Annotated in this window: 107 protein-coding genes (2 of these 107 cut by a window edge); 52 read left to right on the top strand and 55 right to left on the bottom strand. The window is 61.7% G+C overall.

From position 1 onward, the window contains the following. The 3 genes from ACJO2E_RS16290 to ACJO2E_RS16280 all read left to right on the top strand — a co-directional run. Positions 1-170, top strand: partial view of an MBL fold metallo-hydrolase gene (locus ACJO2E_RS16290; RefSeq protein WP_406965224.1) — the final stretch only. Its footprint begins 1,477 nt before the window's first position; 170 of the gene's 1,647 nt are visible here — the last part of the coding sequence; the start codon falls outside the window, past its left edge; the stop codon is at positions 168-170. A gap of 142 nt (positions 171-312) precedes the next feature. Further along, the gene (locus tag ACJO2E_RS16285; RefSeq protein WP_406965223.1) at positions 313-1,830 is read left to right on the top strand and encodes a succinylglutamate desuccinylase/aspartoacylase family protein; all 1,518 of its coding nucleotides are present in this window, start codon (positions 313-315) and stop codon (positions 1,828-1,830) included. A 92-nt stretch (positions 1,831-1,922) separates the two neighbouring features. Next, the gene (locus ACJO2E_RS16280; protein WP_406965222.1) at positions 1,923-2,864 is read left to right on the top strand and encodes a DMT family transporter; all 942 of its coding nucleotides are present in this window, start codon (positions 1,923-1,925) and stop codon (positions 2,862-2,864) included. A gap of 27 nt (positions 2,865-2,891) precedes the next feature. Here ACJO2E_RS16280 and ACJO2E_RS16275 read toward each other — a convergent pair whose 3' ends face one another. The 3 genes from ACJO2E_RS16275 to ACJO2E_RS16265 form a co-directional block, all read right to left on the bottom strand. Beyond that, on the bottom strand, positions 2,892-3,986 hold the full coding sequence (locus tag ACJO2E_RS16275; RefSeq protein WP_406965220.1) for a malate dehydrogenase: 1,095 nt from the start codon (positions 3,984-3,986) through the stop codon (positions 2,892-2,894). Positions 3,987-4,115: 129 nt separating this feature from the next. After that, positions 4,116-4,667 (bottom strand): macro domain-containing protein, encoded by a 552-nt coding sequence (locus ACJO2E_RS16270; protein ID WP_406965219.1) that lies wholly within the window; start codon positions 4,665-4,667, stop codon positions 4,116-4,118. 167 nt (positions 4,668-4,834) lie between these two features. Next, positions 4,835-6,013 carry a MalY/PatB family protein gene (locus ACJO2E_RS16265; protein ID WP_406965218.1) on the bottom strand — a complete coding sequence of 393 codons (1,179 nt, stop codon included), beginning with the start codon at positions 6,011-6,013 and terminating at the stop codon, positions 4,835-4,837. Between the two features lie 157 nt (positions 6,014-6,170). Between ACJO2E_RS16265 and ACJO2E_RS16260 the strand changes: the two genes are divergently transcribed. Together ACJO2E_RS16260 and ACJO2E_RS16255 are read left to right on the top strand one after the other, a co-directional pair. Beyond that, positions 6,171-7,058: an AEC family transporter gene (locus ACJO2E_RS16260; protein ID WP_406965216.1), complete on the top strand. Its 888-nt coding sequence runs from the start codon at positions 6,171-6,173 to the stop codon at positions 7,056-7,058. A 209-nt stretch (positions 7,059-7,267) separates the two neighbouring features. Further along, a complete protein-coding gene (locus ACJO2E_RS16255) occupies positions 7,268-9,790 on the top strand; it encodes an acyl-CoA dehydrogenase (RefSeq protein WP_406965215.1) in 2,523 nt (840 codons plus the stop codon). Positions 9,791-9,849: 59 nt separating this feature from the next. Here ACJO2E_RS16255 and ACJO2E_RS16250 read toward each other — a convergent pair whose 3' ends face one another. From ACJO2E_RS16250 to ACJO2E_RS16240, 3 genes are all read right to left on the bottom strand, one after another. Continuing rightward, on the bottom strand, positions 9,850-10,524 hold the full coding sequence (locus tag ACJO2E_RS16250; protein WP_406965214.1) for a histidine phosphatase family protein: 675 nt from the start codon (positions 10,522-10,524) through the stop codon (positions 9,850-9,852). Positions 10,525-10,603: 79 nt separating this feature from the next. Next, a complete protein-coding gene (locus tag ACJO2E_RS16245) occupies positions 10,604-11,215 on the bottom strand; it encodes an exopolysaccharide biosynthesis protein (protein WP_406965212.1) in 612 nt (203 codons plus the stop codon). Then, the gene (locus ACJO2E_RS16240) at positions 11,212-12,138 is read right to left on the bottom strand and encodes a LysR substrate-binding domain-containing protein (RefSeq protein ID WP_406965211.1); all 927 of its coding nucleotides are present in this window, start codon (positions 12,136-12,138) and stop codon (positions 11,212-11,214) included. Before ACJO2E_RS16240 ends, ACJO2E_RS16245 begins: the two co-directional genes overlap by 4 nt. Before the next feature lie 103 nt (positions 12,139-12,241). Here ACJO2E_RS16240 and ACJO2E_RS16235 point away from each other — a divergent pair, with 103 nt between their 5' ends. The 4 genes from ACJO2E_RS16235 to ACJO2E_RS16220 all read left to right on the top strand — a co-directional run bounded on the left by ACJO2E_RS16235 (position 12,242) and on the right by ACJO2E_RS16220 (position 17,292). Next, positions 12,242-13,183 carry a DMT family transporter gene (locus tag ACJO2E_RS16235; protein ID WP_406965209.1) on the top strand — a complete coding sequence of 314 codons (942 nt, stop codon included), beginning with the start codon at positions 12,242-12,244 and terminating at the stop codon, positions 13,181-13,183. 254 nt (positions 13,184-13,437) lie between these two features. Continuing rightward, the gene (bamI, locus tag ACJO2E_RS16230; RefSeq protein WP_406965207.1) at positions 13,438-14,166 is read left to right on the top strand and encodes a biofilm-associated metzincin protease inhibitor BamI; all 729 of its coding nucleotides are present in this window, start codon (positions 13,438-13,440) and stop codon (positions 14,164-14,166) included. Between the two features lie 185 nt (positions 14,167-14,351). Continuing rightward, the gene (gene mep72, locus ACJO2E_RS16225; RefSeq protein WP_406965206.1) at positions 14,352-16,247 is read left to right on the top strand and encodes a biofilm-associated metzincin protease Mep72; all 1,896 of its coding nucleotides are present in this window, start codon (positions 14,352-14,354) and stop codon (positions 16,245-16,247) included. A gap of 178 nt (positions 16,248-16,425) precedes the next feature. Next, positions 16,426-17,292 carry an alpha/beta fold hydrolase gene (locus ACJO2E_RS16220; protein WP_406965205.1) on the top strand — a complete coding sequence of 289 codons (867 nt, stop codon included), beginning with the start codon at positions 16,426-16,428 and terminating at the stop codon, positions 17,290-17,292. A 35-nt stretch (positions 17,293-17,327) separates the two neighbouring features. Here ACJO2E_RS16220 and ACJO2E_RS16215 read toward each other — a convergent pair whose 3' ends face one another. Next, positions 17,328-17,948, bottom strand: a complete 621-nt coding sequence (locus tag ACJO2E_RS16215) for a TetR/AcrR family transcriptional regulator (RefSeq protein WP_406965204.1) — start codon at positions 17,946-17,948, stop codon at positions 17,328-17,330. Between the two features lie 240 nt (positions 17,949-18,188). Between ACJO2E_RS16215 and ACJO2E_RS16210 the strand changes: the two genes are divergently transcribed. The 7 genes from ACJO2E_RS16210 (at position 18,189) to ACJO2E_RS16180 (ending at position 26,051) form a co-directional block, all read left to right on the top strand. After that, positions 18,189-20,282, top strand: coding sequence for a 3-hydroxyacyl-CoA dehydrogenase NAD-binding domain-containing protein (locus ACJO2E_RS16210; RefSeq protein ID WP_406965203.1), 2,094 nt, complete (start codon positions 18,189-18,191; stop codon positions 20,280-20,282). A 71-nt stretch (positions 20,283-20,353) separates the two neighbouring features. Continuing rightward, the gene (locus ACJO2E_RS16205; RefSeq protein WP_406965201.1) at positions 20,354-21,535 is read left to right on the top strand and encodes an acetyl-CoA C-acyltransferase; all 1,182 of its coding nucleotides are present in this window, start codon (positions 20,354-20,356) and stop codon (positions 21,533-21,535) included. A 106-nt stretch (positions 21,536-21,641) separates the two neighbouring features. Next, a complete protein-coding gene (locus tag ACJO2E_RS16200) occupies positions 21,642-22,829 on the top strand; it encodes an acyl-CoA dehydrogenase family protein (RefSeq protein ID WP_406965199.1) in 1,188 nt (395 codons plus the stop codon). 10 nt (positions 22,830-22,839) lie between these two features. Continuing rightward, a complete protein-coding gene (locus ACJO2E_RS16195) occupies positions 22,840-23,988 on the top strand; it encodes an acyl-CoA dehydrogenase family protein (RefSeq protein WP_406965198.1) in 1,149 nt (382 codons plus the stop codon). Positions 23,989-24,046: 58 nt separating this feature from the next. Beyond that, positions 24,047-24,820, top strand: coding sequence for an SDR family oxidoreductase (locus ACJO2E_RS16190; protein WP_406965196.1), 774 nt, complete (start codon positions 24,047-24,049; stop codon positions 24,818-24,820). Between the two features lie 320 nt (positions 24,821-25,140). Then, complete coding sequence (locus ACJO2E_RS16185) at positions 25,141-25,554, top strand: GNAT family N-acetyltransferase (protein WP_406965195.1); 414 nt, start codon at positions 25,141-25,143, stop codon at positions 25,552-25,554. A 26-nt stretch (positions 25,555-25,580) separates the two neighbouring features. After that, positions 25,581-26,051: a GNAT family N-acetyltransferase gene (locus ACJO2E_RS16180; RefSeq protein ID WP_406965194.1), complete on the top strand. Its 471-nt coding sequence runs from the start codon at positions 25,581-25,583 to the stop codon at positions 26,049-26,051. Between the two features lie 868 nt (positions 26,052-26,919). Here ACJO2E_RS16180 and ACJO2E_RS16175 read toward each other — a convergent pair. Next, the gene (locus tag ACJO2E_RS16175) at positions 26,920-27,096 is read right to left on the bottom strand and encodes a hypothetical protein (RefSeq protein ID WP_406965193.1); all 177 of its coding nucleotides are present in this window, start codon (positions 27,094-27,096) and stop codon (positions 26,920-26,922) included. A gap of 311 nt (positions 27,097-27,407) precedes the next feature. Here ACJO2E_RS16175 and ACJO2E_RS16170 point away from each other — a divergent pair, with 311 nt between their 5' ends. Then, a complete protein-coding gene (locus tag ACJO2E_RS16170) occupies positions 27,408-27,956 on the top strand; it encodes a hypothetical protein (RefSeq protein ID WP_406965192.1) in 549 nt (182 codons plus the stop codon). 6 nt (positions 27,957-27,962) lie between these two features. Here ACJO2E_RS16170 and ACJO2E_RS16165 read toward each other — a convergent pair whose 3' ends face one another. Both ACJO2E_RS16165 and ACJO2E_RS16160 read right to left on the bottom strand, forming a co-directional pair. Further along, a complete protein-coding gene (locus ACJO2E_RS16165) occupies positions 27,963-28,673 on the bottom strand; it encodes a matrixin family metalloprotease (RefSeq protein WP_406965191.1) in 711 nt (236 codons plus the stop codon). 263 nt (positions 28,674-28,936) lie between these two features. Continuing rightward, positions 28,937-30,157 carry an NAD(P)/FAD-dependent oxidoreductase gene (locus tag ACJO2E_RS16160; protein WP_406965189.1) on the bottom strand — a complete coding sequence of 407 codons (1,221 nt, stop codon included), beginning with the start codon at positions 30,155-30,157 and terminating at the stop codon, positions 28,937-28,939. Between the two features lie 561 nt (positions 30,158-30,718). On the opposite strand from ACJO2E_RS16160, the gene ACJO2E_RS16155 reads away from it, so the two are divergent. Then, positions 30,719-31,993, top strand: a complete 1,275-nt coding sequence (locus tag ACJO2E_RS16155; protein WP_406965187.1) for a DUF2254 domain-containing protein — start codon at positions 30,719-30,721, stop codon at positions 31,991-31,993. A 173-nt stretch (positions 31,994-32,166) separates the two neighbouring features. Here the strand turns inward: ACJO2E_RS16155 and ACJO2E_RS16150 are convergent, their stop codons facing one another. Further along, the gene (locus tag ACJO2E_RS16150; protein ID WP_406965186.1) at positions 32,167-32,673 is read right to left on the bottom strand and encodes a PRC-barrel domain-containing protein; all 507 of its coding nucleotides are present in this window, start codon (positions 32,671-32,673) and stop codon (positions 32,167-32,169) included. A gap of 443 nt (positions 32,674-33,116) precedes the next feature. Here ACJO2E_RS16150 and ACJO2E_RS16145 point away from each other — a divergent pair, with 443 nt between their 5' ends. Further along, positions 33,117-33,518, top strand: coding sequence for a VOC family protein (locus ACJO2E_RS16145; protein WP_406965184.1), 402 nt, complete (start codon positions 33,117-33,119; stop codon positions 33,516-33,518). A gap of 42 nt (positions 33,519-33,560) precedes the next feature. On the opposite strand, the gene ACJO2E_RS16140 is transcribed toward ACJO2E_RS16145, so the two are convergent. Next, entirely contained in the window at positions 33,561-33,764 is a 204-nt protein-coding gene (locus ACJO2E_RS16140; protein ID WP_406965183.1) for a type 2 periplasmic-binding domain-containing protein, read from the bottom strand. 101 nt (positions 33,765-33,865) lie between these two features. Between ACJO2E_RS16140 and ACJO2E_RS16135 the strand changes: the two genes are divergently transcribed. Continuing rightward, positions 33,866-34,093, top strand: coding sequence for an EamA family transporter (locus ACJO2E_RS16135; RefSeq protein ID WP_406965182.1), 228 nt, complete (start codon positions 33,866-33,868; stop codon positions 34,091-34,093). Positions 34,094-34,165: 72 nt separating this feature from the next. Here the strand turns inward: ACJO2E_RS16135 and ACJO2E_RS16130 are convergent, their stop codons facing one another. The 3 genes from ACJO2E_RS16130 to ACJO2E_RS16120 all read right to left on the bottom strand — a co-directional run bounded on the left by ACJO2E_RS16130 (position 34,166) and on the right by ACJO2E_RS16120 (position 36,338). After that, on the bottom strand, positions 34,166-34,447 hold the full coding sequence (locus tag ACJO2E_RS16130) for a helix-turn-helix domain-containing protein (RefSeq protein WP_406965181.1): 282 nt from the start codon (positions 34,445-34,447) through the stop codon (positions 34,166-34,168). 5 nt (positions 34,448-34,452) lie between these two features. Continuing rightward, on the bottom strand, positions 34,453-35,622 hold the full coding sequence (locus tag ACJO2E_RS16125; protein WP_406965179.1) for a HipA domain-containing protein: 1,170 nt from the start codon (positions 35,620-35,622) through the stop codon (positions 34,453-34,455). Positions 35,623-35,894: 272 nt separating this feature from the next. After that, positions 35,895-36,338, bottom strand: coding sequence for a DUF4124 domain-containing protein (locus tag ACJO2E_RS16120; RefSeq protein WP_406965177.1), 444 nt, complete (start codon positions 36,336-36,338; stop codon positions 35,895-35,897). Between the two features lie 98 nt (positions 36,339-36,436). Here ACJO2E_RS16120 and ACJO2E_RS16115 point away from each other — a divergent pair, with 98 nt between their 5' ends. The 3 genes from ACJO2E_RS16115 (at position 36,437) to ACJO2E_RS16105 (ending at position 38,513) form a co-directional block, all read left to right on the top strand. Beyond that, positions 36,437-36,802 carry an MmcQ/YjbR family DNA-binding protein gene (locus ACJO2E_RS16115; RefSeq protein ID WP_406965175.1) on the top strand — a complete coding sequence of 122 codons (366 nt, stop codon included), beginning with the start codon at positions 36,437-36,439 and terminating at the stop codon, positions 36,800-36,802. 16 nt (positions 36,803-36,818) lie between these two features. Next, positions 36,819-37,151, top strand: a complete 333-nt coding sequence (locus tag ACJO2E_RS16110) for an SMR family transporter (RefSeq protein WP_406965174.1) — start codon at positions 36,819-36,821, stop codon at positions 37,149-37,151. A 138-nt stretch (positions 37,152-37,289) separates the two neighbouring features. Next, positions 37,290-38,513, top strand: a complete 1,224-nt coding sequence (locus ACJO2E_RS16105; protein WP_406965172.1) for an esterase/lipase family protein — start codon at positions 37,290-37,292, stop codon at positions 38,511-38,513. 7 nt (positions 38,514-38,520) lie between these two features. Here ACJO2E_RS16105 and ACJO2E_RS16100 read toward each other — a convergent pair whose 3' ends face one another. The 4 genes from ACJO2E_RS16100 to ACJO2E_RS16085 form a co-directional block, all read right to left on the bottom strand. Beyond that, positions 38,521-39,108, bottom strand: coding sequence for a sigma-70 family RNA polymerase sigma factor (locus ACJO2E_RS16100; protein WP_406965170.1), 588 nt, complete (start codon positions 39,106-39,108; stop codon positions 38,521-38,523). Beyond that, positions 39,101-39,568: an ArsI/CadI family heavy metal resistance metalloenzyme gene (locus ACJO2E_RS16095; RefSeq protein WP_406965168.1), complete on the bottom strand. Its 468-nt coding sequence runs from the start codon at positions 39,566-39,568 to the stop codon at positions 39,101-39,103. The genes ACJO2E_RS16100 and ACJO2E_RS16095 overlap by 8 nt, the downstream gene beginning before the upstream one ends. A 97-nt stretch (positions 39,569-39,665) precedes the next feature. After that, positions 39,666-40,103, bottom strand: coding sequence for a nucleoside deaminase (locus ACJO2E_RS16090; protein ID WP_406965166.1), 438 nt, complete (start codon positions 40,101-40,103; stop codon positions 39,666-39,668). Positions 40,104-40,236: 133 nt separating this feature from the next. Next, positions 40,237-40,566: a hypothetical protein gene (locus ACJO2E_RS16085; protein ID WP_406965163.1), complete on the bottom strand. Its 330-nt coding sequence runs from the start codon at positions 40,564-40,566 to the stop codon at positions 40,237-40,239. 233 nt (positions 40,567-40,799) lie between these two features. Between ACJO2E_RS16085 and ACJO2E_RS16080 the strand changes: the two genes are divergently transcribed. Further along, positions 40,800-41,441, top strand: a complete 642-nt coding sequence (locus ACJO2E_RS16080) for an HD domain-containing protein (protein WP_406965161.1) — start codon at positions 40,800-40,802, stop codon at positions 41,439-41,441. An 18-nt stretch (positions 41,442-41,459) separates the two neighbouring features. Here the strand turns inward: ACJO2E_RS16080 and ACJO2E_RS16075 are convergent, their stop codons facing one another. Further along, on the bottom strand, positions 41,460-42,221 hold the full coding sequence (locus ACJO2E_RS16075; RefSeq protein ID WP_406965159.1) for a helix-turn-helix domain-containing protein: 762 nt from the start codon (positions 42,219-42,221) through the stop codon (positions 41,460-41,462). 234 nt (positions 42,222-42,455) lie between these two features. Here ACJO2E_RS16075 and ACJO2E_RS16070 point away from each other — a divergent pair, with 234 nt between their 5' ends. Further along, positions 42,456-43,160: a PspA/IM30 family protein gene (locus tag ACJO2E_RS16070; RefSeq protein ID WP_406965157.1), complete on the top strand. Its 705-nt coding sequence runs from the start codon at positions 42,456-42,458 to the stop codon at positions 43,158-43,160. A gap of 43 nt (positions 43,161-43,203) precedes the next feature. Here the strand turns inward: ACJO2E_RS16070 and ACJO2E_RS16065 are convergent, their stop codons facing one another. After that, on the bottom strand, positions 43,204-43,485 hold the full coding sequence (locus ACJO2E_RS16065) for a YebG family protein (RefSeq protein ID WP_406965155.1): 282 nt from the start codon (positions 43,483-43,485) through the stop codon (positions 43,204-43,206). A gap of 229 nt (positions 43,486-43,714) precedes the next feature. Here ACJO2E_RS16065 and ACJO2E_RS16060 point away from each other — a divergent pair, with 229 nt between their 5' ends. The 4 genes from ACJO2E_RS16060 (at position 43,715) to ACJO2E_RS16045 (ending at position 47,746) form a co-directional block, all read left to right on the top strand. Further along, complete coding sequence (locus ACJO2E_RS16060) at positions 43,715-44,734, top strand: AraC family transcriptional regulator (RefSeq protein ID WP_406965152.1); 1,020 nt, start codon at positions 43,715-43,717, stop codon at positions 44,732-44,734. Positions 44,735-44,766: 32 nt separating this feature from the next. Beyond that, positions 44,767-46,080 (top strand): amidohydrolase, encoded by a 1,314-nt coding sequence (locus ACJO2E_RS16055; protein WP_406965150.1) that lies wholly within the window; start codon positions 44,767-44,769, stop codon positions 46,078-46,080. A gap of 296 nt (positions 46,081-46,376) precedes the next feature. Beyond that, positions 46,377-47,078 carry a hypothetical protein gene (locus ACJO2E_RS16050; RefSeq protein WP_406965148.1) on the top strand — a complete coding sequence of 234 codons (702 nt, stop codon included), beginning with the start codon at positions 46,377-46,379 and terminating at the stop codon, positions 47,076-47,078. 59 nt (positions 47,079-47,137) lie between these two features. Then, the gene (locus tag ACJO2E_RS16045) at positions 47,138-47,746 is read left to right on the top strand and encodes an MSMEG_1061 family FMN-dependent PPOX-type flavoprotein (protein WP_406965146.1); all 609 of its coding nucleotides are present in this window, start codon (positions 47,138-47,140) and stop codon (positions 47,744-47,746) included. Positions 47,747-47,785: 39 nt separating this feature from the next. Here the strand turns inward: ACJO2E_RS16045 and ACJO2E_RS16040 are convergent, their stop codons facing one another. Next, positions 47,786-48,199 (bottom strand): GFA family protein, encoded by a 414-nt coding sequence (locus ACJO2E_RS16040; protein WP_406965144.1) that lies wholly within the window; start codon positions 48,197-48,199, stop codon positions 47,786-47,788. Positions 48,200-48,390: 191 nt separating this feature from the next. Here ACJO2E_RS16040 and ACJO2E_RS16035 point away from each other — a divergent pair, with 191 nt between their 5' ends. Then, positions 48,391-50,100 carry a methyl-accepting chemotaxis protein gene (locus ACJO2E_RS16035; RefSeq protein WP_406965142.1) on the top strand — a complete coding sequence of 570 codons (1,710 nt, stop codon included), beginning with the start codon at positions 48,391-48,393 and terminating at the stop codon, positions 50,098-50,100. A gap of 33 nt (positions 50,101-50,133) precedes the next feature. Here the strand turns inward: ACJO2E_RS16035 and ACJO2E_RS16030 are convergent, their stop codons facing one another. From ACJO2E_RS16030 to ACJO2E_RS16005, 6 genes are all read right to left on the bottom strand, one after another. Then, positions 50,134-51,723, bottom strand: coding sequence for a hypothetical protein (locus tag ACJO2E_RS16030; RefSeq protein ID WP_406965141.1), 1,590 nt, complete (start codon positions 51,721-51,723; stop codon positions 50,134-50,136). 175 nt (positions 51,724-51,898) lie between these two features. After that, positions 51,899-53,023 (bottom strand): hypothetical protein, encoded by a 1,125-nt coding sequence (locus ACJO2E_RS16025; RefSeq protein WP_406965140.1) that lies wholly within the window; start codon positions 53,021-53,023, stop codon positions 51,899-51,901. Between the two features lie 45 nt (positions 53,024-53,068). Next, positions 53,069-53,992 (bottom strand): hypothetical protein, encoded by a 924-nt coding sequence (locus ACJO2E_RS16020; RefSeq protein ID WP_406965138.1) that lies wholly within the window; start codon positions 53,990-53,992, stop codon positions 53,069-53,071. Positions 53,993-54,070: 78 nt separating this feature from the next. Continuing rightward, positions 54,071-55,054 (bottom strand): hypothetical protein, encoded by a 984-nt coding sequence (locus tag ACJO2E_RS16015; RefSeq protein WP_406965137.1) that lies wholly within the window; start codon positions 55,052-55,054, stop codon positions 54,071-54,073. 8 nt (positions 55,055-55,062) lie between these two features. Then, positions 55,063-59,697: a PAAR domain-containing protein gene (locus ACJO2E_RS16010; protein ID WP_406965135.1), complete on the bottom strand. Its 4,635-nt coding sequence runs from the start codon at positions 59,695-59,697 to the stop codon at positions 55,063-55,065. A gap of 292 nt (positions 59,698-59,989) precedes the next feature. Further along, entirely contained in the window at positions 59,990-60,565 is a 576-nt protein-coding gene (locus tag ACJO2E_RS16005; RefSeq protein ID WP_406965133.1) for a gamma-glutamylcyclotransferase, read from the bottom strand. A gap of 158 nt (positions 60,566-60,723) precedes the next feature. Between ACJO2E_RS16005 and ACJO2E_RS16000 the strand changes: the two genes are divergently transcribed. Both ACJO2E_RS16000 and ACJO2E_RS15995 read left to right on the top strand, forming a co-directional pair. After that, the gene (locus ACJO2E_RS16000) at positions 60,724-61,653 is read left to right on the top strand and encodes a DNA-3-methyladenine glycosylase family protein (RefSeq protein WP_406965132.1); all 930 of its coding nucleotides are present in this window, start codon (positions 60,724-60,726) and stop codon (positions 61,651-61,653) included. Positions 61,654-61,679: 26 nt separating this feature from the next. Continuing rightward, positions 61,680-62,180, top strand: a complete 501-nt coding sequence (locus tag ACJO2E_RS15995; RefSeq protein ID WP_406965130.1) for a methylated-DNA--[protein]-cysteine S-methyltransferase — start codon at positions 61,680-61,682, stop codon at positions 62,178-62,180. A gap of 11 nt (positions 62,181-62,191) precedes the next feature. On the opposite strand, the gene dkgB is transcribed toward ACJO2E_RS15995, so the two are convergent. Then, positions 62,192-63,001, bottom strand: a complete 810-nt coding sequence (gene dkgB / locus ACJO2E_RS15990) for a 2,5-didehydrogluconate reductase DkgB (protein WP_406965128.1) — start codon at positions 62,999-63,001, stop codon at positions 62,192-62,194. A 310-nt stretch (positions 63,002-63,311) separates the two neighbouring features. Here dkgB and ACJO2E_RS15985 point away from each other — a divergent pair, with 310 nt between their 5' ends. Then, positions 63,312-63,830, top strand: a complete 519-nt coding sequence (locus ACJO2E_RS15985) for a hypothetical protein (RefSeq protein ID WP_406965126.1) — start codon at positions 63,312-63,314, stop codon at positions 63,828-63,830. Positions 63,831-63,855: 25 nt separating this feature from the next. Here ACJO2E_RS15985 and ACJO2E_RS15980 read toward each other — a convergent pair whose 3' ends face one another. The 3 genes from ACJO2E_RS15980 to ACJO2E_RS15970 form a co-directional block, all read right to left on the bottom strand. Next, positions 63,856-65,250, bottom strand: a complete 1,395-nt coding sequence (locus ACJO2E_RS15980) for a glycoside hydrolase family 43 protein (RefSeq protein ID WP_406965125.1) — start codon at positions 65,248-65,250, stop codon at positions 63,856-63,858. A 153-nt stretch (positions 65,251-65,403) separates the two neighbouring features. Continuing rightward, positions 65,404-66,624: a multidrug effflux MFS transporter gene (locus ACJO2E_RS15975; protein WP_406965124.1), complete on the bottom strand. Its 1,221-nt coding sequence runs from the start codon at positions 66,622-66,624 to the stop codon at positions 65,404-65,406. Between the two features lie 65 nt (positions 66,625-66,689). Then, entirely contained in the window at positions 66,690-67,718 is a 1,029-nt protein-coding gene (locus ACJO2E_RS15970; RefSeq protein WP_406965122.1) for a sodium:calcium antiporter, read from the bottom strand. Between the two features lie 221 nt (positions 67,719-67,939). On the opposite strand from ACJO2E_RS15970, the gene ACJO2E_RS15965 reads away from it, so the two are divergent. Further along, entirely contained in the window at positions 67,940-68,947 is a 1,008-nt protein-coding gene (locus ACJO2E_RS15965) for an alpha/beta fold hydrolase (RefSeq protein WP_406965121.1), read from the top strand. On the opposite strand, the gene ACJO2E_RS15960 is transcribed toward ACJO2E_RS15965, so the two are convergent. The 4 genes from ACJO2E_RS15960 to ACJO2E_RS15945 form a co-directional block, all read right to left on the bottom strand. Continuing rightward, the gene (locus tag ACJO2E_RS15960) at positions 68,948-69,529 is read right to left on the bottom strand and encodes an exopolysaccharide biosynthesis protein (RefSeq protein ID WP_406965120.1); all 582 of its coding nucleotides are present in this window, start codon (positions 69,527-69,529) and stop codon (positions 68,948-68,950) included. It lies immediately after the preceding gene. Positions 69,530-69,627: 98 nt separating this feature from the next. Beyond that, positions 69,628-71,064, bottom strand: a complete 1,437-nt coding sequence (locus ACJO2E_RS15955; RefSeq protein WP_406965119.1) for an efflux transporter outer membrane subunit — start codon at positions 71,062-71,064, stop codon at positions 69,628-69,630. 8 nt (positions 71,065-71,072) lie between these two features. Continuing rightward, on the bottom strand, positions 71,073-73,007 hold the full coding sequence (locus ACJO2E_RS15950; RefSeq protein WP_406965117.1) for a MacB family efflux pump subunit: 1,935 nt from the start codon (positions 73,005-73,007) through the stop codon (positions 71,073-71,075). Between the two features lie 2 nt (positions 73,008-73,009). Beyond that, positions 73,010-74,176, bottom strand: coding sequence for an efflux RND transporter periplasmic adaptor subunit (locus tag ACJO2E_RS15945; RefSeq protein ID WP_406965290.1), 1,167 nt, complete (start codon positions 74,174-74,176; stop codon positions 73,010-73,012). A 370-nt stretch (positions 74,177-74,546) separates the two neighbouring features. On the opposite strand from ACJO2E_RS15945, the gene ACJO2E_RS15940 reads away from it, so the two are divergent. Further along, positions 74,547-75,995 (top strand): catalase, encoded by a 1,449-nt coding sequence (locus ACJO2E_RS15940; RefSeq protein ID WP_406965116.1) that lies wholly within the window; start codon positions 74,547-74,549, stop codon positions 75,993-75,995. A 67-nt stretch (positions 75,996-76,062) separates the two neighbouring features. On the opposite strand, the gene ACJO2E_RS15935 is transcribed toward ACJO2E_RS15940, so the two are convergent. After that, a complete protein-coding gene (locus tag ACJO2E_RS15935; RefSeq protein ID WP_406965115.1) occupies positions 76,063-77,175 on the bottom strand; it encodes an NADH:flavin oxidoreductase in 1,113 nt (370 codons plus the stop codon). Between the two features lie 257 nt (positions 77,176-77,432). Here ACJO2E_RS15935 and ACJO2E_RS15930 point away from each other — a divergent pair, with 257 nt between their 5' ends. Together ACJO2E_RS15930 and ACJO2E_RS15925 are read left to right on the top strand one after the other, a co-directional pair. Then, on the top strand, positions 77,433-77,909 hold the full coding sequence (locus tag ACJO2E_RS15930) for a winged helix-turn-helix transcriptional regulator (protein ID WP_406965114.1): 477 nt from the start codon (positions 77,433-77,435) through the stop codon (positions 77,907-77,909). Between the two features lie 165 nt (positions 77,910-78,074). Continuing rightward, the gene (locus tag ACJO2E_RS15925) at positions 78,075-78,797 is read left to right on the top strand and encodes an OmpW/AlkL family protein (protein ID WP_406965112.1); all 723 of its coding nucleotides are present in this window, start codon (positions 78,075-78,077) and stop codon (positions 78,795-78,797) included. 158 nt (positions 78,798-78,955) lie between these two features. On the opposite strand, the gene ACJO2E_RS15920 is transcribed toward ACJO2E_RS15925, so the two are convergent. Further along, positions 78,956-80,275, bottom strand: a complete 1,320-nt coding sequence (locus ACJO2E_RS15920) for a DEAD/DEAH box helicase (protein WP_406965111.1) — start codon at positions 80,273-80,275, stop codon at positions 78,956-78,958. Between the two features lie 331 nt (positions 80,276-80,606). Here ACJO2E_RS15920 and proV point away from each other — a divergent pair, with 331 nt between their 5' ends. From proV to proX, 3 genes are read left to right on the top strand one after another with little or no spacing between them, the layout of a single operon-like run. Further along, positions 80,607-81,800 (top strand): glycine betaine/L-proline ABC transporter ATP-binding protein ProV, encoded by a 1,194-nt coding sequence (proV, locus tag ACJO2E_RS15915; RefSeq protein WP_406965110.1) that lies wholly within the window; start codon positions 80,607-80,609, stop codon positions 81,798-81,800. Further along, positions 81,797-82,951 (top strand): glycine betaine/L-proline ABC transporter permease ProW, encoded by a 1,155-nt coding sequence (proW, locus tag ACJO2E_RS15910; RefSeq protein WP_406965108.1) that lies wholly within the window; start codon positions 81,797-81,799, stop codon positions 82,949-82,951. The genes proV and proW overlap by 4 nt, the downstream gene beginning before the upstream one ends. Next, positions 82,948-83,958 (top strand): glycine betaine/L-proline ABC transporter substrate-binding protein ProX, encoded by a 1,011-nt coding sequence (gene proX / locus ACJO2E_RS15905; protein ID WP_406965107.1) that lies wholly within the window; start codon positions 82,948-82,950, stop codon positions 83,956-83,958. The genes proW and proX overlap by 4 nt, the downstream gene beginning before the upstream one ends. An 89-nt stretch (positions 83,959-84,047) precedes the next feature. On the opposite strand, the gene ACJO2E_RS15900 is transcribed toward proX, so the two are convergent. The 6 genes from ACJO2E_RS15900 to ACJO2E_RS15875 form a co-directional block, all read right to left on the bottom strand. Next, entirely contained in the window at positions 84,048-85,400 is a 1,353-nt protein-coding gene (locus ACJO2E_RS15900; protein WP_406965106.1) for a hypothetical protein, read from the bottom strand. 72 nt (positions 85,401-85,472) lie between these two features. Further along, positions 85,473-86,117 carry a 3-oxoacid CoA-transferase subunit B gene (locus ACJO2E_RS15895; RefSeq protein ID WP_406965105.1) on the bottom strand — a complete coding sequence of 215 codons (645 nt, stop codon included), beginning with the start codon at positions 86,115-86,117 and terminating at the stop codon, positions 85,473-85,475. After that, entirely contained in the window at positions 86,104-86,787 is a 684-nt protein-coding gene (locus ACJO2E_RS15890) for a 3-oxoacid CoA-transferase subunit A (protein ID WP_406965104.1), read from the bottom strand. The genes ACJO2E_RS15895 and ACJO2E_RS15890 overlap by 14 nt, the downstream gene beginning before the upstream one ends. A 30-nt stretch (positions 86,788-86,817) precedes the next feature. Further along, positions 86,818-88,764, bottom strand: a complete 1,947-nt coding sequence (locus tag ACJO2E_RS15885; RefSeq protein WP_406965103.1) for a TRAP transporter permease — start codon at positions 88,762-88,764, stop codon at positions 86,818-86,820. Positions 88,765-88,832: 68 nt separating this feature from the next. Continuing rightward, on the bottom strand, positions 88,833-89,975 hold the full coding sequence (locus ACJO2E_RS15880) for a TAXI family TRAP transporter solute-binding subunit (RefSeq protein WP_406965102.1): 1,143 nt from the start codon (positions 89,973-89,975) through the stop codon (positions 88,833-88,835). 151 nt (positions 89,976-90,126) lie between these two features. Continuing rightward, the gene (locus tag ACJO2E_RS15875; protein WP_406965101.1) at positions 90,127-90,930 is read right to left on the bottom strand and encodes an IclR family transcriptional regulator; all 804 of its coding nucleotides are present in this window, start codon (positions 90,928-90,930) and stop codon (positions 90,127-90,129) included. Between the two features lie 75 nt (positions 90,931-91,005). On the opposite strand from ACJO2E_RS15875, the gene ACJO2E_RS15870 reads away from it, so the two are divergent. From ACJO2E_RS15870 to ACJO2E_RS15825, 10 genes are all read left to right on the top strand, one after another. After that, positions 91,006-92,769 carry a sensor histidine kinase gene (locus ACJO2E_RS15870; protein WP_406965100.1) on the top strand — a complete coding sequence of 588 codons (1,764 nt, stop codon included), beginning with the start codon at positions 91,006-91,008 and terminating at the stop codon, positions 92,767-92,769. Continuing rightward, positions 92,744-94,090: a sigma-54-dependent transcriptional regulator gene (locus ACJO2E_RS15865; protein ID WP_406965098.1), complete on the top strand. Its 1,347-nt coding sequence runs from the start codon at positions 92,744-92,746 to the stop codon at positions 94,088-94,090. Before ACJO2E_RS15870 ends, ACJO2E_RS15865 begins: the two co-directional genes overlap by 26 nt. 203 nt (positions 94,091-94,293) lie before the next feature. Then, entirely contained in the window at positions 94,294-95,652 is a 1,359-nt protein-coding gene (locus ACJO2E_RS15860) for an ABC transporter substrate-binding protein (RefSeq protein WP_406965097.1), read from the top strand. A 62-nt stretch (positions 95,653-95,714) separates the two neighbouring features. Continuing rightward, positions 95,715-97,022, top strand: coding sequence for an ABC transporter substrate-binding protein (locus ACJO2E_RS15855; protein ID WP_406965096.1), 1,308 nt, complete (start codon positions 95,715-95,717; stop codon positions 97,020-97,022). A gap of 68 nt (positions 97,023-97,090) precedes the next feature. After that, the gene (locus tag ACJO2E_RS15850) at positions 97,091-97,990 is read left to right on the top strand and encodes a branched-chain amino acid ABC transporter permease (protein ID WP_406965095.1); all 900 of its coding nucleotides are present in this window, start codon (positions 97,091-97,093) and stop codon (positions 97,988-97,990) included. Then, positions 97,990-98,931: a branched-chain amino acid ABC transporter permease gene (locus ACJO2E_RS15845; protein ID WP_406965094.1), complete on the top strand. Its 942-nt coding sequence runs from the start codon at positions 97,990-97,992 to the stop codon at positions 98,929-98,931. The genes ACJO2E_RS15850 and ACJO2E_RS15845 overlap by 1 nt, the downstream gene beginning before the upstream one ends. Then, positions 98,928-99,704, top strand: a complete 777-nt coding sequence (locus ACJO2E_RS15840) for an ABC transporter ATP-binding protein (RefSeq protein ID WP_406965093.1) — start codon at positions 98,928-98,930, stop codon at positions 99,702-99,704. The genes ACJO2E_RS15845 and ACJO2E_RS15840 overlap by 4 nt, the downstream gene beginning before the upstream one ends. A 1-nt stretch (position 99,705) precedes the next feature. Next, entirely contained in the window at positions 99,706-100,383 is a 678-nt protein-coding gene (locus ACJO2E_RS15835; RefSeq protein ID WP_406965092.1) for an ATP-binding cassette domain-containing protein, read from the top strand. Between the two features lie 25 nt (positions 100,384-100,408). Then, a complete protein-coding gene (locus ACJO2E_RS15830) occupies positions 100,409-101,539 on the top strand; it encodes a zinc-dependent alcohol dehydrogenase family protein (protein ID WP_406965091.1) in 1,131 nt (376 codons plus the stop codon). A 125-nt stretch (positions 101,540-101,664) separates the two neighbouring features. Continuing rightward, a complete protein-coding gene (locus tag ACJO2E_RS15825; protein ID WP_406965090.1) occupies positions 101,665-102,702 on the top strand; it encodes a cyclase family protein in 1,038 nt (345 codons plus the stop codon). Positions 102,703-102,739: 37 nt separating this feature from the next. Here the strand turns inward: ACJO2E_RS15825 and ACJO2E_RS15820 are convergent, their stop codons facing one another. From ACJO2E_RS15820 to ACJO2E_RS15800, 5 genes are all read right to left on the bottom strand, one after another. After that, a complete protein-coding gene (locus ACJO2E_RS15820) occupies positions 102,740-103,081 on the bottom strand; it encodes a hypothetical protein (protein ID WP_406965089.1) in 342 nt (113 codons plus the stop codon). A 152-nt stretch (positions 103,082-103,233) separates the two neighbouring features. Next, positions 103,234-103,587, bottom strand: a complete 354-nt coding sequence (locus tag ACJO2E_RS15815) for a DUF1428 domain-containing protein (RefSeq protein WP_406965088.1) — start codon at positions 103,585-103,587, stop codon at positions 103,234-103,236. 23 nt (positions 103,588-103,610) lie between these two features. Next, positions 103,611-103,973, bottom strand: a complete 363-nt coding sequence (locus ACJO2E_RS15810; protein WP_406965087.1) for a YciI family protein — start codon at positions 103,971-103,973, stop codon at positions 103,611-103,613. Further along, entirely contained in the window at positions 103,970-104,812 is an 843-nt protein-coding gene (locus ACJO2E_RS15805; RefSeq protein ID WP_406965086.1) for a YciI family protein, read from the bottom strand. The genes ACJO2E_RS15810 and ACJO2E_RS15805 overlap by 4 nt, the downstream gene beginning before the upstream one ends. A 92-nt stretch (positions 104,813-104,904) precedes the next feature. Further along, positions 104,905-106,119, bottom strand: coding sequence for an RNA polymerase sigma factor (locus tag ACJO2E_RS15800; protein ID WP_406965085.1), 1,215 nt, complete (start codon positions 106,117-106,119; stop codon positions 104,905-104,907). Positions 106,120-106,331: 212 nt separating this feature from the next. Here ACJO2E_RS15800 and ACJO2E_RS15795 point away from each other — a divergent pair, with 212 nt between their 5' ends. Beyond that, complete coding sequence (locus ACJO2E_RS15795; RefSeq protein WP_406965084.1) at positions 106,332-107,420, top strand: sensor domain-containing diguanylate cyclase; 1,089 nt, start codon at positions 106,332-106,334, stop codon at positions 107,418-107,420. Between the two features lie 16 nt (positions 107,421-107,436). On the opposite strand, the gene ACJO2E_RS15790 is transcribed toward ACJO2E_RS15795, so the two are convergent. From ACJO2E_RS15790 to ACJO2E_RS15770, 5 genes are all read right to left on the bottom strand, one after another. After that, complete coding sequence (locus ACJO2E_RS15790; protein ID WP_406965083.1) at positions 107,437-108,657, bottom strand: MFS transporter; 1,221 nt, start codon at positions 108,655-108,657, stop codon at positions 107,437-107,439. Positions 108,658-108,743: 86 nt separating this feature from the next. Beyond that, a complete protein-coding gene (locus tag ACJO2E_RS15785) occupies positions 108,744-109,274 on the bottom strand; it encodes an Mpo1 family 2-hydroxy fatty acid dioxygenase (RefSeq protein WP_406965082.1) in 531 nt (176 codons plus the stop codon). A 104-nt stretch (positions 109,275-109,378) separates the two neighbouring features. After that, positions 109,379-109,726 (bottom strand): YdbL family probable chaperone protein, encoded by a 348-nt coding sequence (locus ACJO2E_RS15780; RefSeq protein ID WP_406965081.1) that lies wholly within the window; start codon positions 109,724-109,726, stop codon positions 109,379-109,381. Positions 109,727-109,755: 29 nt separating this feature from the next. Continuing rightward, positions 109,756-109,953, bottom strand: a complete 198-nt coding sequence (locus tag ACJO2E_RS15775; protein WP_406965080.1) for a YnbE family lipoprotein — start codon at positions 109,951-109,953, stop codon at positions 109,756-109,758. 63 nt (positions 109,954-110,016) lie between these two features. Next, the gene (locus tag ACJO2E_RS15770; protein ID WP_406965079.1) at positions 110,017-112,242 is read right to left on the bottom strand and encodes an intermembrane phospholipid transport YdbH family protein; all 2,226 of its coding nucleotides are present in this window, start codon (positions 112,240-112,242) and stop codon (positions 110,017-110,019) included. 109 nt (positions 112,243-112,351) lie between these two features. On the opposite strand from ACJO2E_RS15770, the gene ACJO2E_RS15765 reads away from it, so the two are divergent. After that, positions 112,352-112,759, top strand: a complete 408-nt coding sequence (locus tag ACJO2E_RS15765) for an NINE protein (RefSeq protein ID WP_406965078.1) — start codon at positions 112,352-112,354, stop codon at positions 112,757-112,759. Positions 112,760-112,784: 25 nt separating this feature from the next. On the opposite strand, the gene ACJO2E_RS15760 is transcribed toward ACJO2E_RS15765, so the two are convergent. Beyond that, positions 112,785-114,327, bottom strand: partial view of a DUF3857 domain-containing protein gene (locus ACJO2E_RS15760; RefSeq protein WP_406965076.1) — the 3' portion only. 344 nt of this gene lie beyond the right edge of the window; only the last 1,543 of its 1,887 coding nucleotides appear in the window; its start codon lies beyond the right edge, outside the window; the stop codon is at positions 112,785-112,787.

Raw genomic sequence — 114,327 nt, 5'->3', positions numbered from 1 at the left:
ACCATGGCCCCGGCAACCTGAAGGATCTGGTGAAACACGCCTACGACGACGTGCCACCAGCCATCCATGGTCTGGCCACCCGTTCGCTACTGGCCCACCTGATCAAGCTTGAAAAGGACCAGCGCGCGGTACGGGACGGTGAGGCATGGGCATCCACGGAGGCTGGATGACAGCCCGGTTAAACCTTTGTCAGGCCTCTATACCGGTGTTTGCGCTTTCGGGTAGCCTTGTGCCCTGACTCAGGAAGCCGGGATCTGGACTATGCTTTGCCCGGGGATAACGATGTACCAGTAGCTGTCCAAGGGAGACGCGATGCGCCATAGCCTGTTGTTGCCGGCACTGCTGGCTGTTGCGGTTTCTGCCGGTAAGACCTGGGCTGAGGATACCACCCCCGCCCGCACCGAATCCCCGGCTCGTTCCGAGACGACCGACATTCCACCGGACCCCGTCGTGGCGGAAGGGGCCGCCACTCGCATGGCGGATGACGGACCGCAGGTGATTGCCGACTCCCCGGCCGGGCCCGCCGGCAATCCGCCGGAGAAAACGCAGGAAGAGACATCCGGAACCCCCGACACCTCGTCCGAGACTGAAACCGCGCAGGCCGGGGAGGACAACCCGTCCATCACCCCCGACGAGCCGCCCACGGTAACGGAAGCCCCCGCGGTGATCGAGCTGCCGGAGGACGAATCCGTGGAGGACATCACCGCCTCGGACACGGATCTCCAGCGAAACGAACCCGACAACGAAGAGGCCAACAGCCCATCCGCGACGGACGATTCTCCGGACATCGCTGCGGAGGAAGCACCGGTCAACGACAGCGGGACAGCGTCCATTGAGGTTATCCCCGAGACCCAGCCCGCCCAGGCCCAACCGTTCCGGCTACTGAGCGGCGAGGTGCTCCCCGGCACCACGGCGCGACTGGGCTGGTCGCCGGGCATCCAGATCGCCGGCCTCTCCAAGCCCACCCCGGTGCTGGTGGTCAACGGCAACAAGCCCGGCCCGGCCCTGTGCATGACCGGGGCCGTCCACGGTGACGAGCTCAACGGCATCGAGATCATCCGGCGGGTGATCTACGACCTGGACCCGGCGGAGCTATCCGGTACTGTGGTGGGCATTCCAATCGTTAATCTGCAGGGCTTCCAGCAGGGCAGCCGCTACCTGGCAGACCGCCGCGACCTGAACCGTTATTTCCCCGGCAGCGAGGATGGCAGCCTGGCCCACCGCATCGCCCACTCCCTGTTCGAGCAGGTGATCCTCAACTGCGACATGCTGGTGGATATCCATACCGGCTCCCTCAAGCGCACCAACCTGCCGCAACTGCGGGCCGACATGGACAACCCCAAAGTCGCCGAACTCACCAAGGGGTTCGATGCCATGGTGGTGGTCCACAGCAGTGGCGGTGCCGGCATGCTCAGGACCGCCGCCACCGAGGCGGGCGTTCCCACCGTGACCATGGAGGTGGGAGAATCCATGCGCATCCAGGAAGACCATATCAGCGCCGGCGTCAACAGCCTGGTCAGCCTGATGGAGAAACAGGGCATGACCGCCCGCCTGTTCCAGTGGGGTGACCCGGAGCCGGTGTACTACCAGTCCCACTGGATCCGCGCCAACCAGGGCGGCATCCTGTTCAGTGATGTGGAACTGGGGGCCTATGTCACCGAGGGCACCATCCTGGGCACGGTATCCGACCCCATCACCAACGAGCAGTCCCATATCCGCGCCGACGCCGACGGCCGGGTGATCGGCATGGCTGTGGACCAGGTGGTGATGGCCGGGTTTGCCGCCTACCACCTCGGCTCGAGGGCAGACACCGAAGAGTCCGCAGAGTAACAGGCCTACAGACGGGTGCTCAGTCGGGACAATTCATAGTAGACTAATGAATTGCCCCGTTGGGCACCGATCACCCTGTCTGGAGCCGCACCGTGGCACGATACGCTGACCGATCCCTGGCGCTGGCCTACATCGGGCTGGTGCTGACACCGCTTTTCTGGGCCGGCAACGCCGTGGTGGCCCGGGGCGTGGTGGACGCCATCCCCCCGGTGTCCCTGGCGTTCTGGCGCTGGGTGATTGCCCTGGCAATCCTGCTTCCTGTTGGCCTGGCCGGAATCCGCCGGGAATGGCCGGTCATCCGGGACCACTGGCCCCGCATCCTGGTACTGGCCCTGTTCAGCGTCGCCTCGTTCAATACCCTGCTGTACGTGGCCGCCACCACCACAACGGCGATCAATATTGCACTGATCAACTCCACCATCCCGATCATGGTGGCCCTGCTGGCGTTCCTGCTCCTGGGCGAACGTACGCGACCGGCACAGGGCGTCGGCATTGCCGTGGCATTGACTGGTGTGCTGATGGTGATCGGTCAGGGCACGCTGGGCCGTCTGATCAGCCTGTCCTTCTCACCGGGAGATCTGGTCATGGTGGCCGCCGTCGCCAGCTGGGGGATCTTCTCCGTGCTGCTGCGGCGCCTGTCGATCCCGTTGTCCAGCCTCACCTTCCTGAGCATCCAGATTGCCCTGGGCACAGTCCTGCTGACACCCGTCTACCTGATTGACCTGTTGCTGGTATCCGGCGGCTTTACCCTGTCAGCCTCGACCATTCCGCCACTGCTCTACGTGGCCATCTTCCCCGGCATCCTCGCCTACGCCTTCTGGAACCACGGCGTCTGGGCCGTGGGGCCGGCCAAGGCCGCCATCTTCATGTACCTGGTGCCGGTGTTCGCGTCGGTGCTAGCCTGGCTGTTCCTGGATGAACGCCTGGGCTGGTACCACCTGGCGGGGGGCGCACTGATACTGGCGGGACTGTTCCTGACCACCCGCAACCCACAGGCACCCGCAAAGGCATCGGCGGCTGACCCTGGGCAGTAACCAGCGGTTACCACCCAGCCTGACCGGCTAACGCACCCGGTCGGTCTGCAGGTACTGCTCCGGCAGGGAGATGCCATCGTCATACAGGGTAATGCCCGAGCGCAGACACACCGACAGGTTCTTGTGGGAGGCCTCTGTCTCCGGTGGCAACAGTTTCGCCACCGTCTGCATTTCCTCCAGCAGTTCCCGCTCGGTTTCCTGCATCCGGCCGCGGGCGAAGTCACTGATCTCCAACCCCTGCACAATCTGGTAACGACCATAGTCACAGCGCACCGGGAAGGAGTAAAAAATCCCCTTCTCGATACCGTAACTGCCGTCGCTGACGATACCCATACTCACCCAGTCATTCTCCGGCGTGCCGTTGATCCAGTCATGCATGTGGTTGAGGATCGCCTGGGCCGCCGAGGCCGCACTGGAATGCCCCCGGGCCTCGATAATCGCCGCGCCCCGCTTCTGGATCTTGCCGATGAACTGCTGCTGGTACCAGTCCTCGTCCACCTGGGGCAGGGCCGGCTCGCCATAGATAGTGGCATGGTTCAGATCCGGGAACTGGGTGGAGGAATGGTTACCCCACACGGTAATGCGCCGGATACCCCGGGGATTGGCCCCGGTATGGTTGGCCAGGATGCCCCGGGTCCGGTTGTGGTCCAGCCGCGTCAGGGCCGTGAACTGGGCCGGGCTCAGGTCCGGCGCATTGCGGCTGGCGATCAGGGCGTTGGTATTGGCGGGGTTGCCCACCACCAGCACCTTCACGTCCCGGTTGGCGTACTCATTGATGGCCCGCCCCTGGCTGGCAAAGACCGGCGCATTGGCGGCAATCAACTCACTGCGTTCCATGCCCGGCCCCCGGGGTTTGGCCCCGATCAGCAGCACATAGTGGGCACCCACCACGCCGTCCTCGACGGAGTCATGCATGCTGATGCTATGGAGTAGCGGAAAGGCACAGTCCTCCAGCTCCATGGCAATACCCCGCAGGGGCTCCATGGCCTGGGGCATCTCGATAAGCTGAAGGATCACCGGCTGGTCACGGCCAACCATCTCACCGGCGGCAATCCGGAACAACAGGGAATGGCTGATACTGCCGGCCGCGCCGGTCACTGCGATACGCACGGGACGCTTCATTCGCATGGCTCCTGTTCAGGGTGGAACCGGCAACCCTATCAGGTTACGAACGGAATATTGAGCCGAAAACGAAGAACGTCCCGTCTTTGTGAACCGAATCCTCCGCCAAGGCGCCCAGCCAACCACCGGTCAGGTGTCCTGCCCCATCACCTCGGAAAGCACCTGCCGATGCAGCTCGGCATCCTCCCCGCTGAACAGCACAAACCGGATCCGCCGAACCGACGACAACTGATCCGCTACCGACACCAGGGTCGAGAACGCCACCCTCGCGGCGGGCTCCATGGGGTAACCGAATGCCCCGGTGGACAGGGCCGGAAACCCGATGGACGACAGCCCATGCTTATCCGCCAGCAGCACCCCGTTGCGATAACAGTTGGCCAACAGAGTGTCCGAAGGCTCATCCACCCCGTACACCGGCCCCAGGCAATGGATAACATGGGCATTGGGCAACCCGAACCCCTCGGTAATCACCGCCTCCCCGGGCCGGATGGGCGCCAGAGGCTCACAGGCCCGGGCCAGCTCCGGCCCCGCCGCCCGATGGATCGCCCCGGCCACACCACCGCCGGTCATCAGTTGCGCATTGGCCGCATTCACCACTGCATCCAGATCCGGCTGTTTGGTGATATCGCCCTGGATACACTCGATCTGGATACCGTTCTTCGTCTTAAATTGGTCAGACATTGCTAGCCCCCTGTTCTAGAGGAATTTGCACCGGAGTCTGGGGCGGGGTGTGCCGGGTATTTTTGGAGCAGCGCCATGGATGGCGCGGTCCAAGGTCGGTCCATGGACGGACCGTGAATTGGAGCGGAAAAAATACCCGGCATGCCCCGCCTGGCACGGGTCTAAAATCACCTGGAACGTAGACCAGCCACCGCCACCTCAATCTGCTCCATCGCCTGCCGAATCACCCCCAAAGGCGACCCCAGATTCAACCGCATAAACCCGCTACCCTGCTCACCAAACGTCATCCCGGGATTCATCCCCACCCCGGCCTGCTCCACCATGAACCGCTTCAGCCCGCCGTCATCCAGCCCCAGGGCCCGGCAATCCAGCCACAACAGATAGGTCCCCTCCGGATCGGTCACACCAATCTCCGGCAACCGCTCCTTTGCAAAGCCAAGCACAAAATCCCGATTGCCGCGAACATAGTCCATCATCGCCGCCAGCCACTCCGCCCCATGGCGGTAGCCGGCCTCAAAAGCCGCGATACTGAACGGATTGCACTGCACCATATGCAGCGAATCAAACACATCATTGAGCTGACCCAGCAGATCCTGCCGCTCCGACACCACCGCCGACAGCCCCATGCCGGGAATATTGAACGTCTTGCTCGGTGCCACCGTGGTCAGCAACGGATCATCCGGCTCCGCCAGCCGCGCCAGCATGTGATGACCCGGTCGGTCGGCATAGACCAGGTCGGCATGAATCTCATCGGAAATCACTACCACCCCATGGGCCCGGGCAATCTCCAGCACCGCCTCCAGCTCCGCCTTCGACCACACCCGACCCACCGGATTGTGGGGCGAGCACAGGAACAGCACCTTCACCGACGGGTCCGCTGCACAGACCGCCAGGTGCTCCAGATCCATCTCATAACGGCCATCGCGAACCACCAGCGGATTCTCCACCACACAACGGCCCGCCTTGCGGACACTGCTGAAGAAAGGCGGGTACACCGGCGGCTGGATAATCACCCCCTCGCCCTCACCGGCAAACGCCATGGCCGCCGCATGGAGGGTCGGCACCACCCCCGGTGCCATACGGATCCAGTCCCGCTGGATGGTCCACTGGTGATGCTCCCGGAACCAGTCAATCATCGACTGGTAGAGGCTGTCCGGGAACAGCGTGTAACCATAGGCCGGATGCCGGGCCCGCTTCACCAGGGCCTCGGTCACCGGCTCCGGGGCAGCAAAGTCTGTGTCTGCCACCCAGAGGGGAATCACGTCTTCCCGGCCAAACACCGCCTTGCGGGCATCGAACTTCACCGAACAGGTCTGTTCCCGGGAAAACGACTGGTCGAAATTCATGGGCGAGGGTGTCTCCTGACAGGTGACTGGATGATGTTTGAGTCCGAGCTTAACACGGTGTCCGGGCTACCGATGAAAGTCCAAGTGACGAGGATTGGCGGAATCCACTACACTTGCGGACCTACCTTTTATCCCGTTGACCCGTTCCGGAGCTCGCATGCTGGGCCAGATCCTCTCCACCCTGTTGCCGGTCTTCCTGATCGCCGGTTGTGGCGCCCTCTACGGTCGCTACCGCTCCACCGACATCCAGAGCATGAATACCGTGAACATGGAGCTGTTCGTGCCCATGCTGGTGTTCGCAGTACTGGCGGATCAGCAGGCGCCCCTGGGGGACTACGCCTGGCTGGCAACCGCGGCGGTGGTCATCGTGCTCGGCTCCGGCCTGATACTGTGGCCGGTGGCAAAGGCCCTCCATCTCAACCTGAAGACCTTCCTGCCGCCCATGATGTTCAACAACTCCGGCAACATGGGCATCCCGCTGATCGTACTGGCCTTCGGCGACGCCGCGCTGCCCGCCGCCGTAGTACTGTTCATCGTGGAAATGCTGCTGCACTTCTCCGTGGGCCTCTACATGCTCGACCCGCACACCTCACTGCTGAAACGCCTGCGGGTGCCGGTGGTGCTGGCCACCATTGCCGGCCTGGCGGTGAACATCGGCGGTGTGGCGCTGCCGGGCTGGCTGATGGAAGCGCTGGACATGCTTGGCGGCATCTGTATTCCGCTGATGCTGTTTACCCTGGGCATCCGCATGCTCGATGTGGACTTCAGCGACTGGCGGCTGGGCCTGATCGGCGCCATCGCCTGCCCCGCCAGCGGCCTGATACTGGCCTGGCCGATGATTGTCCTGCTGGACCTTCCCGGCTTGCAGGCCGCCAGCCTGTGGGTGTTCGCCGCTCTGCCACCGGCCGTCCTCAACTATATGGTGGCTGAACAGTACCGGCAGGAACCCCACAAAGTGGCCTCACTGGTGCTGATCAGCAACCTGGGCAGCCTGGTGGTGATGCCGGTGGTCCTGGGCCTGGTGTTCAGCGCCGGCTACCTGTAACCGGACCGACGGGGCATACCGGTCGGCCAATGCCCCGCCACAACCACCCAACCCGCTTGCAACCTGCCGGTGTATGTCCGATGGTAAAGGTAGTTTCCCGTTCACAGGGACCCCGGACGGACCCGGACTGCACTTCACCGGGTCTGGCGCCGTACACACGTGGGCCCTGACATTTCCTGATCCAAGTTGCCTGATACGGAGGTCTGTCCATGAGTGTTCTGTTGCTGATCATCAGTGCCCTGGTGCTGATCTATCTGGGCCTGGGTGGCACGGTTGCCACCGTGGTACTGGTTGCCGCCACCCTGGCCGGCATGTCCCAGGACCACTGGCATATCCTCAGCATCCTGTTCGGGGGCGGGCTACTGGCCCTTGCCCTGGTGATTCTCCATGCCCGGGACCTGCGCCGGGACAAGCTGAGCAAACCGCTGCTGGGCTGGGTACGGGGCCAGTTGCCCACGCTGTCCGACACCGAGCAGGAAGCCCTCAAGTCCGGCTCGGTGGACTGGGACGGCGAACTCTTCTCCGGCCAGCCGCAATGGTCGAAACTGCTGGATGCCCGCCCCGCCCACCTGTCCAGCGAGGAACAGGCGTTCCTGGATGGCCCGGTGGAAAAACTCTGCGCCATGCTCGACGACTGGAAGATCACCCACGAGGACTACGACCTGCCCAACAAGGTGTGGAAGTTCATCCGCGAGAACGGGTTCTTCGGCCTGATGATCCCGAAGGAGCAAGGCGGCAAGGGCTTTTCCCACACGGCCCACTCCGAGATCGTGATGAAGATCTCCACCCGCAGTGTGTCTGCCGCCGTGACCGTCATGGTGCCCAACTCCCTGGGCCCGGGCGAGCTGCTGATGGAATACGGCACCGACGAGCAAAAGCAGTACTATCTGCCACGGCTCGCCGGTGGTGAGGAAATCCCCTGCTTTGCCCTGACCTCTCCGGTGGCCGGGTCCGATGCCGGCGCCATCCCGGACAAGGGCATCGTCTGCAAGGGCCAGTGGAACGGCAAGGAAGTGCTGGGCCTCAAAGTCACCTGGAACAAGCGCTACATCACCCTGGCGCCGGTGGCCACCCTGATCGGCCTGGCCATCAAGGTCTATGATCCGGACAAACTGCTCGGTGACGGTGACAATGAGGGCGTCACCTGTGTGATGGTGCCCCGGGAAACGGAGGGCGTCCACGCCGGCGCCCGCCACCTGCCCATGAACACCGTGTTCATGAACGGCCCCACCTGGGGCAACGATGTCTTCATCCCCATGGAACAGGTGATCGGCGGTCAGGAAATGCTGGGCAAGGGTTGGACCATGCTGCTGGAATGCCTGTCCATCGGCCGCTCCATCTCCCTGCCGGCCCTGGGCACCGGCGCCGGCAAGCTGGCCGCCCTCGCCACCGGCTCCTACTCCCTGGTACGGGAGCAGTTCGGTCGCTCCATCAGCCAGTTCGAGGGGGTCCAGGAAGCCCTGGAACCCATCGCCGGCTACACCTACATGATGGATGCCTCCCGCCTGCTGACAGCCGGCATGCTGGACCGTGGCGTAAGACCTGCTGTGCCGTCCGCCGTGCTCAAGTACCGCAATACCGACCTGATGCGGGAAGTGATCAACCACGCCATGGATGTGGTCGCCGGTCGCGGTGTCATCACCGGCCCCCGAAACTTCCTGGCCCGGGCCTACCAGGCGGTGCCCATCGGCATCACGGTGGAAGGGGCCAATATCCTCACCCGCAGCCTGATGGTGTTCGGCCAGGGCGCCATCCGCTGCCATCCATTCATCGTGGACGAGATCGAGGCCGCGGGCATTGAGGACGAGCGCCAGGCGGTGCGGAAGTTCGACGATATCTTCTACCGTCATATTGCCCATACCACCCGCAATGCCCTGCGGGCGCTGGTGCTGGGACTGACCTGGGGCCTGGCGGAACCGGTGCCACGGGAAGGGAATATCGGCAAGTACTACCGCCAGCTCGCCCGTTTCTCATCGGCCTTCGCGCTGATGACCGATGTCACCCTGCTGACCATCGGCGGTGGCCTCAAGGCCCGCCAGCGCCTGTCCGGTCGAATGGCGGACTGCCTGGTGCACCTGTACTACGCCAGCGCGGTGATCAAGCAATGGCACGAGGAAGGCTACCCGGATGACCAGCGTCCCCTGGTGGAATGGGCCCTGCAGACCTCCCTGCGGGACCTGCAGTCCTCCATGCGCGAAGCGGTGATCAAATTCCCGGTGCCGGCCCTGCGCTGGCCCCTGCGCCTGCTGATCTTCCCGCTGGGGGCCACTGGCCTCAACGGACCGGATGACCGCCTGGGCGCGGAAGTCGCCGCCACCATCGTCAAGGACACCCCGGTACGCCAGCGCATCAGCCGTGGCTGCTATGTGAACGACAAGCCGGACGATCCCCTGGGGCGGGTCATCAACGCCTACCGGCTGGCCAACGAGACCCGGGAGCTACGCGCCCGCCTACACGAGGCCCTGCACAACCGGGATCCGGACGAACTGGGCGGTATCGACATGCTGCTGGGACACCAGCGCAAGGAACTGGTGGACTGGGCCCTGGAACAGGGCGTTATCCAGGAAGAGGAGTCCGACAAACTGCTGGAGGCACTGACTGCCCAGTACGATGTTATCCGGGTGGACGCTTTTGACCCCGAAGGGCTGAAGGCGCTGTCCCGCTGCGCCAAGGGCAAGCGCAAGGTGGTGGAGCGCCCGCCCCGGGATGAGCAGCCGGACGATCAGGCGTAGCAGAATGGGGAGAGGGGCAAAAGCCGGGCAGAATTGTTCCGCCCCTCTCGCCTGCGCCTCTACACGTGCGTCAGCGCATGCCGGCGCCCCGGCCGATCAAGGTGCGGGGCATTATTGAAATTGAGCACCCGGCGGGCACTGCGCCCCACGATGACCTCGCAGAACGCGGTATTGCGGAACTGGAAGTTGAAGTGGATGGCACCCCGCTGCGGGCCCTCGATCAGTTTGGTGAGGGCGCTGCCGATGACACCTCCTGAGGTCACCACCAGCACCGCGTCATCACGCCCCGCGCCGTCACAGGCGTGGTCGATGGCCTCATCGATGCGGTTGCCGAAGTCACCCCAGGTTTCCGTGACATCGGTCAGACGGTCGTCAATCCAGGCTTCATAGGCAGCGCGGAAGGTGCGCCAGTAATCCTTGAAATCCCTCTTCTGGTGCAGGTGCTGGTCGCCGTGGCCGGTGAAGGCCCGGTACATCATCTCGCCGTCGTACTCGTTCAGGCCGGGGTGGGTGGACACCTCCGCACCCGCCCGGGCCATGCCCTCAAGCACGCCCTTGGCAGTGTCCTGCTGACGTTGCAGGTTGCCGGCCACCACCCGGTGGAAATCCAGCTCCCGCTCGGCGAAATACTCGCCCAGCCAGCGGGCCTGCTGCCAGCCCAGTTCGGAAAGTTGGTCGTAGTTGGCCTGGCCAAAAGACGCCTGGCCATGTCGGACAATAAACAGTTTTGCCATGGGGGATCCTGTTACTTGTTATCAACTGCAAAGCGCACATCCTGCCCCAGCGGCGACGGATTGACCAGCCCTGAGCAACCTACAGTAATTGTGAGGCAATAAATGCGAAGGTGCCGCCGGTCAGCAACAGGGCCAGGATGGCCACCACGCCATCCCGGGCGATCATCGCCAGACCGAACGTCGTCAGTGCCAGCCCACCGCCATTGGCGCTGAAGGGCACGAACTCCATCAACGGCAACGCCAGGGCCACCAGCAGGCAACTGATGGCCAGCAACAGGTCACCGCCGCCATCCATCAGCATGGTCAGGCGGGGGCCGGTGAAGCGGTCCAGGAACCGGGCCGGCCTGTGCATCCAGCACAGTCCGGTACGCAGTTTCTCCCGGGGCACCTTACGGTCGCCCAGCCACCGGGGCAGCCACAGCTGGCGCTGGTGGAACAGCCGCTGCCCCACGGTCAGCAGCACCAGCAGGCCCATCAGGGTGGGCACCCCCGGGATATCACCAATCAGCGGCGCCAGTACCACCAGGCCGGCCACCACAACTACCGGGCCAAAGGTACGCGTACCGGCGGCAGCCAGGATCTCATCGACGGAGACATCCTGGCCGTCACCGTTCGCCGCCCGAATCCGTGCCAGGAGGGCCACCAGGTCATCGTTCTTCCCTGGTTCGTCAGAGTCCGGATGATCGTTCATGGGGTCTCCCCGCTGTTGGCCGACAGCAATCCGCTGTCCTCCGCCCGGGCCAGCAACCACCGCCTCAGGGCGCGCAGGCCGGGTTCATGACGTCGGCTGACCTTGCTGGCGAAGTAGAAGTTATCGCCGGTGACCACACTGTGCAGGGGCAGTCTCACGAAGTCCCCGGCGTCGTCACGGTTGCTGAGCATGTAGTCATTCGTCAGGGCAATGCCCTGATGATAGCGGGCCGCCTCCAGGGCCAGCAGCATATGGCTGAAATGTTGCACCTGTGTTGAGGGCGGCACCACGCTGTCCACCTCGGCGAACCAGGCTTCCCAGTCGCCACAGGTGCGGTTGTAGATGCTGAAGGTGGACAGCAGGGGATGACCGGCCAGTGTCTCCGGCGTCAACTGGTCCGTGCCCATGTCCTGCCAGTACTGGCGACTGCAGACCGGGAACAGTCGCTCCCGGTAAAGCAGGTCGTAGCTGAACGCCGGGGAATCCGTGTTGATGGTGATGAAACTGTCCGCCACCCGCCCCGACAGCACCGGGTGCTCGCCGGTCATTTCCAGCACCAGTTGGACCTCCGGGTGTTGCCGGTGCAGGTCCGGCAGGCGAGGCACCAGCCAGCGCACCGCGAAGGAACTGAACACCGCCAGCCGCAGGCTGCTGTCCTGCCGGCCCAGCAACTGCCCGGTGGCCTTGTCGATCTGGAACAGGGCGGACGATATGCCCTCCAGGTAGTCCTGCCCTTCCCGGGTGAGGGCCAGGCTGCGCCCCTGTCTCTGGAACAGGGGTTCTCCCAGGAAGGTCTCCAACTGCTTGATCTGGTGGCTGACGGCACTCTGGCTGACATTCAGTTCGTCCGCCGCCCGGGAGAAGCTGTTGAGGCGAGCCACCGCTTCGAAGACCGGCAAGGATTTCAGGGGAGGCAGCTTCATTATCGAAATATCTCATGTTGCGCCAATAAATATCATTTTATCGGATATTTGCGAGTTCCTATACTTCCGGGTCTTCAGGCACACAACCGTAGGGGCGGGCACCATGTCAGGCAAGACAGTCAACAGCGCTATCCTCCTGCTGGTCATCGGCAACGCCATGGCCATCGGCTCGGATGTCTTTATCAAGCTGATGGACACCAACGCCCCGGTGTTCCAGTTTGCCTTTGTCCGCAACCTGATCACCGTAGCATTGCTGATGCCGTTACTGAAAAAGGCGGAATACCAGCGGTTGTTTGAAGGGGCGGGCGTGCATGCCATCCGTTCCCACATACTGCTGGTCGGCCTGCTGTGCATGGTGGTGGCGCTGACCACCCTGCCCCTGGCCACTGCCAACGCCGTGTTCTACGTCGCCCCGGTGATCGTGATGGTGTTGTCGGTCCTGGTCTTTGGGGAACGGCTCTCGCCTCTGAGCATTCTGGCGGTGGTCAGCGGCTTTGCGGGAGTGCTGGTGATCCTGCGGCCAGTGTCGCTGGAGCTGTCCTCCCTTTCCGCCCTGGGTACCGCCTTCTGCCTGGCGGTGGCGGCATTGACCGTACGCAAGCTGCCCCGCCGGCAGTCCACCGCCCACAAGCTGTTCCTGAACTCGCTGCTGGTATTGCCGGCGAGCCTGGCCCTGGCCCTCTGGGAAGGCGCCCCCTGGCGCTGGGAGATCGTCGCCAGTGCGGTAGGGTCGGCGGTATTTATCCTGGGCTACAACGGTAGTGTGCTGCGGGCCTATAACCATGTGGACGCCAACCAGGTAACCAGCGCCGAATACACCGGGCTGATCTGGGCCATTGCCATCGGCTGGCTGATGTTTGGTGAAGTGCCGGACCTGTGGTTCGTCACCGGCAGCCTGATGATCATCCTGCCGCTGGCGCTGATCGGCCTGAACCAGCGCCGCAAGTACCGCCTGATGCACCGGGCCCCGATGGCCGCGGCGCCGGAGGATCAGGCCGTTCACCAGGTTAGTGGTAAGCGTCCTGCATCTCCTTCCAGTCCCTGACCACCAGGGTATCGCTGGTCAGGCGGAAGCGGTCGTCCGGCCCATGGATAGCGGGCCGGTAGCCGGCTCCGGATGTTTGCAGTCCAAAAAACCACCACCCGATTGCAACTGACTGATTTTGCTACAGATCAAGTTTTTGAACCGGTTCCCACTTTCGGACATTAAACGGTTTTTCACTTAGGATTGCCTGGCCTTTACCGGCAAGATGTGGCGACAACAAGCAGCGGAACAGACCCATTCGCAGGAGGCGTCCCATGTCCAAGGCCCTGGCCTTTGTAACAGGTATCGCAGTCATCATCGTTGTGCTGTGGCTCCTGTTCACGCCCGACACCGCCCCGCAAACCGACACCTCACCATTTACCGGGGCGCAATCCGGAACCGTCGGCAGCGATACCGCGCCTGCCACCAATGCCTCCGGTCAACAGCGGGCCCCCGGGATACAAGACAGCAACATGCTGGAACCCGTGTCTCACTGGCCTGACCCGGAAGCCACTTCAGCCCTGCCGGCGCGTCCCAACAACCCTGCCCGCAATGCCCGCCCGGTGGTCTCCCTGTGGCAGGCAGGCAACAATTCCGACAAGACTGAGGTGGACGGTTTTCCCGCCACCCGCCTGCAGGCCAACCCCGAGGCCCTGGCCAGCCTGCATGTGGGCCAGCAGGTGACTCTGCCGGTGCCGGAACTGAACCGCACCGTCACCGCCCGCCTCACTACCACCCATAACCAGTTGAACAGCATCGAGGTTTTCCGTGGGCCGGTGACCGACGGCCATGACAAGGACAATGTCGTCGTGACCCGGGGTGAAACCTCCACCTACGTGGTCCTCAGCACACGGGATGGCGTCTATTCCGCTGTCATCGACAACCATAGCGGTGATGCCGTACTGACCAGCGAAACCGACATACAGGACAACCTGGCGGGGCATGAAGACGCCATTCCGGTACCAGGCGTCGACCAGACCCCACCGGGCTCACCGTCCGGCTAGGTGCCCCAGGCCCGGACCGCTTCCGCTCCCATCGGAGCTGTCGTGGATCCGTCCGCGACTTTCATGCAGTAAGGCAGCCTTTTACCCGCACTGCCGGCAGTACCCAGACGGGACGCTAAATAGAAGAACCGGCGAACAGGAGTACCCGCCGTACAAAAATTCACCCTAAATCAGGGACTGACGCTATGAAACCATCCATCCACTGGCTCGCCGGGCTGTCCCTTGCCATGGGCAGCACCGTCAGCCACGCAAACCAGGTCGATGTCCTGGTCTACTATACCGACGAAGCCGCCAGCACCAGCTCGGGCGAAGACATTAACGCCCGCATCGTCTCCTACGTGGAGCACGCCAACCAGGCCTACCGCAACAGCGATATCGATCTCCAGCTTCGCCTTGTAGGTACCGAACGTATCCAGGGCAGCTACGGCAGCGTTGATGGCAATGTTCTCGGGCGCTTCCGGTCAGACAGCACCGTTGCCACCCAGCGCCGGGAATACGGCGCCGACCTGGTCGCACTGATCAGCACCCCCCAAAGCACCGCCGGTGGCTACGTCTGCGGTGTCGGCTACCAGCCCGGCGGCAGCGAAGGCAGCGGGCGTTTCTATTCCAACGCCTCCGCCTACGGCTACAGCATGACCGGGGTAAACTGCGGCTATAACACCTTTGTCCATGAGCTGGGCCACAACATGTCCCTGGGCCACTCCCACGCCCAGAACTCCTTTGGCTCCGTCTTCCCCTGGGGCCGGGGGCATGGGGTATCCGGCCTGTTCAGCACTATCATGGCCTACCCGCAGTCCTACGGTACCCGCAATCACCTGGCGCAGTTCGCCAGCCCGGACCAGAACCGCTGCGAGGGCCAGCCCTGTGGCGTTGACAGCAATCGTAACGACGGGGCCGACGCGGTGGCCGCCGTTAACAGCCTGGCGGCCCAGGTGGCGGATTTCATGCCCACCGCCGTCATCGACGATGGCGACCCTGACGAGGAAGACCCGGACAACGGCGGTGGCCCCGATGATGGTGACAACCCGGACGATGGAGGTGATTCCGGCGACGGTGGTGATAACGGTGGAGACGATGGTGGCGGTGACGACGGCGGTATCGACCCGGACCTGCCCCTGTGCGACAAGCCCGAGCTGGCCGAGAATAACCTGATCAGTGGCCCGGACTTCAACAACCTGTCGCCCTGGAACAGCTTCAATAACGCCGCCACACTGACCACCGCAAGCATCGAAGCCAGCTGTGGCCGCGACAACCTGCTGCTGGCAACCGACCGCACCGAGTACTACGGCGGTCCGGTACAGGCCATCGCGGGCGGCCTGGAAGCTGGCGCCGAGTACCGCATTACCGCCAAACTGGCCCTGGCGGGTACCGACGGTCGTGATGCCGTTCGCGCCAGCATCGAGCTGACCGACGGCGAGGGCACCCGTTACCAGAACCTGCCGGAACTCTCCGTTACCGCCAACGAGCTGAGCCAGTATGATGAGACCTTCACCGTCGCCGGCGACGGCGATATCAGTCAGGCCCGTCTGATCCTGTCCGGCCCCGACGAAGGCACCGACTTCGTGGCCGATGAAGTCCGTCTGGTAAAAGTGTCCGACGCCCCTGACGACGGCGACTCCGGCAATGGCGGCCCCACCATCGTCCTGGAAGAGGGCTTTGAGGACGGCGGCACCGGCTGGTCCGGCTTCATGGGCAGTTGGGTCTTCCGTACCCGGACCGCCAGTGAAGGCAATTTCGGCCTGGCGTCCCTGTTCCGGATGTCCACTTACTCCGGTCCGGCCATGGAAGCCACCGGGCTGATTGAAGCGGGTAAGACCTATTCAGCCTCCATGGACATCATGCTGAGCAACCGCAGCATGGCCACCGACAAAGCCCAGCTCTGGGCCTGGTACGTGGACGACCAGGGCGCGCACTGGCAGCGGTTTGGTGAGGCCGACATGGCCACCAACAGCTGGTCTTCCCTGCAAGGCCAGTTCAGCATCCAGCCTTCCGGCAGTATCAGCCAGATAAGGTTGCACATCATGGGTGCGGACACCTCCAGCCACATCGTTATCGACAACGTTAAACTCGGTCAGCAGTAAGCCCAGGTCATACTCAGTGACCCCTTGAGCACCCAACTCCCCGGTCGGGTGCTCTTTTTTCTTTTCCCGGGCGCCCCTGCAGGCCAATCCACTGGACAATCCGCTATCCGGCTGTCTAGGATGAAGTTTCGTTACGCAACCTGATTCAATAACCACCAACAACACCCAGGAGCCCGCCATGTTTCTCAGCGAACCCAAAACCCTGTCCACCCCACGCGGTACCTTCACCTGGCGCGAAGGCGGTGACACAAACGGCGCCCCGGTCGTGATGATCCACGGCTGGCCGGAAAGCTCCTACTGCTGGGAGCACGTCGGTCGGCACCTGAAAAAGGGCCTGCGGGTGATTGCCCCGGACCTGCGGGGCCTGGGCGACAGCGAGCGCACAGAGGGCCGGGAACACTACGTCAAACATGCCCTGGCGCACGACGTGGTCAGCATGCTGGACGAACTGGACATCGACGACTTCCAGTTGATCGGCCACGACTGGGGCGGCATCGTCGCCCAGGAAGTGGCGCTGGCGATTCCGGACCGGGTCAGCCGGATGATCATCATGAATATCGCCCTGGTCAACAACCTCAAGGGCAACATGGAGGTCATCGAGAAAGTACGTTCAGGTAGTAACAAGTCCTACTGGTACCAGCACTTCCAGCAGGAAAAGGGTCTGGCGGAGGCCATGATTCCCGGTAAAGAGGATGTCTGGATCGGGCACTTTGTCCGTGGCGTGGTCGAGCCGATTCCCGAGGATGCTGTTGCCGAGTATGTACGGATGTATTCCATCCCCGGCACTCCGGCCGCGGGTGCCAGCTACTATCGCACCTTCGCTGACGACACCAAGCGTTGGGCGGCACTGGCCGGACATAAATGGTCCATGCCCGGGCTGTATATCTACGGCAACAAGGACAGGGTGATTATCCCCGAGTACCTGAACCACATTGAGGACTGTTTCGAGTCCATCCGGGTGGAACAGGTGGATGCGGGGCATTTCCTCCAGGAAGAGAAACCGGAGGAAGTGGCCGGTCATATGAACGGCTTCCTTGAAGCCTAGTGTGCCGTTCAGTTAGTGCCTGAACCAGACGGGCACTAATCGGAACGCTGCCCCAGGGCCAGGTGGGCCACCAGCTGTTCAATCCGTTCCACCGCAGCTTCGTTGCCCTTGCGGCCCGCCTGCACCACCTGGGAGCCTACCGTTGCCATGTACATGAGCCGGGCCAGGTCTTCCACCTGATCCTCCGCTACCCCCAGGTGGCGGAACAGCAACTTGTTCTGATCGACACGGGCCCTGTCCACCTCATCAACAATCCGGGCGGCGTGTTCATTGCGGCGGGCAAAGTCACGAACGGCCAGCTCCACCTGAAGTCGTCGGATGTTGCGGGCGGCGTCCGTCAGCAGGATCTGGAGGAGCTGATGCAGTTCCTCCTCAGGGTTCTCCCCTTTTGGCCGCATATAGTCCAGTTCCACAAACCGGCGATCCCGCCAGCGATCCAGGAAGCTGACCACCAGGTCCTCATGATCCCGGAAGTGCCAATAGAAGCTGCCCCGAGTGACCCCCAGACGCTTGGCCAGGGTCAGCACCCGCAGGTTGCTGAAGCCACCGGCGGCAACCTCACCGGCGGCGGCATCCAACCAGTCGTCGCGGGTCAGTTGGGCTTTGCTTTTAGCCGCTTTGGGGGAACTCGGAGCCTTTCCGGATGCTTTCGCCATAAATCGGGTTCGGACCTCTGGAGCCGTTCTCAAAAGAATAAAACAAACTGATTCAACATGTTAAAGGTCGAATGAAAGGCTGTAACCACAGCGTCGTTGACCTTCATGCCGCCCATACATTACTGTACGGAATCCCCAGACACCAGTGTATGGAAGAAATTCGCGCGTTCCATCACGTGCATCGGCGGCCCCAACGTCTTACCCACGGGCCGCCACAGAGCGACCCATAAAGGAGCCAGCATGAGCACAGCACACTACGACACCAACGGTAATGTTGCCGTTATCCGCCTGGACAACCCGCCGGTAAACGGCCTCAGCCTGGGCCTTCGTCAGGGTATTGTCGAAGGCATCAAAAAGGCCGAGCAGGACAGCGCCATCGAGGCCATCATCATCACCGGTTCCGATCGGGCCTTCTCCGGCGGCGCCGACATTACCGAGTTCGGCACCCCCGCCGTCATGCAGGAGCCGATCCTGACCACCGCCATCCATTACGTCGAAACCGCGAAGAAGCCGGTGATCGCGGCCATCAGCGGCAACTGCATGGGCGGCGGCCTGGAACTGGCCCTGGGCTGTAACTACCGCGTGTCCACCCCGGACGCCACCCTGGCCCTGCCGGAAGTGAAGCTGGGTATCCTGCCCGGTGCCGGCGGCACCCAGCGCCTGCCCCGGGTGATTGGTGTCGAGCACGCCCTGAACATGATCGTGTCTGGCTCCGTGGTTCCCGCCAAACAGTTCCAGGGTACCCCGCTGCTGGACGAGGTGGTTGAAGGCGACCTGATGGAAGCCGCCCTGGCTTTTGCCCGCAAGGTAGTGGCCGACAAGATGCCGCTGAAGAAGGTGCGCGACCTGAAGGTGAAGCACCCGAACCCGCAGGGCTTCTTCATGTTCGCCCGCAACACCATCGGCGCCATGGCCAAGAACTACCCGGCTCCGCTGAAGTGCCTGGAAGCGGTGGAAGCCGCTGCCACCAAGCCGTTTGACGAAGGCATGAAGGTTGAGCGTGAAGGCATCAAGCAACTGATGCAGACACCGGAATCCGCGGCCCTGCGTCACGCCTTCTTCGCCGAGCGCAAGACCAGCAAGATCTCCGATGTGCCCTCCGACACCCCGACCCGCGACATCAATCAGGTGGGCGTGATCGGTGCCGGCACCATGGGTACCGGCATCTCCATCAACTTCCTCAACGCCGGCATCCCGGTGACCATCGTCGAGATGAAGCAGGAAGGTCTGGACCGGGGCGTGGAAGCCATCCGCAAGGTCTACGAAGGTCAGGTCAAGAAAGGCCGCATGACCGAAGAAAAGGCCAAGGCCAAGATGGACCTGCTGACCCCGTCCCTGAGCTATGACGATCTGAAGGACGTGGACCTGGTGATCGAGGCCGTGTTCGAGGAGATGGGCGTCAAGGAGCAGGTGTTCACCAAGCTGGACGAAATCTGCAAACCCGGCGCCATCCTGGCCTCCAATACCTCCACCCTGGACGTGGACAGGATCGCCAGCTTTACCAAGCGCCCGGAAGACGTGATCGGCCTGCACTTCTTCAGCCCGGCCAACATCATGAAGCTGCTGGAAGTGATCCGTGGCGAGAAGACCGCCAAGGATGTGCTGGCCACCGCCATGAAACTGGCCAAGACCATCAAAAAGACGGCCGTGGTCTCCGGTGTCTGCGACGGCTTTATCGGCAACCGCATGATCAACCAGTACTCCCGCGAGGCCCTGACCATGCTGGAGGAAGGCGCCAGTGTGCAGCAGATCGACAAGGCCATCGAGAAGTTCGGCTTCGCCATGGGCCCGCTGCGCATGGCTGACCTGGCCGGCGGCGACATCGGCTGGGCCATCCGCAAGCGCCTGTACGCGGAAAACCCGGGCATGAAGAAGAACCTGATCGCCGACCGCCTGTGCGAGATGGGCCGCTTCGGCCAGAAGACCGGCTCCGGCTTCTACAAGTATGAGCCGGGCAACCGCAAGCCCCAGCACGATCCGGAAGTGGACAAGGTGGTCGACGAGTGCCGCGCCGAGATGGGCATCACCCCGCGCAAGATCAGCAACCAGGAAATCGTCCAGCGTTGCGTCTACGCCCTGGTGAATGAAGGTGCCCGTATCCTCGAGGAAGGCATCGCCCAGCGCGCCTCCGATATCGACATGGTGTACCTGACCGGCTACGGCTTCCCGGTCTTCCGTGGTGGCCCCATGCACTACGCCGAGCAGGTGGGCCTGGCCAACGTGGTCCGCGACATGGAAGCCTTCGACGCCAACCCCAACACCCAGAAGGATTTCTGGAAACCGGCCGACCTGCTGGCGAAGTGTGCCGCACAAGGCAAAGGGTTTGACCAGTAAGGCGAGCGTCCCCGGAATCAACGAATTGACCGCCGGGGCCCTCACGGGCTTCGGCACACAGGAGAAAGATTATGTCCAATGATGTTGTCATCGTATCCACCGCCCGCACGCCCCTGGCCAAGTCCTGGCGCGGCGGTCTGAACATGACCCACGGTGCCACCCTGGCCGGCCATGCCATCCAGCATGCAGTCGAGCGCTCCAAGGTGGACCCGAACGAAATCGAAGACGTGCTGATGGGCTGTGCCCTGCCGGAAGGCTCCACCGGTAACGACGTCGCCCGCATGGGTGCCATCCGTGCCGGCCTGCCGGTATCCGTGGCCGGCGCCACCATCAATCGGTTCTGCTCCTCCGGCCTGCAGGCCATTGCCATGGCCGCCCAGCACATCGCCGTGGACAAGGTGCCGGTGATGGTCGCCGGTGGTGTCGAGTCCATCTCCACCGTCCAGGCCACCGTCAACCAGAACTACATGGCCGAGCCCTGGCTGATGCAGAACAAGCCGGAGCTGTACTGGTCCATGCTGCAGACCGCCGAGACCGTGGCGGATCGCTACAAGATCAGGAAAGAGGACATGGACGAGTACGGCGTGCGCAGCCAGACCCTGGCGGCCAGGGCCCGTGAGGAAGGCAAGTTCGACGACGAGATCGTGCCCATCACCACCACCGCCGGTGTCGCCGACAAGAAGACCGGTCAGCTTTCCAGCCAGGAAGTCACCGTGTCCCAGGACGAAGGCATCCGCCCGGACACCAACCTGGAAGGCGTCAGCAAAATCCGCTCCGCGATGGACGGCGGCGTGGTCACCGCCGGCAACGCCAGCCAGTTCTCCGACGGCGCCTCCGCCTGCGTGCTGATGGACGGCAAGCTGGCCGAACAGCGCGGCATGCAGCCCCTGGGCATTTTCCGCGGCTTTGCCGTGGCCGGTTGCGAGCCGGACGAGATGGGCATCGGCCCGGTCTACGCCGTGCCCAAGCTGCTCAAGCGTGCCGGCCTGACCGTGGACGACATCGGCCTGTGGGAACTGAACGAAGCCTTCGCCGTGCAGGTGCTGTACTGCCAGCGTGAGCTGGGCATCCCCATGGACCGCCTGAACGTGAACGGCGGCGCCATCGCCGTGGGTCACCCGTACGGCACCACCGGCTCACGTCTGGTCGGTCATGCCCTGATCGAAGGCAAGCGCCGTGGCGTAAAATACGTCGTGGTCACCATGTGTGTCGGCACCGGCATGGGTGCGGCAGGCCTGTTCGAAGTGGCCTGACCCGAACGTTCGTCCGAACGGACGATTGCGAATCCGACCCCGGGCCCCTGAGAATGCGCAGGGGCCCTTGTCGTAACAGAAGCGAAAGCGAAAGCGAGACCAATCCATGGACCTGAATTACACCCCGGAACAGGAAGCCTTCCGCCAGGAAGTGCGCCAGTTCCTGAAAGACAAGCTGCCCGCCGACATCCAGGAGCGGGTCCAGAAACGCCTGCGTCCCAACAAGGACATGGTCCAGCGCTGGCAGAAGATCCTGTACCAGCAGGGCTGGGGAGCCTCCACCTGGCCCGAGGAATTCGGCGGCCCGGGCTGGACCGAGGTTGAACAACTGATCTTCGAGGAAGAATGTGCCCTGGCCGGCGCCCCGCGCCAGCTGGACTTCGGCCTGCGCATGGTGGCGCCGGTGATCATGAAGTTCGGCAACCAGGAACAGAAGGACCGCCACCTGCCGGGCATCATCAGCGGCGACGTCTGGTGGTCACAGGGCTACTCCGAGCCCGGTTCCGGCTCCGACCTGGCCTCCCTGCGCACCACCGCCGAGCGCGACGGTGACCATTACATCGTCAACGGTCAGAAAACCTGGACCACCCTGGGCCAGCACGGCGACTGGATCTTCTGCCTGGTGCGTACCAATAAGGACGTGAAAGCCCAGGAAGGCATCTCCTTCCTGCTGATCGACATGAAGAGCCCGGGCATCGACGTCAAACCTATCATCATGCTGGACGACGAGCATGAGGTGAACGACGTGTTTTTCGACAACGTCAAAGTGCCGGTGGAAAACCGCATCGGCGAGGAAGACAAGGGCTGGACCTACGCCAAATTCCTGCTGGGCCACGAGCGCACCGGACTGGCCAATGTCGGCCAGTGGAAAGCCATGATGCGCCGCCTGAAAGAAATCGCCCGCGAGGAGCAGGACGACGGCAAGCCGATCATCGAGAACGCCCGCTTCCGCGACCGCCTGGCGCAACTGGATGCCGAGCTGCGCGCCCTGGAAATCACTGTACTGCGGGTGCTGACCGCCTCCAACGGCCCCGGTCCCGAGGCCTCCATCCTCAAGATCCGTGGCACCGAGATCGGCCAGCGCATGTTCGAACTGGCCATGGAAGCCACCGGCCAGGACGCCATCGCCCATATCCCGGATGCCCTGGAACCGGACTACGACGGCCCGCTGGTGGGCAGCATGAATGCCGTGCCCGGTGCCGGCGACTACTTCAACATGCGCAAGCTGTCGATCTTCGGCGGATCCAACGAGATCCAGCGCAACATCATTTCCAAGCTGGTTCTGGGCCTGTAAGGAGCGGATCATGAATTTTGAACTGACTGAAGAGCAGCAGATGCTGCAGGACTCGCTGCGCCGCTTCCTGGCCAACGAGTATACCGTTGAGAAACGCCGTGAGATCGTCAAGTCCGGCAAGGGCACTGACGGGACCATCTGGAACGCCCTGGCGGAAATGGGCCTGCTGGCCTTTACCTTCCCCGAGGACTACGACGGCCTGGGCGGCAACGGCATCGACACCATGCTGGTGATGGAATCCTTCGGCCGCGCCCTGGTCACCGAGCCCTACCTGGCCACTGTGGTACTGGCCGGCGGACTGGTACGAGACGCCGGCTCCGACGCCCAGAAACAGGCCATCCTGCCGGCCATCGCCAGTGGCCAGCGGCTGATGGCCCTGGCCGCCTACGAGCATGGCGCCCGCTACAACCTGGCCCACGTGAAGACCGTGGCCAAGGGCGACGGCAGCGACTACGTGCTCAACGGCGCCAAGACCGCCGTTATCCATGGCGGCCAGGCGAACCAGTTGATCATCTCTGCCCGCACCAGCGGCGATGTCCGCGATGAAAACGGTATCACCCTGTTCCTGGTGGACGCCGATGCCAGCGGCGTGACCGTCACCGACTTCGCCACCCACGACGGTTTCCGCACCGCCGAAGTGAGCCTGAAGGACGTAAAAGTCTCCGCCGACGCCATCGTGGGCGAGGCCGACAAGGGCTTCCCGGCCCTGGAAAAGGCCATCGACCAGGGCACTGCCGCCGTCTGTGCGGAAGCCGTGGGCACCATGGACGCCATGACCGAGGCCACTCTGGAGTACACCCAGACCCGCAAGCAGTTTGGGGTACCCATCGCCAAGTTCCAGGTGCTGCAGCACCGCATGGCGGACATGTTCATCCACGCCCAGCAGGGCCGCTCCATGGCCATCCTGGCGGCAGACTACGCCGACTCCGATGACCGGGACGCACGCCGCGAGGCCATCTCCCAGGCCAAGCTGCTGATCGGCCAGGGTGCCCGGGAAGTGGGCCAGGCTGGTGTCCAGCTGCACGGCGGCATGGGCGTGACCGACGAGATGTTCTCCGCCCACCTGTTCAAGCGGCTGACCCTGGTCAACCTGCTGTTCGGGGATGCGGACTACCACCTGGGCCAGGTCAGCGACAACCTCCTGGACAAGACCGCCTAACATCCAATAGCGGTGCCCGGCCCCGGGTCGGGCACCGGACAACAACAGGAGTCCCCCAATGAGCATCAAACAACTCTTCGACATGAGCGGCAAGGTCGCCCTGGTGACCGGCGGCTCCCGCGGCCTGGGCCTGCAGATGGCCGAAGCCCTGGGCGAAATGGGCGCCCGGGTGATTATCAGCGCCCGCAAGCAGCATGAGCTGGAGGAAGCGGAAAAGCACCTGAAGGACATGGGCATCGAGGTGAAAACCATCACCGCCGACATGTCCAACCGTGACGCCATCTCCTCTTTCGTGGACGAGGCCGTGGGCGCCTTCGGCGATATCGATGTGCTGATCAACAACGCCGGCGCCACCTGGGGTGCCCCGGCGGAAGACTACCCGGATGAAGCCTGGGACAAGGTGATGAACCTGAACGTGGACGCCATGTTCTTCCTCACCCGGGAAGTGGCCAAGCGCTGCATGATTCCCCGCAAATCCGGCAAGGTGATCAACATCGCCTCCATCGCCGGCCTGTCCGGTAACCCCGGCGACATGAAGACCATCGCCTACAACACCTCCAAGGGTGCCAACGTCAACTTCACCCGCGCCCTGGCAGCGGAGTGGGGCCACTACAACATCAACGTGAACAGCATCTGCCCCGGCTTCTTCCCGTCGAAGATGTCCCAGGGCCTGCTGGACGCCATGGGCGAGAAGATGCTGGAGCGCATCCCCCTCAACCGCTTCGGCGGCGAGGAAGACATGAAAGGCCTGACCGTACTGCTGGCCAGCGAAGCCGGCCGCCACATCACAGGCCAGAACATCGCCATCGACGGCGGCACCACCAGCTCGTAAAGAAAACCCTTCTCGGTTGCACTGGACCCCAGTGCCAGTCCTTGGCCCGGCCGCCTTTGGCGGTTCGGGCTTTTTTGTGTTGTGTAGCGGTCCCGGAATCGGCACCGAATCCGGTATGGTGAATGGTATGTTGAAAACACGAAATATGGAAGACACGCGATTTACGAGACTATTGTTTCCGATTAGTGCAACTCATTGATTGGAATTTAGTTTATTTTCGATAGGCCCCAACTTTTTCTTGGAGTTATCTGACGTTCTCGTTTTTTGCAATAATATGAAAGCCTTCTAATACGCTGTTATAAATCAGGGAGTAGCGATCAGTGGAGTGGCGCAAGGATGATTATCTAATCACTGACGACAAATCCAGGGTGCAACTGGATACGGTCCACCGCTTGCTCGCCGCAACGTATTGGGGAGATCGCCGTCCTCGCGAAATCATAGAGCACATGATTGCTGGCTCCATATGTTTCGGTCTTTACCTTGGAGCAAAGCAAATTGGTTTTGGGCGCGCAGTCACCGATGGTGCTACGTTTACTTGGGTAGCTGATATCGTGGTTGAGCCAGAGTTTCGGGGGGCAGGTCTGGGGCAGTGGATCATGGAATGTCTGGTTGCGCATCCAGCCATCAAGGGTACTCAAATGGTGCTGCAAACCCGTGATGCTCAAAGATTGTACGAGAAGTTTGGATTCTCTGGAAACAGTGCTCTCATGAGCACCAAAGTCACTGATTTATAATAGCAATCGTTAGAGCGCAAGTCCCCATGTCCACTTCTCCTATCATCGGCTACCTCGCAGATCATCCTGAAGCTCTGCCAGTCCTTGAGCGCCTGTTCCAGACAGAATGGTCCGAATATTATGGCGCGGGTGGCCCCGGTAATGCTCGCCGAGATCTTGTGGCATATTCAAACCGGAATCAATTGCCTGTCGGCCTCGTGGCATTTGTCGGCTTGGAACCCTGCGGGGTTATAGCGCTTAAGTCAGAGTCCATCACAACACACGGACATCTTTCGCCGTGGGTGGGTGGTGGTATGGTCGCGCCGCAATACAGGCGTAACGGTATTGGTGCGCGTATGGCCTCCGCCCTTGAGCAGGTAGCCCGCAACCTCGGTTTCAAGACAATCTACACAGGCACCAGCACGGCAAATTCTTTGCTCGCCCGTGAAGGTTGGCGGTTCATGGAACTGGTGCAATACAATGGCGAAGCTGTATCCATATATGAAAAGACGCTCTAACAATCACAGCCACAGTTACTGCATTGCGGTTTAGCCTCCCATTCCGTGGCCGCGCATGCTGGCAGCGTCATGCGACGTCTACAGGGCAAACGGTGATGCCCTCTTTCACGGGGTATAGTTCTGAGGAGGGTCCTATGAATTGGAGTAAATCGATTCGACAAGTTCATCGGTGGTTGTCCATCACGTTCACGGTGCTTGTCATCGTCAACATCGTTCTCAATTTTGTTTCAGTACCGGAACAGATAACCCTCTGGGCAGGTGTCATTACTCTGCTCCCCCTGGCCCTACTCATGCTCACCGGTCTCTATCTGTTCATATTGCCGTATACCACGCGGCGACATATCAGAGGCCGTACTATGAACGGTAATTGAAGAAGTGCCGCACGTAGAGGCAGGAAGCAGATAGAATAAGCGACCCACATATCAAGGCCAGTCCAGACTGACCCTGCCAACGTCCGCTGATTCAAAACCTGGCAGGGTGAAATCCTAACCAAAACCAAGAAAGGAAAGAATCGCCACGACGATAACGACCGCACCGACTATGTAGACGATATTGTTCATCTGTCACTCCTCCTTTTCACAACTCCGAATGGATGGTGGCACCGCCTTCCGTGGGGTGCGCGATGTAACGTCCTGTCCAGGCAACTCCTTTACCTCATCCACGTCCAGCATAGGTAATCGACTTTGCCAGGTATGTACGCTGGCACACGCAGGTGCCAAAAAAGCAGGATCGAACCTACAACCAGCAACACAAGGGCCAGAATTCTCTTACTCGCCATTTCACTTTTCTTCTGGTGGTTAGCTGAGACTTTCATCCTGCATGCCATCTGCAACGTCATTACTGCGCTTGGATCATGTTCCCAAACCGTTTACCTGGTTTCTTTTTTGGGGTCGTCATTGATATCCGACAGCACGCTGTCGTCCTTGCCGGCATGACGCTCCGGTTTCTTCTCATTCTCCTTGATTTCATCGGTCTCCTTACCGGCAACCTTCCCGGCTTTTTCTTTTTCGGCGCTGGGACTACCTTCGACCGGAAACTTTCTCATGAGCTGATCTCCTTAGGATGGTTCGTTTGGGCCCTGTTTCTCCGGATATCTCGTAGGGGATCAGGACCAATTCCATCCTAAAGGTCGTGCCCGGGCGGGTCGGTGCGTTGCCGAACGCTTGGGGCGTTATTTCCTGGGCAATACCTTCTGTGCGCTTACGTACAGACAGTCGAGCGGTCCGGCGCGGATCCTGAGAGTCTTCGTTCGCAACGGATGAAGGCGTCGGTATCTGCTGCGATACGGCCCGCGCCAAGGACGTAACGGCGCATTCTGGCAATGCAGTCTGAGAAATTCAGGCTAAGGAGCTTAAAATGAACAGAGTCAACACTGCGGCAATCACGGTCTGTCTTCTGGGTACACTGCCCCTGACAGTCTCCGCACAATCCGCCGACATCGGCCCGGATGAGGGCGACCGGGAATTCTCCATCTCCGGGACTGGCAGTAGTGATCAGAGTTTCGATAGCGGCAGCTTCGGCGTGAGCGGCGATCTGGGTTGGTACCTGCGTGACAACACGGTGGCCGGTGTCCGGCAAAGCATCAATTACGCCAGTATCGAAGGCGAGGACATCGAGGATGATTTCTGGAACGGCTCAACCCGTGGTTATCTCAACTATCAGTTCCTGGATGAGCGCGCCCGGCCGTTCGTTGGCGGAAGTCTCGGTGGCATCTACGGTGATGGCGTCAACGACAGTGCCTTCGCGGGTCTGGAATCGGGCCTGAAGTACTATGTGCAGACCAAGACATTCTTCCTTGCCCGGGTCGAGTACCAGTTCTTTTTTGACAGTTCCAATGACGTTGACGATGCATTCCAGGACGATGGCGCCTGGGCCTACACGGTGGGACTGGGTTACAACTTCTGAACCAGCTCAGAGCGATGGGTTGGCCAGAGCTGGCTCCGGGCCATTGGCGAGCCGGTCATCATTGACGGCTTGCCCGTAAAGTCGCCGGATTCCCCGAAGATCACCGGGCTGCAGTTCGGGGAAATCCTCGGTATAGCGGAACCCCATCACCTGCCCGGAGGGGCCGGGATGGTCCAGGCCGATGGCATGGCCAATTTCATGAATCAGCGTATAGCGGATGTCATAGGCATCCTTGTTGCCATCAAACCCGACCTTCCATTTGTGGTCGGGATTCAGGCACACCAGCGCCTGTTTGATGGCACGTACATCTTCCTTTTCCCCGGACGCGTAGGTCACATTGGCCAACGCCCCCATATACGGCTGGCCCTGGGCCCCGAGAATGATGTCCGCCTCCTGGATATTGCTGACCTGATAAAATGAAAGGTTGGCAGCGCGCTCCCAGACCCGGAAGGCCGCTGCGGTCTCATGCACCAGTGTCTCGTAGGAAAACTCCTGTCCTGAAAGCGCTTTCATGGGCGCCAGCTCACCGCAGTTACGTGCATCATCGAACCGCAGCTCCTGGTCAGCAAAGGCATAGCTGACGCGTGCCCCCGCCCCGAAGCTCTGCTCACCCCACTTGACCTTGTAACCGTCCAGCTCCAGCAACCGGTAGCCGGCTTCGCCGTCATCGGCAGACAAGGGGAACGATAAAGGCAGCAACGCGGCCAGAATCGGCATTCCTATTGAAAGGCGTACACCTGTATCTGTTCGCACCTGGGGTCCCCAAACAGAGATGACCGACAACACCGGAGTCCAGACAGCGGGAGTGCTGTGAAACGCCGGATCAGGACAACGAGCAGGTGCAATACTGCACAGACAGACTTTTCGCTTATGCCCGGATTGCACTGGGCATTCCTGCGATTACAGGACTCGAGTCTTTCAGGGACCATACCGACAACGGGAGGGGTTGTCGATTCAAGTGTCGTTACATCAGGTATCGTTTAGAACAGTCTTCCTAGCCGGGCAAAAGCAAACAACGCGGTCAATGGGTGCGAGCGGCGTTCAATCTGGGCGCGCAACAAGCCGGCGCCGATCATACTGTAGGTGATGCCGTTACCACCGTAGGCGAGCGCGAACAGGACGCGCGGGCCGTACTCAGGGTGGTGGCCGAATAAAGGCAGGCCATCGCTGGTTTCAGCAAAAGTGCCTGCCCAGGCAAAGGCCGGCCGGGCCTGGAGATGAGGGAATAGCCGCGTCACCTTACGCTGCAGAGTCGCCGTCTTGCGCTCGACTGACCGATCCCGGCGGGCCGGCAGGTCCCGGGCGTCATCTTCGCCACCCACCAGGAGCCTTCCTTCTCCGGTAGTGCGCAAGTAGATGTACGGTCGCGAGGACTCCCACAGCATGGTGGTTGCCAGCCACTGCAACTCCGCCGGGTCGACGGGATCGCTAATATAGGCGTAGCTGCTGAGATTCTTTGCAACACGCTGGCGCAGCCAGCTTTGTGATTCATAGCCGCTTGCAATCACGGCGTGCTTTGCCCTGATCACCATGCCGCTGTCAGTGGTGAGCTTTACCGATCGCGCGGTCGTCTTGATGGAGGTCACCTGGGTGCGATCGAATACGCTTGTACCCTTTCGCTGTATGCGCTTCAGCAGTCTTGAGGCGAGCCTGTATGGGTCAACCCTTGCCGCCACCGAGCTCAGGATGGCTGCAGGTGCTGTCAGCCCGTACTCGTCCTTGAGCCCGGCGCGGCTCAGCCAGCGAACCGGAAAACCGTGTTCCTCGCGCCAGGCGAACTCCTCGGCCAGGCGTGGGTGGTCAGCGCGATTGCTGGCATAGTAAAGGCTGTCGCAGTGGGCGAAATCGACATCTCCGACCTGTTGCGCCAACTCCCCGATCTCAGCTATCGCGTGCAAGCTGGACTGATAGGCCAGGAGTGCCGAAGCCTGGTCGTAGCGTTTGGCCAGATCCGTCGCATGGGTGTCGATTTCATACTGGAGCAAGGCGGTGCTGGCGGAAGTGCTGCCCCAGCAAACGTCCCGTTGATCAAGCACGATCACATCGTGGCCATGACCGGCCAGTTCATCAGCAATCAGCGAGCCGGTGATACCCGCGCCCACCACTACCACATCACAACTCCGATCCTTGTCCAGCTGCGGGAAGGCATACATAAGCCCATTCTTCACTGCCCAGAATGGATAGCCACTTTTCAGGTCCATCGGTGACCCCTCATACATCATTCAACGACAGTTCCGGCGTCGTGCTCGAGCCGCTGGCGGTCGCAAGAGAGCATCTCCTGGATGCCGAGCTGCTTCAGTTGCATAGATGGTAGCCAGCATTACTCGAGAGCGGTTGCGGCGTCGGTGCGTTGCCACACCGAGCGCCAGTCGACATGGGGTGACCGGGACTGATCCGGTTTGTCGCGTGCGTTGGTTATCGAACAGACGGTTTTCACCATCGGTGTGAGAATCCGTCAAGACAAACGGTTCGAGTGGTATCTCGGTTGCCCCCGGTACCCGCCTATGCGGTTAACTCACAGCAAGGCTCCGCACGCGCCTTCCACAGGATGTGACCAGGACTTTCCAGGAATTTTTCGATGCACCGAAGTCCTGTGCTGCCTAGTGTCCCGCCACAGCGAGGCGTTTCCAGTCTCGGCCGGGTCAACAGACCTCTGCGTATTCGTGAGCTGAACCAGCCATTACCCCGGACTCTTGGACGCGGCTACGCTTTTCTCACGCAGCTTTCTGCCAATATTACGCATAATGATGGAGGATATGGGGATGGGCCGATCGCCACTATGGAGCGCTGACAGGCTGCGCTTTTTTTACAGTCAGATTAAAGAACGCCTGTGGGTCAAGCCGCTATTCCTTTGCGTGCTTTCGATTGGAGCAACATTCCTGGCCAAGCTCGCTGACGATCTGGGCCTTGCCAGAGTGTTACCCGAGGTCAATCTGGACTCTGTCGAAACCCTGCTGTCCATCATGGCTTCGAGCATGCTGGTTATTGCGACTTTCGCGGTAGGCTCCATGGTCGCCGCCTATGCATCTGCCAGTACCGGTGCGACACCCCGATCCATACCACTGGTTATTGATGACGACGTTTCCCAGAATGCCCTATCTGTATTCATAGGGGCCTTCATCTTCAGCATTGTTTCCCTGATTGCCGTCAAAAATGACCTCTACGACTCCGCCGGCCTGTGTGCGGTCTTCGTGCTCACCGTTATCGTGCTTGCCACTGTCATCGTCACTTTCGTTCGCTGGGTCGACAGAATTGCCCGGCTTGGCCGGGTGGTGAACACGATTAAACAGGTTGAAAAAGCTGCCGCCGACGCTCTGGATCGTCGCCGCCACGCTCCCACGCTGGGTGCTTTGGCAGTTTTGCCGCATCAGGCCCCAGACAAGGGTGTTTCCGTATGTTCCCCGAAAGTTGGCTATATCCAGCATATTGATCTGGAGAAGTTACAATCCCACGCTGACGAGCTGAATTGCCATGTGGTGGTGTCAGCCCTGCCCGGGACATTTGTGAGCACAACCCGTCCGCTGCTATATGTAGAGGGGTGCGAGGCGTTCAAGCCAGACGACTTCTCCGCTGCCTTCACAATCCGCTCGAACCGCGCCTTCGATGATGATCCCCGCTTCGGCCTTCTGGCGTTGTCCGAGATAGCGGGCAAGGCGCTTTCGCCAGGCATCAATGACCCGGGAACCGCAATCAATGTCATAGGCGCTATGGTGCGACTTTTAACCCTTTGGCAATCCCCGCTTGAAAAGGACAGATTACAGGCGATCACCTATGACCGAGTATCGGTGCCGACGCTGATAGTTGATGATTTGTTCGACGATGCGTTTACGGCGATCGCACGGGACGGCTCGGCAATCGTCGAAGTGGCCATCAGGCTGCAGAAAGCTTTTCGTGCATTGGCCGAGTCAGATAACAGAATGATGGGCGCCGCTGCCAGGAAACATGCACAAATGGCCTTGGCCCGTTCAGAACAGGCGATGTCATTCCAGGGCGATATAGATGCTGTGCGCAATGCATTAGATTCGGAGTTCTATTAGTCGTCGTTAGCCTAGGACAACACACTTCCGCCCCTGTCCTTGAGTTCGCGCCAGTTACCTTCGATGGTGTCCTTGTTCATCGTTCTCTCTTTTGGCCGCCTTGTGAAGCAGAAACGGCAGGGATTTGAGCCCTGCCGTCTATTCATTTCAACAAACGTGCGGGGTACTGCAATTTACTGCTGCTTTTTGAACTCCGCCGCAGACTGCAGCTCCTCACGGGTCACGTCGATCCGGAGCTCGTACTTGTCAGAACTGCTCGACCTGGTTACGTTTTCCCACCCGATGGCTACGTCTTTCTCACCCATACTCAGGAATCCACCGACGCCAACGACAATGAAGACGACCTGACCATTTTTATCGATAATCAGCTCACTCACTGATCCGACTTCCTCGTCGCCAGCGGTTATAACCTCAGCGCCGATAAGGTCGGTCGCCCGCATGCCATCAGCCGGAGAGGAGTGCATGTAGGACTCGTTCTGCATGCCGGCCTGGTGATCCGCTTTCTGGTCACTTGGCATGGTGTTGCTTGTGGACTCCATGGTGTCTTCTCCATGCTCGGTGCTCTGCTGCTTCTCAACGCCATCCTTGTCGGCAGACTGTTCGGCAAGCAGCACCCCAGACCCCATTGCAATGGTTGGTGTCACCAATGCGTAAAAGGCCAGCGAATGTAATTTGTTCATGTGATTCTCCTTCGAATCGGGTTTGTACCGTCGGACAAAAGGTCCTGTTTAACCGCCTCATCACAACCTTTCTTCCCCGGAATCATTTTCAGGAAGGAGACCGAGTCGCCAAGTGGCGTGGAACTCGGGATGAAGCTCTAACCTACGCCGATCGAGTTGGCCAGTCCGTTCGCTGACACACCAAGGTGGGTGTTTGAGGGCTACGAAAGCAGCACGCTCAGCGATAGCCAACATGAGCTGGAGAGTTGTCGACACCGAATACGAGTGTTTTGCAATGGGGCAGACGGTCCCATACGGGTTCTGAAGCACATCCGGCCGGGCGAATAGTCCGGGTGTCACACGATCTGCCATAGCTCTAGTAGGATACTGTCTGTCAGCATCAGGAACGGCAGAATGACAACCCATCGTCCGCCACCCTTAGTCAGGCCAAATGGAGACGCCCAATGACTACCGCCCGCCCCTTCCTCATGTTCCAGCAAGGCCGTGCCCAGGCCGCGCTGGACCTGTATTTCGATACCTTCCCTGATTCCCGCATGGTGCATGTGGAACATTGGGGGCAAGGTGAGCCCGGCCCCGCTGGCACGATCAAGGTGGCCGTTTTCACCCTTTGCGGTCGTGAGTACCTGTGTTCAGACAGTCCGATGACCCATGATTTTGACTTTACGCCATCCATATCCATCTTCGTGGACGTTGATTCACTGGCGGAGCTGGAGCGGGTGTTTGGCATCCTGTCAGAGGGTGGCGAGGTCCTGATGCCGTTGGATGACTACAGCTTCAGCCGGCAGTTCGGCTGGGTCAATGACCGGTTTGGCGTGTCCTGGCAACTGAACCTCCCGGCCGAGTGAGGCCAGGAAAAGGGACCGTCGGGTTGTTGCGCGCTCTATCTGTCACGGGTTCATCGGCTGCCGGAACCCCCGCGCCCCCGCCACCAGCCAGTCCACAAACCGTTGCACCGCCGGGGGCGCTGTGCCTGAAGCCGGCAGGAGCAGGTCGTCGGTGAACGGTGTGGCCAGGGTGTATTCCTCACCGAATGGCCGCACCAGTATCCCTCTCGCCAGACAGTCAGCCACCACCGGATAGGTGGCCAGCATCACGCCCTGCCCGGCGATGGCCTGGTCCGGGGCGAGACTGTAGAGGGAATACTGGCGCTGCCTGAACGAAACGGTGGTTGTAACGCCTGAGGCACGGAACCATGCCTTCCTTCCAGACCCTGGTGATTGCCTTCGCCGCCCTGTTGCTGTGGTTCACTTTGCTGCGCCGCTACCGGGCCTCGCAACTCGGGGTCTTCTCGTTCCTGTCTCCGGTGTTCGGTGTGCTGTTCGGTGCGCTATTGCTGGATGAACCACTGACCACCAATTTCGTTGTCGGCGGTGTTCTGCTGATGATCGGCATTGTCCTGGTGACGCGCCAGAAAAAATAGAGAACGCTGGAGACTCGTACACAAACAAAACCGTGGCCCCGAGCCGGTCACGGTCAGCGGTCAATGATCAGGTCACCGACGCGGCCGAATCGTAAGCTCCATCCCAAAGCGCCGGAGAATCTGGTTCAGGGTCTGGAGGGTGGCGTTCTCCTCGTTACGTTCGATCGCGGAAATGGTGTTGGCGGACAGGCCGACTATTTTCCCGAAGTGCCCCTGGCTGAGGCCGGTCCACTCCAGGCGCATGCGCCGGATCGCCTGCCCGATGGAGATTTCCCCGCTATCCAGAAGCCCGAGGATTTCCTCACGAGACGCCACCCTCTCACTGGCACTCAATGGTTTTTTCAGTCGCGGCATACAGCTTACTCCCCGGTGCCCAGCATTCTGTCCATTTCAGCAATCACCTGGCCAATCACATCCACCTGCAATGCCGGCAGCGCCATCATTGGCGCGGGGGCCCCTTGCCTGACCAGTTCCTCCCGGAGCGGTGCCAGTTTCCGGAGTTCATCCCGGAATAACCCGGCAGCCCGTTCGGGCATGTCCGCCAGCGTGGTGATTACCTTGGGGTAGTTCGGGTCCATGCCATTACTGGCCCGAAGCTCCCGGGGCCAGACCGTGGTCCGGGCAATGCCTTCCGGGTCGAGCGCCATTGGGGCAAGGTCAAAGGCGGGTGCCAGGGCGATATCCTTTTCCAGCTTGATCAGCGCCGTGTTTCGCCCATGATTGTCACGGTTGGCGATAGCTGTGTTCAGTACATCCCGGATCAGGTAGTCCGCCAGCAACTGGTCTGGATCCGCGGGCTGGGTCACACAGGTTTTCATTCTGTCGAAAACCTGCTCATGATCCAGGGCCGCACCGTCGCCAATCCGTCCCACTAGGGAGTAGATGGATTCAACGCCATGGCGAAGGATCCCGTGGTGTGTGACCTCCCGGTCAAACCGGGGTAACCAGAGGGCATGTCTGGACTCCGTTTCCCACAGGCTGGAGTCTCGGATCGTGTTGAAATCCAGCGCCTCCAGGGCGGCGTATATGGCTGCCTCGCCTTGCAGGACGGCGATGTCATCGGCGGTTTTCCGTCCACGCGGAAACTTCACCAGCCAATGCCTATGTATTTCCGTCTCAGGAACCGTGCCCTCAAACGCAAACTGTCCTTTTCGGTTTTCCACCAGCAGGAGCTTGGGAGCATCCCCGCCGGCACCTGTACCGCCCCCAATGGCGAGCCCAAGCCCCTGGGCATAATCGATCACCCCTTCGGCGCGGGTGCTGATATCGTCGCGTGAGAACCACTGAACGCTCTGGGTTTCAAGGCTCTCCTCGAAAGCTTCGGCGGCCTCCCTGATGCGCAGATTGCCAATGGGCGCGATGCACCCTTCCGCCAGCAGCCTGGCATCGATGGCCTGGGCCGGGTCCCGCTCAAGGCCAAGCATTCTGATCCAGTGTCGCCGGCCGGCACCCTGGGGAATAATATCCCGCAGCACTGGCGCGATTTCGCCATCAACGTAGTCACCACCAAAGTGGCAGGGAAGGTTCACCCCAACCGCTGTCCGGTCGATCAGGTTTTCAGCCGTAAAGTCGCCCAAATGCTCAAGCGCTTCCACGATGTAGTGCGTCTCGTAGCTGAAACTCGGCTTTCCCAGAAGGCCGGACGATTCGTCATGAAACGTGACAACACCAGCGTCGCGCCATTTATTTTCCCAGTGTACTTGTAGTATGAGATTCATAGCGACCAAAAATTACAAGTTTGCTTGTAACTATAGTACACGCTGGCAATAACTCTACAAGTATACTTGTTATTTAATGCGAGTCAGCCACCACACTCATTCTGGACCCGGGCCCGGAATTCGCGGCGCAACCGCTCGTTTTCGTCATCGTCCACGTAAACGCGCTCGCCCTCGTTGTTGACCCGGTAGATACGGGACACGCTCTTCAGGTATTTCAGGCGTCCCCGCAAGGCGTCGCACCGGGCTTCACGATCGGCTGACATGGCCTCCGCCCGGGCCTCTCTCTCGTTGCGCTCGGTGCGTTCCTGCTCGCTCTGCTCCAGGAATTCCTGCATCCGCTGATGGCGCTCGCGGGCTGCTGCATCCGGCTCTGCGGGAGTAGGGTCCAGGTCAACTTCATCGGACATCGCGTCCGCCGGTGGACGGTCACCAAAGTGTGTCTGGCCGTTTTCGTCAACCCAGCGGTAGGTGCCAGCCAGGGCAAGGGGAGCGACAAGAAGGCAAAGCAGTAGCAGGAAGTTTCTCATGGGTCATCTATCCTTGACGTTATCGATCCTTTAGCGGAGATTTTACCTCGGCCAGTTTCTGTCTGGTAGAGCTACAGTCGAGGCGTTCACAGCACCCCATGACCTACGACGAATTCAACGACTATTGCCGCGCCCTTCCCGCCACCACCCACGTCGTGCAATGGGGCAATTCCGACGTCTGGAAAGTCGGCGGCAAGGTGTTTGCCATCGGCGGCTGGCAGAAGGACGAACAGCCAGCTTTCACCTTCAAGACCTGCGACCTGGACTTCGAGATCCTGAAGGAGCAGCCTGGCTTCCGGCCCGCGCCTTACCTGGCCTCGCGGGGCATGAAATGGATTCAGCAATATGGGGTCACTGACACCGGCGACGATGACCTGCGATACTACCTCCGGGAATCCCACCGCCTGGTTTCACTGGGGCTGACCAGGAAGAAGCAGCGGGAACTGGGACTTAATACGCAGTAACAGGAGAAGGTATCCCGTGAAAAACTGGCTGTTCCTGGGCACCGCGATTATGGCCGAAGTGGTTGCCACATCCAGCCTCAAGGCCAGCGTCGGCTTTACACGCTTCTGGCCCAGTGTGATTGTCGTGATCGGCTACGCCGTAGCCTTCTATTTCCTGGCGCTGACCCTCAAGGCCATTCCCGTGGGCATTGCCTATGCCATCTGGGCGGGTCTGGGCATCGTACTGATCACCCTGATCGGCTGGCTGTTGTTCGGCCAGAAACTGGATCCCGCCGGGGTGATCGGCATGGGGCTGATTGTTGCGGGTGTGGTGGTGATCAATGTATTTTCGAAGGGGAGCCTACATTAGGAAAAGTCCGAGGCATGCCCCCGGAATCAACCTGGTCAGGCCGCTGGATACCCCCGATGCATGCCATGCTATAGTGAAATCGCGTTTTCTGCCCGGCACATCCCGCCGGCCAGCCACCCGCGCCCAGGACGCATCGCCATGACCTCAGACCATGGACGTGGAAGCCCCATTGAATCCCGCGACACCCCGCCCATATCCGCGGACCTGATCGGCACCAGCCGCCTGATTGTCGCCGGGTTTGATGGCGTGACCGATGTTGTCGAAGGCATGCACCGTAATGTTGCCGGGCTGGCACCGCTTGTGGGGCCGTCCCGCGCCGGGCCCACCCGGGGTATTACCGGCCTGGTCTATCGCAACATCCGCCGGGTCTCCACGCTGGTTGGCTGGGGTCTGGATACAGGCCTGGGCCGGTTGTCACCACTGCTGCCCGTTCAGGACCCTTCCCCACAGCGGGAGGCGGCCCGCTCTGTGGTCAATGGCGTACTGGGCGATTATCTGGTGCGGTCGGGCAACCCACTGGCTATTCCCACCCGCTTTCGGTCCGGTGGCCGGCCTCTCGATCTGGAGCGCGGGGCGCTAGAGTCGCGTTTTCCGGAACCATCGAACCGACTGCTGATCCTGGTCCATGGCCTCTGCATGAACGATCGCCACTGGCAGAAAAAGGATCACGATCATGGTTCGGCACTCGCGCGCGATCTTGGCTATACGCCCCTGTACCTGCATTACAACAGCGGTCGCCGGGTGACCGATAACGGTCGTGACTTCGCCGACCTGCTGGAGGACCTGGTCAGCCAGTGGCCCGTCACGGTCGAGGAGCTGGTGATCCTGGGGCACAGCATGGGCGGACTGGTATCCCGCAGTGCCTGCCGGTGGGGGCAGGAAGCCGGGCACCACTGGCCGACACGTCTGAAGAAGATCGTTTTCCTCGGCACGCCCCACCATGGGTCGACACTGGAGCGCCTGGGCAGCGGCCTGGATTTCCTGCTGGGCATCAGCCCCTACAGCGCTCCGATCAGCCGAATTGGCAAGGTTCGCAGCGCAGGCATCCAGGATCTTCGTGAAGGCAATATCGGTGATGCAGCCCATGACAGAAACGGTATCCCCGAACGCTTCCCACCCGGCACCCAATGCTACGCAGTGGCCGCAACGAACCAGCCATCCCCCTCGGCTTTCCCCTGGATCGAACGAGGTGATGGTCTGGTCCCCCTGAAAAGTGCCCTGGGTCAGCACCGGGACAGCGCTCGCTGCCTGCCAGTCCCGCCAGAACGGCAGGCCGTCTTCCATGGCCTGAATCACTTTGACCTGCTGAACAACCGGCAGGTCTACGAGCGCCTTTTGCAGTGGTTTGGTCGCCAACAGTAGAAGCAGGCTACTCGCGCCGATGGTAATCCAGCACTTCTCCCGTCCGGTCCACTTCCACGTGACAGCAGTCCAGTACTTTTTCCCGAAGCATCGCCCTGCCACGGCTGACGCGACTTTTGGCGGCGGATGAGGACAGCCCGGTGTCGCGGGCCCAATCCGCCACACTCCGACCCTCGATGGCCGTGGCCAGCAACGCCTCCCGGTACTTCTCGGGCAGTTCATTGATAAACGGCTTCAGGCACAGCGCGAGGGTCTGCTCCGGGGGCAGGGAAAAGGGCGCCCCTGCCTCCAGGTTTTCGGGGACCTCCGCCGTGGGGCGTTCACGGCGATAATGGTCAATCAGGGTGTTGCGGGCGACCCGATAGAGCCAGGCGGAGAGATTGGTGGGCCGCTCACCCTGATCCAGGGCCCTGGTGGCTTTCACGAACACTTCGTGCAGCAGGTCTTCCGCCAATGATGGCTCGTGGACATTGGCGCGAAGAAAGCCCAGCAATCCCTTGCGCAGGGCGCGATAGGCGTCGTCCACCTCCGCCGCAGGCCGGTGGGCTGCCCCGCTGTCAACGCTGTCCTGTACCAGCGCGGATTGACTACCCACAACAGGTATTTCCCTTTGCACCATCTGATGCCCTTTCCTTCGCATTCAATGTGCCTGACTCAGGGCTGTCCGCAAGAGCGGGTGCGACCCCGAAATGGCGTATCTCTCCCATGGTGACGAAATGCTCCCAGGGCAGGCCCTGCGGATCCATCAGCCAGTGCTTGTTGCTGCTTGCATAGCAGCACTGGGTAGCGCCTTCATCAAGGATGGCCGCGTCCGCTTCCCGGGCACGCTCCCGCAACTGCTCCAGCTCGTTGTCATCATCCATCTGGAACCCGAAATGATCCAGTCCTGACGAGGCACCACGGGTTGAAATGGCAAAGTTGATGCGGGGATCCTCCAGCATCCATTTGGCGTAGTCGCCCTCCTGTCGACTGGGCGCCTGCCCGAACAGGGTGGAGTAGAATCGGATATTCGGTTCCAGGTCCTGAACCGACAGGTGAACGTGAAAGCGTTTCATCAGGTATCTCCGTCTCTGGTTGTGCGTTTGTGGTATCGCTATACCTAAGACGCAGCTTTACCCGAATGGTCGCAGACTTTTTCGGGGCATCCCTGCCTCACACCCCGATATCCTCATTCCACAACTCCGGCCTGTCCCGGATAAAGCGTTCCATCATCTCGATGCAGGCCTCGTCGTTGAGGACTTCCAGTTCCACGCCCCGATTTCTGAGCAGATCTTCCTCACCCCGGAAGGTTTTGTTCTCGCCGATAACAACGTGGGGAATACCGTACAGCAGGATAGCGCCGGAGCACATGGCGCAGGGCGACAGCGTGGTATAGAGGGTCGAACGGGCGCAGACGTCGGCGGGGTGGCGCCCGGCGTTTTCCAGGGCGTCCATTTCGCCATGGCGGATGGCACTCCCGTACTGAACCCGCTGGTTGCGACCGGAACCCAGCACCTTACCGTCGCACACCAGCACGGAGCCAATGGGAATACCTCCTTCCGCCAGGCCCTTCTCTGCCTCGGCCATTGCCAGTTCCATAAACCGGTCCATGATGCCTCCATAACGGACGGGGTTTATATCGAACATAGCACAGGACGCTGACTTTCAGGCCATACTGCCACTGACGGAGAACCGGGGTGCGGATGTGGCCGCACCCGTCATGGGCTGCCGCGCGTACTCCTGGTCAACGGGCTACGCGACTGAGGCCTGCACTCTCACTGTAGGCATACAGACGGCCCTGGTGGATGGCATCAGCCAGGTCGTCCACCAGTGCATTCAGGTTCGGCGGACGGGTCCAGGGCTTGCCGTGGACCAGTTGCCACGCGTCATAGAGAGCGTAGTTGAACGGGTCGCGGCGGGTATTGCGGGCGATGCGCCGCAGGGTTTCCAGGGCGTAGGCGCGATCATGGGGAAACGCTTCCGCGCCGGACTGGGCGCCATATCTGGGCAGGCAGGTGAGTTCGTAAACCTGGTTAAGAATATCGTGGACCAGAACCGGATCCTTGCTGATCATCCCTGACTCCTTTCATCTTTGCATCAATGCCTTTAACTGCCTGGCTCGGTGTGGTTTTGCTGGCATGGCCCCTTCCTGGGCCAACTGATGCTATTCGACCACGGGACTGGTTGTTTTTCAAGCGCTTCCTGCCGTAAATCGTAAGGCAGTCGCGATACCCTATATGAGTGTTCCTCCCTGTGCTCTCCCGGGATAGGATGACCTGACCAATGTCATATCGAGGAGGACATGCCATGGCAGGACAGGAGGCCACCTGGGACCCGCAGGAACGCTGGCAATCGCTGTTTCCCGACCAGCCACCCGCAGCGCTACAGGACAGCTACCAACGACTGCGCCTCCGGTACGACGAACCCCACCGGGCCTACCACACCTTCGAACATGTCAAAGCCTGTCTGAACCACCTGGACCAGCACCGGGATCAGCTACAGGACGCCCGTGCCGTGGAACTGGCGCTGTGGTATCACGACGTGATCTACAACCCCCGCGCCAGCGATAACGAGGCACGCAGCGCCGACTTCGCCGTCGATGAACTGACCCGCCTGGGAGAACCCATTACCACCATCGAACGGGTGAAACGGCTGATTGAGGTCACCGAACACCCCTCCATTCCCCGGGATGACGACGAGGCCCTGCTGCTGGATATCGACCTGGCCATCCTGGGGGCACCAGCGAACATGTACCAGCGCTACGAGGACCAGGTGCGACAGGAATACCGCTGGGTGCCCAGCCCCCTCTACCGGCGGGGGCGGAAGAAGGTGCTGGCGGTCTTCCTGGCCGCGCCGAGCATCTATCATTCCCCACCCTTCCAGACGCAGCGGGAGGCGCAAGCCAGGGACAACCTGATCCGTGCCCGCGAACAACTGACCAAAAGGTAGCGCGTTTGCCTGAATGCGTTACTTCTTACGTGGATAGGGCTTGCGAGCCTCGGGGCGTCGATATTTGGCGAAAACCTCCATCTCCCAGGGCCGTATGGCCACCACCAGGCTGACCCCGAATCGTTCCCCCAGGGGCAGCGCCTGATCTTCCTGGTGGCAGTGAAGGAACTCCTGAGCCAGCCGCCGCATTTTCTGGTGGACCGAGTCCGTGGAATGAGTGGAGAGCATGCCGTTCAGGAACAGCCGGAATTCCCCCGGTCCGTTGAAATCGCAATTGAAGAAATCCGGCTGCACCTTGGCTTCGATGAAGCGCTGGAGCGGGCCATTCTTTATCCAGGAAAAGTCGTGCCCCACCAGCGGCTTGGTGCGGTTACCCGGCAACAATTCCAGCAAGCCCATACGATCGAGCCGTGCCACGTAACCAATAACCTCGGTCTCGGTCAGATCGTAGTTGGCGTGGATCTCGGACACCTGCCAACGGTTCAGGCTGCACATGGCCACCAGCACCAGGCGGTCGTCCGATACCAGTTCCTGCTCCTGTTCCAGGGTCAGCTGCTGGATCCTCGGTTCCGGCTTTAACTCCCGTACCAGCTCGCTGATCTCCAGGCCCATCAGGCCGCAGACCTGATCCAGGCGCCGGAGCGAGAACTGCCGTTCGGCGAACAGCCGCTTCACGCTGGCCTCGGACAGGTCCAGGGCCTCCGCCACCTGGGCGTAGGTCAGGCCGTGTTCCTTCAGGCGTCGTTTCAGCACTTCCACAATGGCGACGGTTTGTGCCATCGGGCAATCCTCCTGCCTTTGTTTATCCCAAAAGTACCATTATCCAATACCACCGGACCAACAGGACGCGACTTTTTTGATTTTTCTCGTCTGTCCTGAAAAGCCCCGGCACAGTGAATCCATCGTCGGCATCAACAACAAAACGTGAGGAAAGGACGATGGACAACGAACGGAAGAGCCATTCCGCCTCTCGAGTATTTTTCATCACGGTGTCATTCGGGGCGGAGTAACACCATGAGCATCTGGACCAAATTCAACACCCTGCTCCGGGCATCCGCCGAGGAGCCCTCCGCCAAACGGGTGGACGCCGATGCCGTCCGCATCTTCGAACGGGAACTGCAGGACGCCGAGCAGGCCATGGGCCGCTCCAGGCGGCAACTGGCCTGCCTGATGGCGGAGAAGAAGTTCCTGCAACGGGACAACGACTCGCTCCAGCTGGGCATTCGACAGCGGGAAGACCAGGTGGCCGACGCCCTGGCGAAGCGCCATCAGGACCTGGCCATTGAACTGGCCGCCACCATCGCCGAAGACGAGAATCTGCTGACCCGGCAACAGCAGCATCTTGACCGCCTTCAGCAACAGGAGACCCGGCTGCGCCGTCAGCTCCGGGATATCGCCCGGGCCCGGCGCCACTACCAGTCGGAACTGCGGATTGCCCGCGCCAGCCGGTCCGAAGGGCGGGTCACCGTGGAGCTGCGGGGCTACCAGGACGGGATGAGCGACCAACTGGCGTCAATGGACCAGTCCATCGCCCGCATCCGCGCCCGGCAGGAACACCTCCACGCCATGGACGATGCCCTGACGGAACCGGACCACAACATTGGTAACCAATCCCTGGACGACAGGCTTCGCGCTGCTGGCATCGACACCGGCGACCAGCGGGCTTCGCGGGTACTGGAACGCATCCGGTCCCGTGGGCAACCGGAACTGGCCAGTTAATCAATGAAGGCGCGGAGCACTCACTCTCCGCGCCCTATAAACCCTACCCCTCCGTGGTTTCCGGCTCGTTGAGCAGGTGGGGTTTCTTCAGGGCCTTCTGGAACAGGTCCTTGTTCTCGGCGATGGCCAGGGCACAACGGTCAGCCGTCCCCTCATCCAGTCCTTCCACCTTGCGGGTCAGGAACTCGCGGATCTCCTCGGATAACTCCAGCACCCTGTCCCGGGCATCCGCCTCGGACTTGTTGGAGAACAGCAGGGTTTCCGGATGCTTCAGTGCCATGTCCAGCCCATCCTTATCGGAGAAGTAGACTGCTTGTACCGCCATGGTAGTGCCTCGCAGTGTTGGTTATGAAATACTGGTCAAACGTACAGTATATTGAATGACACCTCAAGGCGGAGGTTCCGGGAATGCAGGGCCGCCCTGTGCCGATTTGGCGCCGATTGCACTTGTGCGGGAGAGGCTCCAGCCTGTAATTTCGCTAGACAGGATCACAGGTAAAGGGCTCTCCTGTGACCAAGGTCCGATGCCCCGATGACAAGACCATAACAACACTATGCTGCAAACCAACCCCGTTGCGTCGATGTCCATCGAACACTACCTGACCACCCTCAAGGGGCTGGGCCGGGTGGTTGAAGCTCCGCTGCTGGAGCAGGCCCTGGAACGTCTGCCGAGGCTGTCCGGCCCCTCCGCCAATACCCGGATTCCCCTGCACCACCTGCTGGAACTCCACGAAGGCATCAGTGATCGCTGCGCCGATCCGCTGTTACTGGTACGGGCCTATCAAACCCTCAACTATGAACCCCGGTTCCTGGCGCGGACATTCATGGCGGGGGCCACAAGCCCGGGCGATGCTCTCTCACTGGTCAGCCGTTACACCAAGGTGGGGTCCGACCTGTGCACCATCGAGCTGACGACCGGACAGCAGACCGCCAGCCTGCGGGTCCTCCCCGCCACCGGCTTCTCCGATGCCCGGGAACCGCTTGATGCCATCACCTATGGCTTCGCAAGGATACTTCCGTCGCTGGGCATACCCCGCATTGACGCCATCAGGCTGGACCACATGCCATCAGGGGTGGTGCAGGACCACTACCGGCAGCTCTTTCCGGCCGATCTGGTGTTCGGGTGCCAGGAAAGGGCCATTGAATTTCCGGCGGAGTATCTTTCACGCCCGCTCGACTGGCATACCATTCCCGCCGAGAAGCTGGCCCGGCGAGAACGGCGACTGAACCAGTTGCAGGAACAGCCCCAATGGCGGGAATCCGTCGCCATCCTCCTGCCCCTGCTGTATCGGCTCGGCGAAGCCAATATCGATGAGTGCGCCCGTTTGCTGGCGGTCAGCCGCCGGTCCCTGCAACGCCGCATCCGGGCGGAGGGCTACAGCTTCCGGGAGCTGCTGGATGAGAACCGACGCAAGCTTGCCGCCAATTACCTCTTGCGGGGGTATTCCAACGACAGGACCGCCGCACTGCTGGGCTACCGCCAGCCAGCCCAGTTCTATCGCAGCTTCCGGGAATGGTATCGCTGCTCACCCTCGGAGTATCGAGAGATCCCCCGGTCGAGCCTCAGCCAATAATCCCCAAGTAAAACCACAACAAGGAGAACACCATGCGACACCTCTTGCTGGGTACCACCCTGGCCTGTACCGCCTTCGCCTCCCCCACCATCCTGGCCGACCAGTCACTGACCGATCAGGTTATTGAGGGTGCCGCCGGCGTGCACGAAAAGGCCATCGAATGGCGGCATGATATCCACCAGCATCCTGAGCTGGGCAACCAGGAGCACCGCACCGCCGAACTGATTGCCGAGCACCTTCGCAGCCTGGGCATGGAGGTTGAAACCGACATCGGCACCACCGGCGTGGTGGGCGTCCTCAAGGGTGGCAAACCGGGACCGGTGGTCGGCCTGCGGGCGGACATGGACGCCCTTCCGGTGAAGGAGGCTACCGGGCTGCCTTATGCCTCCGACGTGATCCAGGAATACCAGGGCAAGGAAACACCGGTCATGCACGCCTGTGGCCACGATGCCCATGTCGCCATCCTGATGGCCGTGGCGGAGAACCTGGCCAGTGTGCAGGACCAGTTGCCGGGCACCGTGAAGTTCATCTTCCAGCCCGCCGAGGAAGGCCCCAGCGACTATGTCTATCAGGGGGAACGTCATTTTGGTGGCCGTCTGATGGTGGACGAGGGGGTACTCAAGAGCCCGGACGTGGATGCCATCTTCGGGCTCCACGTCACTTCCAAAGCCCCCACCGGCATTATCAGCTACCGCAGCGGGCCCACCATGGCCAGCAGCTCCGACCTGTACATCACCGTCAATGGCGAGCAGACCCACGGTGCCCAACCCTGGGACGGTGTGGACCCCATTGTCGCCAGCGCCCAGATCATCAACGGCCTGCAGACCGTGGTCAGCCGACGGACCAACATCATGCCGGCCCCGGCAGTGGTCACTATCGGCACCATCGAGGGTGGAGCACGCCATAACATCATCCCCGGTTCCGTGGAAATGAGTGGCACCATCCGGACCTTTGACGATGATGTGCAAAAGCAGGTGAATGAACACATCACCCACACGGCGCAGCACATTGCCCAGGCCACCGGTGCCGAAGCCGAGGTCAATATCGTCGACAACTACGCCACCACCGTGAACGACCCGGCCCTGACGGCACAGATGCTGCCCACCCTGAAGAAGGTCGCCCCCAACCGGGTCTTCGAGGCACCGCTGGTTACCGGTTCCGAGGACTTCTCCTACTACGCGAAGGAAGTGCCGGGCCTGTTCTTCTTCCTGGGGGTCACCCCTATGGAGAAGATGAAGGGCGCCGCCCCCAATCATTCGCCGGAATTCCTCGTGGATGACAAGGCGCTGGTTACCGGCATCCAGGCACTCTCCGCACTGACCACCGACTACCTGACCAGCCGGTAAATCCGAGAACATGCCCGGTCCCTCCAGGTAAGGGGCCGGGCCCCTGATATCGGGTCGTCCCCCTCGCCATTCCAGCGATTCCATCCCGAACCTTCCCTTTCAGTCTTGGCCTGGCCATGAGCGGATGGTAATGTTTACCGGACTTGCAGGAAGCAACCAACGGTCACGCCATAAAGGACTCCGGCCCGAAAGCTCCGCCGCCATCCCTTTCCCGTCGTTGTTTACCGTGCGTCCTGCACAATGAAGCAGGGCTCTGTCCTATGACGGACCCAGAGATCGAAACGAAAGGAACCCCGATGAAAAAGCTGTTGCCCTCCCTCGCCCTCATCCTGCTGATGAGCACCCAGGCCCTGGCGGTTGAACGTAAGCCGCTGGCGGATGTCCCCACCGACGAACTGACCGAAGATACGCAAGTCATGCCCAAGGGGGCCGGCGACGATCACGCCGCGGTGGTGTGGTGGATTCCCAAGGAATTCTGGCAGGCCATCCTGTCCCGGGACACCTTCTCCAGCGAGGCGGACAAGCAGGCCACCATCGATGCCGTCAGCGGTGTCTCCATTCTGGGGGTGGTGCAGGCGGACATTACCCAGATGGGGGCCTTCAAGTTTTACCCCATGCAGGAAATCGAAGACACCATGCGGGTCACCTTCACGCCGGAAGGCAGTGATCCCATCGTCCTGAAGCCGATGAAGGAACTGGACCCCGACCTGGAAATGATGCTGGGCGCCTTCCGCCCGATCCTGGCCGGCGCCATCGGCAACCTGGGCAGCAATCTCCAGTTCTTCGTCTATGACGACAAGCAAGCGGGCTCAGACCGGCTGCTGGATCCCTACAGCACCGGCACGCTGGACGTCGACCTGACCAAACGCAACGGCGATGCAATGGAGGGCACCATCGAGCTGCCCCTCAACTCCCTGTTCATCCCCCGCAAGTGCCCGAACGGCAGGGATGCACATATTTCCTGGGATTACTGCCCGTGGTCGGGGGAGAGGCTCTGACTCCACGGGGGCCGCTCGAACCCAGTCGGCCCTCAAACCCCATTCGGAAGTTATGAACGATGAACCTTTCCAGTGTTGATCAAGTACGCAAGATCCTGGGCGAACCGAGCCCCATGGCTGCAGGCAAGATCTACGATCACCTGAATGAGCGCATGGTGCCGTTTATCCAGCACTCACCGCTGATCATGGTCTCCACCGTTGATAGCGATGGCTTCCCCACCATATCGCCCAAAGGGGACGAGCCGGGCTTTGTGCACGTAGAAGACGCGAAGCACCTGCTGGTTCCCGAACGCAAGGGCAACAAGCTGGCTTTCTCCTTCCAGAATATTCTTGAGGGTTCGAAGGTGGGTCTGCTGTTCATGGTGCCGGGTACCACCGAGGTGCTGAGAGTCCATGGCACCCCAACGCTGGTGCACGACAACAGCCTGAACCAGCAACTGACGTCCAAGACGCAACAGGCCTTGCTGGTGATGCGCTTACAGGTAGTGAACGCGTACTTTCATTGCGGCAAGGCGTTGATTCGTAGTGGTATCTGGAATCCGGAAACTCCCAGGCAACGTGTGAAAGTGTCTTTCGGGCAGGAGATTGCGGAAAACCGGAGTCTTACCGAGATAGAAGCAGAGCAGATTGATGAGGGGGTTCGGGAGCGGTATCAGACGGATATCTGATACCGCTAACTGCAAAAGCCCAGGCAAAATAAAGAACACTCACCTTTTCGGTGGGCGCCCGCCCTCCAGCCGCGGCAAATCATCGATAATCGGCCACCAACTGGCCTTGGATCCGACATAGGCATGATCCATCAGCCTGAGTGGAGGTTCCCCGTCCAGCGTTCCGGCACGAATTCGAACGACACCCGGCAGGCTTTCCAGACGACTGAGAATAGGCGAGCCGCAACGGTTGCAGAATACCCGCTGCTTACCGGGAGACGATTCAAAGACCTTGAGCAGATCTTCTCCCTGAGTCATCGAAAACTGGTCGGTAGGCACGGGGATGTTGGTCACCAGCGCTGCGCCCTGGGCCTTTCGGCATTGCTGACAGTGGCAGATCTGGACGGGAGCCAGTTCTCCGCGGATTTCGTACTGGATGCCGCCGCAGAGGCAGCTGCCGGTGTAGTGCTCCATAGTGTCAATTCCCTTGGTGTTGTTACGTTAGCCCCGGTACGTGAGCTGGCCATAGCCAGCTCCGAGCGTCGCTTCAGGTTACATATGGAAACGGATAATGGTATCAGGCAGGGCTAGACTCTCTGTTCCGTGTCCATAACAACTGCTGTCGCCATACCAGCGAACGTTTTCCTCATACAAGGTAATGTGCCATGTCGTCCGAGTCCACCATCACCCATACGACATCCGTTTCTTCGACACTCTCCAGCGGAACAGGCCCGAATCTGAGCTGGGACCACCTGACCTGGGCTGGCCTGCAGGTGATCACCGCCATCGTTCTGTTTACCCAGGCAGAGGGCTGGCTCCGCTGGCTCGCCGTCGCCCTGGGCGTGGCCGGTATTGCCATGCTGCTCGTCCACTTCCGCCGCAGTGCCGGTGGTGGGCGCCAGGCATTGGTCACCGTGCTTAAAGGCATCAACGAGGATCAGGGCGACCTGTCCCGCAAAGTGTCGGTCGACCAGGGCACCGATGAAACCGCCGACCAGTTCAACCAGTTTGTCGAGCGCCTGCGCCAGACCCTGGAGGATCTTCGCACCCAGACCATCAAGGTCACCCTGTCCGCCGCCCACAGCCGCAAGCTGGCGGAAGAGACTTCAAAGGACGCCACCCGGCAGGAGTCCTATTCCGAGACCATCTTCAGTTCCAGTGAGGAGTCCTCCTCCGCCATTGACGAACTGGCGCGACGCACCACCACCATCGCCGAGATGAACTCCCGTAACCTGGAGATCGGACGCGAATCGTCAACCGAGCTGGGCGAAGCCGCCCGGTTAATCACCCAGGTGAGCGAGATGATGGGCGAGTTCCAGGGCACGGTGGGTGAGCTGCAGGGCACCTCGACGAGCATCCAGACCATCCTGCGCACGGTTCAGGAGTTCTCCGAACAGACCAACATGCTCGCCCTCAACGCCGCCATCGAAGCCGCCCGGGCTGGCGAGCAGGGTCGGGGCTTTGCCGTGGTGGCCGACGAAGTCCGTACCCTGGCTGTCAAGGTAGGCGGCGCGGCGGACCAGATCAACGACCTGGTCGACAAGATGGGCAAGGTGGTGGAACGAACCTCCACCGAAACCGAAGCCATGATGGAGCAGGCCGACCGGGTCCAGCATTCGGTCGAGTCTTCTTCCGGCCACTTCCAGAACATGATTGGCGACTTCGAGAGCTCCCACAACGACCTGCTGCAGATCAGTTCGGCGGTGGAGGAACTGTCGGTGGTCAACCGGGATGTACATGGTCGTAGCACCGAGATCCGCGAGCTGGGCCAGCGCATTCGCGAGAGCATGCAGGATTCGGACAACCGCACCAGCGAACTGGTGGACGCCGCAGATGAAACCCTCCACAAGCTATGCCAGTTCCGTATCGGTCGAGGCCGCCTGGAGGAGACCCTGGAAAAAGTGGAAGCCCGCCGCGATCGGATCCAGGCGGAAATCGCGAAGCTGGTGGCCGATGGCGTCAACATGTTCGACCGCAACCACCAGCCCATCGCCAATACCAACCCGCAGAAATTCGATGTCAGCTATGCACGGGCCTTCCAGAAGGCGTGTCAGTATCTAATCGACGAGTGGGCGAAGGAAAACGATGGCACCCTCTATTGCCTGCCGCTGGACAGCAAGGGCTACGTGGCCATCCATCGCAGCGAACTGTCCCACGAGCCCACCGGCGACCCGGACGTGGACCTGCAGAAGAGCCGCCACATGCGCTTCTTCCAAAGCCGGGATATTCCCCATATGGGGCGTTTCAAGCTGCAGAGCTACATCCGCGATACTGGTGAAGTCATGTTCAACCTGTCGGTTCCCATTGAGCCGGACGGGCGCTACTGGGGTGGGCTGTTTATTGGGTTGCCGGCTTCTGTGCTTGGGATTGAGTGAGGGTGGGGGCAGTGGCCCACAGCAGTTATCGATTCAGAACTGGGCCGTCATCCAGACCAGGGTAACAACAATACTAACGGCCAGGACCAGATAATTCAGTATCTCGCGGCCAGCCCCGGTCTTGTCAGCAGCCTTGGGGTAGGCACTCACCAACCGATCCACATGAGCTGAACGCCGAAGCTCGTACGTGGTCTGCCAGCTACTTGCCCGGGCCCCCTTGTACCAGGGTTCCGGGAAGTCGATAAGTTCCTTCGGCACCAGCACGCCACCGGCATCATCAAACAACTCCATGACGTCATCCACAAACAACTGGTTCCGCCCGGGCATCATGGAGGGCACCTCGGATTCAGGCACATTGATGCGCTGTAAAGGCTCGCAGGCGTAGTTCCCCCTGACCTGCCCCTGCAGCAATACCGGGATATCATGGTTACCACACCGGAATCGGGCGAGACAGGGAAAGCGTGGATCCTCATAGTCCGGCTGGAAGATGAGATCTGCGTTGTCGGGCCTGAATGGAAAGGACCGCTCAAACTGCTCGTTGTCCAGATAGAACCTTTCTCCAAGTCTTCGACCATTCTCGAACATCCGCCAGGACAGCTGCCTGACCAGCCTTTCCCGAAAGGCCCCTGAAACGGCGTGCTTCCCGGGCTCATCCGGTAGACCGGGGTTCGCCCTGAAACTGGAAGCAGACACCAGCATTCCCTCGTATGGCATCAGACTCCCGAACCGATCCGGGACATTCAGGTCCACCTCCCAGAACGTCTCGTCCATGTCACTGTCGTCGGTTGGCTCGTATAGGGTAACCACCAGGAATAGCTCGCTTGCAGGCGGCACCAGGTATTTGTCCACAAGCTCCCGCACTTTACCGAATCCCGCCAGCCACTCCTGCGGCACCAGGGTTTCCGTACCCTTGTCCTGTTCGGGCGGTTCAGGTGGAGGTGCGTCCTCTTGCGTACCAAGCAGGGGCGTTTCCCAGCGCCGGAAAAAGGCCTGGGCACTGGCCGATAGCGAACTTACGGGTAAGGCAGACTCCGGCAGCTCCGGCAGATATGGGTTACCCCGCCAGTCGAAACCATCATCATAGACATAGAGCGTTGGCGTTCTCCCGGCACTGTCATTGTTGCCGAGCGTCACCTTTTCCCAGCGCTGCACCGCGCCCTTATAGGGAGCGGGCTGGTCCACACTCGCCTCGAAGAACAGAGGGTCGGAACGGTAAGCGATCTCCTGTCCTTCCTGGTCATGCACGACTGCGGTGTCGGCGAGCAAGTGAAGCGTCGTACCTTCAATCATCTTCCCCGGACCAACCCAAAAGATCGCAAAACCCTGGACGACGGCATTGCGTGCCAGTTCAGCCAACGGGACAGCTTTGACGAACAGCTCACCATCGCTTTCAGGTACGGTAGCTGTATCCACAAACGCGGCGATTTCGTCTTGCTCCGTTGAGGACGCGTAGGCCTTTTGCCGGCCAACATCCATCAACGCAGGAATTTCACCGCCGGACTTCTCCCGGACGAATAGGGTGTAGAAGGGGTGGTCACTCCACTTCTTTAACAGACCGCGTTCGTCGTTGCGGAGAACGGCTGCCCGGAACTCTTCAGGGGTATATGGGGTGGCGACGTCCATTGTCATTCCTCTTGTCATCCATGAATATTTATCGTGGTAGCGCTCTGTGTTTTACGAGCTGATGAAGCGCCATTTCAGTTGCTTCCTGGATCCACCATCCGGGATTAGTTGACCACTGCAAGGTTGGCAGTCTTCCCACCAACGTATGGGGAGTGGACCTTTGTTATCACACGCTTCACGCCGATATCACCCCATTCCCTTCCCCGGCGTAGACCTCCGCAAACACCTCTTGGGGCAAGCGCGATGGCTGGGCCTGTTGTTTCTCGCGAACCTTCCGGCTCAGGCGCGTGAGTTCATCACTGGGCTTTGACCAATCACTTTCCGGTAGCGCTTCGGACCATTCCGCCATCTGCTCAGGCACGGCACGGTGGGTCAGGGTCTTGATCTTGTTGGCCTCCCATTCCACCAGACGGTTGGGTATGGTCCAGAAGGTCATCACGTGGTACAGATACCAGCCGGCGAAATAGAAGATGCCAGCCTCGCCGTCCCGGTACTGCTGGTGCAACCGCTTCCGGGCGTTGCGGAACACGTGGACACCTTCCCAGGGCGGGTCGTCCGGGCCCTGGAGGTCCAGCGGGTCCTGTATTTCCTTGAGGGTGTGCACCTCGTATTCCATGTAGGCCCGGATCGCCTCCCAGTTGCTGATGGCCTGGGCCAGGCCGTAGGTCTCGTACTCCAGGGTGTACTTCTCGCCGGTGTCCGGGTGGTAGAACCCGAAGCCAAAGCCGTACTGGCGCTGCACGCCGTATTCCGTCACGCCCCGGGCCTCGGTGACCCAGGCCACCAGGTCTTCCCAGGGCACCACGATGGGCGCCTTCTCCCCCTTGGGCACAAAGCAGGCTTCCCGGCGCTGTCGGTGGAAGCGGGTAGGCACCTTGTACATCAGGTGGCCATGGGCTTGCCAGCGAGGCAGGTACGCTAGAAATAATGCTCCAAGCCCACCAGCAACAGCGATCCACCACATATAGTCGAATAGTTGCCAAAAGGCCTCAATCGCCCGAACCATACCGACCCCCTGGAGCAGGCCTATACCTGCAATACCCAAGGGGGTAATAAATGCCAACATTATGAACACGCCAAACGGCCCACCAAGCGTCGCCTGCCAACTAAAAGCCGACGGCACCCCGGTACCAAATTCCAGGTAGGCATCGTTCACCTCGCCGATGGCGTGGGCATGATCCACGGGGGGTAACCCGGTGGGCAAGGGCTTTGGCGACAGAAACGTCAGCTTCCCGCTGGGAAACGGTTCCGTCCGGCCCGCCCGGGGCGGGATTTCCTTTCCATCATTGTGTTTGCTCATGGGTTATCGAGGATCACTACACGCATGCCACTGGATATGGCGGCACTATACCTCACCCCGATAGGACATAACCTCTTCAAACTGCTCGCGTTTCTTCTGCTTGAACGTTTCATCATCCATATCACGCCAATAGCGTTCCGGACGATTCGTTTTCTGATCGTATTCGACCGTTACCGGGTCCAGGTGTCGATACTCCTCAAGGGCCGGGATATCGGGGAGCGGCTTGGTGACATCCATGTAGTTCTGCAGGAACTGCCAGTAGGCATAGCACATGACAGGATGCTTCTGGGGTGCAAGAGCATCACCGACGAAAGCCTCAAGATCCTTCTCGCGATGGAAGAACTCGAAGCGATAAAGTGCCCCATGCCGGTCCCCGGATATCCCGATCCAGGGTGTAAACGCCGTAAAAGGCTCTTCGATGATTTCGGGTTTGCCCCGCTTGACGAACGGAATCTTTCGTGGGTACTTCCAGATCTTGACCATTCCAGTACGTCGATTGATTTCCCATTCCGGGCCTCTGCCGGATCGGATGAAGAACTTTGGAAAGGTGGTTATCAATAGGTCTGTACCTTTCCACACAAGAAGAGGAGCACCATTAATGAAAAGCAGAAACTCTAAAATCTCACTATAATGAAATGATGGATCATCCCTTAGAATTAAATAAAGGGGAATAGACGTCAATATCGAAACCGGGATCGAAGCAAAAAAACCAACCTTTGCCACTATATTAATTATATTAATAAATGAACTAAATGCTGAGAGCCTGGCAAACCTCAAACAGGACTGATCAAAACGACCCTCAAACCCAATCTCACCTGAAATATCGCCTTCTTTCTCGTACCTTCTCAAAGTTTTAGGGGTATTCTTTGTAAATATAGTAGGTGGAACAATATCTTTCGCATCGCCCCAATGGAGCCGCTGTTTGAACATCTTCCTGACTGTAGAAAGATCCCCTTCAGTCGTCGTCAAATCAACTCCTTTTGGCCTTTTTAATGGCTCAATATGCGGTGACGGTTCACCCACAAGTCAGTCATGGCTTTCCCAGAGTTAAATTGTGTTGATCCGCCGGACCTGCTGCGCCATTTCCTGCGCTTTCTTCTCAAAGGTAGCCATGTCCATATCCCGCCAGTAGTGGGCCGGTCGCCCCACTTTTTCATCATGCACCGCCGTTACCGGGTCCTTCTGCCGGTGCGGTTCCAGGAAAGGAACATCCGGTAACGGGCGACTCACATCCATGTAGTTCTGCAAGAAGTCCCATAGGGCATGGCATTCTTCGGAGATCCGCTGGGGGCCGATGATGGTGCCGACGTTGATGTACTCACCACTGATGCGATGCCTCATTGTGAAATGGTACCAGGGACCATACTGGTCAGCCGCTGCACTGACCGAGGCCTCGTAATCCGTGAACGGGTGCTCCGTGATCTCGGGCTTGCGTCGGCGTGAAAAGCGGCGCGGGTAATGCCAGACCCTTACCATGCCGGTTCGGCGGTTGAGTTCCCATTCCGGGCCCCGACCTTTTTTGCCTAGCCAGCCTGGGAACAGGGTGAGGATAACTATAGGAATTATCCACATCGCTAACGGTATGCCGGAGGTAATCACAAACATACCCCACATTTCAACTAAACCTTCAGGAATATCCCTCCACTGATCTTTTACTAGCCACGTTAAAAAAAAACCAACCAATAGACTTAAAGGCGTTAATACATAAAATGCGATCCGTCCGATACTCTCTGAGACCATAGCCGCACGGATACGAAAGGGATAGGGGGCATGCAGGATGCACTCGTGGTCTTCACGACTTTCGTTTTGTATCTGCCGGTCCAGATCGGTTTCCTGGTGGAGGTTTCGGAGTTTCTCCGGCGTTTTATGACGAAACAGAACCGAGGGGATCACATCCCCGGCGTCTCCCCAGCGTAGGCCCACACTGCTGGACTCATCGAACCAGCTCTTCTTAAAGCGTCGCTCTCTGTTAACTACTTCGGCATCCCGGTCTGAATGGTAGGCCATCGACGAATAATACTGTGCGTCCATATTTTCCCTTAAGCCCCCTCTGGCAACGTCAGCCTTGTGTGATGCCAGAAATGCTGGTCTTTATCGGAATAATCCGGCTTTGTATGCTCTTCGTTCTTCTCGTCGTAGGGCAGGTTATCTTCAGGGTCCGGGCCTGGAACGACAATGAAGTCATCGTCCTGATAATGCAGCTTAAGCTGGGCGCTGACCTGCCAAGAGTACTCTTTTATATGATACTCGTACTCCAGATATTCCTTCTCCGTGTTCAGTGATACCGGGACTTTCTGGGTCAGCTTTGATGGATGATCGATATAGAAAGCCAGGCCGTCATTGGTCCGCTCTTCCCAGAGAACAACAAGGTCGTTCACAAAATGGTCTGGTACTGGCGTTCTTCTCGAAACTGACCATCGACTTGTATCGACACTGGCAATATCTTCCACATAGATCCTTTTCAGTTCCTCGACCAGGTCCAGCTTTACTGAAAAATCGTCACTGACAATACTACTCTGTAACCCAATCGCCGGGCTCCTGATCACTATTCTTGCGTTGCTCTTTGCTATTGCCGCGGCCCTGTCACTTTGATCTTCAACTTCTCCTGACTCAAATGACTCAAGTCTGGCGCTTACCCCCATACACACACTGAGCAGGCTTTGATAGGCTTCCTTGCTCCTTTTGAGGGCGTCCACGCCATCCTCTGGTCCGAAAGGCCCGTTACGCAGCCATACCTGGATGGGTTGGTCGCTGTAGGCAAACAATAGCCAGACACCCACTGCCACGGCAGCAACGCCAACGGCCAGCCATCCCAATGGCCCCATCATCAGGAGCACCCCGCTTTTCCCCATCAGACCAAATACCGTGAGGGAGACAACCCCGGTTGCGATAAGGCCGTTGGCGGCGGCTACAGCCGGGTTGCCCAGGTTCAATGCGTAGGCAGCATCCATTGATAACGTAACTGCCGTTATCGCGGCACCAATAACGCCGAGGGCCCCATTCAAAAGCAATCTCTTGCCTAGACGTTCTGCAATCTTTTCAGCGACCTTTCCCTTAAAAGCTTCACGGTGAAGAAACTCGGTTCTTCTGGCTATCAATGATCCATTGCTGGCAAATCTATTTGAGATTGTTACTGATAAAAGAGCGACATCATATGTCGCTGAAAGGCCTTTCAGGCCACCACGAATTGGGCTTATGCGGAGTTCTCGCTTAATACCGGAACCCATACTAAATACATTGAAAGCTTCTAAAAGCAGAGCCCCAATTGGAACTATCGGATGGCTTAAAGCACGATAAACCTTACTGGATGCTTTCGCGGCAGCCTTGTTGGCGGCTGACGTCGAGTCATTAGCTGCCTTCTGTGCATCCTTGGTCAGATCAGAAAGTCGGTGGCCTGAAGCCTCCAGCCTGGCCTCAAGCTTTTCAAGGTTGATACGCCTGTCCAACTTGGTTTTGGCCAACTCGGTTCTCTGTTCTACGGTGTTCTCCAGCTCAGTCTGCAGGACAGCGCCGGGCCGGGTAAAAAGCGTGTCTTTTGCCAGCTTTTTGGCCTCATCCAGCTCATTTCTTAACTGCACATACTCCGTTTCGGCTTCGGACAATTGCCGCAATGTCTTTGCTGTTTCTTCATTTTCCGGCATTGTGAGTACCTTTACGTCTGCACGGTACTCTTGGTAAATCCCCTTGCCCTGAGCGTGCAAGGTTTTTACTGCCACCTCTTTGTCGGCCTTACCCTCCAGGGCGGCTTTATAGAACCTTTCATAATCCCTGGCGATTAACGCTGCCGGCATGCCCAGGACGAAGCTCTGCTCAACAACCGCCTGGGAGTAGCTGGTCAGCTTCAGGTTTCCGAAGTTACCGGGCATACTGCTTCGCAGATAATGGGCAAGGCGTATGGTGTATTCGGACCTGAGTGCCAGTGTCCTGGCTCCCAGTTCCTCAATGGCCTGCGCCCGACTGGCAATCTCGGCATCCAGCTCCTGCATTTGTCTGGCCAATTGCGGGAGCTGTCTTCTGTTATCCTGTAGTTTTCGAATCCTGTGCTCTTTATCCATTAAATGCCGGAGTTGATTATTCTCCGCTTCTTCCAGCCGTCCGATCTCTCGTCTCAGCTCGTCTGCCTCGTTCTCTATCCGTAGCTTCTTTGCCTGTTCCTCACTCTGGAGCCTGACCAGTTTTCCGTGCTCCTGCCTGGCCTCCAATGACTTTTTATTGGCCTCTTCCAACGCACTGATCAGGTTGCCCTGAATGGTCATCAATAGACTGGCCATTGGTTTTAGGCCCGCCAAAGCCACTGAAGCTGTCATCTCCAGCTCAGCGGCCTGCAAGACAGACAATCCATCAAGGGTTTTCAGGCTGTCCGCGTCCGGGAGTTCTGCATCCTCCAATGCGGCCAGTTTCGTTGCCTGGTAAATGCCACGACTGGACCGGTACGAGGCACGATCTTTATCCAGGTCTTCCTCAGTGGGGCCCTGGTAGGGCTGGGTCAGATCATCCTTTTTCATGTCAGGGAACAAGGCCAGGTACAAAGCCCCCCTCCCTCCTTCAGCCACATCACTGACCCAACGTTTTCCACGATAGGCATGGATGTCATTCACCGGGCCACTGAGTGCATCGCATTCGAAAGGCTCTTTGCTTACCGTCTGGAATACACTGGTCATAAAGCTGAATGCGCCCAGGTAATCGCAGTCGTAGTGGGTAAACAGCTCGACGATTTCGTTTTGCGTGTGGGAGTCGTTCAGCAGCTCAATCAGTTGGTCCTGTACTTCCGCTAGGTAGGCCACCGCCATACCGCGCTCATGCTCAGCCATGGAGAAGGACAGCAACTGCTTGCCCTTGTCATCCATCTCATCCTTGTGTTCATTGAAAGGACTCGGCTTTCCACCAATCTCTTCCGGGACCACCACCGTGTTGACCAACGATGCGGAATCGAAAAACTCCCTCTCCTTTGCCCTGCGGACGGCCGCATCAGCGAACCAAGCTCCGGCCTTATGTCTTTCCAGGAGATACCGAACGCGATAAAGGCGATCCTCCAGGCGAATGACGCCAATCTTCCGCTCCTTGATTTTGTCGATAGGAGCGTATTTGACAGGCGCCTTCTCCCAGTTGGGGAGATTGTCGTCCACCCCCTCAATGTCCAGCTCCCTCATGGTGCCTGCCAACACATTGCATAGCGCATTCATCTCGGGGCGCTTGTCTTCAGGCACGGGAGCGTATGCACTACTGTCCTCGTGCTGGCTATGCACGTTCAATGCTTTAGAGGTCTCATCGTCTTCATACAGACCGGATTTGGTGAGCAGATATTCCTCAGGCCGATCATAGTCGTACTCAATACCGGGCGCGCGCGGCCGTTGGCGGTCAAGCACCGATGCCGGAAGAACATGAGATCGAAGAGGTCTGGTGAAGTGATCAACTCCGTTAGCGATATCCTGATCGCGAATTTCCATTTCAATGAGATCGCAACGTTCATCTATATGGTTGGTATGGCGCTCAAAAAAGTTCACCCGCTCGCCAGTCCACTGAGACTCAGCGAAAGCCACCCGCATAGTTTGCCAATAGTTGAGGACACGCGAGGGCAGCCAGATCTCCTCAAGCGCCACACCGGTAACCTCTCTGTAGCGTTCCTCGAACTTACCGTCCTCCCCCGTGCGGTAGGTATCCAGCGGGACATCCCGGTAGTGGGGCGTACCATCTTCGGTAATCGTGACCTCAACCTCTCGCCAGAGCTTGCTCTCATAGAAAAAATAGAGAAACCCTGCCCGACAAAGGACATGATGATGGGGGTTTGTGTCTTTAGGCGGTTTTCCGGAAACCAGCTCTTTCTTTGGCACACCGGCAATCAGGGTGGATGCCACCACGGGAACCACCACGTGCTTCTGGCGATCGTCCTGATCCTCGTCCTGATATTCTATCGCTCTCGCCTGATGCAGGAAGGGCACCCTGATGGGGTCGCCAGACTCGGTGGCAATCTCCATAAACAGTCGCCGATCATCCTTCTCTTCAGTCCAATCCCATCGATATATGACAGAATCATCCGTTGGCTCCCGACTCAGCTTACCGTCAAGACTGACAGGGTCAGGGTCTAAACCCTGGTAGTCGAAAAAGCAGAACTTGTGACCGTCCGGATGACTTCTACCCAGAACTTCCACGATCAGCTCACGGTCTTCATCATCTGCAGCAGGCTGCGACAGGAGCGACTTATCCGGCGATGGGGTCGTCCCTGACTGGCTCCTGACAGGTGCAACGGTGTTCTGGTTACTGTCGGTAATAGTGTCCTGAGTGCTTTGGGTAACGGATGGCCCAGAATCCGCCTCACCTGCCTGCTTCTCCATAGGCTCCGCCAACATCTCGGCCAGGAGACCATCGTAAGGGCCGCCCGAGGTTTTCTCACCGACAGAAACCGTGCTGTTCCCCTCCACTACTTGGCCACCGTGAGATGTCATGCTCCCGACATAGGCCACAGGCTGCCCCTCACAGAACACACCGGCTGATCCTGTTTCAATAGTATCCGAACCGCACTCGCAGGCCAGCTTGTCGGTTACCCGGGCAATAGGCATGCCGCCCGAATGGACAGATCCCGCCGCTTTGAAAATCTTGCCGCCTACATGATCCTTGCTGCCCGATTTCTTTGGGCATACGTGGTAGCAGGTCAGAAAGGCAATAGGGTTTCCCATGATCACAACTCCCTGTGAAGCTCAATGGAGATTCGATTCAGATCCAGAATCCTGTCGGATTACTTTATTGAAAAATATTGATAAAAAAGAAAGGAAGCACGGAGATTGGGGTGCTTGATCAGAAGCGATCCACCGCACTTCCCTGGCGAGGGTGCGATAAACAATGGGGGTAGCAGCAGGCTGTCCCATCCTGGGTTTCCTCCGTGAAACGTCCTTGGTTTGATTCCATTACGTCAGCAGTATACCCACCAACGCCGGTCCGTCCAATGATCCAGTTGGCAATACCGTCGCCTCAGGCCACGGTTGCCATGATCGCCTCCACCCGCCGCGCCAACCCGGACACATGTTCATCCACCGCGCCAAGGTCTTCCAGCGCCCTGGCGAGATACAGCAGGTACTCGGCATTGGCCCCGCTGGGCCCATGGGAGCGGGCGATATGCGCCGCCATCTCCTCCAGTGGCGCGGGGCCGAGGAAGGCGGCATTGTCGGGGCTGGCGACGTAGACCAGGCCTTCGGCGTGGCCGCCGTCGGTGAAGGTTATGGGGGTGAAGAAGCGCAGGTAGCCGTTCTTTTCCCGGTGGTCCAGGTGCTCGAAAGTGTCCGGTGATACCCGGTAGGCCATGCCCAGGCAGGTTTCCCCCGGGGCTTCCACCAGGGTGGCGACGCGGCCGGGGGATGCCGGGGTGCCCCGGTGGTCGTGGGAGCCCTGCCAGAAGCGGCGGGCCCAGCCCTGGATGCTGGCCACCCGGCGTTCCAGGTAGGGGAAGTCCACCTTGTAGATCAGCGAGCCATAGCCGAACAGCCAGACGTCATCGAGGTGGTCCAGCCGGTGGTTCTGTCGGTTCAGTGCGGAGGTATCGAGTGCCATGGTGTCTGGAGTGTCCGGTGTCGGATCCTGGAAGTCGTAATGCCTAGTCGCTGCCTATTGGTCTCCCGTTCATTCTCTTTGCCATGGCCCCATCCGTCCAGCAGGTTGATGTCCGAAAATGACCAGACATAGCCATTGGACGGCGTTATGCTTTTGCCATGACATTCTCAGATGACCAGAGCCAGTTCAGCCAGGCGTTCCGTCAGGTCCATGGCCTGACGCCACCGAGTCTGCGGCTGGGCTTCCGGCCTCCGCTGGCCTGGGACGCCCTGACGGCGTTCCTGGTGTCCCGCTCCGACGGCCACAGCCAGGGCCTGGTGGATGGCCACTATGTTCGCACCCTGCGGGTGGGCGAGGTTACCGGCTGGCTGGCGGCGCGACCGGCGGCGGACAATGTTTTGCAGGTGCAACTGGCCCCTTCCCTGCTCCATTGCCTGCCGGCCCTGCAGCAACCACTGCGTCGGCTGTTCGATCTGGATGCGGACCCGGTGGCCATTGCCACCTGCCTGGAATCCGACGGGCAACTGGCCCCATTGAGTCAACAGACCCCGGGCCTACGGCTACCGGGCACCCTGGACGGGTTCGAACTGGCGATGCGGGCCGTGCTGGGCCAGCAGATTTCGGTCAAAGCGGCCACTACGCTGTTCCGGCGGATGGTGGAGCGGTTCGGGGAGCCGGTGGAAACACCATTCGAGGGGCTGGACCGATTACCGCCCACGGCGGAGCGTATCGCCAGCCTGTCCCGGGAAGACCTGCTGCCCTGCGGGCTCACCCGACGGCGGGCGGACACCCTGCTGGCCCTGGCTCAGGAGGTCCGTGACCACTCACTGCGCCTCGATGCCTCGGCGGACCCGCAGGCCACCCGGCAGCAGCTGCTGGCCCTGCCCGGCATCGGTCCCTGGACCACGGAATACATCGCCATGCGCGCCCTGGGTGACCCGGATGCATTTCCACCGTCGGACCTGGGGCTGCTCAAGGGCGCCGGTGTCGCCAAACCAGCGGAACTGGAAGCCCGCTCACAACACTGGCGTCCCTGGCGCGCCTACGCCGCTTTTCACCTCTGGCACAGCCTGGGTCGGGGCGGATAATCGGAGCTATCGGGAGGACATTTGCCATGCCATCACAACAAGCCACCGTCTACTACACCGAGCTGGAATCCCCCATCGGCACCCTGCTGATCACCGGCGACGGCGACGCCGTTACCGGATTGCATATGGAGCGGCAGGCATCCCGGCCCGTCATCGGTGAACACTGGCATCGTGACGACCAGCGTTTCCGGGACGCCCGGGAGCAGCTTACGGCCTACTTCGAGGGCAGGCTGCACCGGTTCGACCTGCCGCTGGCAGGGGCCGGAACCGAATTCCAGAAAACCGTCTGGAAGGCCTTGCGGGAAATCCCCTTCGGAGAAACGACAACCTATGGCCAACTGGCCAGTCGTATCGGCAACCGCAATGCATCCCGGGCGGTGGGTCTGGCCAATGGCCGCAACCCCATTGGCATTATCGTGCCCTGTCACCGGGTGATCGGGGCCAACGGGTCACTCACCGGATACGCCGGCGGTATCGAGCGCAAGCAGTGGTTACTGGCCCATGAGCGGGCGCACATAGGCCGGTAACCAGGGGCGGTTCAGTCCCACTCCGGCGCGAAGTCCGGGTTGGCGATACGCTCGTTTCGGTCCAGGGCGTCGATGGCCCGGATCTCGTCGGCGGACAGCTCGATCTTCAGGGCATCCAGGTTCTGGGTCTGGTGCTTGGGCCGGGTGGACGAGGGAATGGGTACCACGCCCCGGGACAGGCACCACGCAATCGCGATCTGGGCCGGAGTGGCGTGATGGGACTTTGCGATCTCCCTCAGGATATCATCCTCCATCACCTTACCCACCGCCAATGGCATGTAGCCGGTCACGGGGATGCCCAGCTTCTGGGCGTGGTCCACCACCTTGCGGTTGGCCAGGAACGGATGCACCTCCACCTGGTTGGTGAAGATCGGGGTATCCCCCAGGATCTCTTTCGCCTGATCCATCTGCGCGCAGGTAAAGTTGGACAGGCCGATGTGGTCGGTCAGCCCTTCCCGCTGTGCGTCCCTCAGCGCGGTCAGGTACTCTTCCATGGGCACCTCGTCCCCTGGCGACGGCCAGTGGATCAGTGCCAGGTCCACGTGGTCGGTCTTGAGCTGCTGTACGCTGGTCTGGAGGCTGTTGATCAGGTTACTGCGATGGAACCGATCGAACCAGACCTTGGTGGTGATGAAAATCTCACGGCGGGGGATGCCGCTGGTGGTGATGCCGTCGCCAACGGCCGCCTCGTTCTGGTAGATCTGCGCCGTGTCGACGTGGCGATATCCCAGGGACAGGGCGCTGCGAACCGCTTCCCGGGCATCATCACCCTTCAGGCGAAACGTGCCCATACCGATGGGGGGTAATGCATCAAAAGCCATGATGTTCTCCTGTCGCTGAAACCAGTGGATTCCAAAGGCTCCTGCAGAACCGCTGGACGACTGAAACCCTCGAAACCTACGATGGGGCTGGCAGAACGGTTCTGCAAGGCCAGCCTGTCAGGACACGTCGGCAATCCCGGAAGATCCGTTGAACAGCGTTATTGGGCAAGACTGCAGGAACAAACAGCAGATCCATGTATCATCGCACCAGGCAGGACAGATTGCACGGATTCGGCAGGGTGTCACGACAATCCAGCCGGCAACGTGGTATTCAGAACAACGGAACCCTCAGCAGGTAATGATGACAGACATGAAATCCGGACTGATCCCTACCGTGATGGCCTGTGCCCTCGCCCTGGCCGCACAGGGCTGCGCCACCAGCGAAGACGAGGAGAAGGCAAAGGCTGACGCCACCGGCAAGGAGGCGGACACCGCCATCGCCTGTGATGTGGTCTTCCACTGTCCAGCGGACCCCACCGACGTGAAGATCTGCCGCGACCAGGACCAGCTACGGGTGCTATGGCAAACCCCCGGCATTGATGCCTTCCGCCTCACCGGCACCCTCGGCCAGACCTTCAGGGTGGATTACAGCCAGCATTACCAGGTGATCGAGAACACCCTCGCCTGGCAGCACATGGGTATCCGCTACAGGGCCTTCCACTACCTGGATGAAAGCCGACCGGAGACCCTGGAGGAAATCGGCATTACCCTGGAAACCCGGGGCCAGAGCCGGACCATCACCTGCAACGGCAACGCCGTCAGCCGCATTGCCGAGCTACACCATCCCGTCCCGGAACAGGACGACACCGCACCCGCCGCCGGAGACTGAGCTCCTTTCACAGGAGCCCCGCCCGTCAGTAGGACGGCCAGCCGTCGTCGGTCCAGACCAGGTTGTTGATCAACAGCTTGGCATTGCCGTTGTCACTGGCGTCGTAGGCATGGCGGGCAATGACCCCGGTACCGGCGATATCCTGGCCACCCGGCCCAACCCAGCGCTGGTTGCCACCGTCCAGCAGACTGCCACCGCCGTTCATCATGTCGCGACCACTGCGATCCAGGTAGGGGCCGGTCACATAGCGGGAACGGCCATAGAGGATCCGGTAGGTACTGTTTACCCCTTCGCAACACTTACCCACCGAAACAAACAGGTAGTAGTAGCCATTGCGATGGACAATGGTCGGGGCCTCGATGCCACCGGACCGGTTGGCCAGGGAATAGTGCCGCCCGGTGGGCTTCATGGTGGACGGGTTGAGCTTCACCAGCTTGATGCCCGACCAGAAGGAGCCGAACGCCAGCCAGGGTTCGTTGTTGGCGTCGATCACCAGGTCCGGATCAAGGGCGTTAAAGTTGTCGGAGGTGGTGGAACTGAGCACGGCGCCGTCATCCCGCCAGTTGTCCGCCGCCAGGCTGGGTGACGAGGCCAGGCCGATCACCGAACGGTTGGAGCCGAAGGTGGACACGGCATAGTACATCCAGACCCGACCGTTGTACGCCTTCACATCCGGGGCCCACACATCGGTGCCCTGCTGGCCGGGCACATAGTTGCGCCACCACCAGAGGCCGGAACCGAACACGGATGGCAGGGGCTCCCAGAAGCGGCCGCCGTCGTAGGAGATCTTGCGGTAAATGCCAGGGCCGGTCTGGAACTCGTACCAGATGCCGTTCTCCTCGGCGATGGTGGGGTCGTGGGTACCCAGGTTGCCGGACAGTTCCCAGAACTCGCTCTCACCGTTACCTGGACCGGGGTTCGGGTCCGGATCGGGCGGCTCCGGGGACGGGTCTTTGTTGTCCCCCTCCACCCGGACATCGGCAATGGTGTACGACTCAAAGTAGCTGTTGGCGTCCGTGGAAAAGCGGATCACCAGCCGCTCGGCACCGGCGTCCAGGGGGAAGACCGCATTCCCGGAGACGTTATCGGACGCCTCCAGGGTCTGGAACGGGCCACCATTGATGGCCACCTCGATACGACCGGATTCGCCCGCGTCCAGACGGCTGGTCTGGCGAGTGACACCCAGTTCCAGGTTGCTGCCCCCCGCCACGTCGATCTCCGGTGACACCAGGGACCCCGGACTGGATCCTCCACGGAGCACGGCCCCCGTGTAACCGGTGCTGACACGACCGGAAGCGCTGAAACTGCCAGTGCCACTGGAGAAGCCCTGCTCAAACAGGATGTCGCCCAGGGTGGGCGTGGACGTGCCGAGAGCAAATAGCATCAGGGGAATCGCCCCTGATTTCAGGATGGATGTCATTGTTCTACGCTCCTTGCGATGCATCGTTATTGTTGGCTCTGGCAAGGTATCGGCTGAACAATTTTCAGACAATCACATCACAGGCGCAAAACTCCCTTTACAGGTGTCTGACATGGGCCCGTTTTCACGACACGCCCTGCCCCTAAGCTCCCCTCAGGACGGTCGATCCGCGGCCACAGTCTCCGCCTCGCGGGCCAGTTCACGACGCATGGCCGCCGGCGCGCCCTGCACCAGCATCACTGCCAGTGCCGAACAGGCCGCCATCACCAGCACGATCGGCGTCAGGGTGTGGTCGCTGATCAGCGTCGACAGGGCGCTGACCACCCCGGAGATAGTGAACTGGGCAGCCCCCAGCAGGGCCGCCGCCGTACCACCCAGGGTGGGAAAGAACTCCAGGGTATTGGCGATGTTGTTGGGTGCAATCGCCCCCATGCACCCCACCCCGATGATGATACAGGCCGCCACCGCCCACACCGGCGCACCCATCAGGGCACAGGCCACCAGGGCGGCGATGGCAACGGCCTGGACCATCACCGCTATACGCAGCAGCACAGCGGAGGGGTAGCTTAACAGCAGCTTCCGGTTCGCCAGATTGACAATGGCCATCACCGCCACGTTGGCAGCAAACAGCAGGGAAAATGTCGTGGAGGACAGCCCGAACCAGTCCTGATAGATAAACGAAGCGTGGGTGATAAACACCAGCATGGCACTGAAGGCCAGCGTCTGCAGACCGATGAAGCGCATGGCCACCGGGTGACGCAACACCGTGCCGTAGTTGGTCAGCAGGGTGGATAGCGGCGTTTTCGCCCGGGATCTGGGTGGCAGGCGACGGAACAGGAAAGTATGCAGCAGAATGCCCACCAGCACCGCATAGCCACCGAGGAAAACAAAGATCGCCGGCCAGTCACTGACGGCCAGGAACAGGGTGCCGATGGACGGCGCCGCCGCCGGTGCCACGAACATGATCAGGCCGATCAGACCGAACAGCCGGGCGGCTTCGGCGCCCCGGAACTGGTCGCGGACGATGGCCGGCACCGATACCGCGCAGAAAGCCCCGCCAATGCCCTGCACCACCCGCCAGGCCAGCATTTCCTCAAGACTGCCTGATTGCCCCACCATCAGGGCGGCAACGGCAAACACCGCGAGACCGCTCAGCAGGATCAGTTGCCGGCCATAGCGGTCCGACAGGGGCCCGCCCACCAGTTGGGCCAGCCCCAGGGCACCCACGTAAACGCTGAGGGTCAGCCCCACATCCCCGTGGGGCACGCCAAGGTCACCGGAGATACCGGGAAAGGCGGGCAGGTAGGCATCCAGCGCCAGGGGCCCCAGGGCGACTGTCATACCAAGAAGCAGGGCGAGCTGGAACTGGGGCAAGAGACCTCCTGGGCGTGACGGGGAAGGGTTAACTATTTTGCTAGCTAACTATACCTCCTGTCCCCTTAGTAGAACATCAGTAATACCCCGACGATGTACAACACCAGTATTGCCATGCTTTCGGCACCGATCCGTCCAATGCCTTCCCGCTCGCGGCGGATCAGGCCCATGATGAGGATGCCGGACATCAGCAGCGTCAGCGCCACCCAGAACCGGGAATCGTCACTCATGGCATGGTAGATGGACCCCTTGCGGTAGGCGATGTCCGATGCGCCAGTGAACAGGGTGTCGAAGGCATTGCCGCCGATAATGCCGCCCACCGCCAGGGTCAGGGCACCACGGCGCACCGCCGCCACCGAGGTCACCAGTTCCGGGATCGACGTACTGATCGCCGTCAGCAGCACCCCCACCACCGTCAGGCCAAGGCCGGTTTCCTTCGCGATGGTGGTGGCCGACGGTTCCAGCGCCCAGCCTGCCAGCCCCAGGATGGCCATCAGACTCAGGAATTCGGTCCAGAGCCGGGTGAGCGATGGCATGGCAGTGGTATCGTCCGGCACATCCTCACGGGTCTCGCGGGTCTGGAAAGGCCGCCACATGGGGGATTCCGAGGTCAGTCGGACCAGGTAAATGCCATAGATATAGAAGCCGAACAGCATCGGGGTTACCGGATGCACCCCCAGAACGGTCACGTCAGGCAGCATCGGCGCCAGCATGATCACTGCCAGCAGGCAGATCAGCAGGCCGTTCTGCATCAGGTTGGGTACCGAGGCGGCGGCGTGTTCCAGGTTGGCCCGCCGGTAGACCATATCCGCCACCGCCAGGAAGAAGGTCTGCACCGCAATGCCGCCCAGGGCGTTACTGACGGCCAGTTCCGGGTGGTTGTTCCAGGCGGCGGTCACCGACAATACCGAGCCACCAAGGGATGTGGCCGCCCCCAGAAGGACGGCTCCGGCAGCGGCCTCACCAAGACCGGTACGGTCCGCGAGCTGGTCCACCACACGGGTGATGCGGGTGCCCGCCGCAGCGATCACGGCAGCACAGAGGCCGAAGGCAATCAGGGCCTGGGTCAGGCCCCAGGTGGCCGGATCCAACACAAACGCACTCCCTTACCTGGGTGAAAGGACCTCACATCCTGCAACGCCACCCTCTTTCTGGCAACCGATCACGCACGGCGACGGGTTCCGCCAACGAACCGTTGTCGGGAACCAGGACATTCTTTCCTGGACGACGTTCCGGTTAGACTGTCCGGCAGGTACCGCATCGGGATGCATCAAACGACCACCATCCCGCCACCAAAAAGTCAGAAGGACCGCCTATGGCCACACACTATCATGTCAACGATATTCAACTGGAGCATGTCAACATTGACGGTGTTACCACACGGGTGGCGACACTGGGTGCCGGCCCGGCCGTACTGCTGATCCACGGCTGGCCGGAATGCTGGTACTCCTGGCGCCGGCAAATGGTCGCCCTGGCGGAGGCCGGCTACCAGGCCGTCGCCCCGGACATGCCCGGTTTCGGCGAAACCGACCCGCTACCGGCCATGGAAGACTACAACGCGGGACGCATCGGCCAGTTCCTGCTGGCACTGTGCAATCGTTTTGGCGGTACTCCGGCCACAATCATTGCCCACGACTGGGGCGCCACCAACACCTGGAACTTTGCGTTGCAGTACCCGGATGCCGTTGCGCGGCTGGTGATCCTCAGTGTCCCGTTGCGCCCGCCGACCAAGGTTCCGCCGACCGAAGCCTATAAACGCCACTTCGGTGAACGCTTCTTCTACCAGCTTTACTTCCAGGCGCCGGGTAAGGCAGAAGCAGCCTTCGACGAAAATCCCCGTGAGATCCTGGAGAAACTCTTCTGTTCTCCGGATACGCCCCGTGAGGAGCCCCGCCTCGGCAAGACCCTGGAAGGAGGCGGCGGCTGGCTGGACCGGCTGGGCAAACCCCGGGAACAGCCGGGCTGGCTGACCGACGCTGACCTGGACTATGTCGAGCAGGCCTACCGACACAGCGGCTTTGAAGGCGGCCTGAACTACTATCGCAATATCGACCGGAACTGGGAACTGATGGCGCCCTTCGCCGACCGGTCAATCGACTGTCCGACCCTGTTCATCGCCGGCACGCGGGACAATGTCCTGGCCCGGGCCGGTCATGGTGAGCTGGACGCCATGATGACACCAAGGATACCGCGGCTCAGCATCAGGCTCCTGGAGGGTTACGGCCACTGGATTCAGCAGGAAGCGCCAGACGCCGTCAACGACGCCATTGTCGGCTTCCTTTCAGAAACGGATCCGCGGGCCAACGAGGCCATCTTCCAGTGACTAAAGCAGGTTGACGCCAATCAGGGTCGCAATGGCGACGGTGAACAGCAGGCCCAGCAATGCCAGCAACCCGTCCAGTGACACCATGGCCAACCCGAACACCGCCAGCGCGAAGCCGGCGGCGGTGGCCGAGAAGGGGATGATCTCCATCAGCGGCATGGCGCAGGCAATGATCACGCAGACGCCGCCCACCAGGTAGCTGCCGGGCCCTCGTACCACAAGCACCAGCCGGGGGTGCAGGCGGGCATCGATGAAGTCGGCTGCGGGTTCCAGGAAGCGGATACCCCTGAGCAGCTTGTCGCTGGGCAGGTGGCGATCCATGATCCAGGCGGGCAGCCAGAAGCCCTCGTCGCGGACCAGGATCTGCACGGCAATGAACAGGATCAGCAGGCCACTGAGGGTGGGCACGCCGGGAATGCCGCTGAGGGGAGACAACAGCAGGATACCGACAATCATCAGGATGGGCCCGAACGATCGGCTGCCCACGGTGTCGACGATGTCACCAAAGGTCACCCGACGATGTCTGAGTGCGGTCTGGCTGATACGGTCCAGCACCTGTTGCAGGTTGGCGGGATCACTCATGGGACTGATACTTCAAAAATCCGAACAGTTATTTAAGGAGTCTCTGAATAACTCCTTAAGCTTACGATACCGATACGGTCCGAACGGTGAACAGTGAATCATTGGTCATCTGCCACCGGCGCTTCCGGTGCCTGCCAGCCCCCGCCCAGGGCCTTGTACAGATCCACCGTAGCCAGTAGCCGTTGCAACCGCAGGCTGACGAGCTGGTCCCGGGTCTGAAACAGGGTGCGCTGGGCATCCAGCAGGGTGAGCAGGTCGTCGCTGCCTTCCCGGTAACGCAGTTCGGTCAGCTCCAGGGTGCGCTCGGCCCGGTCCTTCACCGTCTGCTGAAGGGACTCCCGGTGACGGGTGGTCTGCACCCGGTCCAGGGCATCGTCGGTTTCCTGCAGGGCGGTGAGTACGGCGCCACGATAGCCCTCCACCAGCTCCACCCGCTGCGATTCGCTGATGGCCTGCTGGGCATCCCGGCGGCCGCCGTCAAACAGCGTCTGGGCCAGGGACAGGGTCCAGCCGGCGGTTTCCACCGGGTCCGCCAGGCTCAGCAGGCTGGTGCTGCTGGCGCCGGCGCTCAGGCCCAGGGACACCGTCGGCAGGAAGGCGGTACGGGCCTGCTCCACATTGGCATCCGCCGCCCGCAGGCGGGCTTCCTCCCGGGCCAGGTCCGGGCGGCGGGCCAGCAGGTCCGCCGGCACTCCGGCATCAATAGTCGGCAGGGTGATGGCCAACAGGCTGTCCGGCTCCACCTCGAAGCCCTCCACCTGAAAACCCAGGGGCGATTCTCCCACCAGTACCGCCAGGGCGGCCCGGGTCTGGCGGTACTCCAACTGGATGGGCACCAGGCCGGCCTGCTGGTTCAGTACCTCGGTCTGCTGGCGCAGCAGCTCCGCCCGGCTGGCGGCACCGTTGCGGTAGCGGGCGTCGACAATCTCCTCGGTGCGCTCGGCAATCCGCAGGTTTTCCCGGGCCACCCGCAACTGTTCCTCAAGGGCCAGTAGCTGGAACCAGGTGGTGGCCACACTACTTGCCAGGGTCAGTCGGGCGCTGTCGTAGTCGAACACTGTGGCCCGGTAGCCCGCCTCGGCCTCGTCCCGCGCGGCGGCCAGGTTGCCCCACAGGTCCACCTCGTAACTGACGTTCAGGGTAGCTGAACTGGAATCACTTTGCTGGCTGCCGGAACCACTGTCCGTGGTCCGCTGACCCGTGCTGGCACCCAGGCCCAGCGACGGCAACAGGCTGCTGCCCGCCACCCGCACCTGCTGCTCTGCCTGGAACACCCGCTCAGCGGTGGCCGCCAGGTCCGGGCTGCCGGCGAAGGCCCGTCGGATCAGGTCATCCAGTACCGGGGAGTCGAACTGTTGCCACCATTCCGGGTCCGGCGGGGTGGCCTGGTCAGCAACCGCCACCGGCGCATTCCAGCCCGCCTGTTCCGGTACCTCGGGGCGCTCCACCGGTGTGGTGGTGGCGCAGCCGGCCAGCCACAGCAGGCTCGATAACATCAGCAGCGCCTTCATGGCGTTATGAATACAGGATGACATGCTCTCTCCTATTCCGTGGCCAGGGCCACAACCGGATCCAGCCCTGCGGCCTTGCGGGCAGGCAGGAAACCAAACAGCAGACCGGTGCCGAAGGCGCAGCCAAAGGCCAGCAGCACCGGTAGCAGGGAATAGCTCACCGGCGTGCCCAGGTAGCCCACCAGAGCAGCAGCACCAAGGCCCAGACCAACACCAATCAGCCCTCCCAGGGCGGACACCGCCACCGCTTCCAGCAGGAACTGCTGCAGGATGTGGCGTGTGCGGGCGCCGGTGGCCATGCGGATGCCGATCTCACGGGTGCGCTCGGTGACACTCACCAGCATGATGTTCATCACGCCGATGCCCCCCACCAGCAGGGAAATGGCCGCCACCGAGCCCAGCAGCCAGGTAAAGGTGTCCTGGGTAGACGACACGGTATCGATCAGCGACGCCATGTTATGGATGCGGAAGTCCTCTACCCCATGGCGCTGCAACAGGAGCTGGTGCACCTGGTCCTGCACCCCACCCATCAGGCTGGTGTCGTCCACGGCGATGGTCACGTTACGCAGGTGTTGCTGACCGAACAGGCGCATGCTGCCGGTGGTGTAAGGCACCAGCACCACATCGTCCTGGTCCTGCCCCATGGGCGAGGCACCCCGCTCGCTCATCACGCCGATGACCTGGAACAGCACATTGTTCATCAGGATGTACTCGCCGACGGGGTCCTGGTCGGCGAACAGTGAATCCCTGACGGTCTGGCCCAACACCGCCACTGGGGCGTACTGACCCTCGTCCGCCTCGGTAAAGAAACTGCCCTGCTCCACCGGCCATTGCCTGGCCAGGGGAAACTGCCAGGAGGTGGCATTGATGTCGGCCTGATGATCGGCGTTGTCATAACGCAGGGTCTGGCTGCCGGTCAGCTCCGGTATGGCGGCGGTGATATTGGGCAGGGTGTTGATGGCCGCCACGTCCTCCGGCACCAGGGTGGTGATGTTCCAGCCACCCCGGCCCTGTCCCGGCACCCCCGGACGTACCAGCAGAAGGTTGCTGCCCATGGCGCTGATGCGATCCACCACCGCCTCCCGGGCACCATCGCCAATGGCCAGCATGGTGATCACCGAGGCCACGCCGATCACGATGCCCAGCAACGTGAGGGCGGTTCGGAACAGGTTGCCGGTCATGGACCGCAGGGCGGTTCGCCAGCCCTGGAACAGCTCCCGGAACACCGACGTCGTATGGGTGAGCGGCTGCCGCTCCAGTGCGCCGGGACTTTCCGGCATCGACGGCCCCGGATCGCTGACGATCCGGCCATCGGCGATCTCGATCTGCCGGTGAGCGTGCTCCGCCACCGCGGCATCGTGAGTGATCAGGATGATGGTGTAGCCTTCCTCCGACAGCGCCTGCAGCAGCGTCATCACCTCACGGCCGCTGTGGCTGTCCAGGGCCCCGGTGGGTTCGTCCGCCAGGATAATCTCACCACCGTTCATCAACGCCCGGGCAATGGACACCCGTTGTTGCTGGCCGCCGGAGAGCTGCCCGGGGCGATGGTCCATGCGCTCCTCCAGGCCCAGCCGACCCAGCAGGTCACGGGCCCGCCGCTGACGCTCGCGGGCCTTCAGGCTGGCGTAGCTGGCGGGCATTTCCACGTTCTCGCGGGCGGAGATGCCGGGCAGCAGGTTGTAGCTCTGGAACACGAACCCGAAGGATTCCCGGCGCAGGCGGGCCAGGCTGTCGCTGTCGAAACGGGACACATCCTGGCCGTCAAACCGGTATTCGCCGGTACTGGGCCGGTCCAGGCAACCGAGGATGTTCATCAGGGTGGACTTGCCGGACCCTGAGGCGCCCATGATGGCCACGAACTCACCCCGGTGGATGGTCAGGTCGATGCCCCGCAGCACGGGCACGGACAGCTCGCCGTTGTGGTAGGTGCGGGTAATATCCCGCAGTTCGATCAGTGGCGGGGTCATGGTCAGAATCTCATGCCCACCATCGGACGACGACCGCCCTCGCCTGGCTCACCGGCGCGGGCTGGGCTGCTGACGATTCGATCTCCCTCCTCGAGCCCTTCGATGATCTCCGCCTGAACCCGGTTGCTGACGCCCACGGTCACTTCCCGGGTATGCGGCTGGCCATTGCTGTCCATCAACTGAACGGTGGTGGTGTCGCCCTTCCTCTGCAATGCGGTCACCGGCACCAGCAGCGCATCCCGGGCCTCGGCGTTGATGAAGAACACCTGGGCGGTCATCTGGGTCATCAGCCGGCCTTCCGGGTTGGGCACTTCGAAAACAGCGTTGTAGAGCACCACGTTGTTCTCCACCACCGGGGTTGGCTCCAGCCGGTCCAGGGTGCTTTCCCAGCGACGACTCTGATTGCCCAGGGTAGTGAAGTACACGGGCATGCCATGGTTCAGCTTGCCGATGTCCGCCTCGGACACCTGGGCCTCCACGGTCATGGTGGACAGGTCGGCGATGCGCATCAGCACCGGCGCCTGCTGGTTGGTGTTCAGGGTCTGGCCCTGGCGGGCGTCGATAGACACCACGGTGCCATCCATGGGGGCGTAAATCTTCGCGTATTCCAGGTTGGCCTCTTCCGCCCGCAGGGTGGACTCGGTCTGCTGGATCTGGGCGCTGATGGCCTCTATCTGGGCCCGGGCGGAGCGCAGGTTGGCTTCCGCCACCTGGGCGGACTCGCGGCTGGTGGCTTCCTCCGCCAGCAGGTTCTGCTGGCGCCGGTGCTGGATCTCCGCCAGGGTGAGCTGGGCCTCCCGCTCCATCAACTGGGCTTTCTGGTTGCGTAATTGGGCCCGGGTGGCGTCCACCCGGGCGACATAGACGGTAGGGTCGATCTCCGCCAGCAGATCGCCGGCTTTGACCTCATCGCCGGTTTGAACATGGATCACATCCAGCTGGCCGGATACCTGGGCGCCCACATCCACGTAGTCCCGTGGCTGCAAGGAGCCGGTAGCGGTCACCAGGTCCTCAAGGTCACCCCGCTGCACCGTTATGGTGAGCAGATCGGGTTGGGTCTCACCCCGACTTTGTGTCCACCAGCCCACGGACAGGCCCGCCACCACAAGCAGCAGTAGCAGGAACCCGCCAAACCGTCTGGAGGAAGCCTTTCTTGCCGGGGAAACCATGGTCACCTCATACCGAATCCGTTGACAGACACCGCCGACGCCCGGCGATGGCAATGGATTATCGGTAATGTGGATGACGGGGAGTAGACCCGTAGGGCGGGTTTACACAGCTTTTACACCCTACTGACAGATGCGTTTCCGACCCGCAGCCAAAATCCGGTCAGGAAGCGAAATTACCATGTCTCCACCCAGAGGCAATTCACCCTCTCCGCCTCTGGCTAGATACGCGACGATCCCCTATAGCTTGAAGATGGTGCATCTGGCACCGGCCCACTCTCAGGTACCACGCCCTTACAACAACGACGGGCACAATCCGGGACGTGGCAGGTGGAGCTGATCGAACACCCCCTTCAAATGAGGAGACCAGACCATGGCCAACGACAAGCCGACCACAACGGACGCCGGTATTCCCGTCGCCAGTGACGAACACTCCCTGTCAGTCGGGCCCGACGGCCCCCTGCTGCTGCACGACCACTACCTGATTGAACAGATGGCCCAGTTCAACCGGGAACGCATCCCGGAACGCCAGCCCCATGCCAAGGGCGGCGGCGCCTTCGGGCACTTTGAAACCACCGAGGACATGAGCCCCTACACCAAGGCTGCCGTGTTCCAGAAGGACACGAAGACGGACGTGGTGATCCGTTTCTCCACCGTGGCCGGGGAACGGGGCAGCCCGGATACCTGGCGCGACCCACGGGGGTTTGCCCTGAAGTTCTATACCAGCGAGGGCAACTACGACATGGTGGGCAACAATACCCCGGTGTTCTTTGTCCGCGACCCTATGAAGTTCCAGCACTTTATCCGTTCCCAGAAACGCCGGGCCGACAACGACCTGCGGGACCATGACATGCAGTGGGACTTCTGGACCCTGTCGCCGGAGTCCGCCCACCAGGTCACCTGGCTGATGGGGGACCGGGGTATTCCCAAATCCTGGCGCCATATGAATGGCTACTCCAGCCACACCTACCTTTGGGTGAACGCGCAGGGAGAGAAGTTCTGGGTGAAGTACCACTTCAAGACGGACCAGGGCATCGACTACCTGACCCAGGAGGAGTCGGACCAGATCGCCGGCACGGATGTGGACTACCACCGCCGGGATCTGTTCGACGCAATCGGGAAGGGGGACTACCCAAGCTGGACGCTTTACATGCAGATCATGCCGTTCAAGGAAGCGGAAACCTACCGGCTGAACCCCTTTGACCTGACCAAGGTGTGGCCCCACGGCGACTATCCGCTGATCAAGGTGGGCAAGTTGACCCTGAACCGGAATCCCACCGATTTCCACACCGAGATCGAACAGGCCGCCTTCGAACCCAACAACCTGGTGCCGGGCATCGGTATCAGTCCGGACAAGATGCTGATCGGTCGGGTGTTCGCCTACGCCGACGCCCACCGTGCGCGGCTGGGGGTGAACTACAAGCAGATACCCGTCAATTCACCCAAGGCACCGGTCCACAGCTACAGCAAGGACGGCGCCATGCGGGTGCAGAACGTGTCCGACCCGGTCTATGCGCCCAATTCCAAGGGTGGCCCCAGTGCCGATGGCGAACGCTACCCCACCGATTCCACCTGGGAGACCAGCGGCGACATGGTTCGTGCCGCTTACACGCTGCGCAAGGATGACGACGATTATGGACAGGCCAATGACCTGATCAACAAGGTCATGGACGATGCCGCCCGTGACCGGCTGGTCAACAATGTGGTTGGACACGTAAAAGGGGGCGTGAAGGAACCGGTGCTGTCCCGGGTGTTCGAGTACTGGAAGAACATCGACCAGACCATCGGCGAGCGCATCGAAAAAGGCGTCAGGGAAGGCTGACCGGTGATAGAAAGCAAAAGGCCGGCCGTCGTCTGACAGCCGGCCTTTTCAGATCACCCCCAAGGGATCAATAGAGTTCTTTGAGGGAGGCCTTGGCGAAGGGCTGGAATTCGCCGGTGCGACCCTCCTTCACCTTCACCAGCCATTCCGGATCCTGCAGCAGGGCGCGACCCACGGCGATGAAGTCGAACTCGTCGTTGTTCATGCGCTCCACCAGCTCATCGATGCCGGACTGGTCAACGGCTTCCTGCTTGCTGGCGAAGGTGCCGCTGATGAAGTCCTCGGTCAGGCCGACACTGCCCACGGACATGGTGGGCATGCCGGTCAGCTTCTTCACCCAGCCCGCCAGGTTCAGACTGGAACCCTCAAACTCCGGCTCCCAGAAACGGCGGGTGGAGGCGTGGAAGATGTCCACCCCGGCGTCCGCCAGGGGCTTGAGGAAAGCGTCCAGCTCTTCCGGGGTCTGGCAGAGTTTGGCGTCGTAGTCCTGCATCTTCCACTGGGAGAAACGCAGCATAATGGGGAAGTCCGGCCCCACCCGCTCGCGGATGGCCTGGATGATCTCGATGGCGAAGCGCTGACGGTTGGCCATGCTGCCGCCGTACTCGTCGTCCCGCTGGTTGGTGCCTTCCCAGAAGAACTGGTCGATCAGGTAGCCGTGGGCGCCGTGTACCTCGACCCCGTCAAAACCGATGGCCTTGGCGTCCGCAGCGGCATCGGCGAAGGACTTGACCACGTCCTGGATGTCCTGCTTTGTCATCACATGACAGACTACCTTGCCCGGCCTGTTCATGCCGGACGGGGCATAACCCGGTACACTCGGGTCCGGCTCCATGCCTTCCTTGCGAACCGCACCCACGTGCCAGAGCTGCGGGAAGATCTTTCCACCCGCCTCATGCACCGCATCCACTACCTTCTTCCAGCCCGCCAGCGCCTCCTCACCGTGGAAGAAGGGCACGTTCTCGTAGCCGTTGGCCGCCGGGTGGTTCACCGTGGTGCCCTCGGTAATCAGCAGACCGACACCGCCTTCCGCCCGGCGCTTGTAGTAGGCCACCACGTCCTCGTTGGGCACATTGCCCGGCGAGAAGTTGCGGGTCATCGGCGCCATGGCAACACGGTTGGCGAGCTTGAGGGATTTCAGTTCAAAGGGTTCAAAGATGGGGCCGAGGTTCATGGTCATCCGGGGCTCTCCTGCGTAATGATGGGTTCGGCGAGCGCCGCGACAGGCCGTGCCGCAGGGTTGGGGGTAACACTTCGCTTGCCTTAATCTGGTTTCGTTACGAAACTTTATTGGATCGCTTTTGGGGATGCAAGGGAAGAATGAGCATTTGCTCTATTTTGGGGGGGGGAGAGGGGGATGGCCCGGAAACCACCACCAGTGTCCCGGTTCCGGCATTCGCGTTTCCTTCGGAGGCCCACGTTGGGTACACTTTGACCATGGCCAGAAAACGTTTCGATGATTCAAGCTGTTCCGTTGCCCGGGCCCTGAACGAAGTCGGGGACTGGTGGTCGTTGCTGATCGTGCTCCAGGCCATGTACGGCACCCGTCGCTTTGTCGACTTCCAGCAGGAGCTGGGCATCGCCCGCAATATCCTGGGGGACCGCCTGTGTCGCCTGGTGGAAAACGACGTGCTGCGCAAGGTGGATGTGGGTGAACATGGTCCCCGTCATGAGTATCGCCTGACCGACAAGGGCCGTGACCTGTTCCCGGTGGTCATTGCCCTGCGCCAGTGGGGCGACCGCTACAACCCCTGCCCCGACCAGCCCCCCCTGGATCTGCGGGACCGTCGCACCGGGCGCCCCATCCGTCAACTGGAAGTCCAGGATGCCGAGGGCAATGCCCTATCCGTGCGGGATGTGTTCGTGCCGGAAGAGTCTGACGACGAAGCCACGACCGACGAGCAACGGGCCTGACTGGCCGTCAGCCCCTGATCGGTCGGTATTGAACCTTTTGAGCTGAATCAATCCTGCGGTCACCCCGTCGCCGCTGGCTAAGCACCCTTGTCATGGATCAATTCCCCAGGCCACTACCGTTGTAGCCTTGAGCCATCAACAACGTGTGGTTAGGAGTTCTGATCTATGTCCTTGAAATTCAAACTGGGTGTACTGGCAATCGGTGTCATGGCGGCGACCTCCGCCCAGGCCTACCAGGCGGGTGATATCATCATCCGGGCCGGTGCGGTGACCGTGGACCCGAACGAGTCCAGCGGCCATGTCGGCCTCGCCGGCACCAGCCTGGCTAATGAAGGCTGGGAAGTCGGCGTCGATTCCGATACCCAACTGGGCCTGTCCGGCACCTGGATGATAACGAACCACTTCGGGCTCAGCCTGCTGGCTGCCACCCCTTTCCAGCATGACCTCTACGGCGCGGGCAGCCTCCCCAGGGCTGCCGACCTGGGCAGCACCAAACACTTGCCTCCCACGCTCACCTTGCAGTATTACCCACTGCACAACAACTCCATGGTCCAGCCCTACCTTGGCGTGGGTGTGAACTACACGACCTTTTTCGAGGAAAAGACCAGCGACACACTGACCGGGGCCGTGGATAACTACCTGGGTGGTGGTGTGGTCAACTCGACGGATATGGATCTGGATGACAGCTTCGGTGTCGCCGCTGAAATCGGCGTGGATATCCGCCTGGACGATCGCTTCGGCATCAACGCTGGCGTCTGGTGGGCCGACATCGACACCACCGCGGACATCAATGCCTACGATGCCGCCGGCAACAAACTGGGTACTGCCAGGGTGGATGTGGAAATCGACCCCATGGTCTACATGGTGGGCTTCACCTACAACTTCTGATCTGGCCGCGCCCCGGCACCCCGGACGGGCGGTGTGGGGGCGCACCCTCCCTTGCGGGGCCCTCTCGGGCCCCGCTTTTTGTCCGGCCCACAACAAAAAACCGCCACCGGGAAACCCGGAAGCGGTTCTTTTACTGCTGCTGTGTCCGACGGATCACATCAGGCAGACTGGCGCTGCCCTGAACGACCCTGCCCGCGCCCACGTCCGCGACCGCCGCCGGGGCTGGCCTGATTCCGGCCACCAGGACGACCGCCGCCGTTGCGAGCGCCACCACCATTACCACCGCTGCCATTGCGGCCCCTGGCACGGCTCGGATCAGCCTTGGCCTTCGGCTTCAGCGGCAGGTTATTGGTTGGTTCGAAGCCTTCCACTTCCTGCCGGGGCAGTTGCTTGCTGATCAGCTTCTCAATGCCGGCCAGCAGTTTACCCTCGTCGGCGCTGACCAGCGACAGGGCATGGCCACTCTCACCGGCACGACCGGTACGACCGATACGGTGCACGTAGTCTTCCGCCACCTGGGGCAGTTCGAAATTCACCACCTGGGGCAATTGTTTGATGTCGAGCCCGCGGGCGGCGATGTCGGTAGCCACCAGTACCCGGATATCGCCCTGCTTGAACTCGGCCAGCGCCCGGGTGCGGGCACCCTGCGACTTGTTGCCATGGATGGCAGCGGCGGTAATGCCGTCACCTTCCAGCTTCTTGGTCAGTCGATTGGCACCGTGCTTGGTGCGGGTGAATACGAGCACCTGGTCCCAGTCATTGTCCCGCACCAGCTTGCTCAGCAGCGCGGTCTTGCGGCTCTGGTCCACCGGATAGACGGTCTGTTCCACACGCTCGGCAGTCTTGTTGCGCGCGGCCACTTCCACCAGTACCGGGTTGTCCAGCAGGCCCTGGGTCAGCTTACGGATCTCATTGGAGAAGGTGGCGGAGAACAGCAGGTTCTGACGCTTCTCCGGCAGCAGCGCCAGGATCTTGCGGATGTCGCGGATAAAGCCCATGTCCAGCATTCGGTCGGCTTCGTCCAGCACCAGAATCTCGATTTCGTTGAACTTCACCGCACCCTGCTGGTACAGGTCCAGCAGCCGCCCCGGTGTTGCCACCAGAACATCCAGCCCCCTGGCAAGTTTCTGCATCTGGGGGTTGATCTTTACACCACCAAACACAACCGCTGCCTTGGTGGGCACGTACTTGCTGTAGAGATTGACGCTGTCATGAACCTGCGCCGCCAGCTCCCGGGTGGGCGCCAGGATCAGGGCGCGGGGGCCCTTGCCAGTGCGTTTGCCAGCGCTAAGGCGCTGCAGCAGGGGCAAGGTGAAACCGGCGGTCTTGCCGGTACCGGTCTGTGCCGCCGCCATGACGTCCCTGCCGGACAGGACCGCAGGAATGGCCTGGGCCTGGATGGGGGACGGGGTTTCATAACCCTGGTCGGAAGTGGCACGCACCAGTTGCTCGGAAAGGCCGAGGGAGGAAAAACTCATAGATAATAACTCTTGATTGGTCTGCCTCCACGAACGCCGGAAAAACATCAGCGAAAGCGGGCAGAGTCCATGCCGTGCATGGAAATAATGACGACTACAGTCGCTCACCGGTATCGGGAGGACGTCCTCTGGCGGGTCGTATGAAGTATTCGCATGATGGCCCTGATGGCCGAAAACTGCGGATCCTTAGAGGCAGGATGCAGGCAAGATAACAGAGCACCTGCGAAATAGCCATAAGTGATTACCATGGCCGCTGGAATATTACGGGTTTGACATATATACCTGAAATAGGGAGCCTGAAAAAGCGCTTCAAAGCCATTGAGATCCATGCATGACGCCAAAACTGTCGATCAAGAACGTATTCAAGATATTCGGGGACTACCCGGAAGATGCCTTTCGCTTCCTCGAGAAAGGCTGTGGCAAGGACGAAATATTCGAGAAAACCGGCCAGACCATCGGGGTACACGATGCCTCGTTCGACATCCATGAGGGCGAGATCTTCGTGATCATGGGCCTGTCCGGCTCCGGCAAGTCCACCATGGTGCGCCTGCTCAACCGCCTGATCGAACCCACCTCCGGCCAGATCCTGTTCAACGGCAAGGATATCGCCCGTATGTCCGACGAGGACTTGCGGGAGGTACGGCGTAAACAGATCAGTATGGTATTCCAGTCCTTTGCCCTGATGCCCCACATGACGGTCATGCAGAACGCGGCCTTCGGGCTGGAGCTCGCCGGCCTGGAAGAAGCCGACCGTGAACAGCGTGCCCGTGCTGCCCTGGCCCAGGTCGGTCTGGAGCATGTGGCCAACAGCTATCCGGATGAACTGTCCGGCGGCATGCAGCAGCGGGTTGGTCTGGCCCGCGCCCTGGCCAATGACCCGGAAGTGATGCTGATGGACGAAGCCTTCTCTGCCCTGGATCCGCTGATCCGCACCGAGATGCAGGATGAACTGCTCAAGCTGCAGGCGGAAGCCAAGCGCACCGTGGTGTTCATCTCCCACGACCTGGACGAGGCCATGCGCATCGGTGATCGCATTGCCATCATGGAAGGGGGTAAGGTGGTCCAGGTGGGTGCCCCGGATGAGATCCTCAAGAACCCGGCCAATGACTATGTGAAGTCCTTCTTCCGCAATGTGGATGTCACCACCATCCTCACCGCCGGCGATATCGCCCGCAAGAAGACGGTGACCGTGATCGAGCGGGAAGGCGCCGGCGTGGCATCCGCCCTGGAGCGCCTGCGTGGCAATGACCAGGACCATGGCTACGTGGTCACCTCCGATCAGCACTTCCGGGGCGTGGTGTCCATGGAATCCCTGATCGAAACCGAGAAGCAGGGTGGTGGTATCAGTGATGCCTTTATCGATGCGACGCCCCTGAACGGCAACACGCCGCTCAGTGAACTGATCGGCCAGGTGGCCGCATCGGGCTTCTATTTGCCCGTGGTGGATGACGACGGCCATTATCTCGGTGTGATCTCCCGTGCAATCCTCCTCAACGCAATCGACAAAGACCAGGAGGCCGCATGACGGATGCTTCCAACCCGTGGGCCGACAACGGCTCCAACGCCGAGGAGAGCGACGCCGGCACCAGCGAAAGCTCCAATCCCTGGAGCAACTCCAGTGATTCGGGCAATGCCGGCACGCAGGAAGGCTCCGGCAGCAACCCGTGGGGCGGCGGTTCCTCCGACTCGGCCGAAGGCGGCGGCAGTAGCTGGCTGCAGAGCGGTGAACCGCTGCCCGAGGAGAGCTTTGATATATTGCACCCGTTCGCTGATGCCTGGTTCCCCCTGGGTGACTGGGTGGAGAACGGTCTGGACTGGCTGGTCGGCAATTTTCGCCCCATGTTCCAGGCCATCCGCTGGCCGGTGGACGCGGTACTGACCGGCATGGAATCCGCCCTGCTGGCGATCCCGTCGATCCTGATCATCGTGATATTCGGACTGGTTGCCTGGCAGGTGGCCAGCCGCAAGCTGGCCATCGGTACAGTGATCTCACTGATGGTCGTGGGCGCCATTGGCGCCTGGCAGGAAGCCATGGTCACCCTGGCCCTGGTGCTGACGTCGGTCTTCTTCTGCGTACTGATCGGCCTGCCCACGGGGGTCTGGCTGGCCCGCAACGACCGTGTGGCCTCCACCATGCGTCCGGTGCTGGACGCCATGCAGACCACCCCGGCCTTTGTCTACCTGGTACCCATTGTGATGCTGTTCGGTATCGGTAACGTGCCGGGGGTGGTGGTCACCATCATCTTTGCCCTGCCACCACTGATACGCCTGACTAACCTGGGCATACGGCAGGTTCCCTCCGACCTGGTGGAGGCCTCGCGCTCCTTCGGCGCCAGCCCCCGCCAGTTACTGTTCAAGGTACAACTCCCCCTGGCCATGCCGACCATCATGGCCGGGGTCAACCAGACCCTTATGCTGGCCCTGTCCATGGTGGTCATCGCCTCCATGATCGCCGTGGGCGGTCTGGGTCAGATGGTCCTGCGGGGCATCGGACGCCTGGACATGGGTCTGGCCACCATCGGCGGGCTGGGTATTGTCCTGCTGGCCATTATCCTTGACCGGCTTACCCAGTCACTGGGCCAGGATTCACGCAGTCGCGGAACCCGGCGCTGGCATGACCACGGGCCCGCCGCACTTATCCGGAAAATTATCCCCAAAAGGAGAGAGTCGCAATGAAAACCTCCATGACGAAACGACTGGCAACGGCTATCGCTGCCACCACCCTGACCGCAAGCTTTGCACTGCACGCCCAGGAAATGCCCGGCGAGGGTGTTGAGGTACAACCCCTGAAGAGCTCCATCGCCGAAGAAACCTTCCAGACCCTGCTGGTGTCCCGTGCCCTGGAAGAACTGGGCTATGAGGTGAAGGACATCAAGGAAATCGAGTACGCAGCCGGTCACGTGGCCATCGCCAACGGTGACGGCACCTTCATGGCGGACCACTGGGACCCACTGCACACCAACTTCTTCAACCGTGCCGGCGGTGAGGAGAAAATCTACCGTGAGGGTGTCTATTCCTCCGGCGCCCTGCAGGGTTACCTGATTGACAAGGAAACCGCCGAAGAGCACGACATCACCAACATCGAACAGTTCAAGGACCCGGAAATCGCGGCCCTGTTCGACACCAACGATGACGGCAGGGCCGACCTCACCGGCTGCACCCCGGGCTGGGGCTGCGAGGAAGTGATCGAGCATCACCTGGACGCCTACGAGCTACGGGACAGCATCACCCACAACCAGGGCTCCTACTCCGCCATCATCGCCGACACCATTGCCCGCTTTGAACAGGGCGACCCGGTGTTCTACTACACCTGGACCCCGTACTGGGTCAGCGGTGTGATGGTACCCGGCGAAGACGTGGTGTGGCTGGAAGTGCCGTTCTCTTCCCTGCCGGGTGACCGGAAAGGCGTGGATACGGCGCTGGACGATGGTACCAACTACGGTTTCATGCCCAACGACCAGCGCATCATTGCCAACCAGGAGTTTGCCGACAACAACCCGGCCGCAGCGAAGCTGTTCTCCATCATGGAGCTGTCGGCCAACGATATCAGCGCCCAGAACCTGGCGATGCGTGACGGTGAAGACAGCGAGGAAGACATCGCACGTCACACCGACCTGTGGATCGAAGCCAATCGCGACACCTTCGACGGCTGGCTGGAAGAAGCCCGCGCAGCGGCAGAGTAAGCGTCAGGAGTCTGCGACTTACCACCGCGCAGACTCCTGGCAGGTCCTGCTCAGCCGTAGCAGGGCCTGCCCTTACCCCTCCCCTTCCATTAACTGGCGAGATACCAGGTCAGCGTTGCCGCCAGCATTCCCCCAGCCAACAGGCTGACCACCGAATGCACCAGGTTCCAGCGATACGCCGCCACCCTGGCGGAATAGCCGGTAATCCGTTCCATCAGCAGCGAGTTGGCGGAATAGGGTGTACCGCCGGTGGTAATGCCCCACCCGGATACTATACCGATACCCAGCCCCAGCACCGCTTCAGGCGGCCAGATCGGCCCCAGCACCCCGCCCGTCAGGGTACCGATAACAATGGGATTGAGCCCTATCATGCCACCGGCGAAGAACACCCATGGCACCAGCGCGGCCACCACCGGATAGCCCCACCCAGGCAGGCTGAAGCCAGCCCCCAGCCATTTCAGGGCAAAGCTGCTGATCAGCGCACCGAGGAAGGCGGAACCACCGACGATCACCAGTTCATTGCTGACCGGGGCCATGGAGGGCAGTGGATTACCTTTGTCCCGGGGTGAGCTGACCAGCCCGTGTACGAACAGGACGGCCACGGCACCCAGGCAACTGAGGGTCACCGCCTTGGAGTAGCTGAGCCCGCCAGGGCCACTGAGTACGAATGCGCCCACACAGATGGCCCCGATGATGGCCATGAACCGGAGCCACGGCAGATACTTGCGCAGGCCGGTATCAACCGCATCGCCCTGGGCCAGTGCCTCGGTTTCCCGTTCCGTGAACAACAGGCCGCTGAGCAGGTACACCACGGCCAGCGGCAGGCTGAAGGCAATCAGTTGCCAACTGTGCAGTCCCGGCAGGAAGGTTACTGTCATGACCACCGAAATCGACAGCGGGGAACAGGTGGGTGAGGCGCCAAAGCCCCGCAGGGTGCCACGGGAAGCATTGCGGGCCATGGCGGAATCCCCGTGCCGGCGCACCTGCCCGGCGATCATCGACGAGACCACCCCCACCGAACCGAAGTTCAGGGGGACCGACAGAACCGTGGTGCCAAAGGTAACACTGAGGTAGCGCACGGCCGGACGGCCCGCGAACAGGGTGGCGGAAATCCGCTCCAGGTCGCTGGAGCGGCCCAGCAGGGAGGACAGCAACATGACCGTGAGGATCAGCGCCGTCAGCCGGGTCATGTTCACGGCTCCGTCCATCAGGGCGGAAGGCTCATCCACCAGCGCCAGCAGCGACATGGCCACCAGCAGGCCGAAGATAATCCTGGCCACCAGGCGCAGGTCCCGCCACCCGAGCAGGATGGCGAGGACAATGGCGGAAGCGCCCACCACGGCCATGCCGGGAACCAGGGAAAGCACACCGCATAGCAACGCCAGGTACGCCAGCGCCGACCGCGTCAGGGCCAGCGGGCCGGTGGAAGGTGTCTGTGTCATCGAAGGCTCTTTGGAGGCCGGGGCAACCGCTCGCCCACAGCGGCGACAGCCCGGCTCACGATGTTGGTACGGTCAGGATTCCGGGGGCAGCAGCCGTGCGCCAGTCACCGCCTGGACCTCTTCCAGGGTGTTGTCGCCCACAAGCTCCACTACCCGCAGGCCCTCGTCGGTGACATCGAGCACCACCAGGTCGGTATAGATCCGGTCCACCACGCCCTTGCCGGTGAGCGGGTACTCACACGCCGGCAGGATCTTGGGTTCGCCGTCACGGGTGCAATGCTTCATCAGCACGTAGAGCTTACGGGCGCCCACCGCCAGGTCCATGGCACCACCCACGGCGGGCGGCTCACTGAGGTCATTGGTGGCCCAGCTTGCCAGGTCGCCGGTAGCCGATACCTGGAAGGCCCCAAGCACCGCGATGTCGAGATGGCCGCCCCGCATCATGGCGAAGGAATCCGCGTTGTCGAAGTAGCAGCCTCCGGGCAGCAGGGTCACGAACTGCTTGCCGGCATTGATCAGGTCCGGGTTCTCTTCACCGGGTGCCGGTGCCGGCCCCACGCCGAGGATGCCGTTCTCGCTATGGTATATCACATGCCGGTCGTCAGATACATAGTTTGCTACCTGCGTCGGCATACCGATGCCCAGGTTCACGTAGGCGCCATCGGGAATATCCCGGGCGACACGACGGGCCATATTCTCTTTACTAAGCGATTGCATCGAGCAGCCCCTCCTGCAGTACCACGGAATCCACGAAAATACCCGGTGTCACCACGGCTTCCGGGTCCAGGTCGCCCACCGGGACGATCTGCTTCACCTCGGCGATGGTGGTCTTCGCCGCCATGGCCATGGACGGATTGAAATTACGGCCGGCGGTGTTGTAGGTCAGGTTGCCCCAGGCATCGCCCTTCTCGCCACGGATCAGCGCCACGTCAGCGTGCAGGGCGGTTTCCAGCACATAGCCCTTGCCGTCGAACTCGCGGGTCTCCTTGCCCTCGGCCAGCAGCGTGCCGTAGGCCGTGGGGGTATAGAACGCCGCCAGGCCGGCGCCGGCAGCGCGGATCCGCTCGCCCAGGGTGCCCTGGGGCACCAGTTCGAAATCGATGGAGCCTTCCTTGTAGCGCTTCTGCAGCCACACGGAGCCCTTCGAGCGGGGGAAGGAACACACTACCTTGCGCACCAGGTTGTCCCGCAGCAGGGAGGCAATGCCCTCCTCCGCCACACCGGCATTGTTGGAAATAATGGTCAGATCCTTCGGCGCATGACGACGCAGGGCCTCGATCAGCTCCAGCGGGATACCGGAACTGCCGAAGCCGCCGATCATCACGACATCGCCATCCTTGATCACGGAGACAGCCTCCGCCATGGAATTACAGACTTTGTTGATCACGATGCATTCACCAACTGCGTTGAAACGGGTTTAACGGGCGCCACCGACGGTTACCGCCGGAAAGTTCAGGAACCGGCTGCTCAGGTAGATGGCGGCCACCAGGCCAAAGCCGATCAGGTCCGTTACCAGTTCCGGATAGATCAGCACACCACCGGCCACCAGCACCAGGATCCGCGCCGGCCAGGCCAGCACGCCGATGCGGTACAGGTAGCCCTCCATGGCGGAGGACAGCAGCCAGATCGCGGTAATGGCGGTAAAGGCCGACGACAGGATCTTGAGGATATCCCCCTGCAGGATCAGCGAGGGGTTGATCACGAACAGGAACGGCAGGATGAACAGGATGCCTCCCAGGCGCATGGCGTAAACACCGGTTCGCCCGGCCTTGGCACCGGCCACACCGGCGGCGGTGATGGCAGCCAGGGACACCGGTGGCGTGATGTATGAGAGCATGCCCCAGTAGAGGATGAACAGGTGACTGGCCAGCGGGTTGAGGCCCGCATTCACCAGCGCCGGCGCCAGCAGGATCGACAGGAAGATGTAGCAGGCGCTCACGGTCATGCCCATACCCAGCACAAAGCTGGTGATCGCCCCAGCCGCCAGCATCAGCGGAATGCTGCCGTCGGCGTAGAGCAGCAGCTCACGGGAGAAGGCACCGGCCACACCGGTATAGGACAGCCCCCCCACCACCAGGCCAATACCCGCCAGGATGGCCACCAGGTTGGCGACGCTGGTGGTCAGGTCCTGCATGAAAGCCAGGGCCCGCTTAAGGTTCAGGCGATGGTTGCGCTTGAACATCGAGATGCCCAGCAGGACCACCGTGGCGTAGTAGGGCGCGTAAGCTTCCAGGCGCATCACCAGCAACATGTAGATCAGCATGAACAGCGCCAGCAGATAGGGCCAGCCGTCCTTGAGGGTCTCCCACAGGTTTGGGATCTCCGATTCCGGCAGGCCTTTCAGGCCCCGGCGCGCGGCATAGATGTCCACCTGGAAAATCAGCGCCAGGTAGAACAGCAGCGCCGGCAGGAACGCGGCGATCATGATCTCCGCGTAGGGCACGCCCAGGAAGGACGCCATGATGAAGGCCACCGCCCCCATGACCGGTGGCATCAACGTGCCGCCGGTAGACGCACAGGCTTCCACCGCACCGGCGTAATGGGCCGGGTAGCCGGTCTTCTTCATGGTGGGAATGGTAATGGGGCCGGTGGTCAGGATATTGGAGATCACACTGCCGGAAAGACTGCCCATGATACCGCTGGACAGCACCGATACCTTGGCCGGACCACCCCGGCTCCTGCCCATCAGGGAGGTGGCGAACTGCATGAAGAACTCGCCACCACCGGTGGCAGTGAGCGCCGCGCCGAACACCACGAAACCGATGACCAGTTGCGCCACCACCTGCATGGGAATGCCGATGACGCTTTCCACACCGATGACATGGGCACGGATAATCTCCGGCAGGGTGTACTGGTTGCCCCACAGGAAACCGGGCATGGAATCCGCGTACAGCGGGTAGGTGCCGAAGAACAGTGCCACGAACAGCAACGGCCAGCCACCACAGCGGCGCACACCCTCGAGGATCAGCACCAGCAGGATGCCGGACAGTACGGTGGCCTCGGTGGGCGCCTGGTACTCCCAGCCCATATTGATCATGGTCAGGCCGTGGTAGCCCAGGTAACCGGCGCATACCAGCGCCGTCGCCGCCAGTGGCCAGTCGTACCAGGAAACCTTGCCCGACGCCCCTTTCCAGGCCGGAAAGGCAATGTAGGCCGCCGCCAGGAAGATACCGATCAGGTAGTAGAGATAGGCATTACCCAGAGGCTCAAAGCCCAGCAACTTCAGGTTGAAAGTCTGGTTGATGGCCATCAGCAGGCCCAGGGTACCGAGCAGGATAATCGCCCAGTAGCCGACACCCCGCAGACGACCGGATGTCGGTTCAGCGGCGGGTGCCGCCTGATCGGCGGACGTGGAAGCACTCATGACGTGGTTACTCCGAAAAGATCGACAGACGCCCGGTCAGGCGCCTGTCATCACGGGGGTCTTGGATATCAGAGGGATTCCAGGGCCTGGGTGCGGTGGGCTTCCCAGATCTCCGCGAATTCCTCGTCACTCTTGCCTTCGCCTTCAGCCGTGGCTTCCTTCCAGGCCTCACGCAGGGCATTCAGGCGGGCAAGACGCTGGTCGTTCCAGGCCTGATGCTCTTCGGTCCAGATGCCCTTCTCCTCCAGGTAACGGATCGCACCGGGATGGAACGGCACATCGATGGCCGGCGTACCCGCCTCTTCCAGGTCCCAGCGATCCATAACGGCGGTGGCATCCTTGTACATGCCGTAGGTCTCGTCCAGGGCCTTGATGTAGTTATAGACCGCGTCTTCATCCATATCCGCGCGCACCGTCAGCACCGGATAGCGATAGGCGAAGATGTCCACCGGATTTTCCTCGCTGATGCCCGCCCCCTGGGTTTCGGTGTAGGGCTGGAAGAAGGGCGCCACTTCCCGCAGGCGCTCCCAGCCTTCCGCGTCGTCCTGGGGCACATCGAGCCAGCGGATGCCGCGTGGGGATTCCGCCAGTTCATAGACGTGGCTTGGGGTGGTGGTGGTACAGGAGGCATCCGCCTCGCCCCGGGCCAGGGAACTCATGGTATTGGCGTAGGTGGGAAACATGATGGCGTCAACGTCATCGCGGGTCAGCCCGACAAACGCCAGGAAGGCATCACACTTCACGTTGATGGACGGGTTCCCGGCCACGTAGGCGAAACGGGATCCCTTCAGGTCTTCCAGGGTTTTGATGTTGGCGTCCGCCGCCGTGAAGATACCGAACGAGGACGGGCGACCGGCTACGGCACGCAGGTCCTGCGGCCCCCAGCGACGGGTGGAGAAGTCGTGGATGCCTTCCGCCGCGAAGAAGGTTTCGGTGGCCAGGAAGGCGTAATCGGCACGGCCACTGAGCAGCGGCTGCAGACGACCGATGGCTGAACCGGACGGCTGGATACGGATGCGGGTACCGTATTGCTTGCCGAAGGCGTCGGCGATGGCCGAGGCCTCGGCGTAACCGGCCGAACCGACATCGTAGGACGACCAGGTCATGGTATCGGGCAGTTCCTGGGCGGTCGCGGACCCGGCAAACAGCAGGGCCGTGCTAATGGCAGTGGCAGACAGGGTTCTGGTCAGGATATTGCTGGCGTAGGGCATGGGAATCTCCAATCGCTTCTTATTATTTGGTTAGATTTCAAACATAGTTCACATTTCAGATCCGGCGAACAAAGTAGCCCGAGGCGAATTCTTCGTCAAATTTTTTTCATTATGCTGAAAGCTTTTCTCGTATATTGATAAAATACCCCTATCAGGCCTGCTCCAGGGACCAGCGCCCGACCTCATCCCGGACAATCTCCAGCACCTTCCGGCGCCGCTCCTCGTTCATCCGCGACGCCACCGAGGCCACGCTGATGGCGGCATGCTCACTGGAACCGGGCACCCGGAAGGCGATTCCCACCGCAGAAACTTCCGGTACGATGCGACCCTCGTTCACGGAATAGCCATGTTCCCGGGCCTGCTCCAGCCACTGTTCCACCTCGTCGCGGGTGATACCGGAATAGCGGGGATAGCGGGGCGCATTCAGGTCCACCATGCGCCGGGCCTCCGGCTCCGGCAGCGCCGCCAGCAGGGCCATGGCGGCAGCGCCAATACCCAGCGGACGGCGGGCGCCGGCCACCAGGGTGTTGGCGGTCACCGGGTAAGTCCCCTCGGCAACGTCGATACAGACGGCGTCACGGTTCGCACGGATACTCAGGTAGGTGTAATCTTCAGTACGGACAGCAATACGCCCCAGCACCGGCTGCAGGGCGTGCCGCAACTGGAGATCCGGCGCCACCTCCTGGGCCGATTCCGCCATGCGCAGCAGGTCGAAACCCACATGGTAGGTCTTGGCATAGGGATCAAAGGTGAGCAGCCCCTCGCTGGCCAACCCGGTCAGCAGACGGTGTGCAGTGGCGGTATTCATGCCCACTTCACGGGCGATATGGGACAGGCTGCCACCGGTGGGGAAGACGGTGGCAACAGCCCGCAGCAGGGTGCAGGCCTTGGTGAGTGTGGTACTGCCACCGGGGGATTTACGGGATGACGCCGGGGTATCTCCTGGGTTGGCCATGGATGCTTCCTTAGAATTCTCAGAATGTAGGAAAATTTTATCGTATTTCAATAAAAATAACGACGAGACCATTCCATGAACCCTCCCCTTAAACCCCGCTTCAGCCTGGTAGGACGATACTCACTGCTGTCGTTGACCCTGATCGTCGGTGCCGTGGCCGTGCTCAGCAGCCTCTACGCCACCGTGGCGGATTCCGTCACCGAGCGCCTGGCGGGGGAACGCCTGGAGGCTCAGGTCGCCGGCACCGCCAACCGGCTGACCAACTTTATCGAGAATCGCATCTATCAACTGGAAACCCTGTCCACCCACCCCTCCATGCCCCTGTACCTGAACTACACCGATGCGGTGCCGGAAGGGGTACGGGAACTGGTGCGGGTGGAGGCGGATTCCCCGGACCTCTACGGCATCCTGTTCTTCAACGACGACAACGAACTGACCGAAGTGGTGCCGGGCCAGGCGGCCTCCGGACAGCCATACTGGGGCCGCCGCGGCTGGGGTATCCGGGGTCTGCCGCTGGTGATGATGGCCAACAGCGAGGTGATCGGCCCCCGCATCGGCGATGGTGCCAGCCCCGGCTGGCTGCTGATCCGCCAGCCGCTGCGGGACACGGGGGAACAGCCGGTGTCCGGGTCCATTGCCCTGCATGTGCGACTGGCTTCCCTCACCGAACTCATGCGCACCGAGAACCTGGCCGGGGTGCTGCGGCCCTACCTGAGGACGCCGGCGGGAGAACTGCTGGAACCTACTGGCAACCGCCTGGACACCATTCCCGACCAACTGCGGACCGGCCCGGAGGTGCTGCCGGGATGGCGCATCGACTACCAGGTGGCCGCCGGCGACATCCTCAGCCCGTTGCGCAGCGCCCAGCTCGGCCTCTACGCCCTGGCCGGGGTCATGGCCCTGGGCACAGTAACCCTGTTCTGGGCCCTGGCCCGCAGTCTGCGCCGCCGGGTGACACGGCTGGTGCAGGGGGCGGAAACCCTGGCCAGCGGTGACCTGAACTTCCGGCTGCAGGCACCGAAGAACGACAAGGACGAGATCGACGTGCTGGCCCATGCCTTCAACGCCATGGCCGATCGCCTGCAGGAACTGATCGGTCGTACCGTGCAGGCGGAGAAGATGGCGGTGCTGGGGGAGTTCGCCACCGGCGTGGCCCATGAGGTCCGCAATCCCCTGGCCACCATCAAACTCACGGTACAGGCGCTGGAGAAAGGTGAACCGGATGACGAGCGGCGTGAATTACTGGTGTCCGTGGAGTCGGAAATCGACCGCCTGAACCGGGTGGTGGGGGACCTGCTGGACTACGGCCGGCCCGTGCCCGGCGAGCCCCAGCGGGTGGAGATCCGGCGAATCTTCCGCCATGCCACGGTGCTGACTTCCGGCCTGGCGGAACAACGGCAGGTCACCGTGTCCGCCACCGGCGATTCCCGCCTGGCCATCGTGGCCAGCCCCGACCAGGTGATCCAGTGCCTGGTGAACCTGCTGGCCAATGCCATCGAGGCCTGCGATGCAGGCGGCACGGTGCACCTGAGGGCCTTCCGCAATGGCGACCGTATCCACGTGGACATCACCGACAACGGCTGCGGCATGGATCCGGATACCCTGAGACAGGTCACCGAGCCCTTCTTCACCACCCGCCAGGAAGGCACCGGCCTGGGCCTGAGTATTACCCGCCAGCTTATCGAACTCAATGGCGGCGACCTGCACATCCACAGCGTCCGTGGCGAGGGTACGACGGTTTCGGTCACCCTTCCCGCCGCAAACAGTGATAACCTAGATTCATCACCACAAGAACAATCGCCTACAGACAATCATGCGCTCACAGATCCTGATCGTTGACGACGAGAAGAGCTTTGTCCGCTCCATGGGCTTTGCCCTCAGCGAGGCCGGCTTCCGCACCCTCAATGCCCATACCGGTGAAGAGGCCCTGACGCTGCTGGCGGAACACACCCCGGACCTGATGCTGCTGGACCTGCGCCTGCCGGGTATGGATGGCATGGACGTGCTGGCGGAATCCGTACGCCTGCACCCGGAGCTGCCGGTGGTGATGATCTCCGCCCACGGCGATACCCGGGCGGCGGTGCAGGCGGTGAAGGCCGGGGCCACCGACTATCTCACCAAGCCCTTCGCCCTGGATGAACTGCTGCACCTGATCCGGTCCATCACCGAACGCCGGCAGATGCAGGACGAACTCATCTATCATCGCAGCCGCAGCGCCAATGCCTCCGGTCTGGTGGGGTCCAGCTCCGCCATGAAACGGCTGTGGGACACCGTGCAGCGGGTGGCGGCCAGCAGTACCGGGCGCATCCTGCTGCTGGGGGAATCCGGCACCGGCAAGGCGGTGGTGGCCCGGGCCATCCACCAGCAGAGCCCCCGGGCCGAGCGGGCCTTCGTGGAGATCAACTGCGCCGCCCTGCCGGAGCAGTTGATCGAGGCCGAACTGTTCGGTGCGGAAAAAGGAGCCTACACCGGCGCCCACCAGAAGCGGACCGGCCTGGTGAGCCTCGCCCACGGCGGCACCCTGTTCCTGGACGAGATCGGCGAGCTGCCCCTGGCCCTGCAGGCCAAGTTCCTGCACTTCCTGGAGAACGGCGACTACCGCCCGGTGGGCGCCACCACCAGCCAGACCTCGGATGTGCGGGTGGTGGCGGCCACCAACCGCTCCCTGGAGGAGGAGGTCCGGGCGGGCCGCTTCCGGGAGGACCTGTTCTTCCGCCTCAACGTGATCGAGCTGACCATTCCGCCCCTGCGGGAACGGGGGGAAGACCTGGGGGAGCTACTGGATGTCTTCATCGAGGCCCAGGCCCGGGAGGAAGGCTGCCGCCCCATCGCCGTGCCCCCGGAAACCCTGGAACGCCTGTCCGCCTATAACTGGCCCGGCAATGTGCGCGAGCTGCGCAACCTGGTGGAACGGCTGACCATCCTGCACCCGGGCCAGCGCATCCGCCCGGGCCAGCTTCCCACCGAGTTCCAGCCCGCCACCGATGCCGCCCCGTCACCCCGGGGCACCTCCCTGGAAGCACAGCTCCAGGACACGGAGCGGGAGATGATCCAGCAGGCCCTGGAGCAGACCGATGGCCACAAGGGCCGGGCCGCGGAACAGCTCGGCATGTCCCGCCACGCCTTCAAGCGCCGCCTGCAACGACTGGGGCTCTCCTGACGCTCCCGGAATGAGCGATTTCCGCCCATAATTCATCGCCATGTTGAGCGGATTCCGCTCATTCTGAGCCCCCTGCGGATACCGATAACCCGTCGCCACCTGCGAAACGCCGGTAACAGGCGATCATCGGCGCGTTGGTCCCGGTTTTGCTACAGTCTCCCAGCGAAACAACAATAACCACCTGACCCGATCAGGAGACCGACGTGCGGAAATACCGAAGCCGTCATCGCCAGCCACATGCCACACAGCCACGGACCCGTTCCGGTCGCCGGTTCCGGCAACTGTCCGTCGTCCTGCTGTATCTCTGCGTGGTTCCGCTACTGCATGCCCTGCCCGACACCCCGCCTCCGGTGGGTCGGGTGGAACTGGGTGCCGCCGAGGGCGAAGCCGACGCCACCATCGCCTGCATGTACCCCATGACCGGACGGTCCGCCAGCTATGGCCGCGACAGTATCGTGGGTATTCGCCTGGCACTGGAGGAACTGGCGGCAACCCCGGATGCCCCCAGTCTGCGGGTGATCGTGGATGATTCCCGCTCCAAGGCCTCCTTCGCGGTGCGCATGGCCGAGGACTTCATCAGCCAGGACAACGCCAATATCCTCTGTGGCATGGTCAGCTCCGGCGTGGGTATGGCGGTGAGCCGGCTGGCCCGGGACCGGCAGGTGATCATGGTAGGCACCGACCACGCCTCGTCCCGGGCCACCCTGGAAGAAGGCCATGATTACTATTTCCGCGTGTCCAGCGACACCTGGACCTCCCACGCCGCCGGCGCCCGCTACCTTAAGGACCTGCAGGCCGACACCGGCTGGCGGAAGCTGGCCTTCCTGGGGCCGGACTACGAATATGGCCGTGTGGCCTGGCGCGACCTGAAGCAGGCCCTGGCGCAGAACGACGTCAGCTTCGAGCAGACCGGCACCTACTGGCCCCGCCTGTACGAGCCGGACTACTCCCTCTATATCCAGTCGCTGCTGGAATCACCACCGGATGTGCTGGTGGTGGCCCTGTGGGGTGGCGACTTCACCGCCTTCCTGGAGCAGGCCCGCACCACACGGCTGTTCGACCAGATGCGGGTGGCCAACTTCGACACCGGTGGTGACTACGAGACCCTGGTGGCCCTGGGTGACAACCCGCCGCCGGGCCTGATCCTGTCCGCCCGCCACCATGTGAACTGGCCGGATACGACAGCCAACCGGTCGTTCGTGGAACGCTTCCACGAGCTGTCCGGCCGTTACCCGAGCTATTCCGCCCAGGGTGCCTATGCCGGTGTGCTGGCCGTTGCCAACGCCATCCGCAAGGCCGGTGATGTCACCAACACCCCGGCCATGATTCATGCCCTGGAAGGCCTGGAGATCCGCCTGCCCAAGGACCCCTACGGTTTTACCTCCTATATCGACCCGGACACCCACCAGATCGTCCAGGCCCAGGCCATTGGCACGCCGGTGGCCAGTGATCGCTTTCCGCCCGCCAGGATTCTGCTGGGCAACTGGCGGATCTACGATGCCGAATCCCTCAAGCCGTCCGCCGCCCTGATCCGGGAGCGACGCGGTGAAACCGGTGGCTGACCGCCACCCTGTCAATCCATGCAGCATCCTAACCGAGCACAACAACAAACAAGGAGCACGCCATGACAACCCAACAACCACAAGCACTGAAAAGAACCCTGCTGTCGGTGGCCCTGGCCTCCGTCGGTCTGATGGGCCTGGCCGGTAGCGCCAGCGCCCAGGACGACACCTTCAAGGTGGGCTTTGTCACCTTCCTCTCCGGCGGTGCCTCCGGGCCCTTCGGCGTACCCGCGGCCCAGGGCGCGGAAATCGTGATCAAGGCCATCAACGAGGGCACCCTGCCCGCCCCCTATAACACCAGGGGCGTCAACGGCCTGACACTGGAATCCGTGGTGGTGGACGAGGCCGGCGGCCCCACCAAACAGGTGGAAGAATACCGCAACCTGGTGCAACGCCAGGACGTGGACGCGGTGATCGGCTACATCTCCTCCGGCGACTGCCTGGCGATTGGCCCGGTGGCGGAAGAAATGGAGATGTTCACCATCGCCTTCGACTGCGGCACGCCCCGCCTGTTCCAGGAAGTGGAGAATCCGTCCTACCTGTTCCGTACCGGTCTGGACGCCGTGGCGGACAACGTGGGTGCGGCCCGCTACCTGGCGGAGACCCATCCCAACGCCAGTCGCATTGCCGGCATCCAGCAGAACTATGCCTGGGGGCAGGACTCCTGGCAGGACTTCACCCTGGCCATGGAACAGCTGATGCCGGAGGCGGAGATCGTCAACAACCAGACCCCTCAGATCTTCCAGGGCAGCTACGGTACCGAGATCTCGGCCCTGCAGACCCGCCGCCCGGATGTCATCCACTCCTCCATGTGGGGCGGTGATATGGAATCCTTCGTGGCCCAGGCCAACGCCCGTGGTCTGCTGGCCCAGGCCACCGCCCTGCTGACCACCGGGGAATCCGGCCTGCATCGCTTTGAAGGACAGGCACCGAACGGCACCATCCTTGGTGGTCGTGGGCCCTTCGGCGGCTTCATGCCGGAGAACGAGCTGAGTGACTGGTTCCGCAAGGCCTACGAGGAAGAACATGGCACCCCGCCCAGCTACCCGGCCTCCAAGGCCGCCCAGGCCATCCTGGCGCTGAAATACGCGGCGGACAATTCCGGGGCCGACGGGGTACCCAGCCCGGAACAGCTGGCTGCCGCCCTCAAGGGCGCCGAGTTCCCGTCTGTCTCCGGCACCGTACGCATGGCGCTGGCCGATGGCCATCAGGCACTCCAGCCCATGTACTACGGCGAGTACCACTATGAAGACGGCGAGGCGTCACTGCGCAATGTCCGCTCGTTCCCGGGTGAATGCGTCTCCGCCCCCGATGGCCAGAACCCCCAGGAATGGATCAAGGCCGGTTTCCCCGGCGCCGAATGCGACTGATCCATTCACCGACCTGACCGCCGGCGACCCTGCGTCGCCGGCGCGTTCCAACCTGGGAGAAGTAACCGATGTTAACGGTCTGGGCGATCCTGATTGACGGGTTTATCTATGCCTCCTGGCTGTTCCTGGTGGCGGCGGGGCTGACCGTCATCTACGGCGTCATGCGAATCCTCAACATGGCCCACGGCAGCCTCTATGCCCTGGGCGCCTACGCGGCCGCCTCCGCCCTGGGCTGGTACTACGCCGATGGCGGTGGCCAGCTATGGATGGCCTTCGCGATTATTGCCGTCTCGGCCATCCTGATCGGCGCGGTCACCGGCCTGATTATCGAGCGGGGTCTGCTGCGGCTGATGTACGGCCGCGACGAAATCCTGATGCTGATCATCACGTTCGCGGTGCTGCTCATCCTCGAGGATGTAATGAAACTGATCTGGGGCACCACACCGTATTTTGCCTACCAGCCCTATGCCGCCATGGGACGCATCAGCATCGATGTGCTGACCGTCTCCCTGTACGACATCTCACTGATGGGGCTGTCGGTAGTCATCGGCCTGGGGCTCTGGTTCTGGCTCGAGCGTACCCACATGGGCAAGATCCTGCGCTCCATCATCCATGACCGGGAGGTCTCCGAGGCCATGGGAGTGAACGTTCGCCGCATGTTCACCATCACCTTCATGATCGGCGCCACCCTCGGCGCCATCGCCGGCGGTGCTACCGCCCCGATCATCTCCGTGGTACCCGGCATCGGTATCGAGGTGATCGTGCTGGCCTTCGCCGTGGTGGTCACCGGCGGCCTGGGCAGCATCACCGGGGCCGCCATTGGCGCGATCATTGTGGGGCTGGCCCGGGCCACCTCCATCCACACCATGCCCGAGCTGGAGCTGTTCATTATCTACGCGGTGATGGCCGCGGTGCTGATCTTCCGTCCCCATGGCCTCTTCGGCCAGGCTGTTGCGAGGAAAATCTGATGAAGCCGGAAAGAACCGAACTGTCACTGATCGGCGTTGCCATCGCCGTGGCTGTACTGGCCCAGTTCAGTCCCAACTGGCTGGTGTTTACCCTGACCCTGGCCATCTCCACCGCGCTGGTGGTGATGGGTGTAGTCATGCTGATGCGGGCGGGGCTGGTCTCCTTCGGCCAGGGCCTGTTCTTCTGCCTGGGCGGCTATGCCGTGGGCCTGGGCGGTCGTTTCCTGGGCATTACCGATGCCCTGGCGCTGATCGGCCTGGGGGTGCTCGTCACGGTGGGGGTCGCCATGGTTCTGGGCCTGCTGATGACCCGTTACCGTGAGATCTTCTTCGCCATGCTGTCGCTGGCCTTTTCCATGATCCTCTACGGCATCCTGGTGAAAAGCCATGGCCTGGGCAGCACCGACGGCTTCGGCGTGGTGGACTGGACCCTGCTGGGCATCACTCCGGGCGAGGGCCAGACCAGCATCGCCGCGCTGATGCTGGCCATTGTGCTGGCGCTGGCCATCGCCCTGTTCCTCAACCGCTACTTCCGCTCCAGCATCGGACTGGCCTGCGAAGCGATCCGGGAGAATGAGGTTCGGGTGGAGTACATGGGCATCTCCCACCGCAAGGTGCTGTACATCAATTACGTGCTGGCCGCCGCCGTGGGCTCGGTGGGCGGTTCCATGACCGCCCTGGCCGCCGGTCATGTGGACCCGACCATGGCCTACTGGACCGTATCCGGGGAGTTCGTGTTCATCGCCATCCTCGGCGGCACCGGCCATGTGGCGGCACCATTCATCGCCGCGCTGATCTTCACCCTGGTGCGTACCTACGCGGTGGAACTGGCCCCGAATGCCTGGCAGATGATCCTGGGTATCGTGCTGCTGCTCATTATTCTGTTCCTGCCCAAGGGCATCTGGAGTCTGTTCACCCGCAAGAAAGGGGCCGCCCAATGACCGAGATACTCAGGACCGAAGGACTGTCCCGCTATTTCGGGGCGGTAACGGCCGCCGAAGACATCAACGTCACCATCTCCGAAGGGGAGATCGTTGGGGTGATCGGCTCCAACGGTGCCGGCAAGACTACCTTTATCAACATGGTCACCGGTTACCTGCCACCGTCGCAGGGCTCCATTGCCTTTGACGGGGCGCCCATCAGGAAGCTGGGCCCCCGCAAGCTGATGCGCAAGGGCCTGACCCGCTCGTTCCAGATTCCCCAGCTGTTCCTGGAGCTGCCGGTGATCGACAACCTGGCCATTGCCCTGGCCGCTGCCGAGCAGCGCCAGTTCCAGATGCTTCGCCCGGTACGGACTCCGGAACGCCTGGCAGCGGCGAATGACATCCTGGAACAGATGAACATCAGCCGTTATCGGGACGAAATGGTCACCGCCATGCCACAGGGCGCCCGCAAACTGTTGGATATCGCCATCGCCATGCTGGGCAACCCCCGCATGCTGCTGCTGGACGAGCCCACCAGCGGCGTCAGCATGGAGGAGAAATACACCCTGATGGACACGGTGATGGATGCCGTGCGCCAACGGGGGCTCACCGTACTTTTCGTGGAGCACGATATGGAGATCGTCCAGCGTTACGTGACGCGGGTGCTGGCCTTTGCCAGCGGTGTCGTGATCAAGGACGGTCCGGTGGACGAGGTGCTGGCCGATGCTCAGGTTCAGGAGCTGGTCACCGGCAAGCAACACAGGACATCAGAGAAAGAGGGAGACACCTGACATGAGCCTGGAAATCGCCAACCTGGACGTCTCGATCGAGGGCATCGGCATCCTCAGGGACGTGAACCTGACCATTCCAACCGGGGAAATGGCCGGGCTGATCGGCCTCAACGGCGCTGGCAAGACCACCCTGATCCGGGCCGTGATGGGACTACTGCCGTCGGACCGGGGCACCATCGGCTTCAAGGGGGAAGACATCACCCGCCAGCCCGCCTACCGCCGGGCGGACATGCGCATCAGCTACATGCCCGAGGACCGCCGGCTGATTCCGGAACTGACGGTGACCGAAAACATGCTGATGCCCGCCTGGGCCAACAAGATCCGCGATGGCGAGCAGCGCCTGAAATGGGTGTACGAGCTGATGCCGGAGATCGCCGACTTCGGCCAGCGCAAGGCCCTGCAACTGTCCGGCGGCCAGCAGAAGCTGGTGGCCCTGGGCCGGGCACTGATTCCGGGCCGCGAGATGATCCTGCTGGACGAGCCCTTTGAAGGTGTCGCCCCGGTACTGGCCAAGCGGCTATCGTCCGTGATCGGCGACCTGCGGGGCGAGGGCCTGACGGTACTGATCGCCGAATCCGACGACGCCCATTCCGCCGATCTGGTGGACAGCACCTGGCAGATCGAGCGGGGGGAAGTTTCACAGGGGCGCCGGGATCGTTCAGAATCATCCGATGACTGATCGATCTGCAACAAGGAGACTCACCATGAAAATCAGAGCCGCCGTATTACAGGCCATTGGCGCCGAACGGCCTTTTAACGAGACCCGACCGCTGGTGATCGAGGAACTGGAACTGGACCCGCCCGGGGACAACGAAGTGCTGGTGGAGATCAAGGCCGCCGGCCTGTGCCATTCCGACCTGTCGGTGATCGACGGCAACCGCCCACGCCCGGTGCCCATGGCCCTGGGCCACGAGGCCGCCGGTATCGTGAAGGAAGTGGGCAACGGCGTTCGCGATCTCAAACCGGGTGACCATGTGGTGGCGGTGTTCGTACCCAGTTGCGGCCACTGTGAACCCTGCGCCGAAGGCCGTCCCGCCCTGTGTGAGCCCGCTGCGAAAACCAACAACGCCGGCACCCTGGTGTGCGGCGAGCATCGCCTGCACCGGGCCGACGGCACCGCCGTCAACCACCACCTGGGCGTGTCCGCCTTTGCTGACCATGCGGTGGTGGCCCGGGACTCCCTGGTAAAGGTGGACCCGGAACTGCCCCTGCACCACGCCGCCCTGTTCGGCTGCGCGGTACTGACCGGGGTCGGCGCCTCCATCAATTCCGCCGATATCAGACCCGGCCAGACCGTGGCGGTGATCGGCCTGGGGGGCGTGGGCCTCAACAGTGTGCTGGGAGCCCTGGTGGCCGGCGCCGGCGAGGTGATCGCCGTCGACCTGGACGAGGGCAAACTGGCCCTGGCGAAGGAACTGGGGGCCACCCATACCTTCAATTCCGCCGAGGAAGGCTGTGTCGAAAAGATCAAGGCACTGACCAACGGCGGCGTGCACTGCGCCATCGAGATGGCCGGTTCCGAGAAAGCCCTGGAGTTCGCCTACCAGATCACCCGCCGCGGTGGCACCACGGTGACCGGCGGCCTGGCCCATCCGGAGAAGAAGGTGGCCATCCAGCAGGTAAGCATCGTGGCGGAGGAACGCACCCTGAAGGGCAGCTATGTGGGAAGCTGCGTGCCGGTGCGGGATGTAGCCCGCTATGTCAGCCTGTTCCGCCAGGGCAAACTGCCGGTGGACAAGCTGCTCACCGACACCCTGACCCTGGACCAGATCAACGAAGGCTTCGAGAAACTGGCCGCCGGCAAGGCGGTGCGACAGGTGATTCTATTTGACTGAATATTTGTAATTGAAGACTACACTTAGACCAGATTTTTCTCCCTTGCACCACCTCACCGGCGTCGCGCCCGAGCGCCGCCGGTGATCAAACACAACAACAATCAATGCAAACAAGGAGAACAACCATGCCCTTGAAACCATCCATCCTGGCCCTTTGTACCGGGTCCCTGATCGCTGGCCTGTCCACCATGGCCATGGCCCAGCAAACCCCCATGGAGACATTGCAGAGCGATGCCCCCACCAACTGGGGCAAGTGGGGTGAGGACGACCAGGTAGGCGCCCTCAATTACCTTGGACAGACGGAGGTCCAGAACGGCGCTGCCGCTATCCAGAGCGGCAAGACCTTCACTCTTCAGATTCCCATGACCTCCGGCTCCGGGCCGGTGTTCCCGGGACGGGTGCCGACGCAGCACTTCATGGCCACCGACGCCGGCGTGTACATGGCCGGCAAGGCCGAACCGGCGGCGGGCGGCATGAAGTACTCCGATGATGTGGCCTTCATGTACCTGCAGGGCACTACCCATGTGGATGGCCTGGCCCATGCCTGGTACGGCGACCAGATCTACGGTGGCAAGAGTGAGGCCACCTCAGTACATGGCCACACCCACGCGGATGTGGGCGAGATCGGGGAAAAAGGCATCGTCGGACGGGCGGTACTGCTGGACGTCGGGCGCCATATGGGCAGCGATGACCTGCACCGTCTGCCCACCAACACCTGCATCAACCTGGACGACCTTCAGGCCACCGCCGAGGCCCAGGGCACCACCATCAACAAGCGGGATATCCTGGTGATCCGCACCGGCTCCATCGCCCGGTTCTGGGAGGAGGAACCGGACGAGGAATGGAACGCCATGAACGAACCCGGCCTGTGCCACAGCCAGGAGCTCCTGAGCTGGCTCGACCAGATGGAAACGCCGATGATCGCCACCGACAATATCGCCGTGGAAAAGGTGGTACAGGAAATCGACGGTGAAACCTACATCATCCCGTTGCACGGTGCGCTGATGCGGGACATGGGTGTGGTGCTGTCGGAGATCTGGTGGCTGGATGACCTGGCGGCGGACAGCGCCGACGACGGTCAGTACAGCTTCCTGCTGGTGGCCGCCCCGCTGAAAGTGGAACAGGGCACCGGCTCACCGGTGAACCCGGTGGCCATCAAGTAATCACCGGGTGTCCCGGCTCCGGCCGGGGCACTACCGGTCAGTTGTCGCTCCGGTTACCGTTGCCGGGTGACCCTGGGTTCCCGTTACCCCTGTCGTCGCGTTCCTTCCAGCGCTCCTCACCATGAGGATCCTTGCCCTGGCCATGCCGTTCCCTCATTTCATCGCCCTGCTGTCGCATCTCATCACCATGGTTTCGCATTTCCTCGCCACGGTGCGGCCCGCCCTGGTGTCGTTCCCTAGTCTGGTCGGCCTGTTCCGTGGGTGACGGATCCGGCTGGTTGTCGCCCATGGGCCGGATGCCCTGACTTTCCGGCGTCGCCCAGGCCGCCGAGGTCACCAGGAGCATGGTGGTAATGGCAGCGGATAGTGACTTGTTCATGGCTCCTCCTTATGCTGTCAGAAACGGAGCCAGGCAGGTAAATTGGGACATTCAGCCCGCCTGCCCGGACAAACCTTTATAACACTATATGGCGCCGGGCGGACGGGTTATAAAGGCCGTACAATTACCGATTCGACAGGGTCAGTATCCGGTCAGTTACGGACCACCACCTCAAAGCCGCCATAGATCAGCCGCTTGCCATCGAACGGCATGGGGTTCACATCCGGCTGCAGGCGCGGGTCCTCCATCACCTGTTGCATGCCCCGGTCCCGGGTAACCTTGTCGGGCCACACGATCCAGGAGAACACCACGGTTTCATCCGGCTGACATTTCACCGCCATGGGGAAGGACGTCACCTCCCCCTCCGGCACGTCATCGCCCCAGCATTCCACGAACTCCGTGGCGCCATAGTCCCGGAACACCACCCCGGCATCACTGGCATGCTGGACGTACTTTTCACGATTAGCGGTGGGCACCGCCGCCACAAATCCATCGATATAGCTCATGGCTCTTTCTCCTTATGACTCGGCTATTCGTCTTTGGGGGGCAGCTCCCGCACGGGGCGGACCTCGATGCTGCCCAGACGGGCCGGGGGGATATGGCTGGCCAGTTGCAGGGCCTCGTTCAGGTCCCTGGCTTCCAGCAGGTAAAAGCCGGCCAGTTGTTCCTTGGTCTCGGCAAAGGGGCCATCGGACAACATCACCTCGCCGTCGCGAACCTTCAGGGTGGTGGCGCTTGCCACCGGCTCCAGCGCCTGGCCCGCCAGGAAATGATCACCTTCGGTGAGTTTCTCGACACACCCCAGGCACTCCTGGTTCAGGTCGTGCCAGGCCTGTTCCGTCATATCGTTGACGATGCTCTCCTGGTAGTAGACCAGGGCGACATATTTCATGGGTTCATCTCCATTTCCGGCTTGCCAACATTGATCATCCAGCCAATACCATAGCGGTCCACCACCACACCAAAGCGTACCGCCCAGAAGGTTTCCTCGAACGGCATCTGGATCGTGCCGCCGTCGGAGAGCTGCCGGAACACCTGCTCCGCCCCCTCGACATCCCCGTACTCGAGCTGCACGCAGGCCCCGGCAGGCGGGGTGTAGCACTCCGCGTTCATATCACACCCCATGAGCCGGCGATCCCGGATATTGACCACACTGTGGGCAATCCGGTCCCGGGAATCCTCCGGTACCCCGGTGGCCACCGGGGTGTCAGAGAACGCAATCATGGCCTCGATTTCTCCACCCAGCAGATCGGCGTAGAAGGTCATGGCTTCCCGGCACTGGCCGTTGAATACCAGATGAGTATTAACCTGTTGTGGCTGCCTGGCCAGTTGCGTCTGCAACCGGCGGTGCCGGTCCAGGCCCTCGCCAGGATCGAAATCCTCCAGTTCGTAGAAGCGGCGCAGTTCCAGGCGGGTGTTGCCGTCCCGGTCCATGGTGGGCCATTGCCGGGCCCAGTCCAGGGCCTCCTCCACTGAATCCACCTCCAGCACCGAGAATCCGGCGATCAGGGCGTCCGGTTCGGCCAGGGGACCCTTGACGATGTCCGGCTCACCATCGTGAAAGTTGATGCGGTAGCCTTCACGGCTGGGCCAGAGCCCCTCGCCGGACACGAATACCCCCGCCTGGGTCAGCCGCTCGTTGTAGCGGGCCATTTCTTCCAGCATGGCGTCGGATGGCATGACGCCCTGTTCGGTATCCTCGTCTGCACGCCGTATCAGCATGAATTTCATAATGCATCCTCCCTGTTATGGACTGTGATTAATCGGGTTCCACATCAAGGTCGGATAGCGGCAGACACATTCGACACCACCGGAAACTTTTTTCAGGCCTCGGGCAATTCCTCCAGGCGTTTTTGCAGGAAACGTCGCTCCGGCTCCTGCCGGGCCAGGGTCAGCGCCTGCTGGTAGGCGATCCTGGCCTGGCTGGTGTCGCCATTGCGACGCAGGAGATCGGCCCGGGCGGCGTGGTACAGGTGATAACCCTGCAGGGCCTTTTCGCCCGCAAGCTCGTCCAGCAGTTCCAGCCCCCGGGCGGGCGAATCCCGCATGGCGATGGCAACCGCACGGTTGAGGGCCACCACCGGGGTGGGCCACTGCTGGTAAAGCAGGCCATAGAGGGCGGCAATGTCGTCCCAGTCCGTCGCCGCCGGGTCGGCGGGTTCCGCATGGGCCGCGGCGATGGCCGCCTGCAGTGTGTAGGGCCCCGGTCCGGGATGGGCCATGGCCCTCAACAGCCATTGCCGCCCCTGTTCAATCTGGCCCTGGTCCCAGCGGCTCCGGTCCTGCTCGTCCAGGGGGACCAGGTTGCCTTCGGCGTCCTGACGGGCCTCCCGGCGGGCATCATGCAGCAGCATCAGCGCCAGCAGCCCGTATACTTCCGGCTGGGGCAGCAGCCGCGACAATAGCGCCGCCAGCCGGATGGCCTCGCTCGACAGGCTGACGTCCACCATGGCCTGTCCATCGCTGGCGCTGTAGCCTTCATTAAACATCAGGTACACCACCCGGAGCACCGGTGCCAGTCGCTCCGGCAGTTCCCGCTGCTCCGGGACCTCGTAGGGGATACCCGCCTCGCGGATACTGCGCTTGGCCCGCACGATCCGCTGGGCCACGGTGGCGGGTTTCTGCAGCAGGGCACTGGCCACCTGCTCGGTGGTGAGACCACACATCTCCCGCAGGGTCAGGGCCAGCTGCGACTCCGGTGGCAGCACAGGGTGACAGCAGGTGAAGATCAGGCGAAGGAGATCGTCCTCGTAGACATCAACCTCCGCCGGCACTGATCCTTCGGATTGCCAGGCCAGTTGGTGGCTGTAGTCGCGAGCGGTCTGGCGTCGGCGGATCTGGTCGATGGCCTTGTGATGCCCGGTGCGCACCAGCCAGGCCACCGGGTTGTCCGGCACCGCCTGTTGTGGCCACTGGTGGAGCGCGGCGGCAAAGGCTTCCTGCAGGCACTCCTCGGCCAGCTCGAAGTCACCGGTCAGCCGTATCAGGCTGGCCAGGACCTGTCGCGAGTGCTGCTGGTACAGGTGTTCCAGTTCCATGATCTCTTTCCCTCGCCCGCTCTCAATGGCTCCTGGTGTCCCGGCATGGATATTTTTGCTCACAAAATCATCAGTGTTGCCCTATACTGTAGGACTTCAGTACAGGCATCCACGGAACCCGGTCATTACCGGGATTGTAAAGGAATCAGGCCAGAAAACTCATGTCCGTCTCTCCTTCCAGACCCACGCCGCAACCCCACTGGGTCGTCCACATGAACCGGCGCAACCGGAGCTGGTCATTTGTCGCCGTCTTCCTGACGCTGGCCAGTCATGTCTGGCTACAGCAGCTGTCCCCGTGGCTCTACCCGGCACTGGCCCTGAGTTTTCTCCTGTGGCCCCAGCTGGCCTACCTGCGGGCCCGTCAGGCGGAGAACTCCATGCATTCGGAGATCAATAACCTGGTCATCGATTCCGTCATCTTCGGACTGTGGATCGCCGGCCTGGGTTTCCCGCTGTGGATCACGTTCATCCTTGCCATCAGCACCACCATAAACCTGATGGTGTTCCGGGGGCCACCGGGGGTGTTACACGCCCTCGCCGGACTGGCGGGCGGGGTCCTGTTCGGCGGCCTCTATGCCGGTTTCCGGTTCCTGCCGGATACTCACTGGTTCACCACCGTGCTGGCCGTAACCAGTATTTCCCTGTATCTGTTGCTGGTGGGTTATGTGTCCTTCAGCCGCAACCAGGTGCTTTATCACTCCCGGGAACAGCAACGCCTGACGGAACGGGAGCTCAAGCAGCAGATCGCGGAAAACCGCCAGCTCCAGGAAAAACTCCAGGACCAGGCCAACCGGGACCCGCTGACCGGCCTCTACAACCGCCGTTACCTGGACGACAGCCTGCAGCGGGAGATCAGCCGCTGCCTGCGTCAGGGGGATCCGCTCAGCCTGGTGCTTATCGACCTGGATCACTTCAAGGCGGTCAATGATGACCATGGCCACAACGCCGGGGACCTGGTGATCAGCCAGTTGGCCCTGGCGTTGACCACCCTGTCCCGGGCCAGCGACATTGTCTGCCGTTTCGGTGGCGAGGAGTTCCTGGTGGTATTGCCGGGGACCGGGCTGGAGGCCGCCGAGGCCCGGGCCGAAGAGTATCGGCTCGTGTTTGAGAGTACCCCGGTACCGGTGGACGGCGCCACCCTGTCGGTAACGCTGTCGGCAGGGGTCGCCTGCAGTTACCGGGAGATCGCGCCGGAAGAACTGATCCACCTGGCGGACCAGGCCCTCTACCAGGCCAAGGAAACAGGCCGCAACCGGGTAGTCAGCCAGGCGCCCCTGACCGATGAAACCCAGACGGCCTGAAGACCCGTGAGCCTGATCAGTCCCCGGGCGATTCACCCACCGCCCACTGTTTGGGAAAACGCCGGATCCTCAGGGTCAGGAAAACCCCCAGTAACAACACCAGGAAGGTAAACCCGAAGGCCACCCGGAAGCCGCCGCCCTCCTCGATCAGCCAGCCGGAGACCGCCGGGCCGATCAACTGCCCGGTGGCGAAAAACACCGTGACGAAACTGAAGGCAATGGGAATATAGCGGGGCGCCACCTGGTCCGTGGCACTGGCCTGTATCAGGGCGAACATGCCATTCACGGACAGCCCCATGACCAGGAAGTGCAGGAAGAAGGTCACCAGGGACTGGTCCACCAGCGGCAGCCCCATGGCCAGGGTGACCAGGGCCAGGGAGCTGGTGAGCGCATTGCCCCGCCCCCAATAGTCCGACAGCCAGCCCCACAACGGACCCGCCGCAATGGACAGCAGGCCCGTCATGGCCATGAAGGCGCCGGCCGTGGCCTCACTGTGCCCTTCCGACACCATGAAACTGACCATGAAAATGGCCTGCACGATGTAGGTCACCCCGATGATGCCGTACACCGTGGCCACCGTGATCACACGACCATTACGGTAGATCAGCCACTTGTCGGCGGAGGGGGGAGACCCGGCCCCGGCGGTGGCCAGCCGTGGCGGGTCCTTGGCAAACACGGTGACCAGTACCGCCACGATCAGGGCCACAACGCCGAAAATGCCCCAGCTTACCCGCCAGCCATTATTTCCGAACCAGTCGGTCATCAGTGGCACCAGGGCCCCGACCAGCAGCATGCCCAGACCCACGCCGCTGGTCATCAGGCCGATCACCAGGCCCCGCTTTTCCGGGAACCAGGTGGCCAGCAGTGACACCATGGGGGCGAAGCTGAAGGCGGTGCCGAACCCCAGCAGGGCCATCAGCGCCAGCAGCCAGCCATAGTGGGAGGCCACCGTCAGCCCCGCAAAACCCACGGCAACGGAGACCAGGCCGAAGACGATGGTGAGCCTGGCCCCGAACCGGGCGGCGGCTATCCCGCCCGCCAGCACGAACGCCAGGTAGCCCAGGGCGGTAATGGTGCCGAGGATGCCGGCCTGCTGGTAGCTCAGGCCCAGGTCCGCCTGCATCGGCGGCAGTATCAGGCCATAGGCCATGCGGGCAAAGGCAATCACCACGAGGCTGGTCAGCAGGCCGCAGACCACCATGATCAGCAGGTGGGGGCGTTCCGGGTTTGGAGACATCGGGACTTCCGTCGGCAAAAGGGTGGAAGACGCCCCGCCATCATGGTGACGGGGCGTGGTGGATCAGCAATGGTGCCGAACGATCGCTAGTGGCTGGCAGCCGTCCGGTCGTGACCGTTATGCACCGGGCCGGCGCGGCGGTCGATCTCCTGTTGCAGGGATTTGCACAGGCCGAACCCGAAGGCCGCCTCGGCCACCACAAACAGCGGGCCGATCAACAGGCCCACGAGGTCATCCACAAACGCGGGTTTGCGGCCCTCGTAGTAGTGCCCGATAAACTGTGCAACCCAGCCCACCACGAACAGGCCGATACCCCAGGCCAGCCATGCGGTGGTGGACAGCGCCGCTACCTGCATGCCGGCCCAGACCGCCAGGGCCATGAGCACGGCCATCACCAGGCCGAACCGGAGGTCCAGCACCAGGTAGTAGACCACGCTGGCCAGGGCAATGAACCAGATGGGCGCCATGGTGATGCCCGCCACCTCGAAGGCCGGACGGGCCAACAGGATGGCAATAGCCACCACGATCATGGGGATTCCGATGAAATGGGTGATGATGTTGCGACGGTCGCGATGATAGCTGGCATAGTTGGCCAACTGGTCGGTTATTGTTTTCATTGGGGGCACTCCTGATCAGGGGACCGGCCGGAACCTTTCCGACCGGCGCAGCCATTGATCAAGATAGCTGCCTACAGGAATAAATACCAGCCCCCGCGCCGATGCTATTTGCGTACCCAGCTACCATCCACCTGGATGTATTCGCCGCTGGGCGTCTTCTCGATCGCCTTCTTGCCGGCGACTGCTTCCACCTCACTGACGGCAATACCATGTTTCTCCGCAATACGGGCGTATTCCATCCGGCGTGCATCGTTGATGGCCTTCACGATTTCGGCGGCATCGCCCCCCGGTGAGACCACCCCCAGATAACCGGTGGGCATTTCCCCCACCAGGCCCTGGCTCTTGGCTTCAGTCAGGCGACCCTTGGCCTCATCCAGTGACATCGCCATGGCGGGCAGGGCCAGAAACAGGGTCATGACCAGTGTGGTTGCGACTTTCAGCAGTGTCATCATGCAGCTCCTTGAAACCATTCGAATCAGACTCAGAACAGGCCCTGGTCAGTGAAGAGTTCATCCACTTCCCGGTCCACCTTGACGTAGATCTCATGCTGGATCTTAACGTTCAGATTTACCGTGATCGGCTCCTTGGGAGCCGCCATCTGGACGGTTGGGGTACAGGCTGTCATCAGGGCGGTCAGCACCACCGTGACCATCATCGCTCCCGCGCACGATCTGACCATAGAAACATCTCCTTGTGGGGTTTGGCCCGACATGGCCGGGCAACTTGTTCGCTATTCAGAGGCTCACTGGGTTTCGACACCTTCCTGCATCAACCGTTCACGAACCCGCTCCTTCACCGCCTCGTTGACTCGACCGCTCAGTTGCAAGCTGGTCATCAGTGCCGGTATGTCCTCCTGCAGGTTGATATTGAGCACGACCGGACGGTCGCTGTCCACCTCCGGGCTGGATCCCCTGAGTTTCAGGTCCAGCAGCAGCGTGCCATCCTCATCATAGTTGATGCCACTTTCCAGCAACCGGTAGTGAAAGTTCTCCATGGTCCGGGCCACCAGCGCCATGGCGGCGTTCCCCTGCACCATGCCCCGGAGCTTGTCCGCCGGCAGTTGCAGGCGCCCGCCCGGCGGCAGGGCGGTAATCCGGCCATCGTCGATACGCACACCCTCCGGCCCCACCACTACCGGCAGCCGGCCTTCCAGGGTGCCCTCGCCGGCCAGGCCCTCGGTGGGGTAGAGGTTCATCAGGGCAGACAGCTGCATACCCCGCACATCCACTGGCACCCGCAGGGGCATTTCCCCCAGGTTCCAGGTGGTGGTTTCCGGGATACTCAGGCTGCCACCGGCAAAACCGGCCGACGCCTCGGTCAGGGTCAGGCGGCCCTGGCCCGGTGCGCCGGTGTCCGCCTCATAGTCGCCCCCAAGGCGGATGGGACCGATGGGCACACCCGGATTGAGGCTCGCCAGTTCGAGCGATTCCGTGCTTACCGACAGACGGTCCCCCTGCCACCGGCCCCGAACCCGGCCGGACAGCTCCTGCCAGGCCATCGTCCGGTGCAGGCCCGATGCCTGGTCGAACAGGATCTCACCGGAGATATCGGGACTCCCCTCCGGTGGCATGGCCAGGTTTGCGGCAACGTCAACGCGGCCCTTATCCAGGGTCAGGGATTCCGGCCAGGCGGCAAGCGTCTGTGCCAGGTGGTTGGCCTCGTCGTCCGGCGTGAGGACCATGGACAGGTCCGCCTCCAGTGCCCCGCCGGCGTCTCGCTCCACCTGGAAGGGCATGACAGCCCCGGCGGCATTGCCCAGTTCGCCGTCGGCGATCAGCGCCTGCCGCCAGCGCACGTTCGCCACCATCTCCCAGGCCTGGGTAACCAGTCCCGGATAACGCAGTTCTTCCGCCGAGAGCGCCAGGGGACCCTCGGCGCTGAACTGGCCATCATCGAGCCTGACCACCAGGCCCCCGGCCGAGAGGGCCACTCCGTCCAGCCACATCAGCGTGTCCCAGCCGAAGGCGTCCATATGGCGTACCCGGACCGTGGCGCCGGAAGCCAGGGTCAGCCGGGCGTCGGATGGAGCGACCACACCGGTTACCGGCAGGTCCGCCCGCAGGTCCTTCAACAGCCATCCAGACTGCGTCCAGCGTTCCAGGGCGGCCGTCAGCCGCCCCCGGGTAATTTCCAGGCGCCAGGGGTCTCCGGTATGCAGCACCACCTCACCCTCGAATGCAGGCCCTGCCCCGCCCTCGGACGTAAGCGCCACGTTCATCGGCCACTGGCCGGGGGTCGGCTCTCCCCCGGGGGAAAACCGCAGGGTGGCGCTGGCGGGCACCAGCCGCTCCAGTTCCGCTGCCATGGATCCGGGCAGCCATGGCCGGATACCGCTGATCCGCACCTCACCACCGGTGATGGTGCCCGCCCGTGCCCCGGATCCGAGGCGGACATCCCCCTGGATAGCCAGGGTATGATCGTCCCGGGCCAGGGTGGCATCCACCTGCGCCCGGGCCCGTTCATCTTCCCGGTGGAACTCAAGCTGCCCCTGGAAACGACACCGCGATCCCTGGCAGGGAAAGGACGCCTGCAACGACTCGATCTCCAGGTGACGGGGCAGCCAGAAGGGCATCGTATCCGGCAGGGTCAGTTCCAGGGCGTTGGCGCCGCGACCGGTGGGCGAGGTCGGGACTGGAGACGGAGAGGACGATGATGGCGGCTGGAGACTGCCCGCCTGGGTGATACGGGTAGGGCCGGTCACCAGGGTGTCCAGTTGCCAGTCCAGCCAATCCAGCGTGAGGCGGGGATCGGCGGCTTCCAGGGACAACGAGCGGCCATTGCCGGACCAGACCAGCTCCACGGAGCGGAAGGCAATCCGGTTCCAGCCAAGGTCGGTGCCGGAAAATTCGATGCGCTCGATGCCCAGGTCCGCCAGCCGGGCCTGGACCAACGACCAGCTACCCCAGGCAATACCGGCCAGCACAAGCAGGATAATCAGCAGGACGCGCAGGCTGCGACGGATGGTCAAGTCAAGGAGCCTCCCTCACACAAAACAGCATCCTACCAGCATAGCGATAGCGGTATCGCCCTGAAAATGATTATGATGAGCCGAACTTCCGGACGCATCAGGAGCTCCCATGGATATACAACGTACCGGCAATACCCACAGTGTTGTGATCGGCTACCTGCTCTGGATCTTCGGATTTCTCGGCTCCCACCGTTTCTATTACGGCAAGCCGGTGACCGGCACCATCTGGTTCTTTACCCTGGGGCTGTTATTTATCGGCTGGATTATCGACCTGTTCCTGATTCCCGGCATGGACCGGGAAGCGGATCTGCGTTACCAGGGTGGCGAGACCAGCTATAACGTCAGCTGGATCCTGCTGACGTTCCTGGGGGTGTTCGGTGTCCATCGCATGTACATGGGTAAGTGGATCACCGGGATTATCTACCTGTTCACAGGTGGCCTTTTCTTTATCGGGGTGTTGTATGACTTCTGGACCCTGAACGAGCAGGTCACCCTCAAGAACCGCGAGAGGTGGTAGTCAACGCCCCTTCGACACCGTGGCGCTATCGAAGGGTGCCGGTAAAGTCCAGCTTCGCCTCCCGCGCCATCAGTTCCAGCAGCTCCCGCAGTTCCGGCTGTTTCTCCGGGGGCACGTCCTGGCGGGGGACATCCAGCACACTGGTGACCCGGAAACGGCCACTGCCAACCGTTTCCACCGTCCGCGACAGGCGGCCGAAGCGGTGCTGGAAATCCAGTTCCGCCGGCGGGTCCTGCAGGGTCCATACGTCGCCCAGGTCCACATCGAAACGGCTGGTCACCCGGAGACCCGCGAACTCTGCCCCATACCTCTCATTGGCCGGATACATGCTTTCCAGCTCCGCCTTTAGCCAGGCATCGTATTCGACGTACTCCAGGTCGGTATCCACTGGCAGGAACGACGGGTAGTCCACACTGGACGATACGGTCAGTTCCGGGGACAGGGCGTTGACCTGGCCGAAATCAAACTCCGGCACAGCCAGGTCACTGATCACCGAGGCATACTGCTCCCGTGCCCATTCCAGCCGTTCACCGGAGGTCCGGCCCGCCAGCATTGAGCGCATGGAGCCCGCGTAGGCGCCGTGATAGGAACGGACCTGTTTCTCCGCCTGGCCGCCGTTCGGCAGGAAGGTCAGTTCGGTGCTGACATCCAGGGTCCAGCGGTAGTCGTCACGGGGGATAATCGTCGGCGTCTCGTTGGGACGCAGCGGCAGGGCCACCCGGCCCTGGATCCAGGCCGGCGTGCTGCCGGCATCCGTATAGGCATCGGTGGCGTCCATGCAGGTGGTGCCATCCAACAGGTCCAGGCAGATCACCATGTGGTCAAAATACCCCATGGAGGGCACCCCCAGCGTCTCCGGATCGCCCTGGTCGGTGGCCACCAGCACCGGATAGGGATCATAGCCCAGTTCAGTCAGCAGATAGGTCAGCAGGGCGGACTTGTCCTTGCAGTCGCCGTACCGGGACCTGAGCACGTCCGCAACGCTATGGGGGGTAATGGTGTTGCCATGCTCGGACAGCGAGACGTAGCGAATGTCCCTGGCCACGAAATCATGGACCCGGGACAGGCCCTCGGCCGCCGACGCACCCTCCGGTACCAGCCGGGCCAGCAGCGCATCGGCCCCGGTCACGTCGTCGGTGGCCCTGGCAAACTCCGTGCGGGCGCGGCTGACCACATCCGACCAGGTCATGGGAGCGGCGAGCACGATCCGGTCCAGGGTGTCGGCGATCGACATGCCGTCCTCCCACACCGCCGATGGCAGGTTCCGCCCCTTGCAGGTCAGTTTTCCGGGGGTCTCCCGGCAGCTCACCAGATCGCTGGAGTTGGTCCATTCCGGCGCCTCCTCCCCTTCCCAGCTTACCGACAGGCGGAAGTGCTCCAGGGGTCGGAACCACTGCGGGTACCAGGTTTCCAGCCAGGGCATTTCCTGGGCCCGGCGGTCTTCCACCAGTTCATACTCCAGCAGCGTCACTGACCCGGCGCCAATGCCGGGAATGGTCAGCACCGCCTGCCGGGAATCGGTAAAGATATTGTCCTGCTGCACGTTGGTCACCCGCACCGTGTCGGGG

It is taken from the genome of Marinobacter shunpengi (assembly GCF_045449695.1).
Lineage (GTDB): Bacteria > Pseudomonadota > Gammaproteobacteria > Pseudomonadales > Oleiphilaceae > Marinobacter.
This window is presented reverse-complemented; position numbering and strand designations above follow the sequence as displayed.

Coding starts and splice junctions, on each gene's coding strand:
- ACJO2E_RS16285 (WP_406965223.1), top strand. CDS start 313: ATGCGCCATAGCCTGTTGTTGCCGGCACTGCTGGCTGTTGCGGTTTCT.
- ACJO2E_RS16275 (WP_406965220.1), bottom strand. CDS start 3,986: ATGAAGCGTCCCGTGCGTATCGCAGTGACCGGCGCGGCCGGCAGTATC.
- ACJO2E_RS16270 (WP_406965219.1), bottom strand. CDS start 4,667: ATGTCTGACCAATTTAAGACGAAGAACGGTATCCAGATCGAGTGTATC.
- ACJO2E_RS16265 (WP_406965218.1), bottom strand. CDS start 6,013: ATGAATTTCGACCAGTCGTTTTCCCGGGAACAGACCTGTTCGGTGAAG.
- ACJO2E_RS16260 (WP_406965216.1), top strand. CDS start 6,171: ATGCTGGGCCAGATCCTCTCCACCCTGTTGCCGGTCTTCCTGATCGCC.
- ACJO2E_RS16255 (WP_406965215.1), top strand. CDS start 7,268: ATGAGTGTTCTGTTGCTGATCATCAGTGCCCTGGTGCTGATCTATCTG.
- ACJO2E_RS16250 (WP_406965214.1), bottom strand. CDS start 10,524: ATGGCAAAACTGTTTATTGTCCGACATGGCCAGGCGTCTTTTGGCCAG.
- ACJO2E_RS16245 (WP_406965212.1), bottom strand. CDS start 11,215: ATGAACGATCATCCGGACTCTGACGAACCAGGGAAGAACGATGACCTG.
- ACJO2E_RS16240 (WP_406965211.1), bottom strand. CDS start 12,138: ATGAAGCTGCCTCCCCTGAAATCCTTGCCGGTCTTCGAAGCGGTGGCT.
- ACJO2E_RS16235 (WP_406965209.1), top strand. CDS start 12,242: ATGTCAGGCAAGACAGTCAACAGCGCTATCCTCCTGCTGGTCATCGGC.
- bamI (WP_406965207.1), top strand. CDS start 13,438: ATGTCCAAGGCCCTGGCCTTTGTAACAGGTATCGCAGTCATCATCGTT.
- mep72 (WP_406965206.1), top strand. CDS start 14,352: ATGAAACCATCCATCCACTGGCTCGCCGGGCTGTCCCTTGCCATGGGC.
- ACJO2E_RS16220 (WP_406965205.1), top strand. CDS start 16,426: ATGTTTCTCAGCGAACCCAAAACCCTGTCCACCCCACGCGGTACCTTC.
- ACJO2E_RS16215 (WP_406965204.1), bottom strand. CDS start 17,948: ATGGCGAAAGCATCCGGAAAGGCTCCGAGTTCCCCCAAAGCGGCTAAA.
- ACJO2E_RS16210 (WP_406965203.1), top strand. CDS start 18,189: ATGAGCACAGCACACTACGACACCAACGGTAATGTTGCCGTTATCCGC.
- ACJO2E_RS16205 (WP_406965201.1), top strand. CDS start 20,354: ATGTCCAATGATGTTGTCATCGTATCCACCGCCCGCACGCCCCTGGCC.
- ACJO2E_RS16200 (WP_406965199.1), top strand. CDS start 21,642: ATGGACCTGAATTACACCCCGGAACAGGAAGCCTTCCGCCAGGAAGTG.
- ACJO2E_RS16195 (WP_406965198.1), top strand. CDS start 22,840: ATGAATTTTGAACTGACTGAAGAGCAGCAGATGCTGCAGGACTCGCTG.
- ACJO2E_RS16190 (WP_406965196.1), top strand. CDS start 24,047: ATGAGCATCAAACAACTCTTCGACATGAGCGGCAAGGTCGCCCTGGTG.
- ACJO2E_RS16180 (WP_406965194.1), top strand. CDS start 25,581: ATGTCCACTTCTCCTATCATCGGCTACCTCGCAGATCATCCTGAAGCT.
- ACJO2E_RS16175 (WP_406965193.1), bottom strand. CDS start 27,096: ATGAGAAAGTTTCCGGTCGAAGGTAGTCCCAGCGCCGAAAAAGAAAAA.
- ACJO2E_RS16170 (WP_406965192.1), top strand. CDS start 27,408: ATGAACAGAGTCAACACTGCGGCAATCACGGTCTGTCTTCTGGGTACA.
- ACJO2E_RS16165 (WP_406965191.1), bottom strand. CDS start 28,673: ATGCCGATTCTGGCCGCGTTGCTGCCTTTATCGTTCCCCTTGTCTGCC.
- ACJO2E_RS16160 (WP_406965189.1), bottom strand. CDS start 30,157: ATGGACCTGAAAAGTGGCTATCCATTCTGGGCAGTGAAGAATGGGCTT.
- ACJO2E_RS16155 (WP_406965187.1), top strand. CDS start 30,719: ATGGGCCGATCGCCACTATGGAGCGCTGACAGGCTGCGCTTTTTTTAC.
- ACJO2E_RS16150 (WP_406965186.1), bottom strand. CDS start 32,673: ATGAACAAATTACATTCGCTGGCCTTTTACGCATTGGTGACACCAACC.
- ACJO2E_RS16145 (WP_406965184.1), top strand. CDS start 33,117: ATGACTACCGCCCGCCCCTTCCTCATGTTCCAGCAAGGCCGTGCCCAG.
- ACJO2E_RS16140 (WP_406965183.1), bottom strand. CDS start 33,764: ATGCTGGCCACCTATCCGGTGGTGGCTGACTGTCTGGCGAGAGGGATA.
- ACJO2E_RS16135 (WP_406965182.1), top strand. CDS start 33,866: ATGCCTTCCTTCCAGACCCTGGTGATTGCCTTCGCCGCCCTGTTGCTG.
- ACJO2E_RS16130 (WP_406965181.1), bottom strand. CDS start 34,447: ATGCCGCGACTGAAAAAACCATTGAGTGCCAGTGAGAGGGTGGCGTCT.
- ACJO2E_RS16120 (WP_406965177.1), bottom strand. CDS start 36,338: ATGAGAAACTTCCTGCTACTGCTTTGCCTTCTTGTCGCTCCCCTTGCC.
- ACJO2E_RS16115 (WP_406965175.1), top strand. CDS start 36,437: ATGACCTACGACGAATTCAACGACTATTGCCGCGCCCTTCCCGCCACC.
- ACJO2E_RS16105 (WP_406965172.1), top strand. CDS start 37,290: ATGACCTCAGACCATGGACGTGGAAGCCCCATTGAATCCCGCGACACC.
- ACJO2E_RS16095 (WP_406965168.1), bottom strand. CDS start 39,568: ATGAAACGCTTTCACGTTCACCTGTCGGTTCAGGACCTGGAACCGAAT.
- ACJO2E_RS16090 (WP_406965166.1), bottom strand. CDS start 40,103: ATGGACCGGTTTATGGAACTGGCAATGGCCGAGGCAGAGAAGGGCCTG.
- ACJO2E_RS16085 (WP_406965163.1), bottom strand. CDS start 40,566: ATGATCAGCAAGGATCCGGTTCTGGTCCACGATATTCTTAACCAGGTT.
- ACJO2E_RS16080 (WP_406965161.1), top strand. CDS start 40,800: ATGGCAGGACAGGAGGCCACCTGGGACCCGCAGGAACGCTGGCAATCG.
- ACJO2E_RS16075 (WP_406965159.1), bottom strand. CDS start 42,221: ATGGCACAAACCGTCGCCATTGTGGAAGTGCTGAAACGACGCCTGAAG.
- ACJO2E_RS16070 (WP_406965157.1), top strand. CDS start 42,456: ATGAGCATCTGGACCAAATTCAACACCCTGCTCCGGGCATCCGCCGAG.
- ACJO2E_RS16065 (WP_406965155.1), bottom strand. CDS start 43,485: ATGGCGGTACAAGCAGTCTACTTCTCCGATAAGGATGGGCTGGACATG.
- ACJO2E_RS16060 (WP_406965152.1), top strand. CDS start 43,715: ATGCTGCAAACCAACCCCGTTGCGTCGATGTCCATCGAACACTACCTG.
- ACJO2E_RS16055 (WP_406965150.1), top strand. CDS start 44,767: ATGCGACACCTCTTGCTGGGTACCACCCTGGCCTGTACCGCCTTCGCC.
- ACJO2E_RS16050 (WP_406965148.1), top strand. CDS start 46,377: ATGAAAAAGCTGTTGCCCTCCCTCGCCCTCATCCTGCTGATGAGCACC.
- ACJO2E_RS16045 (WP_406965146.1), top strand. CDS start 47,138: ATGAACCTTTCCAGTGTTGATCAAGTACGCAAGATCCTGGGCGAACCG.
- ACJO2E_RS16040 (WP_406965144.1), bottom strand. CDS start 48,199: ATGGAGCACTACACCGGCAGCTGCCTCTGCGGCGGCATCCAGTACGAA.
- ACJO2E_RS16035 (WP_406965142.1), top strand. CDS start 48,391: ATGTCGTCCGAGTCCACCATCACCCATACGACATCCGTTTCTTCGACA.
- ACJO2E_RS16030 (WP_406965141.1), bottom strand. CDS start 51,723: ATGGACGTCGCCACCCCATATACCCCTGAAGAGTTCCGGGCAGCCGTT.
- ACJO2E_RS16025 (WP_406965140.1), bottom strand. CDS start 53,023: ATGAGCAAACACAATGATGGAAAGGAAATCCCGCCCCGGGCGGGCCGG.
- ACJO2E_RS16015 (WP_406965137.1), bottom strand. CDS start 55,054: ATGGACGCACAGTATTATTCGTCGATGGCCTACCATTCAGACCGGGAT.
- ACJO2E_RS16010 (WP_406965135.1), bottom strand. CDS start 59,697: ATGGGAAACCCTATTGCCTTTCTGACCTGCTACCACGTATGCCCAAAG.
- ACJO2E_RS16005 (WP_406965133.1), bottom strand. CDS start 60,565: ATGGCACTCGATACCTCCGCACTGAACCGACAGAACCACCGGCTGGAC.
- ACJO2E_RS16000 (WP_406965132.1), top strand. CDS start 60,724: ATGACATTCTCAGATGACCAGAGCCAGTTCAGCCAGGCGTTCCGTCAG.
- ACJO2E_RS15995 (WP_406965130.1), top strand. CDS start 61,680: ATGCCATCACAACAAGCCACCGTCTACTACACCGAGCTGGAATCCCCC.
- dkgB (WP_406965128.1), bottom strand. CDS start 63,001: ATGGCTTTTGATGCATTACCCCCCATCGGTATGGGCACGTTTCGCCTG.
- ACJO2E_RS15985 (WP_406965126.1), top strand. CDS start 63,312: ATGAAATCCGGACTGATCCCTACCGTGATGGCCTGTGCCCTCGCCCTG.
- ACJO2E_RS15980 (WP_406965125.1), bottom strand. CDS start 65,250: ATGACATCCATCCTGAAATCAGGGGCGATTCCCCTGATGCTATTTGCT.
- ACJO2E_RS15965 (WP_406965121.1), top strand. CDS start 67,940: ATGGCCACACACTATCATGTCAACGATATTCAACTGGAGCATGTCAAC.
- ACJO2E_RS15960 (WP_406965120.1), bottom strand. CDS start 69,529: ATGAGTGATCCCGCCAACCTGCAACAGGTGCTGGACCGTATCAGCCAG.
- ACJO2E_RS15955 (WP_406965119.1), bottom strand. CDS start 71,064: ATGTCATCCTGTATTCATAACGCCATGAAGGCGCTGCTGATGTTATCG.
- ACJO2E_RS15950 (WP_406965117.1), bottom strand. CDS start 73,007: ATGACCCCGCCACTGATCGAACTGCGGGATATTACCCGCACCTACCAC.
- ACJO2E_RS15945 (WP_406965290.1), bottom strand. CDS start 74,176: ATGGTTTCCCCGGCAAGAAAGGCTTCCTCCAGACGGTTTGGCGGGTTC.
- ACJO2E_RS15940 (WP_406965116.1), top strand. CDS start 74,547: ATGGCCAACGACAAGCCGACCACAACGGACGCCGGTATTCCCGTCGCC.
- ACJO2E_RS15935 (WP_406965115.1), bottom strand. CDS start 77,175: ATGACCATGAACCTCGGCCCCATCTTTGAACCCTTTGAACTGAAATCC.
- ACJO2E_RS15930 (WP_406965114.1), top strand. CDS start 77,433: ATGGCCAGAAAACGTTTCGATGATTCAAGCTGTTCCGTTGCCCGGGCC.
- ACJO2E_RS15925 (WP_406965112.1), top strand. CDS start 78,075: ATGTCCTTGAAATTCAAACTGGGTGTACTGGCAATCGGTGTCATGGCG.
- ACJO2E_RS15920 (WP_406965111.1), bottom strand. CDS start 80,275: ATGAGTTTTTCCTCCCTCGGCCTTTCCGAGCAACTGGTGCGTGCCACT.
- proV (WP_406965110.1), top strand. CDS start 80,607: ATGACGCCAAAACTGTCGATCAAGAACGTATTCAAGATATTCGGGGAC.
- proW (WP_406965108.1), top strand. CDS start 81,797: ATGACGGATGCTTCCAACCCGTGGGCCGACAACGGCTCCAACGCCGAG.
- proX (WP_406965107.1), top strand. CDS start 82,948: ATGAAAACCTCCATGACGAAACGACTGGCAACGGCTATCGCTGCCACC.
- ACJO2E_RS15900 (WP_406965106.1), bottom strand. CDS start 85,400: ATGACACAGACACCTTCCACCGGCCCGCTGGCCCTGACGCGGTCGGCG.
- ACJO2E_RS15895 (WP_406965105.1), bottom strand. CDS start 86,117: ATGCAATCGCTTAGTAAAGAGAATATGGCCCGTCGTGTCGCCCGGGAT.
- ACJO2E_RS15885 (WP_406965103.1), bottom strand. CDS start 88,764: ATGAGTGCTTCCACGTCCGCCGATCAGGCGGCACCCGCCGCTGAACCG.
- ACJO2E_RS15880 (WP_406965102.1), bottom strand. CDS start 89,975: ATGCCCTACGCCAGCAATATCCTGACCAGAACCCTGTCTGCCACTGCC.
- ACJO2E_RS15875 (WP_406965101.1), bottom strand. CDS start 90,930: ATGGCCAACCCAGGAGATACCCCGGCGTCATCCCGTAAATCCCCCGGT.
- ACJO2E_RS15870 (WP_406965100.1), top strand. CDS start 91,006: ATGAACCCTCCCCTTAAACCCCGCTTCAGCCTGGTAGGACGATACTCA.
- ACJO2E_RS15865 (WP_406965098.1), top strand. CDS start 92,744: ATGCGCTCACAGATCCTGATCGTTGACGACGAGAAGAGCTTTGTCCGC.
- ACJO2E_RS15855 (WP_406965096.1), top strand. CDS start 95,715: ATGACAACCCAACAACCACAAGCACTGAAAAGAACCCTGCTGTCGGTG.
- ACJO2E_RS15850 (WP_406965095.1), top strand. CDS start 97,091: ATGTTAACGGTCTGGGCGATCCTGATTGACGGGTTTATCTATGCCTCC.
- ACJO2E_RS15845 (WP_406965094.1), top strand. CDS start 97,990: ATGAAGCCGGAAAGAACCGAACTGTCACTGATCGGCGTTGCCATCGCC.
- ACJO2E_RS15840 (WP_406965093.1), top strand. CDS start 98,928: ATGACCGAGATACTCAGGACCGAAGGACTGTCCCGCTATTTCGGGGCG.
- ACJO2E_RS15835 (WP_406965092.1), top strand. CDS start 99,706: ATGAGCCTGGAAATCGCCAACCTGGACGTCTCGATCGAGGGCATCGGC.
- ACJO2E_RS15830 (WP_406965091.1), top strand. CDS start 100,409: ATGAAAATCAGAGCCGCCGTATTACAGGCCATTGGCGCCGAACGGCCT.
- ACJO2E_RS15825 (WP_406965090.1), top strand. CDS start 101,665: ATGCCCTTGAAACCATCCATCCTGGCCCTTTGTACCGGGTCCCTGATC.
- ACJO2E_RS15820 (WP_406965089.1), bottom strand. CDS start 103,081: ATGAACAAGTCACTATCCGCTGCCATTACCACCATGCTCCTGGTGACC.
- ACJO2E_RS15815 (WP_406965088.1), bottom strand. CDS start 103,587: ATGAGCTATATCGATGGATTTGTGGCGGCGGTGCCCACCGCTAATCGT.
- ACJO2E_RS15810 (WP_406965087.1), bottom strand. CDS start 103,973: ATGAAATATGTCGCCCTGGTCTACTACCAGGAGAGCATCGTCAACGAT.
- ACJO2E_RS15805 (WP_406965086.1), bottom strand. CDS start 104,812: ATGAAATTCATGCTGATACGGCGTGCAGACGAGGATACCGAACAGGGC.
- ACJO2E_RS15800 (WP_406965085.1), bottom strand. CDS start 106,119: ATGGAACTGGAACACCTGTACCAGCAGCACTCGCGACAGGTCCTGGCC.
- ACJO2E_RS15795 (WP_406965084.1), top strand. CDS start 106,332: ATGAACCGGCGCAACCGGAGCTGGTCATTTGTCGCCGTCTTCCTGACG.
- ACJO2E_RS15790 (WP_406965083.1), bottom strand. CDS start 108,657: ATGTCTCCAAACCCGGAACGCCCCCACCTGCTGATCATGGTGGTCTGC.
- ACJO2E_RS15785 (WP_406965082.1), bottom strand. CDS start 109,274: ATGAAAACAATAACCGACCAGTTGGCCAACTATGCCAGCTATCATCGC.
- ACJO2E_RS15780 (WP_406965081.1), bottom strand. CDS start 109,726: ATGATGACACTGCTGAAAGTCGCAACCACACTGGTCATGACCCTGTTT.
- ACJO2E_RS15775 (WP_406965080.1), bottom strand. CDS start 109,953: ATGGTCAGATCGTGCGCGGGAGCGATGATGGTCACGGTGGTGCTGACC.
- ACJO2E_RS15765 (WP_406965078.1), top strand. CDS start 112,352: ATGGATATACAACGTACCGGCAATACCCACAGTGTTGTGATCGGCTAC.